This is a genomic window from Xylocopilactobacillus apis (assembly GCF_033095965.1).
Classification (GTDB): Bacteria; Bacillota; Bacilli; order Lactobacillales; family Lactobacillaceae; genus Xylocopilactobacillus; species Xylocopilactobacillus apis.
This window is the reverse complement of the sequence record NZ_AP026801.1, coordinates 1,238,358-1,353,700: the sequence shown is the minus strand read 5'-3', so window position 1 is coordinate 1,353,700 and position 115,343 is coordinate 1,238,358. Positions and strand designations below refer to the sequence as shown.

At 34.2% G+C, this 115,343-nt stretch carries 115 protein-coding genes, 1 tRNA gene, 1 other RNA gene and 1 pseudogene (1 of these 118 only partly in view); 89 read left to right on the top strand and 29 right to left on the bottom strand.

Annotated features, from left to right (window positions below):
* The 6 genes from R8749_RS06485 to R8749_RS06460 form a co-directional block, all read left to right on the top strand.
* A protein-coding gene (locus R8749_RS06485) for a 3-phosphoglycerate dehydrogenase family protein (protein ID WP_317695119.1) crosses the window boundary here: on the top strand, positions 1–995 show its 3' portion. Its footprint begins 178 nt before the window's first position; the window shows 995 of its 1,173 coding nt (coding positions 179–1,173); the start codon falls outside the window, past its left edge; the stop codon is at positions 993–995.
* A gap of 59 nt (positions 996–1,054) precedes the next feature.
* On the top strand, positions 1,055–1,288 hold the full coding sequence (secG, locus tag R8749_RS06480; RefSeq protein ID WP_317695117.1) for a preprotein translocase subunit SecG: 234 nt from the start codon (positions 1,055–1,057) through the stop codon (positions 1,286–1,288).
* Between the two features lie 87 nt (positions 1,289–1,375).
* Positions 1,376–3,610, top strand: a complete 2,235-nt coding sequence (gene rnr, locus R8749_RS06475) for a ribonuclease R (protein WP_317695115.1) — start codon at positions 1,376–1,378, stop codon at positions 3,608–3,610.
* Positions 3,591–4,061 carry an SsrA-binding protein SmpB gene (gene smpB / locus R8749_RS06470; protein ID WP_317695113.1) on the top strand — a complete coding sequence of 157 codons (471 nt, stop codon included), beginning with the start codon at positions 3,591–3,593 and terminating at the stop codon, positions 4,059–4,061. The genes rnr and smpB overlap by 20 nt, the downstream gene beginning before the upstream one ends.
* A gap of 53 nt (positions 4,062–4,114) precedes the next feature.
* On the top strand, positions 4,115–5,494 hold the full coding sequence (locus tag R8749_RS06465) for an amino acid permease (RefSeq protein WP_317695111.1): 1,380 nt from the start codon (positions 4,115–4,117) through the stop codon (positions 5,492–5,494).
* 18 nt (positions 5,495–5,512) lie between these two features.
* Positions 5,513–6,502 carry a YhdH/YhfP family quinone oxidoreductase gene (locus tag R8749_RS06460; RefSeq protein WP_317695109.1) on the top strand — a complete coding sequence of 330 codons (990 nt, stop codon included), beginning with the start codon at positions 5,513–5,515 and terminating at the stop codon, positions 6,500–6,502.
* Between the two features lie 62 nt (positions 6,503–6,564).
* On the opposite strand, the gene thrB is transcribed toward R8749_RS06460, so the two are convergent.
* The gene (gene thrB / locus R8749_RS06455) at positions 6,565–7,485 is read right to left on the bottom strand and encodes a homoserine kinase (RefSeq protein ID WP_317695106.1); all 921 of its coding nucleotides are present in this window, start codon (positions 7,483–7,485) and stop codon (positions 6,565–6,567) included.
* Between the two features lie 485 nt (positions 7,486–7,970).
* On the opposite strand from thrB, the gene R8749_RS06450 reads away from it, so the two are divergent.
* The 5 genes from R8749_RS06450 to R8749_RS06430 are packed head-to-tail and all read left to right on the top strand — an operon-like array spanning position 7,971 to position 11,924.
* A complete protein-coding gene (locus R8749_RS06450) occupies positions 7,971–8,228 on the top strand; it encodes an IreB family regulatory phosphoprotein (RefSeq protein ID WP_317695103.1) in 258 nt (85 codons plus the stop codon).
* Complete coding sequence (gene ruvX, locus R8749_RS06445; protein WP_317695101.1) at positions 8,225–8,650, top strand: Holliday junction resolvase RuvX; 426 nt, start codon at positions 8,225–8,227, stop codon at positions 8,648–8,650. Before R8749_RS06450 ends, ruvX begins: the two co-directional genes overlap by 4 nt.
* 10 nt (positions 8,651–8,660) lie before the next feature.
* The gene (locus tag R8749_RS06440; protein ID WP_317695099.1) at positions 8,661–9,008 is read left to right on the top strand and encodes a DUF1292 domain-containing protein; all 348 of its coding nucleotides are present in this window, start codon (positions 8,661–8,663) and stop codon (positions 9,006–9,008) included.
* Between the two features lie 7 nt (positions 9,009–9,015).
* Positions 9,016–9,540 carry a CvpA family protein gene (locus R8749_RS06435; protein ID WP_317695097.1) on the top strand — a complete coding sequence of 175 codons (525 nt, stop codon included), beginning with the start codon at positions 9,016–9,018 and terminating at the stop codon, positions 9,538–9,540.
* Between the two features lie 14 nt (positions 9,541–9,554).
* Positions 9,555–11,924, top strand: a complete 2,370-nt coding sequence (locus R8749_RS06430; RefSeq protein WP_317695095.1) for an endonuclease MutS2 — start codon at positions 9,555–9,557, stop codon at positions 11,922–11,924.
* 88 nt (positions 11,925–12,012) lie between these two features.
* Here R8749_RS06430 and R8749_RS06425 read toward each other — a convergent pair whose 3' ends face one another.
* A complete protein-coding gene (locus tag R8749_RS06425; protein WP_317695093.1) occupies positions 12,013–12,240 on the bottom strand; it encodes a hypothetical protein in 228 nt (75 codons plus the stop codon).
* Between the two features lie 286 nt (positions 12,241–12,526).
* Between R8749_RS06425 and R8749_RS06420 the strand changes: the two genes are divergently transcribed.
* The 4 genes from R8749_RS06420 (at position 12,527) to R8749_RS06405 (ending at position 15,583) form a co-directional block, all read left to right on the top strand.
* Entirely contained in the window at positions 12,527–13,060 is a 534-nt protein-coding gene (locus R8749_RS06420) for a hypothetical protein (RefSeq protein WP_317695091.1), read from the top strand.
* Between the two features lie 10 nt (positions 13,061–13,070).
* Positions 13,071–13,544 carry a hypothetical protein gene (locus R8749_RS06415; protein WP_317695089.1) on the top strand — a complete coding sequence of 158 codons (474 nt, stop codon included), beginning with the start codon at positions 13,071–13,073 and terminating at the stop codon, positions 13,542–13,544.
* A gap of 109 nt (positions 13,545–13,653) precedes the next feature.
* Complete coding sequence (locus R8749_RS06410; protein WP_317695087.1) at positions 13,654–14,625, top strand: amidohydrolase family protein; 972 nt, start codon at positions 13,654–13,656, stop codon at positions 14,623–14,625.
* A 1-nt stretch (position 14,626) separates the two neighbouring features.
* Positions 14,627–15,583, top strand: coding sequence for an NAD(P)-dependent oxidoreductase (locus tag R8749_RS06405; protein ID WP_317695085.1), 957 nt, complete (start codon positions 14,627–14,629; stop codon positions 15,581–15,583).
* Between the two features lie 20 nt (positions 15,584–15,603).
* On the opposite strand, the gene R8749_RS06400 is transcribed toward R8749_RS06405, so the two are convergent.
* Positions 15,604–16,626, bottom strand: a complete 1,023-nt coding sequence (locus tag R8749_RS06400) for a glycosyltransferase family 4 protein (RefSeq protein WP_317695083.1) — start codon at positions 16,624–16,626, stop codon at positions 15,604–15,606.
* Positions 16,627–16,704: 78 nt separating this feature from the next.
* Positions 16,705–16,932: a hypothetical protein gene (locus R8749_RS06395; protein WP_317695081.1), complete on the bottom strand. Its 228-nt coding sequence runs from the start codon at positions 16,930–16,932 to the stop codon at positions 16,705–16,707.
* A gap of 282 nt (positions 16,933–17,214) precedes the next feature.
* Here R8749_RS06395 and R8749_RS06390 point away from each other — a divergent pair, with 282 nt between their 5' ends.
* Positions 17,215–18,405, top strand: a complete 1,191-nt coding sequence (locus R8749_RS06390) for a sensor histidine kinase (protein ID WP_317695079.1) — start codon at positions 17,215–17,217, stop codon at positions 18,403–18,405.
* Positions 18,406–18,471: 66 nt separating this feature from the next.
* Here R8749_RS06390 and R8749_RS06385 read toward each other — a convergent pair whose 3' ends face one another.
* The 3 genes from R8749_RS06385 to R8749_RS06375 form a co-directional block, all read right to left on the bottom strand.
* Positions 18,472–18,657 (bottom strand): hypothetical protein, encoded by a 186-nt coding sequence (locus R8749_RS06385; RefSeq protein ID WP_317695077.1) that lies wholly within the window; start codon positions 18,655–18,657, stop codon positions 18,472–18,474.
* A complete protein-coding gene (locus R8749_RS06380; RefSeq protein WP_317698535.1) occupies positions 18,650–19,105 on the bottom strand; it encodes a zeta toxin family protein in 456 nt (151 codons plus the stop codon). The genes R8749_RS06385 and R8749_RS06380 overlap by 8 nt, the downstream gene beginning before the upstream one ends.
* A gap of 134 nt (positions 19,106–19,239) precedes the next feature.
* On the bottom strand, positions 19,240–19,395 hold the full coding sequence (locus R8749_RS06375; RefSeq protein ID WP_317695076.1) for a hypothetical protein: 156 nt from the start codon (positions 19,393–19,395) through the stop codon (positions 19,240–19,242).
* A gap of 95 nt (positions 19,396–19,490) precedes the next feature.
* Between R8749_RS06375 and R8749_RS06370 the strand changes: the two genes are divergently transcribed.
* From R8749_RS06370 to R8749_RS06350, 5 genes are read left to right on the top strand one after another with little or no spacing between them, the layout of a single operon-like run.
* Positions 19,491–20,387: an ABC transporter ATP-binding protein gene (locus R8749_RS06370; protein ID WP_317695074.1), complete on the top strand. Its 897-nt coding sequence runs from the start codon at positions 19,491–19,493 to the stop codon at positions 20,385–20,387.
* Positions 20,380–21,618 (top strand): ABC transporter permease, encoded by a 1,239-nt coding sequence (locus tag R8749_RS06365; RefSeq protein WP_317695073.1) that lies wholly within the window; start codon positions 20,380–20,382, stop codon positions 21,616–21,618. Before R8749_RS06370 ends, R8749_RS06365 begins: the two co-directional genes overlap by 8 nt.
* Before the next feature lie 12 nt (positions 21,619–21,630).
* Entirely contained in the window at positions 21,631–22,368 is a 738-nt protein-coding gene (locus tag R8749_RS06360) for a response regulator transcription factor (protein ID WP_317695071.1), read from the top strand.
* A gap of 9 nt (positions 22,369–22,377) precedes the next feature.
* Positions 22,378–22,521, top strand: coding sequence for a hypothetical protein (locus tag R8749_RS06355; protein WP_317695069.1), 144 nt, complete (start codon positions 22,378–22,380; stop codon positions 22,519–22,521).
* Between the two features lie 11 nt (positions 22,522–22,532).
* Positions 22,533–22,736, top strand: coding sequence for a hypothetical protein (locus R8749_RS06350; protein WP_317695067.1), 204 nt, complete (start codon positions 22,533–22,535; stop codon positions 22,734–22,736).
* A 44-nt stretch (positions 22,737–22,780) separates the two neighbouring features.
* On the opposite strand, the gene purB is transcribed toward R8749_RS06350, so the two are convergent.
* Positions 22,781–24,076, bottom strand: a complete 1,296-nt coding sequence (purB, locus tag R8749_RS06345) for an adenylosuccinate lyase (protein WP_317695065.1) — start codon at positions 24,074–24,076, stop codon at positions 22,781–22,783.
* A 147-nt stretch (positions 24,077–24,223) separates the two neighbouring features.
* Here purB and R8749_RS06340 point away from each other — a divergent pair, with 147 nt between their 5' ends.
* The 13 genes from R8749_RS06340 (at position 24,224) to R8749_RS06280 (ending at position 38,021) form a co-directional block, all read left to right on the top strand.
* Complete coding sequence (locus R8749_RS06340) at positions 24,224–25,513, top strand: adenylosuccinate synthase (RefSeq protein ID WP_317695063.1); 1,290 nt, start codon at positions 24,224–24,226, stop codon at positions 25,511–25,513.
* A gap of 18 nt (positions 25,514–25,531) precedes the next feature.
* On the top strand, positions 25,532–26,518 hold the full coding sequence (locus R8749_RS06335; protein WP_317695061.1) for a GMP reductase: 987 nt from the start codon (positions 25,532–25,534) through the stop codon (positions 26,516–26,518).
* Between the two features lie 48 nt (positions 26,519–26,566).
* Positions 26,567–26,941: a DUF6483 family protein gene (locus R8749_RS06330; RefSeq protein WP_317695059.1), complete on the top strand. Its 375-nt coding sequence runs from the start codon at positions 26,567–26,569 to the stop codon at positions 26,939–26,941.
* Between the two features lie 66 nt (positions 26,942–27,007).
* A complete protein-coding gene (locus R8749_RS06325; RefSeq protein ID WP_317695057.1) occupies positions 27,008–28,543 on the top strand; it encodes an ABC transporter permease/substrate-binding protein in 1,536 nt (511 codons plus the stop codon).
* Positions 28,543–29,493 carry an ABC transporter ATP-binding protein gene (locus R8749_RS06320; protein WP_317695055.1) on the top strand — a complete coding sequence of 317 codons (951 nt, stop codon included), beginning with the start codon at positions 28,543–28,545 and terminating at the stop codon, positions 29,491–29,493. The genes R8749_RS06325 and R8749_RS06320 overlap by 1 nt, the downstream gene beginning before the upstream one ends.
* Before the next feature lie 12 nt (positions 29,494–29,505).
* Complete coding sequence (locus tag R8749_RS06315) at positions 29,506–30,828, top strand: dihydrolipoyl dehydrogenase family protein (RefSeq protein WP_317695053.1); 1,323 nt, start codon at positions 29,506–29,508, stop codon at positions 30,826–30,828.
* Between the two features lie 502 nt (positions 30,829–31,330).
* Complete coding sequence (locus tag R8749_RS06310) at positions 31,331–32,188, top strand: PRD domain-containing protein (RefSeq protein WP_317695051.1); 858 nt, start codon at positions 31,331–31,333, stop codon at positions 32,186–32,188.
* A 106-nt stretch (positions 32,189–32,294) separates the two neighbouring features.
* Entirely contained in the window at positions 32,295–34,178 is a 1,884-nt protein-coding gene (locus R8749_RS06305; RefSeq protein WP_317695049.1) for a glucose PTS transporter subunit IIA, read from the top strand.
* Complete coding sequence (locus R8749_RS06300; protein WP_317695047.1) at positions 34,156–35,223, top strand: alpha/beta hydrolase fold domain-containing protein; 1,068 nt, start codon at positions 34,156–34,158, stop codon at positions 35,221–35,223. The genes R8749_RS06305 and R8749_RS06300 overlap by 23 nt, the downstream gene beginning before the upstream one ends.
* Before the next feature lie 436 nt (positions 35,224–35,659).
* Complete coding sequence (locus R8749_RS06295) at positions 35,660–36,097, top strand: DUF3284 domain-containing protein (RefSeq protein WP_317695045.1); 438 nt, start codon at positions 35,660–35,662, stop codon at positions 36,095–36,097.
* An 82-nt stretch (positions 36,098–36,179) separates the two neighbouring features.
* The gene (locus R8749_RS06290; protein ID WP_317695043.1) at positions 36,180–36,488 is read left to right on the top strand and encodes a PTS sugar transporter subunit IIB; all 309 of its coding nucleotides are present in this window, start codon (positions 36,180–36,182) and stop codon (positions 36,486–36,488) included.
* A gap of 13 nt (positions 36,489–36,501) precedes the next feature.
* Complete coding sequence (locus R8749_RS06285) at positions 36,502–36,825, top strand: PTS lactose/cellobiose transporter subunit IIA (RefSeq protein ID WP_317695041.1); 324 nt, start codon at positions 36,502–36,504, stop codon at positions 36,823–36,825.
* A 101-nt stretch (positions 36,826–36,926) separates the two neighbouring features.
* Positions 36,927–38,021 (top strand): DUF871 domain-containing protein, encoded by a 1,095-nt coding sequence (locus tag R8749_RS06280; RefSeq protein WP_317695039.1) that lies wholly within the window; start codon positions 36,927–36,929, stop codon positions 38,019–38,021.
* A 276-nt stretch (positions 38,022–38,297) separates the two neighbouring features.
* Here R8749_RS06280 and R8749_RS06275 read toward each other — a convergent pair whose 3' ends face one another.
* From R8749_RS06275 to R8749_RS06265, 3 genes are read right to left on the bottom strand one after another with little or no spacing between them, the layout of a single operon-like run.
* Complete coding sequence (locus R8749_RS06275) at positions 38,298–41,384, bottom strand: SbcC/MukB-like Walker B domain-containing protein (protein WP_317695037.1); 3,087 nt, start codon at positions 41,382–41,384, stop codon at positions 38,298–38,300.
* A 16-nt stretch (positions 41,385–41,400) separates the two neighbouring features.
* A complete protein-coding gene (locus R8749_RS06270) occupies positions 41,401–42,396 on the bottom strand; it encodes a hypothetical protein (RefSeq protein WP_317695035.1) in 996 nt (331 codons plus the stop codon).
* Positions 42,393–43,904, bottom strand: coding sequence for a hypothetical protein (locus R8749_RS06265; RefSeq protein WP_317695033.1), 1,512 nt, complete (start codon positions 43,902–43,904; stop codon positions 42,393–42,395). The genes R8749_RS06270 and R8749_RS06265 overlap by 4 nt, the downstream gene beginning before the upstream one ends.
* A gap of 206 nt (positions 43,905–44,110) precedes the next feature.
* On the opposite strand from R8749_RS06265, the gene trxA reads away from it, so the two are divergent.
* The 4 genes from trxA to R8749_RS06245 are packed head-to-tail and all read left to right on the top strand — an operon-like array spanning position 44,111 to position 47,690.
* The gene (trxA, locus tag R8749_RS06260; RefSeq protein ID WP_317695031.1) at positions 44,111–44,422 is read left to right on the top strand and encodes a thioredoxin; all 312 of its coding nucleotides are present in this window, start codon (positions 44,111–44,113) and stop codon (positions 44,420–44,422) included.
* Positions 44,423–44,473: 51 nt separating this feature from the next.
* Entirely contained in the window at positions 44,474–46,264 is a 1,791-nt protein-coding gene (gene uvrC / locus R8749_RS06255; protein WP_317695029.1) for an excinuclease ABC subunit UvrC, read from the top strand.
* 59 nt (positions 46,265–46,323) lie between these two features.
* The gene (locus R8749_RS06250) at positions 46,324–46,665 is read left to right on the top strand and encodes a hypothetical protein (protein ID WP_317695027.1); all 342 of its coding nucleotides are present in this window, start codon (positions 46,324–46,326) and stop codon (positions 46,663–46,665) included.
* A 2-nt stretch (positions 46,666–46,667) separates the two neighbouring features.
* On the top strand, positions 46,668–47,690 hold the full coding sequence (locus R8749_RS06245; RefSeq protein ID WP_317695025.1) for a YdcF family protein: 1,023 nt from the start codon (positions 46,668–46,670) through the stop codon (positions 47,688–47,690).
* On the opposite strand, the gene R8749_RS06240 is transcribed toward R8749_RS06245, so the two are convergent.
* Genes R8749_RS06240 through murI form a run of 4 tightly spaced genes read right to left on the bottom strand, consistent with a single transcriptional unit; the run spans position 47,677 to position 50,041 of the window.
* Positions 47,677–48,108, bottom strand: a complete 432-nt coding sequence (locus tag R8749_RS06240) for a DUF2507 domain-containing protein (RefSeq protein WP_317695023.1) — start codon at positions 48,106–48,108, stop codon at positions 47,677–47,679. The genes R8749_RS06245 and R8749_RS06240 overlap by 14 nt on opposite strands.
* Positions 48,101–48,628 (bottom strand): metallophosphoesterase family protein, encoded by a 528-nt coding sequence (locus R8749_RS06235; protein WP_317695021.1) that lies wholly within the window; start codon positions 48,626–48,628, stop codon positions 48,101–48,103. Before R8749_RS06235 ends, R8749_RS06240 begins: the two co-directional genes overlap by 8 nt.
* Positions 48,603–49,229: an XTP/dITP diphosphatase gene (locus tag R8749_RS06230; RefSeq protein WP_317695019.1), complete on the bottom strand. Its 627-nt coding sequence runs from the start codon at positions 49,227–49,229 to the stop codon at positions 48,603–48,605. Before R8749_RS06230 ends, R8749_RS06235 begins: the two co-directional genes overlap by 26 nt.
* A gap of 8 nt (positions 49,230–49,237) precedes the next feature.
* Positions 49,238–50,041 carry a glutamate racemase gene (murI, locus tag R8749_RS06225; protein ID WP_317695017.1) on the bottom strand — a complete coding sequence of 268 codons (804 nt, stop codon included), beginning with the start codon at positions 50,039–50,041 and terminating at the stop codon, positions 49,238–49,240.
* Between the two features lie 161 nt (positions 50,042–50,202).
* On the opposite strand from murI, the gene R8749_RS06220 reads away from it, so the two are divergent.
* The 6 genes from R8749_RS06220 (at position 50,203) to hflX (ending at position 55,580) form a co-directional block, all read left to right on the top strand.
* Positions 50,203–50,619 carry a DUF948 domain-containing protein gene (locus R8749_RS06220; RefSeq protein ID WP_317695015.1) on the top strand — a complete coding sequence of 139 codons (417 nt, stop codon included), beginning with the start codon at positions 50,203–50,205 and terminating at the stop codon, positions 50,617–50,619.
* A 5-nt stretch (positions 50,620–50,624) separates the two neighbouring features.
* Positions 50,625–51,065: a YtxH domain-containing protein gene (locus tag R8749_RS06215; protein WP_317695013.1), complete on the top strand. Its 441-nt coding sequence runs from the start codon at positions 50,625–50,627 to the stop codon at positions 51,063–51,065.
* A 58-nt stretch (positions 51,066–51,123) separates the two neighbouring features.
* A complete protein-coding gene (locus tag R8749_RS06210) occupies positions 51,124–51,624 on the top strand; it encodes an NUDIX hydrolase (RefSeq protein WP_317695011.1) in 501 nt (166 codons plus the stop codon).
* Positions 51,625–51,834: 210 nt separating this feature from the next.
* A complete protein-coding gene (locus R8749_RS06205) occupies positions 51,835–52,932 on the top strand; it encodes a M24 family metallopeptidase (RefSeq protein ID WP_317695009.1) in 1,098 nt (365 codons plus the stop codon).
* 119 nt (positions 52,933–53,051) lie between these two features.
* A complete protein-coding gene (locus tag R8749_RS06200; RefSeq protein WP_317695007.1) occupies positions 53,052–54,290 on the top strand; it encodes an extracellular solute-binding protein in 1,239 nt (412 codons plus the stop codon).
* Between the two features lie 12 nt (positions 54,291–54,302).
* Entirely contained in the window at positions 54,303–55,580 is a 1,278-nt protein-coding gene (gene hflX / locus R8749_RS06195; protein WP_317695005.1) for a GTPase HflX, read from the top strand.
* On the opposite strand, the gene R8749_RS06190 is transcribed toward hflX, so the two are convergent.
* The 3 genes from R8749_RS06190 to R8749_RS06180 all read right to left on the bottom strand — a co-directional run bounded on the left by R8749_RS06190 (position 55,573) and on the right by R8749_RS06180 (position 58,145).
* Positions 55,573–56,418, bottom strand: coding sequence for a YitT family protein (locus R8749_RS06190; protein ID WP_425613225.1), 846 nt, complete (start codon positions 56,416–56,418; stop codon positions 55,573–55,575). The genes hflX and R8749_RS06190 overlap by 8 nt on opposite strands.
* Positions 56,419–56,612: 194 nt before the next feature.
* Entirely contained in the window at positions 56,613–57,275 is a 663-nt protein-coding gene (locus tag R8749_RS06185) for a histidine phosphatase family protein (RefSeq protein WP_317695001.1), read from the bottom strand.
* 39 nt (positions 57,276–57,314) lie between these two features.
* Complete coding sequence (locus R8749_RS06180; RefSeq protein WP_317694999.1) at positions 57,315–58,145, bottom strand: aldo/keto reductase; 831 nt, start codon at positions 58,143–58,145, stop codon at positions 57,315–57,317.
* 89 nt (positions 58,146–58,234) lie between these two features.
* Here R8749_RS06180 and ffs point away from each other — a divergent pair.
* The 14 genes from ffs (at position 58,235) to tsaD (ending at position 67,225) form a co-directional block, all read left to right on the top strand.
* An RNA gene (ffs, locus tag R8749_RS06175) (signal recognition particle sRNA small type) lies at positions 58,235–58,331 on the top strand.
* A gap of 10 nt (positions 58,332–58,341) precedes the next feature.
* On the top strand, positions 58,342–60,042 hold the full coding sequence (dnaX, locus tag R8749_RS06170) for a DNA polymerase III subunit gamma/tau (protein ID WP_317694997.1): 1,701 nt from the start codon (positions 58,342–58,344) through the stop codon (positions 60,040–60,042).
* A gap of 2 nt (positions 60,043–60,044) precedes the next feature.
* A complete protein-coding gene (recR, locus tag R8749_RS06165) occupies positions 60,045–60,641 on the top strand; it encodes a recombination mediator RecR (protein WP_317694995.1) in 597 nt (198 codons plus the stop codon).
* Positions 60,642–60,643: 2 nt separating this feature from the next.
* Positions 60,644–60,910 carry a hypothetical protein gene (locus tag R8749_RS06160; protein ID WP_317694993.1) on the top strand — a complete coding sequence of 89 codons (267 nt, stop codon included), beginning with the start codon at positions 60,644–60,646 and terminating at the stop codon, positions 60,908–60,910.
* A 2-nt stretch (positions 60,911–60,912) separates the two neighbouring features.
* Positions 60,913–61,542 (top strand): dTMP kinase, encoded by a 630-nt coding sequence (gene tmk / locus R8749_RS06155; protein ID WP_317694991.1) that lies wholly within the window; start codon positions 60,913–60,915, stop codon positions 61,540–61,542.
* Positions 61,539–61,868 carry a cyclic-di-AMP receptor gene (locus tag R8749_RS06150; RefSeq protein ID WP_317694989.1) on the top strand — a complete coding sequence of 110 codons (330 nt, stop codon included), beginning with the start codon at positions 61,539–61,541 and terminating at the stop codon, positions 61,866–61,868. The genes tmk and R8749_RS06150 overlap by 4 nt, the downstream gene beginning before the upstream one ends.
* Positions 61,868–62,656, top strand: coding sequence for a hypothetical protein (locus R8749_RS06145; protein ID WP_317694987.1), 789 nt, complete (start codon positions 61,868–61,870; stop codon positions 62,654–62,656). Before R8749_RS06150 ends, R8749_RS06145 begins: the two co-directional genes overlap by 1 nt.
* Positions 62,649–62,831 (top strand): initiation control protein YabA, encoded by a 183-nt coding sequence (locus R8749_RS06140; protein ID WP_317694985.1) that lies wholly within the window; start codon positions 62,649–62,651, stop codon positions 62,829–62,831. Before R8749_RS06145 ends, R8749_RS06140 begins: the two co-directional genes overlap by 8 nt.
* Positions 62,815–63,660 carry a 16S rRNA (cytidine(1402)-2'-O)-methyltransferase gene (gene rsmI, locus R8749_RS06135; protein WP_317694983.1) on the top strand — a complete coding sequence of 282 codons (846 nt, stop codon included), beginning with the start codon at positions 62,815–62,817 and terminating at the stop codon, positions 63,658–63,660. The genes R8749_RS06140 and rsmI overlap by 17 nt, the downstream gene beginning before the upstream one ends.
* 11 nt (positions 63,661–63,671) lie before the next feature.
* On the top strand, positions 63,672–64,400 hold the full coding sequence (locus R8749_RS06130) for an acyl-[acyl-carrier-protein] thioesterase (RefSeq protein ID WP_317694981.1): 729 nt from the start codon (positions 63,672–63,674) through the stop codon (positions 64,398–64,400).
* 16 nt (positions 64,401–64,416) lie between these two features.
* Complete coding sequence (locus R8749_RS06125; protein ID WP_317694979.1) at positions 64,417–64,962, top strand: folate family ECF transporter S component; 546 nt, start codon at positions 64,417–64,419, stop codon at positions 64,960–64,962.
* On the top strand, positions 64,962–65,675 hold the full coding sequence (tsaB, locus tag R8749_RS06120) for a tRNA (adenosine(37)-N6)-threonylcarbamoyltransferase complex dimerization subunit type 1 TsaB (RefSeq protein WP_317694977.1): 714 nt from the start codon (positions 64,962–64,964) through the stop codon (positions 65,673–65,675). The genes R8749_RS06125 and tsaB overlap by 1 nt, the downstream gene beginning before the upstream one ends.
* Positions 65,659–66,213: a ribosomal protein S18-alanine N-acetyltransferase gene (gene rimI, locus R8749_RS06115; RefSeq protein WP_317694975.1), complete on the top strand. Its 555-nt coding sequence runs from the start codon at positions 65,659–65,661 to the stop codon at positions 66,211–66,213. Before tsaB ends, rimI begins: the two co-directional genes overlap by 17 nt.
* The gene (gene tsaD / locus R8749_RS06110; protein ID WP_317694973.1) at positions 66,203–67,225 is read left to right on the top strand and encodes a tRNA (adenosine(37)-N6)-threonylcarbamoyltransferase complex transferase subunit TsaD; all 1,023 of its coding nucleotides are present in this window, start codon (positions 66,203–66,205) and stop codon (positions 67,223–67,225) included. Before rimI ends, tsaD begins: the two co-directional genes overlap by 11 nt.
* Here the strand turns inward: tsaD and R8749_RS06105 are convergent.
* Positions 67,212–69,152 carry an ABC-F family ATP-binding cassette domain-containing protein gene (locus R8749_RS06105; RefSeq protein ID WP_317694971.1) on the bottom strand — a complete coding sequence of 647 codons (1,941 nt, stop codon included), beginning with the start codon at positions 69,150–69,152 and terminating at the stop codon, positions 67,212–67,214. The genes tsaD and R8749_RS06105 overlap by 14 nt on opposite strands.
* Positions 69,153–69,266: 114 nt before the next feature.
* On the opposite strand from R8749_RS06105, the gene murB reads away from it, so the two are divergent.
* Both murB and R8749_RS06095 read left to right on the top strand, forming a co-directional pair.
* Entirely contained in the window at positions 69,267–70,175 is a 909-nt protein-coding gene (gene murB / locus R8749_RS06100) for a UDP-N-acetylmuramate dehydrogenase (RefSeq protein WP_317694968.1), read from the top strand.
* Positions 70,176–70,350: 175 nt separating this feature from the next.
* Positions 70,351–70,605, top strand: a complete 255-nt coding sequence (locus tag R8749_RS06095) for a hypothetical protein (protein WP_317694966.1) — start codon at positions 70,351–70,353, stop codon at positions 70,603–70,605.
* Between the two features lie 63 nt (positions 70,606–70,668).
* On the opposite strand, the gene R8749_RS06090 is transcribed toward R8749_RS06095, so the two are convergent.
* Positions 70,669–71,022, bottom strand: a complete 354-nt coding sequence (locus R8749_RS06090) for a hypothetical protein (protein WP_317694964.1) — start codon at positions 71,020–71,022, stop codon at positions 70,669–70,671.
* A 162-nt stretch (positions 71,023–71,184) separates the two neighbouring features.
* On the opposite strand from R8749_RS06090, the gene R8749_RS06085 reads away from it, so the two are divergent.
* The 9 genes and pseudogenes from R8749_RS06085 (at position 71,185) to R8749_RS06045 (ending at position 79,592) form a co-directional block, all read left to right on the top strand.
* Positions 71,185–72,234 (top strand): ABC transporter ATP-binding protein, encoded by a 1,050-nt coding sequence (locus tag R8749_RS06085; protein WP_317698534.1) that lies wholly within the window; start codon positions 71,185–71,187, stop codon positions 72,232–72,234.
* Positions 72,235–72,237: 3 nt separating this feature from the next.
* Entirely contained in the window at positions 72,238–73,035 is a 798-nt protein-coding gene (locus R8749_RS06080) for an ABC transporter permease (RefSeq protein ID WP_317694963.1), read from the top strand.
* Positions 73,035–73,830 (top strand): annotated as a pseudogene (locus R8749_RS06075) (ABC transporter permease). Before R8749_RS06080 ends, R8749_RS06075 begins: the two are co-directional and overlap by 1 nt.
* The gene (locus R8749_RS06070; RefSeq protein ID WP_317694959.1) at positions 73,827–74,906 is read left to right on the top strand and encodes an ABC transporter substrate-binding protein; all 1,080 of its coding nucleotides are present in this window, start codon (positions 73,827–73,829) and stop codon (positions 74,904–74,906) included. The pseudogene R8749_RS06075 and the gene R8749_RS06070 overlap by 4 nt, the downstream one beginning before the upstream one ends.
* A gap of 15 nt (positions 74,907–74,921) precedes the next feature.
* On the top strand, positions 74,922–75,761 hold the full coding sequence (gene cdaA / locus R8749_RS06065; RefSeq protein ID WP_317698533.1) for a diadenylate cyclase CdaA: 840 nt from the start codon (positions 74,922–74,924) through the stop codon (positions 75,759–75,761).
* On the top strand, positions 75,758–76,738 hold the full coding sequence (locus tag R8749_RS06060) for a CdaR family protein (RefSeq protein WP_317694957.1): 981 nt from the start codon (positions 75,758–75,760) through the stop codon (positions 76,736–76,738). The genes cdaA and R8749_RS06060 overlap by 4 nt, the downstream gene beginning before the upstream one ends.
* Before the next feature lie 7 nt (positions 76,739–76,745).
* Positions 76,746–78,089 carry a phosphoglucosamine mutase gene (gene glmM / locus R8749_RS06055; protein WP_317694955.1) on the top strand — a complete coding sequence of 448 codons (1,344 nt, stop codon included), beginning with the start codon at positions 76,746–76,748 and terminating at the stop codon, positions 78,087–78,089.
* 88 nt (positions 78,090–78,177) lie between these two features.
* Positions 78,178–78,738: a VanZ family protein gene (locus R8749_RS06050; RefSeq protein ID WP_317694953.1), complete on the top strand. Its 561-nt coding sequence runs from the start codon at positions 78,178–78,180 to the stop codon at positions 78,736–78,738.
* Positions 78,735–79,592 (top strand): NAD(P)-dependent oxidoreductase, encoded by an 858-nt coding sequence (locus R8749_RS06045; protein WP_317694951.1) that lies wholly within the window; start codon positions 78,735–78,737, stop codon positions 79,590–79,592. The genes R8749_RS06050 and R8749_RS06045 overlap by 4 nt, the downstream gene beginning before the upstream one ends.
* Before the next feature lie 292 nt (positions 79,593–79,884).
* Here the strand turns inward: R8749_RS06045 and pgmB are convergent, their stop codons facing one another.
* On the bottom strand, positions 79,885–80,556 hold the full coding sequence (gene pgmB / locus R8749_RS06040; protein ID WP_317694949.1) for a beta-phosphoglucomutase: 672 nt from the start codon (positions 80,554–80,556) through the stop codon (positions 79,885–79,887).
* Positions 80,557–80,727: 171 nt separating this feature from the next.
* Between pgmB and R8749_RS06035 the strand changes: the two genes are divergently transcribed.
* The 5 genes from R8749_RS06035 (at position 80,728) to R8749_RS06015 (ending at position 85,919) form a co-directional block, all read left to right on the top strand.
* Positions 80,728–82,080 (top strand): glucose-6-phosphate isomerase, encoded by a 1,353-nt coding sequence (locus R8749_RS06035; RefSeq protein ID WP_317694947.1) that lies wholly within the window; start codon positions 80,728–80,730, stop codon positions 82,078–82,080.
* A 64-nt stretch (positions 82,081–82,144) separates the two neighbouring features.
* Positions 82,145–82,217: transfer RNA gene (locus R8749_RS06030), tRNA-Lys, on the top strand.
* 137 nt (positions 82,218–82,354) lie between these two features.
* On the top strand, positions 82,355–83,482 hold the full coding sequence (locus tag R8749_RS06025) for a cation:proton antiporter (RefSeq protein ID WP_317694946.1): 1,128 nt from the start codon (positions 82,355–82,357) through the stop codon (positions 83,480–83,482).
* 98 nt (positions 83,483–83,580) lie between these two features.
* Positions 83,581–84,546, top strand: coding sequence for an alpha/beta hydrolase (locus tag R8749_RS06020; RefSeq protein WP_317694945.1), 966 nt, complete (start codon positions 83,581–83,583; stop codon positions 84,544–84,546).
* 437 nt (positions 84,547–84,983) lie between these two features.
* Positions 84,984–85,919 (top strand): Rpn family recombination-promoting nuclease/putative transposase, encoded by a 936-nt coding sequence (locus R8749_RS06015; RefSeq protein WP_317694943.1) that lies wholly within the window; start codon positions 84,984–84,986, stop codon positions 85,917–85,919.
* 219 nt (positions 85,920–86,138) lie between these two features.
* Here R8749_RS06015 and R8749_RS06010 read toward each other — a convergent pair whose 3' ends face one another.
* From R8749_RS06010 to R8749_RS06000, 3 genes are all read right to left on the bottom strand, one after another.
* Complete coding sequence (locus R8749_RS06010; RefSeq protein ID WP_317698532.1) at positions 86,139–86,285, bottom strand: IS3 family transposase; 147 nt, start codon at positions 86,283–86,285, stop codon at positions 86,139–86,141.
* Positions 86,286–86,449: 164 nt separating this feature from the next.
* Positions 86,450–87,646, bottom strand: coding sequence for an MFS transporter (locus R8749_RS06005; RefSeq protein WP_317694942.1), 1,197 nt, complete (start codon positions 87,644–87,646; stop codon positions 86,450–86,452).
* Positions 87,647–87,762: 116 nt separating this feature from the next.
* Positions 87,763–88,764 (bottom strand): AraC family transcriptional regulator, encoded by a 1,002-nt coding sequence (locus R8749_RS06000; RefSeq protein WP_317694941.1) that lies wholly within the window; start codon positions 88,762–88,764, stop codon positions 87,763–87,765.
* Positions 88,765–88,890: 126 nt separating this feature from the next.
* Here R8749_RS06000 and R8749_RS05995 point away from each other — a divergent pair, with 126 nt between their 5' ends.
* The 6 genes from R8749_RS05995 to R8749_RS05970 all read left to right on the top strand — a co-directional run bounded on the left by R8749_RS05995 (position 88,891) and on the right by R8749_RS05970 (position 99,935).
* Positions 88,891–90,594, top strand: coding sequence for a glycoside hydrolase family 3 protein (locus tag R8749_RS05995; protein ID WP_317694940.1), 1,704 nt, complete (start codon positions 88,891–88,893; stop codon positions 90,592–90,594).
* A 10-nt stretch (positions 90,595–90,604) separates the two neighbouring features.
* Complete coding sequence (locus tag R8749_RS05990) at positions 90,605–93,406, top strand: alpha-L-rhamnosidase (protein WP_317694938.1); 2,802 nt, start codon at positions 90,605–90,607, stop codon at positions 93,404–93,406.
* Positions 93,406–94,944, top strand: coding sequence for a glycoside hydrolase family 43 protein (locus R8749_RS05985; RefSeq protein WP_317694937.1), 1,539 nt, complete (start codon positions 93,406–93,408; stop codon positions 94,942–94,944). The genes R8749_RS05990 and R8749_RS05985 overlap by 1 nt, the downstream gene beginning before the upstream one ends.
* Positions 94,945–95,010: 66 nt before the next feature.
* A complete protein-coding gene (locus R8749_RS05980) occupies positions 95,011–97,476 on the top strand; it encodes a glycoside hydrolase family 2 TIM barrel-domain containing protein (protein ID WP_317694935.1) in 2,466 nt (821 codons plus the stop codon).
* Positions 97,477–97,552: 76 nt separating this feature from the next.
* Positions 97,553–98,455, top strand: coding sequence for a glycosylasparaginase (locus tag R8749_RS05975; RefSeq protein ID WP_317694934.1), 903 nt, complete (start codon positions 97,553–97,555; stop codon positions 98,453–98,455).
* An 82-nt stretch (positions 98,456–98,537) separates the two neighbouring features.
* Entirely contained in the window at positions 98,538–99,935 is a 1,398-nt protein-coding gene (locus tag R8749_RS05970; RefSeq protein ID WP_317694932.1) for an FAD-binding oxidoreductase, read from the top strand.
* A gap of 79 nt (positions 99,936–100,014) precedes the next feature.
* Here R8749_RS05970 and R8749_RS05965 read toward each other — a convergent pair whose 3' ends face one another.
* The 3 genes from R8749_RS05965 to glpK are packed head-to-tail and all read right to left on the bottom strand — an operon-like array spanning position 100,015 to position 104,101.
* On the bottom strand, positions 100,015–100,743 hold the full coding sequence (locus R8749_RS05965) for an MIP/aquaporin family protein (protein WP_317694931.1): 729 nt from the start codon (positions 100,741–100,743) through the stop codon (positions 100,015–100,017).
* A 10-nt stretch (positions 100,744–100,753) separates the two neighbouring features.
* Positions 100,754–102,577 (bottom strand): type 1 glycerol-3-phosphate oxidase, encoded by a 1,824-nt coding sequence (glpO, locus tag R8749_RS05960; RefSeq protein ID WP_317694930.1) that lies wholly within the window; start codon positions 102,575–102,577, stop codon positions 100,754–100,756.
* Positions 102,578–102,601: 24 nt separating this feature from the next.
* Positions 102,602–104,101 carry a glycerol kinase GlpK gene (glpK, locus tag R8749_RS05955; protein ID WP_317694928.1) on the bottom strand — a complete coding sequence of 500 codons (1,500 nt, stop codon included), beginning with the start codon at positions 104,099–104,101 and terminating at the stop codon, positions 102,602–102,604.
* Positions 104,102–104,879: 778 nt separating this feature from the next.
* Here glpK and R8749_RS05950 point away from each other — a divergent pair.
* The 4 genes from R8749_RS05950 (at position 104,880) to R8749_RS05935 (ending at position 108,211) form a co-directional block, all read left to right on the top strand.
* On the top strand, positions 104,880–105,548 hold the full coding sequence (locus R8749_RS05950) for a hypothetical protein (RefSeq protein ID WP_317694926.1): 669 nt from the start codon (positions 104,880–104,882) through the stop codon (positions 105,546–105,548).
* Positions 105,549–106,043 (top strand): GNAT family N-acetyltransferase, encoded by a 495-nt coding sequence (locus R8749_RS05945; RefSeq protein WP_317694924.1) that lies wholly within the window; start codon positions 105,549–105,551, stop codon positions 106,041–106,043.
* Between the two features lie 30 nt (positions 106,044–106,073).
* A complete protein-coding gene (locus R8749_RS05940) occupies positions 106,074–106,931 on the top strand; it encodes a patatin-like phospholipase family protein (RefSeq protein WP_317694922.1) in 858 nt (285 codons plus the stop codon).
* 77 nt (positions 106,932–107,008) lie between these two features.
* Positions 107,009–108,211: an MFS transporter gene (locus R8749_RS05935; RefSeq protein WP_317694920.1), complete on the top strand. Its 1,203-nt coding sequence runs from the start codon at positions 107,009–107,011 to the stop codon at positions 108,209–108,211.
* 45 nt (positions 108,212–108,256) lie between these two features.
* Here R8749_RS05935 and R8749_RS05930 read toward each other — a convergent pair whose 3' ends face one another.
* Together R8749_RS05930 and R8749_RS05925 are read right to left on the bottom strand one after the other, a co-directional pair.
* The gene (locus tag R8749_RS05930) at positions 108,257–109,669 is read right to left on the bottom strand and encodes an MFS transporter (protein ID WP_317698531.1); all 1,413 of its coding nucleotides are present in this window, start codon (positions 109,667–109,669) and stop codon (positions 108,257–108,259) included.
* Between the two features lie 296 nt (positions 109,670–109,965).
* Entirely contained in the window at positions 109,966–110,646 is a 681-nt protein-coding gene (locus R8749_RS05925; RefSeq protein ID WP_317694918.1) for a DUF6198 family protein, read from the bottom strand.
* 116 nt (positions 110,647–110,762) lie between these two features.
* Here R8749_RS05925 and R8749_RS05920 point away from each other — a divergent pair, with 116 nt between their 5' ends.
* The 5 genes from R8749_RS05920 to R8749_RS05900 all read left to right on the top strand — a co-directional run bounded on the left by R8749_RS05920 (position 110,763) and on the right by R8749_RS05900 (position 115,166).
* On the top strand, positions 110,763–111,884 hold the full coding sequence (locus R8749_RS05920; RefSeq protein WP_317694916.1) for a 5-methyltetrahydropteroyltriglutamate--homocysteine S-methyltransferase: 1,122 nt from the start codon (positions 110,763–110,765) through the stop codon (positions 111,882–111,884).
* 62 nt (positions 111,885–111,946) lie between these two features.
* On the top strand, positions 111,947–112,387 hold the full coding sequence (locus R8749_RS05915; RefSeq protein WP_317694915.1) for a GNAT family N-acetyltransferase: 441 nt from the start codon (positions 111,947–111,949) through the stop codon (positions 112,385–112,387).
* Positions 112,380–113,309 carry a DUF7916 family protein gene (locus R8749_RS05910; protein ID WP_317694914.1) on the top strand — a complete coding sequence of 310 codons (930 nt, stop codon included), beginning with the start codon at positions 112,380–112,382 and terminating at the stop codon, positions 113,307–113,309. The genes R8749_RS05915 and R8749_RS05910 overlap by 8 nt, the downstream gene beginning before the upstream one ends.
* 804 nt (positions 113,310–114,113) lie before the next feature.
* A complete protein-coding gene (locus R8749_RS05905) occupies positions 114,114–114,545 on the top strand; it encodes a DUF3284 domain-containing protein (RefSeq protein ID WP_317694912.1) in 432 nt (143 codons plus the stop codon).
* Between the two features lie 189 nt (positions 114,546–114,734).
* Entirely contained in the window at positions 114,735–115,166 is a 432-nt protein-coding gene (locus tag R8749_RS05900; protein ID WP_317694910.1) for a GNAT family N-acetyltransferase, read from the top strand.
* Positions 115,167–115,343 lie beyond the last annotated feature (177 nt).

The window sequence follows — 115,343 nt, the reverse complement described above, 5'->3', positions numbered from 1 at the left end:
TTAATAATATTCCTCTTAAACAGGCAAATGAGAAGGGCATTGCGGTATTTAATACGCCAGGCGGTAATGCTAATGCAGTGAAAGAAATGGTTTTTTCAATGTTAATAATGTCAGTACGCCCGATTTATCAGGCAATTGATTTTGCTGAACATAATGAAGGCTCTGATGTTTCCTTAAGAACCGAGGCTAAGAAAAATTCTTTTCGTGGAACAGAGCTTAAGGATCGTACGCTCGGAGTAATTGGATTGGGTCATGTGGGCAGTAAAGTTGCAAATTTAGGACTTTCATTTGGCATGAAGGTAATTGGCTATGATCCTTTTATTCATCCTGATGCCGCTTGGGAAATCGACAGTCGAGTACAACGAGCACAGGAAATATCAAAGCTTTTAAAAGAATCAGATTTTGTTACAGTTCATATTCCATACAATTCAGACAATGATCATTTCATTGATGAAGAAAAATTAAAATTAATGAAAAAATCAGCGGTTCTTCTTAATTATTCCCGTAATGATATCGTTGATGATAAGGCAGTGATTAAAGCATTGGATCAAAAGAGCTTGAAATTTTATGCTACGGATTTTGCAGCAAGTGGGCTTTATAATCGTGATGATGTTTTAATTACCCCTCACATTGGGGGTTCTACAAGAGAAGCGGAACATACAGCGGCCCGGATGGCGGTTAATGAGTTAAAAGAGTTTATGTTAAATGGGAATTTGATTAATTCGGTTAATTTACCTAATTTAAATGAGCCTTTTACTACAAATTATCGAGTGGCGGTGGTTCATCATAATATTCCGAATATGCTCGGACAAATCTCAACGATATTTGGGAATTTTCACATTAATATTGATCGATTAAGCAACCGTTCTAAAGATGATCTGGCTTATACTTTAGTTGAAATTGAAGATTTTCCAATGGATCAAAAAGATAAATTCTTGGCATCAATGCAAGAAGTACCGGCAATAATTAGGACTCGTTTTTTAAAAAAGAAGTAAGCTCGACAAACATTTCAAGTGTGGTATAATTTTAAGTAACTTAATTTTAAGAGGGAACTATGCGTATTTTTCAGATTTTATTGATTATTGTTTCAATTTTAATCGTTTGTGCTGTAATGTTACAGCCCCAAAAGCAACAGGATGCTTTGAGTGCTTTGTCTGGCGGAGGAAGCGATTTATACAACTCTAAAAAGTCACGTGGATTCGAAGCTTTCATGGAAAGAGTAACTTGGGTCTTAGGAGCTATTTTCTTTATTTTATCCATGATTCTTGTATATATGTCTTCTCATTAGAAAGTCTATTAATATAGAAAGAAAGATAACGGGAAGTAGGGAAGGGTGATTCAAAATGAGTCACCTTTTTCTTTTCTTTAGGTATTTATGAACGAAAAACAAATTTTAGATAAATTAAAAGCAGTAAGTCAGAATGAAGAAGATAAAGTAATTTCTTTAACTGAAATAGGCTTATCAGAAAATAATGAACAAAAAGTGATTAAACATTTAGTAGTTCAGAGAAAAATTTATCTTTTAGATCCTGATCATGTAGTTTTAACTACTGATGCAAATAATTTAAAGGGAGTTTTTAAAGGAACTGATAAAGGATTCGGATTCGTTGATCTGGATGGAGTCGAATTTTCAGTTTTTATTCCGCCGAGTAAAACACGCTATGCTTTAACTGGTGATGAAGTCGCAATTGTAATTACTACATCTGCTGACCTAGATTCAAACAGAGGAGCAACGGGTTTTGTTGGGAAAATAATTCATCGCACTAAAACGGAAATTATTGGCGAATACATTCCAACGACTGACCCTAAGCGTCTTGCTCAAGGATACGTTGGATGTCTACGACCGCTTGATAATAAATTAAGTAAAATTCCGCTTTATTTGCGCGATCCAAATGAAGAAATTAAACTGCATGATATTGTTGTTGCAACAATCACTGATTATCCGAGCCGAAAACACCCAGATTCTTTTACTGGAGTCAAAAAAGAAGTTTTAGGTTCTAAGGATGCTCCAGGAATTGATGTTCTTAGTGTTTTAAAAGGATATGATTTACCACTAGAATTTCCTGACGATGTTCAAAAACAAATAAATCAAGTTCCTGATGAAGTCCAAGATAACGATCGAGCATGCAGGAAAGATCTTACTGACGAAATAGTCGTGACGATTGATGGCGATGATTCAAAAGATTTTGACGATGCGGTTGGCCTTAAGCAGTTAGAAAATGGACATTACTTATTAGGCGTTCATATTGCCGATGTAGCTAGTTATGTCCATGAAGGCAGTGCTCTTGATCAAGAAGCATATAAAAGAGGAACTAGTACTTATTTAGTTGGTGAAGTTGTTCCAATGCTTCCGTTTAAACTATCTAATGGTATTTGTTCACTTAACCCTGACGTTGATAGATTGACGATGACTTGTGAAATGGAAATCGACGGTGATGGTAAAGTATTAAATCATCAGATTTTTCCGTCAGTAATTCGTTCAAAAGGGCGTTTAACTTATAATTTGGTTAACGATACCTTTGAAGGGAAAAAAGTGCCGGATAATTATGAAAAATTACGGTCCACTTTAGAGAAAATGCGTGATCTTCATTTAATTTTAAATGAAATGAGAATTAAACGAGGCGCAATCGAGTTTGAGGAAAGAGAACCTCAAATTGTTCTCGATCAACAAGGCCATCCGGTCGATATTAAAATCCGTGAGCGTAAAGACGCCGAAAAAATGATTGAATCATTTATGTTGGCTGCTAATGAAACAGTTGCTAAAGATTACTATGACCGTCATTTACCATTTCTATATCGGGTTCATGAAGTGCCGGATGAAGAAAAGATTAGCGATTTTTTGACTTTTGCTAATACGCTTGGTTTAAAACGAACTCCTGGACTGGATCCTAAATCGCCAAAAGTAATGCAGTCGATTTTGGAGCAGGCAAAAGGAACTAATGATGAGCAGATTGTCATTACCAAAATGCTTCGATCAATGAAACAGGCTCATTATGCTCGTGAGCCTTTAGGACATTATGGTATTGGTGCTAAATATTATTCCCATTTTACGTCACCAATCAGGCGGTACCCAGATTTAATCTCGCATCGTTTAATTCATGAATATTTAACAAGAAAAGACGAATTAATGGCTAAACCGCAGGAACTGTCTGATAAGATAGACGCAATTGCAGATCAATCTTCAGTTCGCGAACGAGTTTCAGTCGATGTTGAACGTGATGTTCTGGATCTTAAGAAAGCTGAATATATGGCAGATAAAATTGGGCAAGTATTTGACGGAGTTATTGGCTCAGCTGTTAGTTTTGGACTTTTTATCAGTCTGCCTAATACAGTTGAAGGATTGGTTCATATTTCAACTCTTAAAGATGATTATTACAATTTTTCTGAAGATTTATTAGCACTAGTTGGAGAAAAATCACGCAAAATGTATCGAGTTGGTCAGCCAGTTAGGGTTAAACTAGTTAATGTTAATGTTGATCTACATCAGGTTGATTTTGAGCTTACTAGTGATAATCAGGGTGTTCCAGCACCAGAATTTGAAGGAGTAAGTGATTTCACTCATTCAGAGGGACGTCATTTTATTAAAGCTAATGAAAAAGAAAAAAGTTGAAGATAACGTTTTAGCTAATAATCGCCAAGCAAGTCATAATTATTCAATTCAAGATACAATTGAAGCCGGAATTGAACTTCAGGGAACTGAAATTAAATCAGTACGTGATGGAAAAATTACCCTTCGAGACGGGTACGTTTCTGTAAAAAATGGGCAGGCCACTCTAAATAATGTTCACATTAGCGAGTATAAACAAGGAAATATTTATAATCATGATCCTTTGCGTCCTCGCAGGTTATTGCTTCATAAAAAAGAAATTATTCGTCTTGCTAAAGAAACAGATCAAGAAGGAATGACCATCGTTCCATTAAAGGTCTATTTAAAACACGGATTTGCAAAAGTTCTTTTAGGAATAGCTAAGGGTAAAAAGAATTACGATAAACGCGAAAGCTTGAAACAAAAAGAACTTAAACGGGAATTGCAACGAACTTTTAAGCTGAGTCAGATATGACCAGTTTTTTTGTGTTCAAAAAATAAAAATGATGATTACTTGGGGGAAATCAGATGTCATTATGGGGTAGCATTACCCAAAAAGCTGATATTAATCAATATCTAAAAAAAGATACTCAATTTCAGCAGACTTTAAAAGCAAAAGATCTATTAGCCTTAGGAATTGGGGCGGTAATTGGGACTGGTGTTTTTATTTTGCCCGGTACAGTTGCTGCAACTACCAGTGGTCCTGGTGTAATTTTAAGCTTTCTTATCGCTGCAATAGTTTGTGCTGCAGCTGCCATGTGTTATGCGGAATTTTCATCAGCCATTCCAATTGCTGGAAGTGCATATTCGTATGGCAATATTATTTTTGGTCAATTAGTTGGCTGGATTATTGGCTGGGCTTTAGTTTTAGAATATATGCTGGCAGTTGCAACAGTATCTGTAAGTTTTTCGGCGTATTTTAATGCTTTTTTAAAAGGATTTAATATTTACCTTCCAAAATCAATATCTGGTCCGTTAGATCCGTCCCATAGTACGTATATTAATCTGGTCGCAGTTTTAATTGTTTGTATGATTGCTTTGATGCTTTCTAGAGGCGTAAGTTCTTCAATGAAAATTAATGATTGGATGGTTATTGTAAAAATTGCAATTATTGTCATTTTTGTTGCGGTAGGATTATTTTATATTAAGCCTAAAAATTGGACTCCTTTTTTCCCTTATGGATTAAAAGGGGTTAATACGGGTGCAGCTACAGTATTTTTTGCTTATTTGGGATTTGATGCAGTTTCATCTTCTGCACCAGAAGTAAAAAATCCTCAACGAAATATGCCGATTGGGATTATTGGGACTTTAGTGATTGCCACAGTTTTATACATGAGTGTTGCCACAGTTTTAACCGGAATGATGCCGTTTAAAAAATTAAACGTGGCTGATCCGGCAGCTTTTGCTTTACAGCATTATCATTTAAATTGGGCAGCTGGGATTATTTCAGTTGGGGCACTGGCTGGAATGTTTACCATGATGGTCACAATGATTTACAGCAGCTCGCGATTAGTTTATGCAATTAGCCGTGACGGTTTACTGCCTAACTTTTTAGGTGAAATTAATAGCTCTCACTTACCTAACAATAGTTTAATCGCAGTTTCAATTATTATTGCTTTGATGGGAGGCTTCGTTAATTTAAATCAATTAGCTGAATTGGTGAATATTGGAACGCTGATTGCTTTTACTTTTGTATCACTAGGAATAATACCGTTAAGACAACGTAAAGATATTGTAAATAAAGGATTTAAGGTTCCACTTTATCCGGTTTTGCCAATTATTTCGTTTATTTTATGTCTTTACTTAATGACAAAATTAAAATTAGTTACTTGGATAGCAGCTCTGATTTGGTTTGTTATTGGTTTAATAATTTATTTTACATATGGAATTCATCACAGCAAAGGGTGATCAATAGAGGTAAGAAATGTGGAAAAATTTAATGCTCTAGTTGTAAGAAAGCAAGGATCAAAAGTTACATGTCAGATGGAACAAGTAAATGAATGCATGTTGGGAGAGGGGGAACTATTAATTAAAGTGATGTATTCATCGCTGAATTATAAAGATATGTTATCTTTTCAAACAAGCGGTGGAATTATTCGTAATTATCCAATGATTCCTGGGATTGATTTAAGCGGAATAGTCCAAAAATCAACGGATTTTCGTTTTAAAATTGGGCAGGAAGTTTTGGTAACGGGTAAAGGGTTAGGGGTTAGCCATCCGGGTGGATTTTCTGAGTATGCGAAAGTTCCTGCAGATTGGGTGGTTCCATTGCCAGATAACTTATCTCTTAGGGAATCCATGGTTTATGGAACAGCAGGCTTGACAGCTGGCCTTTCAATTAATGCATTAGAAGAAAATGGCCTTAATAGAGACTTAAATCAATCGATATTGGTTACAGGTGCAACTGGTGGTGTCGGAAGTATTGGACTTAAGATTTTATCCAAGATTGGCTTTCAAAATTTAACGGCTATCGTAAGAAAGAAAAATCAGATTGATATTGCAAAAAAGTTAGGAGCTAATAGGGTGATTTTATTGAAAGAATTTAATTTTTCCAAACATTTATTAGCGGAGCAGAAATTTGACTATCTTTTGGATACAGTAGGTGGAGATTTGCTTTCCCGCCTGCTGCCATATATGTCCTATCAAGGAAGGGTATCATTATGTGGAAACGTTGGCGGAGTTGAATTAAATACAACGGTATTTCCGTTTATTTTACGGGGAGTTAATCTTTTAGGGATTGATTCAGTTCAAATTTCTGTTGAAAAAAGAAATTTAATTTGGAATAAATTGGCTAACGATTGGAAAGTTACAAATTCCCTTTTGATTAATGAAGTTGAAATTAATAATCTCTCAGACTCAATAGAGTCATTAAAAGAAGGGCATCATCTAGGCCGTACAATTGTTAAAATTAGTTAATCGTGTAATCAGTTTTTAGTAAAACTAAAAAGGCTAAGGATAAACCTCAGCCTTTAAAAAAATTATAGAAGATCTTGAATAAAATAGAAATCATCATCTTCTTCAGTATTTGTCACGCTATAACCATTAGGTTCGACTTGAAGGATTCTAGTAGATCCGTTAAATTCTTCATTTTGGTTAATTAACGATTGTAATTTAGTCATTTTTTCGCGTGTTCCATAAGTTAAAATTGTTGGTCCTGAACCTGATAAATAAGTACCATGAATTCCAATTGTATGAGCTAGTTTACGAATTTTATCTAACTCTGGGACTAATTCTTTTCGATATGGTTCATGAATCAAATCCATTTCCATCATGCGAAAAGCAGTGCGATAGTCCCGATTATAAAGAGCGGTCACTAACATTAAAGAAGCAGAATTTGTTCTAATTCCATTCCAATATGAAATTTGATCAGGTAAAACGTTACGAGAAACTTTAGTAGATAATTTGCGATTTGGAATAAAAGCTAAGGCGTTCCAAACTGGTGTCGGTAATTTTTCGCAGATTAGTTCTTCTCGCTTATGAAAATACATTGCACTGACTAATCCGCCGTAAATAATTGGAGCCACGTTGTCTGGATGTCCTTCAATTGCAACAGCTTTGTTAAGAATATCTTCATCGGTTAAATTAAGATCATCAATCAAATTAGCCATAACAATTCCCGCAATTAAAGCACTTGAAGACGAACCTAGACCTCGAGCCACCGGAATTTCTGAATGAATTATGATATGGTGAGGTGTTAGATTTGGTGAAATTGAAAGAGCTGTTTTCACAATATAGTTATGCTGATCAGTTGGAATATAACGTCCGTTATTGTGTTCAACTATCCACTCATCAGTTTCTTCACCAATTTCAACAGTTAAATAAAGGTTTAATGCAATGCCGAGCGTATCAAATCCAGGTCCTAGATTTGAACTGCTGGCGGGGACTTTAATTTTATACATAATCTCTATGATTCCTAACAATTATTTTTATTATTTAGTTTCGTATCTTTTACAAAAAGACTACTAAGAAAATTAAATCAGAAAATAAGGTTTTCGATATGTCAAAAATGTTACAAAAAGGAAATTATTGTTAATTTTCACAGGTTTTTGTACATTTTTTGGTAAACTGAGACCAATGCGAACGGTCAGATGTTAAGATATGTTTTGACTAAAGAATTTAATTTTAGAATTATAAGAAGCAGCTTGTTCGTTTTTCTTCTTAAAAGATTTAAAAAATTCTTTACAGATATGCACCTTATCTACTTAATTTAGCAAAATAACTGATAAAAGACAATAAAAAAGTAGATAATTTGAGTACTAGAATAAAAAATATTAATTAAAATAAGTAAATTTTTTCCCATCTTTTTAAATTAGTGTCATGAAGCATGATATTATATACCTAAAGATAGGTAAATCCAATTTAATGATTTACAGTGAGGTGGCAGATGGCTAATTTTGATAGCACAATGCATTTTGAGTTTCCGGAAAGTGATTCTAAGAACGTTAAAGATACACTTGTTTCAGTGTATCAATCATTAGAGGAAAAAGGTTATAACCCAATTAATCAGATTGTGGGCTATCTTGTATCAGGAGATCCTGCGTATATTCCAAGACACAATGATGCTCGTAATTTGATTCGTAAACATGACCGTTACGAAATAATCGAAGAATTAGTTCGCAGTTATTTAAAGGATATTCAATGAAAAGATATATCGGTCTAGATTTGGGTACGAAGACGCTAGGGGTTGCCTACAGTGATCTGATGGGCGTAACTGCGCAAAGTTTAGAGATTATTCCAATCGATACAGCGAATAATAATTTTGGATTAAAGAGATTACGTCAAATTGTTGACGATTATCAAGCAGACGAGTTTGTTTTAGGGTATCCTAAAAATATGAATAATACGATTGGTGAGCGGGCAAAGGCTTCTGAAGAATTTAAAGCGATGTTAGAAAAAAAATTCAAAAAGCCTGTTCATTTGATTGATGAACGATTAACGACGGTTGCTGCTAACCGAGTCTTAATCGAAGATGCAGATGTTTCTAGAATTAAGCGGAAAAAAGCAGTTGATAAGTTAGCTGCATCATTTATTTTACAAAATTTTTTAGATAAAAATTCTTTATAGGGGAAGTAATATGACAGAAGATCATAATTTTGATGAATTAGGCGCAAATTTGCCAGAAAATGACGACGATTTCAGAAAACTTACACTAATGGATGAAAAGGGAGAAAAACAAGATTATACAGTACTTTTTACTTTTGATTCAGAGGATTATGGTAAGTCATATGTGGTAATTTATCCAACTAAAGATGAAGATAGTGATGAAATTAATGTAGAGGCTTATTCTTATATACTTGATCCTAACGGAAGCGGAACATTTGGAGATCTTCAGCCAATTGAAGATGATAAAGAGTTGGATATGGTCGAAGAGGTTCTTAATACATTTATGAAAGATTCAAACTTAAATGAAAGCGATGAATGATTAGACAGTGTATAGTCTTTTAACAATCGGTTGGATAATTTATTCAGTCTATTTTTCAATGAAAAGAGGATTTAAACTTGAAGCCATGGTATTTGGAGGATATCTTCTTTCCGGTCTGTTGGCTGCTTTTTTGTATCCAATGCTATGGCGAATGTTATCTCTTTACATTCCGTATTCATCAGTTACTAATGAAAAGCCGTTTTATTTTTATCCCGATATAAATGTTTTTAAGATTGAAAATTCTTTTTATAAGATTGTTACTTTTATGATCTTTTATTTTATTTTATGTTTGATTATCAGATTTATTGAAGTGTTTATTAAAGATGTCCAGTTTGCGGAATCTTCAGAATCTTTAAAGATTGTAACGGGAATTATGGGCTTTATAACAGCAATATTTGGAGCTTATTTAATTTTTAGCGCTTTATCAATGATTCCTTTAAGTGGTCTTCAAAATTCCCTTAAGCATTCAATTTCAGTAAATATATTGGTAAAAGGGCCATTGTCCTGGTTATTTAATCAGCTTTGGTTTTAGTTTGGGAGAATTGATTGAATAAAAAAGTTTTAGAGATATTAGAATTTCCAAAAATAAAAGCCGCCGTTGCGGCTTTTGCTGTTACTGAGCAGGGACGTTCAAAGGTTGAGCGTCTGATTCCTCAAAAAGAACGTGAAATTGTTCAATCTGCGATTGATCAAACGACTGATGGAGCAACAGTTTTACGTCTTTTTGGCGGATTTCCGATTACTAAGGTATCAGATATTATTCCAATGATGAGTCGTTTGAGAAAACGGTCAGTTTTATCAGGTGCCGAACTAAGTCAAATCCTTTTAATTATGAGAATTTCTGAAAGTTTGATTGAGTTTGTAGAAGTTTTGGATGAGAGAGCAATTGAACTGCCTTTCTATGGCGAAAAATTATTAGGTGTTCAAATTGATGAAGATTTATATGCCCGCTTAAAAAGAACTGTCGATGAAGAAGGAAATATCCTAGATCGGGCAAGCGGTGAATTGATGAAAATAAGAAAATCAATCACCAGTCTGCAAAATGAACAGAAAAAACGTCTGGATCAAATTGTCCACGGATCTGATTCTAAGTATCTTAGTGAGCCTTTGGTAACAATTAGAGACGGCAGACAGGTAATTCCGGTGAAAGCTGAGCATAAAGCTCATTTTGGCGGAATTGTACACGATCAGAGTGCAACTGGACAAACTCTATTTATCGAACCGCAAGTCGTTTTAAATTTGAATAACGAATTACAGCTGGCTTTTCATCAAGAAAAAGAAGAAATTCAAAAGATTTTAAGTGAACTTTCTGAAGAAATCTCTGTAGAATCAGAGAATATTCTTTATAATGCCCGCTTGATTTATGATTTAGATTTTGCTCAGGCAAAAGCAATGTATGCCAAACAAATCAATGCAACTTTGCCAATAATTTCTGAGGATAATCAAATCGAGTTGAACGCAGCTTTTCATCCGCTAATTGATCCCAAAAAAGTTGTAAAAAATGATTTTAAACTCGGCGGTAAATATCGCCAGATGGTAATTACAGGACCAAATACTGGTGGAAAGACGATCACTTTAAAGACGGTTGGATTAACCCAAATTATGGGGCAGGCAGGCCTTTATATTCCAGCTAATGAAGAAAGCCAGATTGCGATATTTTCTGAAATTTTAGCGGATATTGGTGACGAACAGTCAATTGAGCAGAATCTTTCGACTTTTTCATCGCACATGAAAAATATTATTAGTATTTTACAAGAAAGTGATGAGAATTCTTTAATTCTTTTTGACGAAATTGGGGCAGGTACTGATCCAGAAGAGGGAGCAAGTCTAGCGATTAGTATTTTGCAGCACTTAAAAGGCGTCGGAAGTTACGTGATTGCCACGACCCATTATCCTGAGCTGAAACTTTACGCCTACAATACGACAGATGTTGAAAACGCCAGCATGGAGTTTGACATTGAATCCTTATCTCCAACCTATCACTTATTAATTGGCGTTCCAGGGCGTTCAAATGCTTTTGCAATTTCACGCAGGCTGGGCCTAGCAGAGAATATTATTCAGAAAGCTGAACAGCTGATGGATAATGACACAGTTGGAATCAATGAAATGCTTGATAAACTTGAAAGTGACCGACAGGAATTACAGATTAATAATCAAACTGTAAGAGAAGAAAAGGCGCGCTTGATGCAGCTAGAGACCCAAGTTACTGCTGAGAAAGAGCAATTAGAGAATCAACGTGAACAGCTTTTAAGTAAGGCCAAAAAAGAAGCAGAAAATATTGTAGCAAGAGCTGAAAATGAAACAAAACAGATTATTGAACAGTTGCGTCAGCAAAAACAGCAAGGTCATGTAAAAGAAAATGTTGTCATTGAGGCAAAAACTAAAATTAAGTCACTCCATCAAACTCATAACTTAACAAATAATCGAATTTTGAAAAAAGCCAAAGCTGCTAAAAGTCTTCAAGCAGGCGACACAGTTTATGTCCCAAGTTATGAAAAAAGAGGAGTTTTGCTTCAGAAAATGGGTAATAACAGCTGGCAGGTTCAAATTGGCGCTTTAAAAATGACGATTGCTAACAATCAGTTGGAAAAAGTGAACTCAGAACCTGAGAAACAAACAGTTATAAGGCCTAAATCAGCTCCTAAAGTTAACGTAAAAAGGACTAATGAAATGCCAAGCGGCAGACTAGATTTAAGAGGTAAGCGTTATGAGGAAGCTGAAGCTGAGTTAGACCGTTTTATTGATGCGAGTCTTTTAGCAAACTATCCTTCTGCCATTATCATTCATGGCTTTGGGACTGGAACGATTCGTAATTTAGTGCAGTCAACCCTGCAAAGTAATCCGCGAGTTGCAGATTTTCACTACGCTCCGGCAAATGAGGGCGGCAACGGGGCTACGATTGTTAATTTTCAGTGAGCTAGATCTTAATTGGTCTAGCTTTTTGTGTAGAAAAATAAAAAGTGTCGATATTTATAAATCAACACTTAATAATATAGAATTAAAATCATTTAAATAATTCACTATGAGTCCCAATCCCAGTTAAAAAAACTTTTTCGTTTGTTGGAACGTAAACTAAAAGACAGTCACCGTTATATCCATCAAAGTGTAATTCTAAAATTACTAGATTTAAATTGGATTCTTTTGACTGCTTTTTTACTTGTTTTTTAACCTTTAAAAATCCAGATAAACTGTGTGGATGAAAATAACATAGAAGCATCAATTCTTGTTTCAATTCTTGCCATAATAATCACCTCTAATTGAACGTACCACATTTGTCGTACGCAGTCGATTTGAATTTAAGCATTTTTTCAGGATACAATATTTTTTAAAAAATTAGTTTTAAAATTACATCATAAAATAGTACTGTAGACTGATTAAATTTCACTCCTTTTTAAGACATAATAAATTTTAAAAAAGGAAAAAATAATGAAAAAGTCTAAAAATGGTTAATTGGATGTGTAATAATTGCTACTCCATTGATTGCTTTTAAAGTATTGGAATTAGTTGGAGATCATCGGATGCATAATTCCCGTCAAAAAGCATTTGAGGAAATTAGTAAGGTAGTACCACGATCAAAGCAAATTTTTATTGAACAGCGACAAACTCCTCCTCAGACTTATTCTTTAGAATTTCCTAAATCGTATGATACTTTTGTTACAACTAAAAAAGATTATGAACATTGGAAAAAACTGGTGCTAAAACGCGGCAAGTTTTTTGACACTTCTCATGACAATAAAAACTTAAAAGAAGATGTTAAAGATATTAAAAATTATGAAATTGTATATGGATCAAGTCAACCTGCTTCGGGTTCAAATCCTCAAGAAGATTTAAAAATGTGGTCGGGACAAAAGAATGGTAATTATGGAATTGATCTTGATACCAAATCTTCTCCATTAAACCAGAATCATTTTAAGACTTGGGAAGAAGCATTAAAATTTATGTACGATAACTTTGCCTATCTTCCTAGTGAATCTGATCTTGTGAAAAAGTGGAGATTTCCGGCTGATACAGTGAAAAGATTATCCAATTATCGAAAATCTCTCGGAAAGTAGGATAACAATTATGAAAAAATTTATGAAGTCCCATAAAATCGTCACTGGAATTTTAATATTTTTCTTGTTTGTTCTTTTAATTATCGGAGGATTTTCGATAAAAAGCGCTATTGATACGCATCAAGCAACTCAAAAAATTGAAAGTGCGCTAAAAGATAATGGCTATACAAATATTGTGCGTCGTAATAAAACCTTAAAATCACGACAGGGGCCTTTTAGTAATTATGTTTGGTATGAATATACTTTTGCAAACAAAGAGACCCTAGAGGCTAGTCGGAAGTATTTGAAGCATAAAAATAAAGATTATAAGAATTTGACTTTAAAAAACTCTCCAATCGTGTATCGAGTAATATTAAATCCTAACAGCCTTAATCCGTTAGAGATTCACCTTGATACAAATGAAATTCATTCTACTCAGACGGGAGATGGGGATCTTGAAAAAATTAAAGAAAATTCAAAACGGATTATTAAATTAAAAAAATGAGTCGACCCAGTGTCGGCTTTTTTGGTCTCTAAATTTTAAAGAAATAATTGAATTTTGCTTTTTGACAGCGTAACGTTTTAAATGACGTGAAAAGATGGAGGCAAAATTTTTGAAAAAAATAGATGGTCATCTTCATTTGGTTCGTTCGATTTCAGGTTTAAATGGCAAAGGAAGATTGACTCCGGTCGGTAAAGGACAAGCAATTTGGGATAATGGAGTTTTAATTAAGCTAATCCCGGATGGTTGGGGAGAGGACAATTTTTTAGCTGAGTCCGCCTTAAAGGTAATGGAAGAAAATGAAGTTGAAAAAGCCGTTTTACTTCAAGGAAGTCTGAATGGGTATCAAAACTACTATTCCTATCAGACAGTTAAAAAATATCCAGATCAATTTATTGCTGCTTTTTCAGTTGATCCTTTTGCAGCTGAAGCGATGACAATTGTAAAAAGACATATCGAAGATTTAGGATTTCGAGCACTTAAATTTGAAATTAGTCAAGGTGGAGGACTGCATGGGTATCATTATCCATTTCGTCTAGATAATTCGCCTGAAATAGGCCGGATTTTTCATTTTATTGCTGATTATCCCGGATTTGTTATTACAGTTGATTATGGTGATTATTCTCAAGACAGCTATCAGCCAGAAGCAATTGCTAATTTGGCAGTTCAGTATCCGCAAATCGATTTTGTAGTCTGCCACTTATCTTTTCCAAATGCTGATCATTTAAATCGGTTAGAAAATGCTTTAGAACAATGGCAGTCTCTAAATAATATTTATACTGATATTTCGGCAATTCAAGATATTGAAGGAGAAACAGAGCTACCGTTTCCTCGCTGCCAAAAAGACGTAAGTTTGGCTAAAGATATTCTTGGAGCAAAACGAATTATCTGGGGCACCGACTCGCCGTGGTCTGCGACTTTTAATTCATATCATAATTTGTATTCATGGCTTGAATCTTCTAAGATTTTTACTGAAACAGAGCTTGCAGATGTAATGTTTAATAACGCTGATCGAATTTATTTTAAGCCAGAAAATGTCAAAGCAATGAAAGAAAGTGTTGATCCGATTTTAAAGGAGGTGTGAAATGGCTAAATTAAAAGTACTAGTAACGGGGATTGTACCAAGAGCAGGATTAACTGAGTTAAATGATGTTTTTGATGTTACGTATGAACCTGAAAAAGAAAACCGCAGTTGGGTGCTTGAACATTTAAAGGATTACGATGGTTTACTGATTGCTGGATTAAATGGTGATCGGGAGTTAATCGATGCAGGGACAAATTTAAAAATAATCACTACGTTCGGGGTTGGTTTTGACCATGTTGATGTAGAATATGCGAAAAATAAAGGAATAGTTGTTTCCAATTGTCCTCAAAGTGTTTTGGTTCCAACCGCAGAAATGACCTTTGCACTCATTTTGGCAACAGTTCGTCGGCTGCAGTTTTACGATCATTCTATTCGTTCGGGAAAATGGCTGAATGTTTCCGAACCTCAATATATGGGAATGGACCTACAAGAAAAAACTTTGGGAGTTTATGGTTTAGGTCGGATTGGTTCAGAAGTTGCCAGGTTTGCTCAAACTTTTGGAATGAAAGTAATTTATCATAACCGCCGCCAATTAGCTCAAGATTTGGAAGGGAAACTTAATGTCCAATATGCGGATTTTGATTCTTTAGTGGTGAATTCTGATGTAATCACACTGCATGCGCCAGCACTTCCTTCGACAACTGGAGTATTTAACGCAGATGTTTTTAAAAAGATGAAAAACAGTGCTTATATAATTAATTCAGCACGTGGAGCATTAGTAAATCAATCTGATTTAATTAAATCGCTTCAAACAGGAGACATTGCCGGAGCAGGATTAGATGTTTTTGAAAATGAACCCGAAGTTCCTCAAGAATTAAGGGAATTGGATAACGTTATCATGACTCCTCATGCTGGAACTGGAACAATGGAAGCAAGAGTTGCGATTGCAAAAGAAGCATCAAAAAACTTAATATCTTACTTACGAGATCAAACGGCATTAAATCAAGTAAACAAATAAAGCAGTCCAAAAGGATTGCTTTATTTGTTTAGAAGACTTATATAATATTCTTTCCAGCGGTTGTAGATACTCTCTTCAGAATATAAATTTGCCCATTTTCGGCTTTTTTTATTAAATTCTTTAAGCTCATCTTCGTGTTTTGAGTAGTATTTTAAGTTTTGATCCATTTCAGTAACGTCTTTTTCAGCAAGATAGGAATCGCCTAAAATATCGACGTATAAATCTAAGTTTCTTAACATAATCGGGGTATTGCAGTTAAGAGCTTCCAGAATACTCATCGGAAATAGTTCAGAGTATGAAGGCAATAAGAAGAGATTTGCAATGTTGTAGTATGAAGCCAATTCTTTCCTTTTAATGATGCCGGTAAACAACATATTTGCGGGGGGATTATCGTAAATTTTCTTGTAACTGTCGTAGCCGTCGGTTATTTTGCCAAATGAAAATCCGCCAGCCCAGATGAACTGAATGTCAGGATTTTGCTTCGCTAATTTAACAAAGTCGTCAAAGCCTTTTCTTTTTTGAATTTGTCCGACTCCCAGAACTACAAATTTGTCAGGTTTAATACCCAATTTCTGCCTGAAACGTTTTTTTTCATCATCATTCATTTCATAAAATTCTTTTGAACTTACAAAATTTGGAATATAGGTGACTTTTTCTTTTGAGATGCCTAATTTCACAACTTCATTAACAAACTCAGGATTAACAACAACCAGTCCGTCCATTCGTTTATAAAATGATATTAAGTACCAATCAAATATTTTTTTAAAGGGTTTAGGGATTCGTAAACTTCCATTTAACGTTTCAGGGACAAAGTGAACAGAGCCAACCCCAACTCCTCTTTTGTTTTTAAAAAAAGACAATAAATAATACCGAGGATTGATGGTGTGATAGTGGGTAATGTCTGATTTTTTAAGCGAATTGATGGTCATGTCAAAATCTTTTTGACCATATTTTTTCATGGCCCCGATCAATTCATCGTAAGCACTTCCCACACCTTGGCCGCCGACTTTATCGGCTTGAGAAAACATATTAATTTTTATCATAGTTACAAATCACCGTTGTCTTATTGATAGTTCTATTGTAACAAAAATTAAAGTTTGTTTCGGACAGCTTATATGGTTTTACTTTCGAAGTTTTATTTTTCTTCTGGCATCATCTTTTTCAGCTGAATCATCTATATAATTAGTTGCATAATAACCAAAAAGATCTATGAAAAGGACGTTTAATTTATCGATTATTTTTTGAAATGGTGATCCATTAATAATAGCAATGATCAAAGAAATGCTTTCAATAACAGCTGTGATTAAGAGAATATATCTGGCAGCAACTTTAAAAGTTATAATTTTCATAAATACTCCTTTATTAAGTAATAAATGCTGGACTAAAGATACCATAAAACATCATTTGTTTTAACAAATTGATTTTAACGTTCGTAATTGACCTATTAACGTCAAAAGATAATTTTGTAGACAACGGTATAATAAAAAGTAGATTTTTTAGATTGGAGCAATTAATTTTGGAAAAAGTCGATTGGGCGTTAATTTTCGTAGATTTTTTCTTGACGTATAGTGAAATTATATTTTTTGAGGATTTTTTAAACCAGAATCGACCATCGACATTTGATTAAGAGCTTGTTTTGGATTGCTATAAATGCAGCCATTGGTTTCATAATTGGTTATTTAAGCATTTTAATTTGGCTTTTTGGATCAATGATTTATCGACGGATTGAAAACAAAAAAATGGATTATCACTTTTTTAATTTACGTCTTTTATCATTGAGCACTGTGTATGTAATTAGTTTTCTCTTGAATATATTTGTTCCGATAATGACTCGATTTATTAAATCAAATAATTTATTAGTTTTAATATTTGAATTTATTTGTATTATTTCGGTAATTATAATTTCATTTTTTATTTCTAAAAACCGAAGTAAACTTGAGCAAATTGCTAGTGGAGTTGAAAAACTTAATTTAGAGCGTAAAGTTTTTTGGTTTCTTTTAATTTTAACTTTAGTGATTTGGTTCAGTTATATGCTGATGATCCTTTATCTTTTATTTAATCGCAAAAGTAATAATTTTTTACTTGTTGTAGCAATTTTTTTAGGAATTGTATTTATTCTTGTGATGGCTTTACTTTTATTAGACGTTTCTCGTCGGGCAGCAGAAGAAAAAGTGATTCAAAATGAACAGCTGCAAAATTATCTAAACAACATAGAACAGCAATATCAAGAATTACGTCATTTTAAACATGATTATCACAACCTTCTGCTATCTTTGGAAGGGGTTGTAAAGGACGGAAATCAAGAACAGTTTACGTCATATTACAAACAGTTGCTTTTAGAACAGCCGACTGAAGAAAAATTGAATAAGTTTGCGCTCAATCATTTAGAGTATTTACAAAATGAGCCGATTCGAGGGCTCATTATTCAGAAATTTTTTGCAGCTCAAAAATTAGGAATCCAATTAGAACTTGAAATTAAGGAGCTTTTAAAAGTCCCAGAAAAACAAGTCCTTACGGTGATTAGAATTCTTGGAATTTTATTGGATAATGCGATTGAACATACTGAAAAAGAAACAGAGAAAAAGATCTCCTGTGCTTTGATTAATTCTCCTGATCTAATTGAAATAACTGTAAGTAATCAGGCTTCTAATTTATATAATTTAGACCAGTTATTTGAAAATGGCTATACTACCAAAAAGAATCATCAAGGCTTCGGTTTGGCAAACGTTAATAATTTAGTGGAACAAAATTCAGAATTGTTTTTTGAAAAAGAATTAATAAATGGAAATCTCCAAATGACTTTAATGATCGCAACGAACTAGTACTTTATGAATTTAGTTCATGATGTTAGGTTAATTACTTAAAAGAAAAGCAAGAAAAAACGAGTTCTAAAATTGATCACTAGAGCTCGTATCTTGATCGAGACCAACTAATAGCCTTTGCTTGTGATTGGCTTCACTTGCAACGTAATTAAAAACAGTTTTTAATTCTCTAACTGTCCCTTTACTTTGGAGAATCGAAAAATTACGATTATATTTATCCATAATTGCATCAACTTTTTCTCTTTCAGTCATGTAGTTTTTCCTCCAAATCTTTTTTTGAATATTTAATTGGTAAGATCAGTTCAATGTTGTCGATATCCATTATGGAATCGACAATTTTGTTTTGGAAGTTCTTTACTAAGATGTTAACAGTAAGATCGTTTTGAAATTTGCTTTTTAAGCGCTGCAAATTGTTACGGGCTTCAAAAAAAGCGTTAATAAACCGCTCTTTGGGAACGGTCCTTCCTTCAACAGCTTCCCGCTTTTTCGTGAAATCCCAAGCAATTAAAGGATCTTGATAAACATAGTATATGTATACATTGTAATTCTTGTTGAAAGCACGGACAAGGTTTTGTTCAGCTTTAGGGGTAGCAAATGTTGCATCAAGGACAAAACTGAATCCTTTTTTAAATACCAAATCTAACGAGGCATCTACTAGAAGAGCAGAACCTCTTTGAAACTGGTCGGAGTTATTTCCGATATATCCCGGGAACTTTGCTCGAAATAAGTCGCATCAATTATACATAAGTTGGGATTTATCGAGTGGAGAGTTTGAACGGATTCGGTTTTTCCTGCACCGGGACTACCAACCATGAAGATCGCAGTTTTAACAGGTTATTTCTCTTTTCCTACGACCACAAAAGAAATTAAATCTTTTTTGTGATTTTTGGCATATTCAACTGAAAATTCATCTGGCATTACCGTTCCTCCTCTTATTATCAGCGTTAGTTTACCATAAAACTGTAATTGATAAGAATTAAAAGAAATCATGAACGTTAATCTGCCAAAAGTGTACGTTGATATTTTTTTGAACCATTTAGGTATTTTATCAGGTAAGGTTTAGATAAATACTAAGGAGGAAGAAAGTGTTAGAAGTAAATGATATCAGCAAATCTTTTGGTACCGTTAAAGCTCTTAATGCAGAATCTTTTCAAGTTCAAGCAGGAGAGATTATGGGCTTGATTGGTCAAAATGGTGCAGGAAAAACTACGACTTTTCGAATTCTTTTAGGGTTGATGAACCCAGATCATGGCAATGTCCTTTTTGATCAGAAGACGGTTAATGACCAAGTCTTAAATCAAATTGGGTATCTGCCCGAAGAACGAGGATTGTTTCCCAAAATGCGAATTGAAGATCAGATTCTCTATTTAGCAGAACTAAAGGGACAGCCCCGAAGTATTACCAAAGAAAAAATTGATCATTATTTTGAGAAATTTGAAATAAAGGGCAAAAAAACTGATAAGCTGAAATCTCTTTCAAAAGGAAATCAGCAGAAAGTTCAATTAATAGTGACTTTGATTCATGAACCTAAGTATTTAATTTTTGATGAGCCTTTCTCAGGATTAGACCCAGTCAATGCTCAAATTTTTCGAGATGCGATTTTAGAAGAAAAGCAAAAAGGTAAGTGCATAATTTTTTCCAGTCATAATATGGATAACGTTGAAGAATTAAGCGATCAAGTTTTGATGTTAAGGAATGGTCAGACAGTTCTTAAAGGATCAGTAAAAGATGTTCGTAATCAATACGGACGCATTAAAGTTTTCTTAGAATCGAAGTTAACCAGAGACGATCTTTTAAAGATTGAAGGAATTAAAGAGATTCATGAACAGAATGGCGTTTTTGAGATTACATTAACCGATCCCGCTGTTGGCAAAGAAATTCTATCTCAGGTTCAAGCTAAAGGGAGCTTCGATCAGTTTTCTCAAAAGCCTCTTTCTCTAACTGAAATTTTTAAACTCAAAGCGAGGGAAGACCATGAATAAGTTTAAGATAGTAGTGAAAAATGTTTTTCTTCAAAATCTAAAATCACCAGTATTTTTATGGATGTTATTTGGTCCAATTTTATTATTTGGAATTGGATTTATGATATCGAGCAATGCTAATAGTAAAAGTGCAAAGATTGCAGTCGTATCAACTGATTCGTCTTTAAGCCAGACATTTACCAATTTCAATTCGAAAAATACCAAATATGTTGTAGATTACAAGAGTGAAGCTGCTGCAAAAAAAGCACTGGTTAATCAGAAAATAGATGGATATTTGAAGGTTACTAAACAGTCTGATGATCTTAAAGCTGATCTTTACGATACCAACCAGAGTCATAAAATTTCTGAAGAAGATCTCCAGCTGGCAATTAATCAAATTGATCTTAACTTTAAAGCTCAGTCGATGAATTTGCCGCCGACCTCACTAAAGAAAATAGTAACCCCTCCAGACTTTAATAAACATCATCGAACAGTTAGTCATAATCGCTTAGTCACTCAAAATGAAGATAAAAATCAAACAAAAATTGTTGCAATTTTCATTATTTCAATGATCTTTTACGTTTTAAATTTGTTTTATATGATGCAGATGGCTACAAACATCGGAAATGAAAAAGGTGATCGAGTAATGGAAATCATCCTCTCTAGTACGAATTCCAAGGTTCAATTTTTAGGTGAGGTAATCGGGATTTTCTTAACCATGACCACACAGTTAATAATCTATGGTTTCATGGGTCTGGCTGCTAAACAATTATTTGCAGATAATAAATTATTCAAAAATTTTTCGTGGAACTATTTAATCAGTCCCGAGCTATTATTCGCAGTATTGTTTGGACTGATCGGTGTTTTCCTCTACTTGGTTCTTGCAGCCATGTTAGGCTCACTTGTAAATAATTTAGAGCAAGTAAATCAAGCAGTAACTCCATTAACGTTCCCGACAATTATTGCTTTCATTTTGGCCGTTACTTCAATTGTAGGAGGAGTAACTCCATTAGTTAAAATTTTTGCTTTTATTCCGTTATTTTCTCAATTAATCGCACCAGTTTTGTTAGTGCTTGGCAATATGACTTGGGTTGAAGCTGTGATTTCTTTGGTAATTGAGCTTGTAAGTACCGTGCTGGTTAGCATTTTTGTTGGTAAAATGTATCAAGCTAATGTTTTGGTTTATTCTCAAAAAGGCGTTTGGGATTCGCTTAAAACTTCTGCAAAACTTTTAAAAAGCAACAATTCCTAATAGGAGAAAATAATGTTTCCAATTTATTTACTAGAAGATAGTTCTGAACAAATTGAAATCTATTCTGGAGTCATAAAAAACACGGTTTTGATTAATGATTTATCAATGGAATTAGTCTGTAAAGCAAGCAGCCCGGATGAACTATTGAATTCGATTAATCAGAATCATCAAGGTCTATTTTTCTTAGATATGGAAATTGATGGTGAGAAGGAAGCAGGTCTAAAAGCGGCAGTTGAAATTCGGCGTCAAATTCCAACTGCTCAAATTGTCTTTATTACCACTCATGATGAGTTGTCGTTTCTGACGTTAGAGCGAAAAGTTGCTCCCCTTGATTACATTTTGAAAGAACGGGGGATTGAACATATCAAACAAAATATTAATGATGATATTTTAAAAGTCGATGATTTATTACGTTCAGGAAAGTACAAAAAAGAAAATATTTTTACCTATCACATTGGCTCCCGCTACTTTACAGTTCCTATCTCTGAATTAATTTATCTAAGCACTTCCAAAGTTAGTCCCGGTCGGGTAAAATTACGATCGATTGGTAGAGAATCAGAATTTATTGGTAATTTGAACGATATCTCTGAAAAATATCCAATGTTATTTCGCTGTGATAAAAGTTATTTAGTAAATTTAGATTTAATGGAAAGTTTTGACAGCCACAGCAGAGAATTAAGATTCGTTGAGGGGAGCGTTGCTTACGCTTCAATTCGAAAAGCTCGCGAATTAGCTCAGCTGTTAAAGTAGGAGGTATAAATGAATTGGGGTAATGTTGCAATAGAAGCAATGATTGGTGCTTCCACTGGAATTCTTTGGTTACGACCAAAAGGGAAAACCATGACTTGGATTGGCGGAATCGTCGGAGCAGTAATTGGTGGCTTGATCGGATATGTTCAGTAGGAGGAGCACAGATGAAAAAAATAATTAATACTTATAAAAGTTATGATTTGAAAGATAAGATCATGATTTGGGTTAGTTTAATCCTTGTTGTATATTCGTTGTATTGGATTTTCGCTGAGCACGCCAAGAATCCAATTCTTTTAATCATAGTGGATATTTTATTAGTTTGGGGTGTAATTCGTGATGCTAAGATAAAAGATCGTCCTACATTGTAGTAAAAAGCACCATTCAAAATTTATGATTTTGAATGATGCTTTTTTTATAAAATTCCAACTCTTTTAAAAATTTCGTCAACGTTTTTTAGATGATAATGATAATCAAAGGCATCATCTATTTCTTGTTGATCTAAATGCTCAGTAATGGTTTTATTTTCTTCAACGAGAGGTTTGAACTGAACTCCTTCATCCCAAGATTTTGCGGTAAGGGGCTGAACTAAATCATAAGCCTCTTCTCGAGTTAACCCAGCATCTATTAGTTTAAGCATAACTCGCTGACTGTAAATTAAGCCATAAGTTAAATTCATATTACTCTTCATTCGTTCTGGAAAGACAGTTAAATTGACCAAAATGCCACTAAATCGATGAAGCATATAATCTAAAAGTTCAGTTGAATCAGGTAAAATAATTCGTTCAGCTGAAGAATGAGATATATCTCTTTCGTGCCAGAGGGCAACATCTTCATAGGCAGTTTGAATGTGACCTCTTAGAACTCTCGCAAGTCCACAGATGTTTTCTGAACCAATTGGATTGCGTTTATGAGGCATGGCTGAGGAGCCTTTTTGTCCTTTTCTAAAACATTCTTCTACTTCATGAATTTCTGAACGCTGCAAAGATCTGATTTCAGTGGCAAATTCTTCTAGACTTGTTCCAATTAAAGCTAAGCATGCAATATAGTTGGCGTGGAGATCACGAGGCAGAACTTGACTGGAAATTTCTTGAGCTCTGAGGCCTAAAGTTTTACAAACGTACTCTTCGACAAACGGGGGGACATTAGCGAAAGTTCCTACAGCACCGCTTATTTTTCCAGCTTCAACTTCATCGGCGACAGCATTGAAACGATCTAAATTACGTTTCATCTCTGAATACCAGCGGGCAAGCTTTAAACCAAAAGTAGTTGGTTCAGCTTGTACGCCATGAGTTCTCCCGATCATGACCGTGTCCTTATACTTAATAGCTTGTCTCTTGATTACTTCCAAAAATTCTTCGATATCTTGTCGCAGGAGATTGTTTGCCTGCTTTAAGCGGTAACCCTGTGCAGTGTCTACAACATCGGTACTAGTAACCCCATAGTGCACCCATTTTCGCTCTTCACCAAGAGATTCAGAAACGTTTCTGGTAAATGCAACGACATCATGATGAGTTATGTTTTCAATTTCTGCAATTCTATTTTCGTCAAAAGCTGCATTTTTCTTTATTTTATCAACATCTTCTTGGGGAATTTCACCAAGTTTTGCCCAAGCTTCATCGACAGCAATTTCTACTTCGAGCCAAGATTGATACTGATTTTGTTTGGACCATATTTTTTCCATTTCTGGTCGGGAATAACGTTCAAGCATAAAGATCCTCATTCTTTTTTTGATATTTCAACCTTACCACATTTTATGCAGTAAATTGCATTTTATTGCTTGAAATTATCAACCTAAATTGCTATATTGAGGGTTGCTGAGGTAAACAAGTCAGTAAATAATGGACGAGGTAAGAAAATGTCATCAATTGTGGTTGTTGGAAGTCAATGGGGAGACGAAGGTAAGGGAAAGATTACCGATTTTTTGAGTAAGGGTGCAGACGTAGTAGCACGCTATCAAGGTGGCGATAATGCAGGTCATACAATTGTATTTGAAAACGAAACCTATAAGCTGCGCCTGATTCCTTCAGGCATTTTTTATGCAGAAAAGACTAGTGTAATTGGTAACGGGGTTGTTTTAAATCCAAAATCTCTTGTTTCAGAATTAAAATATCTTCACGATCGCGGAATTTCTACCGATAATCTTAGAATCTCTAATCGGGCTCACGTTATTTTGCCTTATCATATTTTGATTGACCAGCTTCAAGAAGAAGCCAAAGAAAATAAGATTGGGACAACGAATAAAGGAATTGGTCCAGCTTATATGGATAAGGCTGAACGAATTGGCATTAGAGTTGCCGATTTATTGGAGCGTGATACTTTTGAAAATAAACTTCGTCAAAATTTAGTTGAAAAAAATCGTTTAATTTCTAAAATGTACGATCATGATCCACTCTCATTTGATGATATATTTGAAGAATATTTTGAATATGGGCAAGAACTAAAACAATATGTTACCGATACGTCAGTGGTAATTAACGATGCTTTGGACCAAAATAAGCGAGTGCTATTTGAAGGTGCTCAAGGAGTAATGTTAGATATCGACCATGGAACTTATCCATTTGTAACATCATCAAATCCTGTTGCAGGTGGAGTCACAATTGGTAATGGCGTGGGGCCTTCAAGAATTAATGAAGTGATCGGAACTTGTAAAGCTTATACATCGCGGGTAGGTGAAGGACCGTTTCCAACTGAATTAAACAATGAAGTGGGAGATTTTATCCGTGAAGCAGGTCATGAATATGGTACTGTTACTAAAAGGCCAAGAAGAATTGGCTGGTTTGACAGTGTTGTAATGCGCCATTCAAAACGAGTTTCCGGAATTACGCATCTTTCTTTAAACTGTCTTGATGTCTTAACTGGCCTAAAGACTTTAAAAATTGCTAAAGCGTATGAGCTTAATGGAAAAACAATTTATCATTATCCAGCAAGTTTTAAAGAAATTGAACATTGCAAACCAATCTATGAAGAATTTCCGGGCTGGGATGAAGATATAACTGGCGTTAAAAAATTTGAAGATCTACCAGTCAATGCGCAAAATTATCTTAAAAGATTAACTGAATTGGTTGGAGCTGACCTTGCCACTTTTTCTGTTGGACCAGACCGAGAGCAGACCAACGTTTTAATTGATCCCTGGAATAATATTTAATAAAGGAGAATAAATTTGATGATTCCCTCTGAAGTGTTTGATTACGAAGACATTCAACTAGTACCTAATAAATGTATCATTGAAAGCCGCAGTGAGGCAGACACCTCTGTTAAATTTGGCTCAAGAACGTTTAAAATTCCAGTAGTTCCAGCTAATATGGAGACCGTTTTAAATGAACCGCTTGCAGTTTGGCTGGCTGAAAATAAATATTTTTATATTATGCACCGCTTTAATCCAGAAACTCGTCATGATTTTATTAAAAGGATGCACGAAAAAAATCTGTACGCCTCAATCAGTGTTGGGGTAAAGCAGAGTGAGCATGATTTTATAGATGAACTAGCAGCTGCGGGAGATATTCCTGAATATGTGACAATTGATATTGCCCATGGTCATGCTGATTCAGTAATTAAAATGATTAAGCATTTGAAAAAATCTCTACCGCAAAGTTTTGTAATTGCTGGTAACGTTGGCACACCCGAAGCAGTTCGAGAACTTGAAAATGCGGGAGCAGATGCCACAAAAGTTGGAATTGGCCCCGGAAAAGCTTGTATTACTAAACTAAAAACAGGTTTTGGTACTGGCGGGTGGCAATTAGCAGCAGTAAGACTATGTTCAAAAGCAGCTCAAAAACCAATTATTGCCGATGGCGGGATTCGCTACAATGGTGATATCGCTAAATCGATCCGCTTTGGAGCAACGATGGTAATGGTCGGCTCGCTTTTAGCAGGGCATGAAGAATCACCTGGTGATAAGATCGTAATTGATGGAAAAACATATAAACAATATTGGGGTTCAGCTTCTGAGAAGCAAAAGGGAGCTTACCGTAATGTAGAAGGGAAACAAATGTTAGTTCCTTATCGAGGGATGCTTGCTGATACACTGGGTGAAATTCACCAAGATTTACAATCATCGATTTCCTACGCTGGTGGGCGCAAACTAAATGATATTCGTTATGTGGATTATGTGATCGTAAAAAATTCAGTTCTTAATGGAGATAACTATTAATTACTATTTTTGGTATAATTAATTTAGACAATTAGTTGAGGTAAATAGATGCAGCACGATGAGAAAGATTGGATTGTTCGACAAGTAAAAGCTTTTGGCCAAGGGCTCGGCTATTTGTTATCTCATGGTAAATCTAAAGCTGGGACGGAAATTGTCTTTCCGCAAAAAGATGCATCTCTTTTGCCTCATCAAAAGGAATTACAAATCTTAACCAACCAAAAGAAATATTCTAAAGCAGTAGTGCAGCTTAAGATTCTTCGTTACTCAATGGAAGAAGAAAAGTATTTAGAACTTGGTCGTTGGCTTTATGGAACCTTATTGCAGCTTGATGAATCACAATTACAAGAAGGTAATTATTTAAAAGACTTTGTAGCAGCAGGTTTAAAAGAATTGAATCAAATCGAATTAGAAATGGCTAATTAAACACTTTAGTGCTGTTAATAACACTTCAGTGCTTTTTTATTTCAAGACATTTATATAGGAGCGTTAATGAACGAGCTAGTCTCGACTTTTAAATTACATCAAAATGAATTTTGGACTGCTTTATGGCAGCATCTGAATATTTCATTAATTTCACTTTTGATTGCAATTGTCATCGCAGTACCACTGGCGATTATAGTTGTAAATCATCGGAAAATAGCTAATTTTCTTTTGCAGGTAACCGGAGTTTTTCAAACAATCCCTTCTCTTGCTTTATTAGGTTTACTGATTCCTTTTGTTGGAATTGGCAACACGCCAGCAATCATTGCCTTAGTTATCTATGCACTTTTGCCAATTTTTCAAAATACTTATCTCGGATTAACCAGTATTGATCCGCTTTTAATTGAAGCGGCGGATGCTTTTGGGATGTCTCGGTGGCGCAGATTATTCAAAGTTGAATTACCGCTCTCAATGAATGCGATAATTTCTGGAATCCGTACCGCACTGGTTATGATAATTGGGACCGCAACAATCGCTGCTTTGATTGGAGCGGGTGGTTTGGGAACTTTAATTTTACTTGGAATCGACCGCAATGACATGTCATTGACGCTAATTGGGGCAATAGCTGCGGCAGTTTTGACTATCATTTTCAGCTCGTTAATTCGACTTCTTCAAAAAGCAAAATTTCGATATACAATCGGTGTTTTCGTTGCTGTAATTACTCTGTTTGTTGGTACTAACATTTATCAAAATGTAGGTTCTGCCACAACTCGCGTTGTAATTGCTGGTAAATTAGGATCAGAGCCAGAAATTTTAATTAATATGTATAAAGATTTGATTGAAAATGACAATTCGCATATTAAAGTTGAATTAAAGCCCAATTTTGGCCAGACTAGCTTTTTGTTTAATGCTTTAAAAGCTAAACAAATTGATATTTATCCCGAATTTTCTGGTACTGTTACAGAAAGTCTCGTTAAAGTTAAAAAGGGAAGTCTACCCAAACAGGCAACTGCTCAGCAGATTTATAAAGTTGCAAAAAATGGCTTAAAAAATCAATTTGAAATGACTTACTTAGATCCAATGAAGTACAACAATACCTATGCTTTGGTGGTTAAAGAAAAATTTGCTAAAGCTCATCATTTAACTAAAATTAGTGATTTACAAAAGGTAGAAAGTTTAATGAAGGGCGGTTTTGATTTGGAATTTTTAAATCGGGCTGATGGATTTGCGGGATTAAAAAAAGTTTATCAAATTTCGTTTCCGACGCAATCGCTTGATGCGTCTTTAAGATATATTGCGCTAAATAAAGGAAAAGTTAATTTGACTAATGGTTATACCACAGATGCACAAATTGCTGCTTATAAATTACGAGTACTAACCGACGATCAGCATTTTTTCTCCATTTATCAAGGTGCCCCACTGATGAATACAAGTTTTGCTTCCAAGCATCCGGAAATCGTAAAGAGTTTATCTAAACTAAAAAATCGGATTTCTAATAAGGAAATGCAGGAAATGAATCGCCAGGTTAATTTTGAAAAGAAATCTGCTGCCAGTGTTGCTCGTAATTATCTTATAAAACACCATTTGATTAAGGGGCCAAAATAATGACGCAAAAGATAATTAATTTCCAGCAGGTGAATAAAGTATACGGCGATACGACCGTTGTTAAAGATTTAGATCTTGAGATTAATGAAGGTGAATTTTTCGTTTTGGTTGGAACTTCAGGCAGCGGAAAAACAACGACTTTGAAAATGATTAATCATTTAATTACTCCAACAAGCGGAAAAGTAATTGTTAGTGGGCAAAATCTTAATCAAGCAAATATCAGACATCTTCGTCTAAATATAGGGTATGTTTTACAAGAAAGTGCTCTGTTCCCTAACTTAACGGTTGAACAAAATATTGCCGTAATTCCGGAAATGAAAAAATGGTCGAAAAGCAAAATTTACGAACGAGTTAGGGAGTTGCTTGAAGACGTTGACCTTAATCCGGATGAATATGCCCAGCGTTATCCTTCAGATTTATCCGGTGGTGAACAACAGCGAATCGGTATCTTAAGAGCAATTGCGGTTAATCCACCGCTGGTATTAATGGATGAACCATTTAGTGCTTTGGATCCGATTGTGAGAACTCAGCTTCAGGATTTGGTTTTACAAATTCATCGAGCGACCAAAACGACAATTGTTTTTGTAACTCATGATATGAATGAAGCACTTAGATTAGGGGAAAGAATTGCAGTAATGCGAGATGGGGCAATTCAGCAAGTTGCAACTCCCCAAGAGATTACCACAAACCCCGCAAACAATTTTGTAAATTCATTTTTTGCGGGATCTGATTTACAGCAAAATCCATTGAAGTGGCCTTTTATGAGGATTCCTAAACGTTACTTTAAAGAAGATTTGAAATCATTAGTCCGAATTTCACCTTTTAGTTCAATTAATGAAGCATTGCCTCTTTTTGCAAGTAATGAATTAATTAGGGTTGCTGACGAGAAAGTTGATTTGGGTTATCTAACCCGCAGTAGTTTATTTAAGTTCTTAGCTCAAGAAAGCTAGTAAAGGAGCGTCATGAAAAAAATAGATACTTTAGTAATTGGAAGCGGCCCTGGAGGTTTAGCGGCAGCTGAAAAATTAGCAGCAAATCAGACGGTTGTTGTTTGTGAAAACGATCTTTGGGGCGGAACTTGCCCTAATCGAGGCTGTGATCCTAAAAAAATGCTTTATTCGGCAGTGGAATTAGCTGAACAAACAAAAAGATTCGAAGAAAACGGCTTAAAAGGGGAAGTAAAAATTGACTGGCCTACTTTGATGGAATTTAAAGAGTCGTATACCAGTAAAATTCCAGCTCAAATGCAATCAAGTCTTAAAAATAGTCACATTCAAACTGTTCAAGGAACTGCACAATTTCAAACAAACGGCCTGATAAAAATTAATGATGATTTTTATGATCCGAAAAATATTATCATTGCGACCGGTCAAAAAACTCGAACTCTAACAATTCCGGGATCAGAATATCTGCATAATAGTAGTGATTTTCTTTCGTTAAAACAGATGCCTAAGAGAATTGTCGTTCTTGGTGCTGGTTATATTGCGCTTGAATTAAGTAATATTGCTCGAACAGCGGGAGCAAATGTTGATATTATCCAGCATAATGATCAGCCGCTTAAAGCTTTTCCAAAAAAATTAGTTGGAGATTTGGTTCGGGTGATGGAGGAAACAGGAATCAATTTTCACTTTAACGAAGAAATAAAATCAGTTAAAAGAGTTGAAGAAAGTTTTGAAGTAACCACTAATACAGAAGTCATTAGGGCAGATTGGGTTTTGAATGCAACAGGGCGCATACCTAACATCGAAGAATTAAATTTAAATAATGTAGATATTGAAACAGATTCTCACGGTATTGTTGTTAATGAAAATTTAGAAACTAGTCGAGCCAATGTTTATGCAATCGGTGACTGTGCGGCAAAGAAACTTCCGAAATTAACACCAGTTGCCGAATTTGAAGGAAACTATGCTGCTGAAAGGATTTTAGGCTTAAATTCAGCCAAACCGATTAGATATCCAGTAATTCCAAGTGTAGTGTATTCAACTTTAAAACTTGCTCAGGTGGGGTTTGATTCTTTAAATTCTAAAATTGATTATAAAATTACGACTACAGATGTAACACATTGGTATAATTATAATTTGACTAAAGAACCAGTTGCAAAAATTATGACGGTCATTGATCCTAATACGGATCGTTTAGCTGCAGGGGCAATTTTATCTAGTTCAGCAGATGACATGATTAATCAATTTGTTCTTTTAATTAATCAAAAGATTTCTCCAGTTGAAGTGGCTCGGACAATTTTTGCTTATCCAAGTCGTAGCGCTGACCTTAATTACCTTGTCTAAAAAGTACTTTAGTTTATAGGCTGAAATGCTTTTTTTTTGGCCATAATAATTAATTTTTTTAATGAACTTACAATTTAAAATATAAACTTAAAACAATAATTGCAAATATGTGTTAAAAGCCATTTATTATTTTTAAAAATATAGAGAGATTATATTAAAAAACAAATTTTATTTAACTATGATAATTTGATTATAAGTTTTAAAAGAAATGATGTTTATTTAAGCAATGAAAGTATTCTTATCATTTATATTTTGTAGAAAAAAGTAAATATTTTTTAAATCTCAGATGTCAATGTTAGCATATGTTTAGTAGTATGATCGACCAGGCTATTAAGAATCCAAATATATAAATTTTAAAAAGTGATTTTTAAGATTTTTATTTTATATATTATAATTCAAAGACAGTTTTAAATAGATCAAATGATATTTTGCTAAATACTGTTATAATTGAAGCAAATTTTTTGAAAACGTTTCAAAATAATTAATTGAGCGGAGATGATTAATGAAAGTTCTTAAGAAACTAAACAATAATGCTGTAACAGCCAGAATTAACGGCATTAATGCTATTATTACAGGTAAAGGCGTCGGATTTAATATAAAAGAAGGGGACCAAATTAATTCTAATCTTGTTGAAAGAACTTATTTTCCTAGCAAAAAAGATTTTAACTATTATATAGATTATTTTTCTGAATTATCAATGGATTTTATCGAAGAAATAAGAGATATATTAATTAAAGTTGGTAAAGAAAAAGATTTTAATTTTACAGATACTTTATTATTATCTTTATCGGATCATTTGTTTTCTGCCATTGATCGCAATAAAAATGGCTTGAATATACCTAATACATTAATTCAAGATATAAATCAATTTTATCCATATGAATATACGATTGGTAATGATATTGTAGATCAAGTAAACTTGTACTTTGGTACCAATTTATCGATAGATGAGGCTGGATTTATTGCTTTTCATTTGATAGGAGCTTCACTTGAAGACAACACAAAATCATACGATATAATTACGCTTTTGAACCCCATTATTAAAATTATTCGTTATTACGGTGGCGTTAAAGTAAGCGGAACTATCGCAAGCAAACGTTTAATTGTTCATCTAAAATTTTTATTAATTAATCTTTTAAAGGGTAAAGATGATTCATTTAAAGTTTCAATTTCGGAGAAATTAAAAAGTCAAGAACTTTTAAAAGTAATAAATAGTCTTTATCCCGAATCAGCTTGTGTCGCTCAACATGTAATTAATTTTTTACATGATGAAAAAGGTTTTGATTTAACCGATAATAATAAAATTTATTTAATCATTCATATCGAAAATGTGGTAAAATCAGAAATGAAAGTTTCATAATATCTATTTGGATTGTGACATTTAAGTTGGCAAGGCCAAAAGATCTAGAAGCAGTTTGAACTGCTATCTATTTCTTTTGGCCTTTTTTTGTAGAAAGGGTAAAAATATGGATTTAAATCAACTTGCCGATAAAATTTTAGAAAATGTTGGAGGCACTGAAAATATTTCATCAATCGATCATTGTGCTACGAGATTACGAATGTATCTTAGAGATAATAGTAAATTTGATCTAGAAAAAATAAAAAAAATAGATGGAGTTTTTGCGGCTCAAAAAGTTAATCAGCAATTTCAGGTTGTCATTGGACAGCAAGTTCCAGAAGTATTAAATATTATTAAATCAAAAATGGGTGGGAATCGGGGGCCTACATCCCCTGTTGATTCTAAAAAAAATAAAGTAACATTAAAAACTCTTTTTGGTAGTTTTATGGAATTTATTTCAGGTTGTTTTGCTCCAATTATTCCAGCTCTTTCGGCTGCGGGCTTTTTAAAAGTTCTTTTAATTTTAGTCACAATGACCGGTATTATAAGTGATAAGAGTCAAACTTATGCCATCTTATATTTTGTTTCAGATACAATTTTTTATTTTTTGCCAATTGTTTTGGCATATACTACAGCTAAAAGACTCAATACTGATATTGTTCTTTCTCTGATTATTTCCCTAATGTTGCTTCATCCAACTTGGATCAGTATGGTTAGTAAAGGAACACCAGTACATTTGTTTGGATTACCAGTAACTTTAGCAAATTACAATGGAAGTGTTATTCCTATTATTTTAAGTGTTTGGATTTTGTCTTATCTTGATCGATGGATAGAAAAAATTATTCCTAATCTTATTTCAAGCCTTTTAAAACCTTTTATTTTAATTTTAATCATGGTTCCTATCGTGTTCGTTGTAACTGGGCCTTTAGGTTATTTAATTGGAGAATTGTTGGCAAAATTAATTACAGCATCAACTTCTGTTAATTGGTTGATTATAACTTTGTTATGTGTTTTCAGTCCTTTTATTGCAATGACTGGTATGCACTTGGCTTTAATCCCATTAGCGTTAAGCTCAATTAAACAAGATGGATTTGATAAAGTTATTTTAGTTTGGTTTTTCTGTAACACAATTAGTGCAGGGGCGATGGCTTTAGCAACGTTTATAAAAACTAAACAACCAAAATTAAAAACATTAGCTTTACCTGCGGCAATTTCTGGCCTTTTTGGTGGTATTTCTGAACCGGCAATTTATGGGATTGGTTTTAAAATGAAAAAGCCTTTATATGCACTTATGTTTGGAGCTGGAGTTTCAGGCCTTTTTGCTGGATTAACAGGGCTCAAATCATATGTTTTTGGTTCTTATACACTTTTGGCGTTACCATCTTTTGTTGGTAAAAACGATATGCATAACTTGTATTTAGCTATTGCTACAGCAGCAATTGCAATTATTGCAACCTCTATCGCTGTCTTTGTGCTAGGTTTTGATGATAGTACTTTTGCTGATAAATCAAGTGAAGTCATAAAATCACCCGTAAATGGTGAGGTAGTTGATCAAAAAGAAATTAATGATCCTACTTTTTCTAAAAATACTTTAGGTACAACTGTTGGCTTAAAACCAAAATCAGAAGAAATTTTTTCGCCAATTAATGGTGAAGTAATAACTACTTTTGAAACAAAACATGCAATGGGAATTAAATCTAATAATGATGTAGAATTACTCATTCATATTGGAATTGATTCAGTTAATTTAAACGGTGAAGGCTTTGAAAACTTTGTTAAAAAGGGAGATCAAATTGTTCAAGGTCAAAAAATTATGAAATTTGATCGTTCAGTTTTTGAGAAACATCATGTTGAGGATACTATAATTTTAATAGCATTAAACAATGATAAAAAACCTTTTTCAGTTGATCCTTTTTGGCATAAAGGACAGAATGAAAAAGTTAGTGATCCAATTATGAAATTAACATTTCAGTTAGAGGGTGATCTAAATGATAAACTCGAAACTAATTAAAGAAGTTTTTAAAGGAAGTCGAAATAAAGAAGTCATTTTGACAAAAAAATTTAAATTTGTTCCTGGTAAAGAAGTAAATGGTTTTTTGGATCCAACTCAAAGAGAAATGATTATCAAAAAAAATTCCAAAAATATTTGGCGTCAAAATAATATTGATCAATTGTTATGGCAGAGAAATCGTATGGATAAAAAAAGTTTTGACTTGACTAATAGTCAAATCAAAGAAGAAAATTTGTTGGTTGATACAGGAACTGGTAAATTAATAGGATATCTTTTTACTCCGCTAGATTTTCAAATTAATTCTGAATTGATTTTATTTGTGCATGGTGGAGGTTTTACTGCTGGTTCGATTAGAGATTATCGGAATCAATGTCGATATTTAGCAGAACAATCAGGACATAAAGTCTTATTCGTAGAATATCATTTGGCTCCAGAAGATGTTTATCCAAAACAAATTATTGACGTTGAGCGAACAGTTGGTTTTATCCAGACAAATAGACAAAAATTTAAAGTTAGTCATAATTTGATCTTAATGGGTGATAGTGCTGGTGCTAGTATCATAAATGGAGTGGTTTTAGATTTAGGCTCTGATAATATTTCTTTAGTAATTGAATTGTATGGAGTTTGTGACTTAGATATTGTCAATAATCATGAAGCTTATTGGGATTATTCTCTATACCCAGTTGTTAAATCTGATCAAAGGTTAGTTAAATCTAGATTGGATCGTTTTAAAAACAGTACTTCTACAATGGTCGATTATTACTTAAATACTGATAAAAAGCTTATTAAGGATGCACATGTATCAATTAATTTTGCTAGTGATGAAGAAATAAAAAAATTTCCACGGATTGTTTTAATCGAATGTGAATATGATTTTTTTAGAATTTGTATGGATATATTTGCTTGTAAGTTAATTACTAATGCAATTCCAGTTTCGATCATTGAATATGGTGGATGTGATCATGGTTTGATTGATCGTTTAGGATATTTAAAACAGGCTGAAGATTGTTTGAAGGTATGTGCAAATGAAATTAAAAGTTTATAAAACCAATTGCTAGTAAAATTATTTTGAGTATATTTTAAGAAATTAAGAACATAAAGTGGAAAAATCATTTTTTTATGTTTTTTAGATTGAAGACAAACTCTCCAAAGTAGAGATGCTGTCTTTTTTTATTATTGTTTAGGAATAATAAAATGAATAACGGTAAAATACATGTATATATTTATTAAGTTAGGCTTCATATGTTTGATCAAAAAAGATTAAGGTAAACCAAATGAAATTTTTTTTAATTAATCAGATTGTGTTATAAAATTGCCCACAAGGAAAGCGATTGCATATTTCTGAAGAAGTGTTTAAAATGGATTTAGGTGATCATTTAATCATCAATATTCAATAATATTTTTACAGTTTGTCTTTATCATTAGTGATAGGCTTAACTACAAAAAAGATAATAAGGATCCTCGAAAGGATTATAAAAATCGTGAAGCTGATTTTAAAAATTGCAGTTCCGGCGGATTACTTTTTCCGTCGAATTATTGAATCGTCATTATATGACATCGAACAACAGACAGGGAAAAAGCTGAATCCCAATCAATTAAATGGTTATACATTTAAAAGAAAAAACAGTAATGGCGTTGTCAGTAGAATGACGATTACGGCTTATCAACCAAACAAGAAGTACGCATATCATATGCATACGGGAAGAAATGATTACGATGTTGTCTATAACATTGAATCATTAGAAAATGAAACGATGAATTTAACCTATGAAGAAACAATTAAGGGTAGTTCAGCTAAAGTTAATGCTAATAATCATGTTTCGGGTTTTTTGGTTGGATGGTTTCGTAAACGCCGATTTAAAAAAATGAAGCGACAAATGGAATCAGATTATAATCGACAAGAAACTTCCAAAAATTGAATTCTACCAGTTGTTAATTGTGGTAAAGTTGGGAGAGGGTAGAAATTAATATTAGTTGTAAATTAAAAGGAGTAATTTTTAAATGAGCGAGAAAACAATTATGCTGGTGTGTGCAGCTGGGATGTCAACAAGTTTATTAGTTAGTAAAATGCAAAAAGCAGCAGAGGCAAAAGGAGTTGATGTAAAAATTTTTGCAACTGCAAGTTCAGATGCTGATTCAAAATTTGAGTCAGAACATCCGGATGTTTTATTGTTGGGACCTCAAGTAAGATACATGCTTGATGATTTTAAGAAAAAGCTTTCAATTCCCGTTGAAGTTATCAATATGCAGGACTACGGGATGATGAATGGCGAAAAAGTTTTAGATCAAGCTTTAAATTTAATTAAATAAAAGGATTAATTTAATGGACGAGAATGACGAGAATTTACAAGCCGTAATGGGCTTAATTATGAATGGCGGAAACGCAAAGGGATCTGCTTTTGAAGCAATAAAAGCTGCTAAAAAAGGAGATTTTGATGAAGCTGATGCTAAATTAAAGGAATCTGATAAATTTTTGGCAGAAGCACATAATTCCCAGACTGGAATGTTAACAAAAGAAGCTAGTGGTGAACATGTTCAAGTTTCATTGCTAATGGTTCATGGGCAAGATCATATCATGAACGCAATCACTTTTCGTGACTTGGCTGGCGAAATTGTTGATTTATATAAAAGATTAGCTGAAAAATAAATGGTTTTATACTGTTGAGTGTTGATATGGATTATTGACGCTCTTTTTTTCGCAAATGGGCAGATAGTTTTAAATAAAAATATAAATTTTGAGGTGAAAAAATGCGAATGTTAGGAATTTCTGTTTATCCTGAACAGTCCAATTATGAGGCGGACTGTAATTATCTTGATTTAGCTCACAAATACGGTTATAAAAGAGTCTTTACTTCTTTATTACAGTTAGAGGGCGAAAACGGCGAAAATATTTTAGATAAGTTCAAAAAAGTTGTTGATCATGCTAATTCATTGGGAATGAAGGTTATTGTTGATATTAATCCTGCTTTATTTAAATCGTTAGATATTAGTTATGACGATCTCAAATTTTTTGATGAATTAAAAGTTTGGGGTTTACGTTTAGATGAAGGATTCAGTGGGTTAGAAGAAGCTCAAATGACTCGTAATCCTTATAATTTAAAGATTGAGCTTAATATGAGTCGTGGAACCCATTATCTAGAACAAATTATGGATTATGCACCAAAAATTGATAATTTATTAGGATGCCATAATTTTTATCCTCAATCTTACACGGGACTTGGTGAGGACATTTTTAATGAATATTCATCTCCATATCGTCAATTTGGGATTCATAGTGCAGCTTTTGTTTCTTCTCACCATGGTGAAATGGGACCTTGGCCAGTCAGTGAGGGTTTACCAACTTTAGAAAGCGATCGGAATCGTCCAGTAACTTCACAAGTTAACCACTTGGTTTTAACGAATATGGTTGATGATGTAATCATCGGCAATTCATATGCCACAGAAAGTGAATTAAAAGCGATTGCTGAGGCTTTTACAGCACCTGAACCTTTTTTGCAAGTTGACTTCAATTCAGAGATTAGTGATACTGAACGTAAAATTGCTTTAGATGAACTTCAGTTATATCGCGGTGATGCTTCAGATTATCTTTTGCGCTCAACAATGTCACGAATCAAGTACAAGGACCAGACAATTCCAGCATTAGATCAATCAAATAAATTTAAGCGAGGTGATGTGATCGTTGTAAATGATCGATATGCCCGCTATAAAGGAGAATTACAGATTGCACTTTGCGAATTTCAAAATGATGGTCGACGTAATGTGATCGGAAGACTTACGGAAAGTGATTTACCTCTGTTAGACTATCTAAAACCTTGGCATAGTTTTAAATTAACTGAAGCCTAAATAGAGGCTGTGACATAACTGCCTCTCAAAACCAAAATAACGCTGATGAAATCGAAATCGTTCTTGATCTCGTTTTTCATCAGCGTTTTTGTTTAAACTCAGACTATAATTGCACGTCTGATCGATTTTTGTGACTTATGTCACAGCCTCTTTTTGTACTTAGGAAAATAAAAAAGCCATTTTTGGCTTTGTTTAAATCGATTTTGATTTTTGTAATCTTTAAATCTGTTATGAATCGAATACCTTTCCCTTAAAATAATTTCCAAGCAGTAATTATTAATGCCAAATTAAAGCCGGATGTACAAAATTTTGGTGGTATTTCCCGTCATTTTGTTCTTTTGGCGCAGTAATTTCGTAAACAATATTTTCAACCCCGTCAGCTAAAATTTTATTTTGAGCTCCGTTTGGCATTGTCGCAATGAAGCTAAATCCAAAGTGAGAAATAGTTTGAGCAAAAGATTTGGCAGTTTCTGGATCAAGTTTATCAGCAAATTCGTCAAACATTACCAAGTAAGGGGCATCGCTTAAATTAGCCTGTTGAAGAAGCATTTTTGGCACAAGCAAAAGAGGTAGTACCATCGCTTGAGCCTTTTCGGCACCAGATCCACCAGATTGAACAAATTTATCGTCAACTTCCTCGTATTCATCTTCGTTGTTTTGCCGGCGTTTGATAAAAATTTGAAAATTAGACCATTGACGGGTGTCTAATAGTTCTTTAGCTTGTTCGTTAAATGTATCGTCATCATCGGCAAGTTCAGTGTTATTAGCCAAACGCTTTAATCGACGCTTAATTTCAGCTTCTAAAGCAGGTCGTTCAGTTAAATTTATATCACAAGCCTCTTTAATAACATCTTCAGAAACAGTTGCTGGCGTCAGTTGAACTTTTAATTTAATACTTTGTGAATTTTCAACTCCTAAAGATAGAATTTGATTATATTCTTCAATTACATTGTACTGCTCAGTAATTCGATTAATAGCTGCGGCTTCAAAAGCTTTTTGCGAAACATCATTACCAGTTTTTAATGTTTCCAAGGCTTTAATTACGCCAGCTTCGTCTTCTTTCAAAAATTTATAGGCTTGATTCAAGTCAAAGGCTACAACGGTAATATCATTTTCTGTCTTAGAACGTTGTTGACGCATTTGACTAGCAATTTCTCCGTGTCCCCGTTCTTCAAAAAGAGTATCTAAAGCATTTCGGTCAATACCGTTTTGATTGTTATGATGAATTAAATGACTAATATTACTAGTCAATTCAGCAAAGTTATTATTTTTGACTTCAACCCGATGAGTTTTGACAAAACTTAAAATATCATCGACATTTTCCATTTTTAGATCGGTGGGAAAATATGGTCTTAGATTTTTTAAGTTCAGTTCAATCATTGCATTTAAGACCTTTAGCTTTTGTTCTGCTCGGCTCATTTGCAATTTAGCAGTATTCATCTCTGATCGTTCATCATTAATTTGTCGAATAATTACTTGCTGCTGATCTAACAAGGTCTCGTGAGATGATGAAGTTTCAGCTAACTTTTGGTCTAATTCATGATCAAATTTTAATTCGGTTAAATTATTTTTAAGTTCATTTATTTTATTTTTCGTTTCTTCGACGTTAAAATCAGGTATAATTTGTTCTTTTAATTCTTCAATTTGTTGTTGGTTAGCATCTATCGAATTTTTAACTTGTTTTTCCTGATTAAGCGTGACAGATAAATTTTCTAAAGAAGTTTTTAAACTTTTAGCAATCGATTCTAATGTATTTAAAAGTTCAGGTTCTTTTATAATTGCTTTTAAATCTGAATTATTAAATAATATTTGTTCTTGTTTTTGTTTTAGGTTTAAATGCTGCTGAGCAATTTTTGCAGCTCCTGCATCATGGATATCACTGTTATCTTGTTTTAAATGGTTGTGAGCACGGCCGCTTAAAGGGCCTTGAAGGCGAACATCAATTTGATTTCCCATTTGAACTTTGATTTCATTAACGACATCGATTGATTGACTGAGTCCAGAAATTGAAGATGTTAAACTTTGATATCGATGCAAACTGTCTTTTAATTGTCTTAAATAACCACCCAATTCAAATTTTGAAAAATCTGACTCATCTAATAATTTATTAAGCATTGTAAGATTTAAAGATTTTAATTTTTCTTTTAAATCGAGCTGATCATTTTTAATTTCTTTTTCAGTATATTCAAAATCAGACAATTGTTTAGTTAAGCTTTCTTTTTCTTTTTGAAGTTTGTTCAACTGTGATGATTGATTATCATAAGTTAATAATTGCTGTTCTTGAATTTTGATTTGTTCTGAATACTGATGTTTAAGTTCCTCAATTGATTTTTGTTCGGCCTTTTTAAATCTTAATTGATCTAATTGTGAATCAATAGTTTTTAGCTCAGAGTTTGTGGAATTCAAGTTTGAATTTAACTCTTCAATTTTAATTTGCGCCTGATCAAATTTAATTTGTTCGTTTGAAAAATCATTAAAATATTCAGTATAGGGATTTAGTAATATTTCATCTAAATGATTCAAATTACGCCAAAAAATCTCGTTTTTAATTTTTTGCAGTCGTTTTTGTCCAGCCTTTAAATGTTCTAAGATCCCATTCATTCGATTTACTTCACGCTGACTGTTAGCAACTTTGATAATTAGATCATCATCAATTCCTTCCTGGGCATTTTTTAACGACTCTCGGATTGGAGTAAATTTTGCATTACCCGCAGTTAGGATTGGTGATGCTAATAACCGGTAGGTATTAGCTAATTTTCCTAGTGTTTCCCCATCAGAAAAGCCGTAGATTTTAGTTGCCGCGTATTCACGGTAGTCTACAGCTCGATCGAATACGAGAAGCTGATCACTTAAAGAATCATTAGCAGCTATAAAAGCTTCTTTACTTAAACCTTTTCCTTCATCATCAGTAGTGATTAGGTTTATTTCTTGTTCAGTTTGAGAACTGTTAACAACGAACCACCAAGTAGGCTTTTTGGTGTCACCAACAACTCGAGTTGCTCCTAGTCCAATGATTATCTGTCTTAGTTCTGAACGCAGATTTAAATAACTGTAGCCAGTTCTGACTTTCATTGCACCAGCACCCCAGCCTAAGAGAATACTTTCAAAATTACGAGTATCGCGCGCGCTGTTTCTAGGATTGCCGTTTTGATTTAATTTATCGATACCCTTTGCTGGATTAAAAGAAGGAGTTGAAATTGCCCCATCGATCAGCATGGGAAAAAAACAGTTGGCTAAAGTGGTTTTACCAACGGCATTTTCGCCGATAAAGGTAATATTTCCGGCTTCAGATGCAGGTAAATCAAGTTTTACATATTTATTAAAATTTCTTAAATGGAAATTTGTTGGAATTAGCTGTGACATAAAAGTTCCTTCCTTGTTAAGCAGATACTTGAACTTTGAATCGATCTATTAGAGGAGACGAAGTAATAAAATTGTTCTTTTGAATCACTAAAGATTTATCAAACAAAAGATGTTTTACTTCGCTGTTACTAATTTTATGATGTGGAAAGTTCTTTTTAGCAATTTTATTAATCTGGCTGCTTAATTCATTAGCGGGAATTCCGCCCGTTAGCGATTGAGCAACTAAAATTGCGGTAATAAATGGTTTTGAAGAACTAGTTCGGCGCTCACGATCTAATAACAAAGCGTAATCTTCGCCGCATTCAAGATCGAAACGATTTAATTTAGACCATTGATTTGAAATTAGGACCTTATTAGATATCAAAATTTGCCATAATTCTGGTGAACGTTTTGCATCAAGATATTGATTAGTCAAAAGTTCACGGTTAACTCGTTGAATATCATTTAAATTTAATTCTTCATTCGGTCTTAATAGATAGTCGACAAGGCATTCTGTAATGTAGTTGAAATCAGGTGAGACATCCCAGTATTCATCCAACTCTTCAACTGCATCTTCTGAATTAGATTCAGGAAAATCAGGTTTAAATAATTCAAAACGGTTTACAAAAATTTCCGTAATTTGTCTAGAAATCTCAGGTTCGGACAACTCAGTTACTTCACTATGAACTTGCCTGATAATTGTTTGACATGATACAACGCGATCGTGATCGATATCTTTTAATTCTGGTAAGTTAATAACAGTTTTTAAGGTAGCTAGAAGGACATGAACAGTTTCTGACGGAAGAACTTCACCGCCAACTAGAAGTAATAGATTTTCTTGATAATTTTCGGGTACTACTCCGATCAATTCTTTAAGATATCTATTAATTCTTTGTTGAACCAAAGGTCGCTTTAAAGCAGAAATTGCTCGAATATTATTTTGAGTTGATTGAGGTGTAATACTGCTTGTAAACACACCGTGGTTAAGTAGTTGATTGATAATTAAACGTTCAGATGAATTCAATTCGGTCATTTCATTTCCCCCTCTTCAAAATTAATTTGAAATCCATGAGGTAAATAGACACTGAACTTTTCGTTAGTGTAGTGAATTCGAATTGGTCCTGTATCTGGTAATATTTCAGCAGAATAAATTGGTCGTCCAAACGGTGAGAAACTATCATAATGATCATATTTTGTTGCACTGTAAAGTCTGATTACTTCGTCACGTGCAACTTTGGTTTGAAAATCTAAATTTTGATCAACAATAGCATGATCATGGCCTTTCATCACCAATTCTTTAAACTCCATAAAAGCTTTTTGTGGTGTAAGATCATCGATTGGGTCATTAGCTTTTGCAGGATTATCAGCTTCAGTTGCAATTTTTTTGATTCTATTGTTAGCTTGATATAGTACCGGCCCAATACTCGCTGCTTCTAATAAATCGGTGGGATCATCAATTAGACGGTCTTGCGGTAGATGAATGGGAATCGAACTTTCAATTTTTAGATTTTGATAACCAATCAAAAGTTGGTCAATTTTAGCTGTTAGAGCTTTAAGATCAATGCTTTGACCTTTAATATGCTGATATTCACGGCTTAATAATTCGATTGCTTTTAAAATTGTATTAAATAATAAATAAACAGAATCAAGACTACTATCAATTGCACTAGTACTTGGATCTAGGCTTTTAGCAATTCGAGTTAACTGTTTTTGTACATAGGATTGGGTTTGACGGAAACGCTGGGTCATTGCGTGCTGATCATTAATTGCATGAGCTGTATCTAAATCATCAGTTCCCTGCTGGCTATGAGCAACTCGGTTACTAAACTTAGGGGAATTTGCAAGACTTTGGATTTTAGGAGCAATATCTAAAAGTTGGCGAAAAGATGGAATAGCTTTTTTATTTAACATATCTTGCAGATGTTTAGCAGCGTCACTGCCATGATTAAAGTTTAGATCATTAGCAATTTCATCTAAATCGGCATCGAGTTTGTGCATTCCCTTCATGACACTATCATAGGTATTTAGCATTCTAACAAAATAGTTATAGAGTTTAGTGGTTTGAGTATCGGTATTAAGGTCAGTTAAAATATCGATTAAATGGCAATACTCGTTAATCTGATTGATATTTGAAGTAATCGTGTTTTCAGCATCCACAACTTTTTGCATCATATTTAGGTATTCGATGCCACTGCTCGTGATTCGATAAATTGCCGAATGACTGACGTGATAATTTCCGTTTTTCATTCGCTGTCGGATTTTACGCGACATTCTTTCAACTAATTTAGCTTGATCAGTTAACACATCTAAAACGTGTTTCATGATCCCATCAGTGATCGGAGTCTCGTCGTCATCTGAGTCCAGGTATTGACTATTATACTTTCTGATTAGAAAATCAATAGTAATTGGTTCAATGCTGCTAGTTCCATCGTGATACAAAATGGTCAAAATATTCCAGCCGGCTAATGGATGATCGCGGCTGAGGCCAAGATTGGTTGCTTTAATTAATTCTTTTAGAGAATTAGAAATTTTTATTGCCATGTGGAATTATCCGGTCTGCTTTCTATTTATATCACTTTATTATACTATTTAGTCTAATAACCATATTTATAAAATGCTGTATTACAAATAGTTATTTCTTTAATTCTTATCGTACTATAATAGATGGAGATTAGGAAAATATTTTAATCTTTTTTAGCAGATCTATGCTATAATTTAGTTACTTTTAGTAAGCAAGGAGGCTTCTAATGGTTACAGAAATAACAGATAACGATTTTAACAATGAAACTCAAAGCGGGGTAGTTTTAACTGATTTTTGGGCAACGTGGTGTGGACCTTGTAGGATGCAGTCACCAGTTATTGATGATTTAGCCTCAGAACGAGATGACATTAAATTTACAAAAATGGATATTGATCAAAATCCTAAAACTCCCGAAGAGTTGGGAATCCAAGCAATTCCGACATTGCTTCTAAAAAAAGATGGCGAAATTAAGGAACGGATCGTTGGATTTCATTCCAAAGAACAGTTATCTCAAATTATTGATAAATATACTAAATAATAATTAAAGTCACAGCTTATAGTTGTGGCTTTTTGTTACAATAAGTGAGTAATGAAAGAAATAATCAAAAACAAGCTTGAATTGTTGCCTGATCTTCCAGGCAGTTATCAGATGTATGACGAAAACCATCATATTATCTATGTTGGTAAGGCCAAAAATTTAAAAAATCGGGTTCGATCCTATTTTACAGGAGCCCATAACAAAAAAACTCAAAATCTAGTTGCAGACATTGCAGATTTTGAATACATCGTCACTTCTTCAAATAAAGAAGCACTTCTTTTAGAAATTAACTTAATTAAAAAGCATCGTCCTAAATACAATATTCTCTTAAAAGATGATAAAACTTATCCTTATATTGAAATCACGAAAGAGAAATATCCTCGCCTTTTAATAACTCGCCAGGTTAATAAAAAAGAAGGAATTTACTTTGGGCCGTATCCTGATGTTTACGCAGCAAATGAAACTAAAAAGCTGCTTGATCGTCTTTACCCGCTTCGTAAATGTCGAGTACTGCCTAATAAAGTTTGTCTTTATTATCATATGGGACAATGTCTAGCACCTTGTGTTTTTAATATTGACCCTGCGGTTTATCAAAAAATGGTCAGTGAGATTAAAAGCTTTCTAAACGGGGGATATCACGAGATTCAAGATCGGATTAAGTCGGAAATGGAGACCGCAGCTGATAATTTAGAGTTTGAACGAGCTCAAGAATTGCGAGATCAATTAAGGGCAATCTCTTCAGTCATGATCAAACAGAAAATTACCAGCATTGAAGACGATCAGGATCGAGATGTGTTCGGCTATGTAGTCGATAAAGGATGGATTGGAGTTTCGGTTCTTTATGTTAGAACCGGTAAAATTATTAAACGTGATGTCTCTATTTTTCCTTCGTACAATGATCCAGAGGATGATTTCTTAACATTCTTTTCTCAGTTTTATGATGGTAAGGAGCATTTATTTCCCAAAGAAATTTTGCTTCCAACCGATATTGATGCAGATACTGCTCAGATGGTCTTACATAAAAATGTAAAAATTGCAAATCCTCAGCGGGGGAAAAAGCGTGGTTTAGTGTTAATGGCCGAAAAGAATGCCAGCATTGAATTATTTGAGAAGTTTAAACTACGCGAGAAAAAGGAACAAAAATCAAGCGGCGCAATCGAAGAGTTGGGAGATGCGCTTAATATTCCAACTCCGCACCGAATTGAAATTTTTGATAATTCTAATATTCAGGGTGCAGATCCTGTATCGGCAATGGTCGTCTATGTGGAGGGACTGCCAGCGAAAAAAGAATATCGGAAATACAAGATCAAAACGGTGATTGGACCGGATGATTATTCATCGATGCGGGAAGTAATTTATCGTAGATATAGCAGAGTTGTACGGGATAATCTGCAGTTTCCAGATTTAATTATTGTTGATGGTGGCAAAGGACAGATTAATGCAGCAAAGGATGTTTTAGATAATCAATTAGGACTAGATATTCCAATTGCCGGTTTAGCAAAAGATGATAAACATAACACTAGTGAATTAATTTTTAGAATCGGTGATGACGATCAAATTATTCATCTTGATCGCAGGAGCGAAGCATTTTTCCTTTTACAGCGAATGCAGGAAGAGGTGCATCGATTTGTCATAACATTTTTCAAGAAGACTCATCAGAAAAATTCTCTTGCCTCAATTCTAGAAAATGTGGAGGGGCTTGGACCTAAAAGACGTAAAATGTTGATGGTTAAATATAAATCGATTACGGCAATTTCAAATGCTTCGGTGGAAGAACTGCATCAAGCAGGGTTACCTGAAAAAGTTGCTAAAGATTTAAAGGCGTACTTAAATAAAGAATAGTTTGCTCTTTAAGTACTTTAGCTGGATAATTGAGTTAAAGACAAAAGGAGACTATCAGTATGAAAAAATATTTATTTGTTGATGCTCACCGTGGGGACATTGCTGTTCAAACTGCTGAAGCCGATGAATCTAGCTTGGTGGAATACATTAAACGAAAATTAAATGCTTGGTATATTAACAAAAATGTTCAAGGTGATGCTCATGTCCTCTGCGGTAGATTACCGGCTAATCCGACTAGTGACTTTTTTGAAAAAGATCGTAATTCTTCAGTTAGGTACATTAAATCTGATGATATGTTCGTCATAAAGTTTGACGAAATCAATATTGCATCAGATGATCCAGATATTACTTTAGAAATTGTTCCAATGGAATATATTCCAAGTATTGATATTAATAAATAGCAATGAAATCTTATGTGGGTTTAATTGGGAGCGGTTTGTTAATCGTTGCCTTTTTTTTAATTGTGCTTTTAATTTGGCAGCTAAAAAAAGAGCCTCGAACTCTTAAGTTGGGAATTTTATGTTTCACGAGCTTTATCTGCTTCTTTTTATCATTTCAGCTTTTTATTGGGATGCTTCGATCAAGTTATATTTTCTTAGGGATCGAAGCCATTATTATTACAGGCCTATTTATGATTTTTCCTTTTATTTTGGCCTGGTATCTACTTTATCAGTTAATAAAGCTTTGGATTCACGAAGCTCATACTTTTAGTAATTTTTTGCTGACCATTGCGGTATCTAGTTATATCTTTCTCCTAATTTTAGTAGGATTTGTAAATAAAGATCTTCCTACTTGGGGGAGAAAACTTTTATTTGTTGTGCCGCTTTCGACAACATATCTGACAATAACTTTTGTTAATTTTTTTCTTTCCAGTTTTATATACGGAATTTATTTGAATTTTAAGCAAATAAAAAGCAGCTGGGTAGTTGTTCTTGGTTCAGGGCTTATCAACGGACGAAAAGTTGGAAAATTATTAGGAAATAGAATCGAAGCAGCTGTTCGTTTAGCTTCCAAAATGAAGAAACCACCAAAAATTATTTTTTCAGGCGGGCAGGGTTCTGATGAACTGATCAGTGAAGCTGAGGCAATGAGAAACTATGCGGTTAAGAAATATAAACTTGAAGAATCAATGAGTTTAATTGAACCAAATTCGCGCAACACCAAAGAAAATTTAATTTTTAGTTCTAAATTAACGCAAAACGCCTTTATTTTTTGCACTAGTGATTATCACGTTTTTCGGGCAGCCTTATTAGCAAAAGAACTAAATATTAAAGCCAACGGCATTGGCAGTAGGACTTCGCTTTATTATCGCGGAACGGCTTTTTTAAGAGAATATCTTGGTGTGATGGTTATGCACAAAAAAAGACACCTGACAGCAGCAGGCATCATTATAATTTTATCTTTATTAAGAGCTATTGGGGGATAGTTTGAATCATAATCGAAACCGTTCGTTTTTTGTCGTCAACCGTGAATTGCCCCTCTGCCGGTCTTTCAATGGCTTCAGAAATTGATTTAGCTAAGAAGCCAGTTTCTAAGGCGAATTCAGGCTTCTTATCAAGGTTAAAACGTTGGCTAATTTCATTTCCTTCAATCTGAAACAAATAAATATCTTTTTTAACTTTAGAAAGGGAAATTTGGCCCAATCCCAAATTTTGAAAGATCGTCATGATATCGTTAATCGAACTAAATTCGAAATTATCTGCTAAATCTTTACCAAAGTAATAAAGAACTTTTTTGGTATCATTACCAAATATATTATTTAAAAGAATATCACGAATTAAAAATGATGAATCGCGCTGTTCGGGAGTAAGTTTTAAATAAGTTTCAATTTGGTTTTTATTCATTATTCCTCTTAACGATAAGTGGATTTTTTTCAATATCTAAAAGCTGGTCTTTTCGATTATAACAATAAATTAAATATTCAGTTTCGGTAATTTCTAAAATAACATAAGTTCCTCGTTCAGAGATAAAATTTCGCGGCTGAGAAATGCTGCCGGGATTAATAAAAAGAATTCCATCAATTGAACGGATTGAAAGCTGATGGGTATGACCATAACAAACAATATTGGCTTCTAATTTTTGAGCTTCTGACACCAATCTTTGTAAACCGCTGTTGACTCCAAAAAGGTGACCGTGGGTTAAAAAGAATTTAATTCCCTGATCACTGATTAGCTTTGTTGCAGGAAATTCGCCGTAATCCATATTACCGCTCACTGCAATAAATTTTTCAAAAAGAAGATTTGTTTCTGCAAGCTCAGAGTCACCTAGGTAAAAATAATGGTCAAAATCAGGATACTTGGAAAGCTTTTCAAGTAAAATTTCTTCGTCGCCGTGAGTATCACTGCAGATTAGTATTTTCATCATTTTTTCCTTTTATATAATCAGGCCAAGCTTTAATTAAATTATTCATAGCAAGACCGCGATGACTGATTTTATTTTTTTCAGCGGGAGACATTTCGGCAAAAGTTTTTTGAAGTGGGGGGTAGTAAAATAGAGGATCATAACCGAATCCATCATTACCTTGTAAATGATCAAGAATTACACCATCAACCCTGCCCGCTGTTTCAATTTTTCCGTGAGGTCCCATTACAACTAAAACCGTTATAAAATGAGCAGTTCGTTCTGGCGGTAAAACTTTAGAAAGATTGTTTAATAATTTTTGATTATTTGCTTGATCGTCATGATCTCCTGCATAGCGCGCAGAATAAATTCCAGGTTCACCGCCTAATGCATCAACTTCCAAACCAGAATCATCTGCGATTACAGTTTGATGGGTAGCTTCATAAATTTTTTGCGCTTTAATGGCTGCATTTTCCGTAAACGAATGACCGTTTTCAAATATTTCAGGTAAATTAGTTAAATCGTTTAGGGTTATAATTTCGTATTTTTCCGGCAGCTGAGAAAAAAAATTCCTGAATTCACGCGCCTTACCAATGTTTTTGGTAGCAATAATAATCTTTTCCATCTTACTTATTATAATCCAAGATGTTCAGATTTTATTGTTAATTTTGAGTTCAAGAACTGATTTGCCACGTGATCAAAATGGTTTGGCTGAGCAGTAGTATAAAATAAGTGTTTAGCTTGCCTTGGAAGTGAATCATGATTAAGATTTTCTCTTTCTAAATAATCTGCTAATTCTTTAACCGCTGATTTGCCCGCATCAACCATCTTAAAGCGCCCTTCAGTAGCTTTAAAGATTAAATCTTCGATAATTGGAAAATGCGTACATCCTAAGATCATTGTATCTGCTTGCTGTTCTTTTAAAGGCATTAAAATTTTTTCAATTTGATTTAAAACATGCTCACTTTTATAATCGCCGTTTTCAACTATTCTAACTAAATCTTGGGCGTCAAAATCGGTAACTGCTAAATTTGAATTTAGTTTAAGCAGATTTTCATCATATTTTTTACTTTTGACCGTTGCCTTAGTTGCTAGGACAATTATTTGATCATTTTTGGTTGTTTTAACCGCCGCGCGACTTCCAGCTTCAATAACTCCAAAAATTGGAATTTTAAGTTCTTTTTTAATTGTTGGTAAAGCAATTGCGCTTGAGGTGTTACAAGCACAAACAATTGCTTTTACGTTTTGCTGAACTAAGAAGTTAACAATTTTTCGACTGTAAAAAGTAATCTCTTTAGAAGTTTTAGTTCCGTATGGTAAATGAGCTTCGTCTCCAACATAAATAGTATCTTCGTTCTGTAAAATTTCTAGGTCTTCTTTTAAAGCAGTAAGACCGCCGATTCCTGAGTCAAAGTACCCAATCGGTCGATTATCCATGTCAACCTCCTTAAAAGATTATTCTATCTTATATTAATGGGGAAAGCCCAATCTTTTCAATTTAAATAAAAAATATTATAAAGTTTGAACTTTAAAATAATTGAGTTGGGATTAATTGCCTTTAAAGCATTTTTATGATATTTTTAGGTGCGGAGGTCGTTATGTCTGGAAGTGAAATAGCGCTGATTATTATTGCTGTTGCCTTTGCGTTGATTGCGCTTTTTGTAGTCTTATTTTTAATAAAATTATCAAAAGCAGTTTCTAAAGGCTCAGAGACAATTGAACAAGTTGAAAATACAATTAAAATTGCAACTAGTGAGCTGCAGGTTGTGTCTAAAGAATTAGAGGATATTTTAGCAAAAACTAATACTTTAGTAGGGGATGTTAATTTGAAAATGGATGAGGTCAATGACGCATTTATTGCTGTCGGAGATCTTGGAAAGTCTGCTTCAGAACTTAACTCAGCGACAAAAAACTTTGTTAAAAAAACAAACAAAAAAGGTAAAGGCAGTTCTGGAATGAAGGCATTAAGGTTTGCCCGAACATTATTTTCAGGACGCAGCAAAAAAGGAGTTTAATTAAAATGTCTAAAACAAGTAGTTTTATCTTAGGATTTATGATGGGAGTTGGAACAGTAGTAGCTACCACCAAATTTTTAACATCTGAAACTGGAAAAGCAATTCAGGATCGTTTGGGAGAAATGGGAGACGATTTAAAAGATCGTGTATCCGATTATTATGATTATGCTGATTCTACCGCTGAAGATATTAAAGAGTCTGCTCTTAATAAATGGGATGAGTTTAGCGATCGCTTTAAGAATAATGACGATTCAGAAGATTTAGATGATAACAACGTGACTGATTTAGAGTTTGATCTTGACGAAGATGGCACGATGCATCCAACTGGTAAAGAAGATACTTCAGAGTTTCAGCAGGTGACTTCAAACGTTGAAGAAGGTGCTGAAAAAGCTGTTGATCACGTTAAAGATGCCGTTGATGACGTTAAAAATGATCATTTATCTTAATTTACGTTTTAATTTGGGCGTTGGGTTCTGACCAACGCTTTTTTAGTTGGAGGAATAAATGGTGAAAAAATACCACCGAGCGTTTGGGGTTTATGGCATTATTACTATTGATAATCAATTGGTAGTTATTAAAAAGAATGGCGGGCCTTATATTAATCGGTTTGATTTACCAGGCGGCAGTTTAGAAGATGGAGAATCTTTGTGTAAAGCTATTGTGCGCGAGATTAAAGAGGAAACTGGATTAAATGCAGTTAATTTTGAGCAGCTGGGGGTGACTTCTTTTAAATATCCCTGGCGTTATGAGCGCTTTGAATTTAACCAGCATATTTGTGTGTTTTATAAAATTAATAAATTTGATGGTGATTTAGTATCTCAAGCAGCACAATTTTCAGGTCAGGATTCTCTGGGGGCAGAGTTGCTAAGTCTTACAGATTTAACGAGTAAGAATTCTTCTCCACTTGTTTTAAAAGCCAAAGAGTATCTGCAAAACGGTGGTATTTTTAAAACGAATGATCAAGTTTTTAAAACTTGGAAGGTTTTAGATCAGCCAGTATTTTAGTTTTAGATAAGTTCATTAATAATTGAGATCTTAAAAGAAGTTGAAATATTGAGCCTGAAATGTCTTTAACTTAATGATCATTGGTTTCTGCACTTTTAAATCTTTGTTTTGAATTAAGGGAGATAAAGAATTATATTGTTATCATTTCTTTTTTAATCATCTGATTTTATCGGTTTAGATTGTGATAAAATTGGATCAGAGGTGCATAAATTGAATAAACATTTAGAAAATTTAATCCAAGTTTTAGAAGATAATGATCTTGATTTAGCTTATATCAGCGACCCGACAAATATTTTTTATTATACTGGTTTTTTAGCTGATCCTCATGAAAGAACACTTGCTTTCTTTGTTTCTCGCAGTAGAAAGAATTTTCTTTTCACTCCTCAACTTGAGGTTTCTTCAGCGAAAGATGCCGGTTTTAGCGGCCAAGTTTATGGCTATCTTGACCAGGAAGATCCTTATAAAATAATTGCTCAGCACTTAACAGAGCTCTCAGATAAATTTAGAAATGTTGGAATCGAAAAATCCCAATTAACAATTGCTCGTTTTGAACAGCTGAAAAAAATTTTACCGCAAATCGATCACTTTTTCGATCTTACTGCAGCAATTGAACGGCAAAAACTCATTAAGACTAACGATGAAATTCAAAAAATGATGGGAGCAGGTGAAGAAGCTGATTTTGCTTTTGATATTGCTCAAAAAAATTGTCGACCAGGAATTACCGAAATTGAATTAGTTAATCAAATTGAGAGTGCATTACGAGAAAAAGGCGTTCTTCACGTTAGTTTTGATACTTTGGTTCAAGCTGGCAAAATGGCAGCCAATCCACATGGTGAGCCAACAACTAATCAGGTAAAAGATCACGATTTAGTACTTTTTGATCTTGGAACGGTTCACGAAAATTATGTAAGTGATGCGACAAGAACTTTTGCAGTTGGTGAAATAACTGACGAACAAAAAGAAATTTATGATGTTTGTTTAGAAGCACAGCTGACAGCGATGGATTATGCTAAACCCGGGATAACTGCTGCTGAACTTGATAAAAAAGCACGTGACATTATTACTAAACATGGATTTGGTGAATATTTTAATCACCGACTAGGTCATGGCTTAGGAACTTCTGTTCATGAATTTCCTTCAATTATGGAAGGTAATGAAATGATGCTTGAACCGGGCATGTGTTTTTCGATTGAACCGGGTATTTATGTTCCAGGATTCGCAGGAGTTCGAATTGAAGATTCAGTTCATGTGACAAAAAATGGTGTCGAACCTTTCACTCATACAAGCAAACAGTTAATAAAATTATAATTTAAAACAATTTACTTTGCCGTTGATTATGTCAACGGTTTTTTAATTTAAAAAACAACTAAAATAAATGTTAGAATAGAGCCAAGTAATTCATCAAGCCATTATTTGGGAGGAAGAAAATGCGAATCAAGAAAATAAAAATTTGGGGGATCATTGGTTTAATTTTTGCTTTTACCTTTTTGTTTGTTGGATGTTCAGATGACAATAATCAAACAATTAAACCCAAAGATGAAACTTTAAATAAAACTCCAAAGGGTAAAATTACTTTATGGGTCGATCCGAACTATATTTCGACCTATCAAAGTTTGGTAAAAGATTTCGAAAATGATTATCCGAAGGTCAAAGTTACAGTTGAAGGTAAGAAACTAACTGACGTAAAAAATGATGTAACCAAAGATCCTTCTAAAGCAGCTGATATTTTTATGACGACCAGTGATCAGGTTCCGTCTTTAGCTGAAGTGGGACTTTTATACCCATTAAGAGACCGTCGAGTTAAAGATGTTAATAATGATCATTCTGATGTTTCAATTAGAGGAATTACCTGGAAGCATGAATTGTACGGATATCCAGCAAGCATTAGCGCACAGGTCCTTTATTATGATAAAACACAAATAAATTCTAATGATTTAAAATCGTGGAGTAATTTGACCACGCAGGGAATTTTAGCAGTTAAATTTAATCAAACGGGTGCTAATTATATTTTTGCTCCTCAATTTATTAGTGCTGATAAAGATCGAATTAATACAGTTTTTAATGATAATTCTTATGGAGTTAATGTTTTAAAGTGGATCAAATCTCAAAAAAATAATCGTGGAATTTTACAGTCAAATGAACCACTTAGTGATCTAAAGTCAGGCAAAGCTCAATCTTTTATTGGAAGTTCAGACAATGCTAATCAGGTTAAAGAGGCGTTAAACAGTAAATTTGCAGTTGCGCCGATGCCTTCTATCAACACTAATCAAGAAAAGGTGCCTTTCAAATCGTTAGTTGAAGTTAAGCTTTTTGGAGTTAATCAGCAGAGTAAATATCCATTTGCGGCAATGACTTTGGCAGCTTTTTTGACTTCAAAGAAGTCAGAAGTAAAAGTTTTTCATGATCTAGGCTTAATTCCATCTAATAACAAAGCTCAAACTGACCCCAACATAAAAAATGATTTAGTGGTAAGAACAACGAATGTAATGAGTGATAATAAACACGCCGTAGTGCTTCCAAATGATTTTAAAACTAAGAAATTCTGGGATTCAATGGACTTATTAATTAATGATACCTATGAGGGTAAAATTAATGAAACTGATTATTTATCTCGGCTGCACAAAATAGAAAAGAGTTCGTTTAAAGGGAGAGAGATCTCTAGATAATAGGAGTAATTTTTGGAAGAAGACACAAAAAATAAAGTAATTATTGCTGGAGTTAATATTGGTGATCCCCGTTTTGAATCCAAAATGGAAGAGTTAAAAGGACTGGCAATGGCAGATAATTTTGAGGTTGTATCTGTTGTAGTTCAAAACCTAGATCATCGTTTGTCGGGTACTTATTTTGGTCAAGGGAAACTTGCTGAAATAAAAAATGAGCTAGCTGTTACAGAAGCTCAGGCAATTATTATTAATGATGAATTATCCCCCACCCAGATTAGAAATTTAGAAAAGTTTCTACAGGTTACGGTTCTTGATCGCACTGAACTGATTTTAGAAATTTTTGAAAGTCGCGCGCGCAGTAAAGCTGCAAAAATTCAGGTGGAAATTGCTAAATTACAATATGAGATGCCACGTATTCACCCTTCTTCAAGTAAACTTGATCAACAAGGCGGAGGAGGCGGAGGCCTTCATAACCGTGGGGCAGGTGAAACAAAATCTGAAATTAATCGGCGGACAATTTTAAAACAGATTAGTGAGTTAAAGGCCCGTTTGAAAAAAGTTGAAGCGACTCATGAAACTCAAAGTAAAGATCGTGAGAAGTCAGGCATCCCACAGGTTGCTTTAGTAGGTTATACGAACGCGGGCAAATCAACGACGTTTAACAATTTACCAAAGGCAATGGCTGCAGAATCAATTAAATTACAAGATCAAGTATTTGCGGCGAATATGCTTTTTGCAACTTTAGATACGACAATAAGATCGGTTCATTTACCTGATAAAGAAGAATTCTTATTAAGTGATACCGTTGGTTTTATTGAAGGGCTCCCGCATCAATTGGTTGAATCGTTTAAAACCACTTTACAAGAGGCAAAAGAAGCCGACCTTTTAATAAATGTCGTTGATTATTCGGACCCTAACTGCGATGAAATGATTGCAACTACAAAAAAAGTTTTAAGTGAAATTGGCGCAAATGAGATTCCAATGATAACTTTTTACAATAAATCCGATCTTTTGGCTAATTCATCTTATCCAATCATTAAAGAAAACGAAATTTTTGGGTCGGCATTGGATTCGGATTCTTTAAAACAACTAGGAGAACTGATTAAAAAGCATATTTTTCAAGGATTTAAAAAGGTGAAACTCTTTATTCCTTTTGATCAAGGAGAAATGGTTTCTAAAGTTATGAACAATTATCAGGTCGTGTCTTATTCGTACCTTAACGAAGGAACAGAAGTAATTGCTAATTTAAGCCCAGTATCTCAAGGTCGATTCAAGGAATTTATTATTAATTAGAATTAAGAAATCCATTACGAACTTCAGAGATATTATACGTAACTAAGAATGCTTTCGAATCGACTGTGAGTATTGAACTAACAAGATCGGGATAGTCGTTATTGCTCGTAACCACCATTAACATCTCTTTTCCGTCGCCGTTTTTTCCACCACGAACATCGAAGATCGTGTAGCCTTGTTCACTAGCTTGATCGATCAATTGTTTGATTTCTTCTAAGTGATTTTCACTCATGATATTAAGCATGATTTTGTGGTCAAAGCCTAACATAATATAATTCATTACCATCGAAGTTATTACAAGGGAAAATGTTGCTAAGAAGAAAGCATTGCTGCCGTCAACAAAAATATTGAAGAAGGTTACAATTGTGTCAATCACTAATAAAGTCACTGATGGATTAATGTGAAAATATTTCTTTAGAATCAAAGGGGGAACTGAAGTACCCCCAGCGGAAGCATCAACGTGATATAAAAGAGCAACTCCAAAACCAAAGACGGCTCCGCCGATTACCATTGCTAAGACATTATCCTCAACGACTTTAAAGCTGGGAGTAATCGCCATAAATAACGGAAGCAAGAAACTGCCGATTGCAATTTTAGCAACAACTTTTTTTCCAAGAAAACAGGCTGCTAGAATAATCATCAAGATATTAATAAGTAAAACTACAATTGAACGGTTCCAGCCAAAAGCAGCGGAAACAAGAATTGAGATCCCGGTCGCTCCACCTGCGGCAATGTTGATCGGCGCATAGAAAAAGTTAATACTGATTGAAATAATTTCGATTGCAATACAAATAACCAGCAGTTGAGTGAAAAAGTTCTTGTTTAAATTAACTTGAATTTTTTTCATTTAAATGTTGAAAGGGAAGCCCTCACTTTGACTCGAAAGAGTCTCTTTTTTTCTTTCCTTTCAATGTATTTTTGTTTAGCAAGGTGAACCTTATAGCTAAATAAGTCTTTTAATACAAGCGTTTATATAACTTACAAAAGTATAGCAAAAATGGTAATAAAAAAGCTCTCTATTTAGAGAACTTATTAAATATTTAATTTATTATAGTCTTTAATGTCGATTTCTGATTTGCTGTTAATTTCTATGGTTGTGATGCTGCCGTTTCTAGGAGAATCAGTAATGTCAAAGCCCTGATTAATTCCGTATCTTCCAGCGATACTGCGGATAGTTGTTCCATGAGTCACTAATAATACTGGATCAGCGGTAGAAAAATCTATTTTAGATGCTAGAGTTTTAAATGCCCTTTCAATTCGCTGCCAGTATTGATTAGCTGTTTCTGCATCTTTGAATGGATCAGCTTCGTGCATCAAATCTTTAGTCTTATCTAAGTTAAATTTATTAATTATTTCATTATATGTATGACATCCGGCAAGGTGTCCCGACATGATCCAAGCTTCACTAGCGTTCATCCCTTCAAAAAAACCATAAAAGCATTCTCGAAAATCAGGAATTTCAATACTTCGAGGTGAATTGGCTTTATTTTGTTCTAAAATAACTCGTACAGTATTGCGGGCCCGATTGGCATCGCTTGAACAGGTGTATTGAAAATGAGTGTTCTTAAAGATTTCACCGACTCTCTTGGCATCAGCGATTCCTTGCTCGGTTAAAGGTGAATCAGACCATCCCTGCATTTTGTTGTAACGATTAAAATAGGTTTGTCCATGGCGGATCAGATATACGATTGTCATATTTACTCCTAAATTTTTTCTTTTATTAGAATAACACTTTTAAAATTCCTGGTAGACGGCGGGATCTTGATTTTTGTTACGACCGTCAGGACGACTTAATTTATTGATTTCTTTTATTTCATCATCAGTAATTTCGAAATTGAAGAGCTGAAGGTTACTAAGCTGATGTTCATAACTTGATGCTTTCGGGATCGGCATGGTATTTAACTGGATCTCCCAACGCAGAATAATTTGTTGAGGAGATTTATGATATTTATTAGCCAGTTCAGTTATGATCGGTTCATTAATAACAGCTCTTCCTCTTGCCAATGGACTCCATGCTTGGGTCAAAATATGATGTTCTTCATCGTATTGACGCTGAATTTCTTGATTAAAGTAAGGATGAAGCTCGACTTGATTGATACTTGGCATAATACCTGTTTCTTTTTGCAGCCGATCGATGTGTTCAGGTAAAAAGTTGCTGACCCCAATTGATCGGATAAGACCCCATTTTTTGGCATCGATTAATGCTTGCCAGGCTTCAAGATATTGATCTTGAATGGGGTCGGGCCAATGAATCAAATAAATATCTATATAATCGAGTCCCATTCGGTAAATAGATTCTTGAATAGTTTGGATTGCTTCCTGATACTGATGATGGCGCCCGGGTAATTTTGAAGTAACAATTAGATCTGAGCGCGCAATGCCGGTTCTCTTAATAGCTTGTCCGACACTTCCTTCATTTTCATAATTAAAGGCACTGTCAATCAATCGATACCCTGCGTTGATTGCAGAAGTAATAGCCTCAATTCCAGTGGCTCCATTTAATTTATATGAACCAAATCCAATTTTAGGGAGGATTAACCCGTCATTTAGTTGATATGTTTCCATATGAGCTCCTTTCAATAACTAATAATATTTTACAGCGGTTTCATAGATTTTTTATCACTTATGGGTAGAAAATTATTCATTTTACGATATAATAGTTAACGGGCAATGGTATGCCGTTGAACCGTGTCAGGTCCGGAAGGAAGCAGCACTAAGGCGGAGGTATCATGTGCCTTTTTAGTATCCAAAGGAAATAATTATGTCTTATCAAGCTTTATATCGAAAATATCGACCGGTTGATTTTAACGGAATTGTTGGACAGCCGGTATTAGTACAGACTTTAAAAAATGCGATTACGACGGGTCATATTTCTCATGCGTATCTTTTTTCAGGCCCGAGGGGGACTGGAAAAACTACAACCGCACGAGTATTCGCTAAAGCAATTAACTGCCAATTTGCCAAAGATGGTGAGCCTTGCAATGAATGTGAGACTTGCTTAGGAATTAATAATGGCACTTTAGCTGATTACGTGGAAATTGATGCTGCCTCAAATAACGGGGTCGATGAAATCCGAAATATTCGCTCGCAGATTAAGTATGCGCCTTTGGTTGCAAATTATAAAATTTACGTTATTGACGAAGCGCATATGTTGTCGCTCGGTGCTTTTAATGCTTTATTAAAAACACTAGAAGAGCCGCCTTCATATGCGATTTTTATTCTGGCAACTACCAATCCTCAAAAGATCCCTGCAACGATAATTTCTCGACTTCAAAAATATAATTTTCATCGCCTTTCGAATGAAGATCTAACCAATCAGCTTGATTTTATTTTAAAAAAAGAAAATATTGAATATGATAAATCAGCGATTGATTCAGTTGCTCAGCTGGCAAATGGCGGCATGCGAGATGCATTAAGTATTTTAGATCAGGCAGTAACATTAAGTAATGGCAAGATCACTTTAGATTTAGTCAATGAACTAACTGGTTCAACGACTAAAGATTTGTTATTTCAGTATTTGAAATCAATTCATGATGGCGATGTAAAAAGTGCAGTTGAAGAAATTGACCAAATTATTCATGAAGGAAAAGATTTAGCTCAATTCATTCATGAATTCATTATTTTAATAAAAGATATTCTACTTTTAAAAAACAATATTAATCCAGTTTCTTTTACCTCAGAGGAGCTAGAGCAATTTAAAGAAATTCCAGCAGCTTGGTTTTATCAAGCACTCAAAGTTCTTAACGATGAAGATCAGCGCTTAAAAAAGACCGTTTATGCTGATCTTTTGATTGAAATTATGACAATTGAATTGTCTGATCTAACATCAATCGCGAAAACAACTTCAGTACAGTCTGAACAGCCACCAAAACAGGTTGAACAAATTCCAAAAATAACGATAAAACAGCCAGAGAAGAAGGTTGAATTTAAGCCAATTGAACAGCAAGTTGAAGTGGCTGAGACAAAAGAGAGCGATTCTTCTATAACTGGTACGTTCATTAACTATGAAGGAATGGATCAGGTGTTAAAAAATGCTACTCGTCAGTCACTCGAACAGTTGAACGAGAAATGGGAAGAGGTAATTAATGAAGCGGACGGAGAGTTAGCAGCTTTAATCAAGTATACTCATCCGGTAGCTGCATCTAACGATGGAGCCATTATCTCATTTAAATTTTTGCAATTTTTACAAAAATTAGATCAAAGGTCAGATTTACAAGCAGATTTACAAGAATTGACGGGCAATCTTAAAATCATGGGAATTTCTGATGAAGAGTGGCCAGAATATCGTAAAAATTACATTATTTCTTTAAAACAAGGTAAAGTTAAACCAGAAGAAACTAATCAAGAGGTTAATAATGAAAAAGAGTCAGCTGTTAAGGAAGACCATTCAGAATTAACTTCTAATATGGAGGCAATTATTAAGTTTTTAGGACCTGAAAACGTAAAAATAATTGATGATTAATTATGCAGTATCCAACTCAAATTTCAAAATTAATTGATAGCTTTATGAAACTGCCTGGAATTGGTGAGAAAACGGCAGCTAGAATGGCTTTTTATATCTTTGATATGTCAGATAACGATGTGACAGATTTTGCTCGTAACCTGCTTGATGTAAAGCGTAACCTGCATTATTGCACGATTTGCGGCAATATTACAGATGATGAAATCTGTGAAATTTGTCAAGATCAAACCCGTGACCGAAGCCAAATTATGGTTGTAGCGCAGCCCAAAGAAATTATTTCATTTGAGCGCAGTCACGAATATCATGGACTTTATCATGTTTTGCATGGACTTTTGTCACCGCTTGAAGGAACCGGACCAGAGGACATTAACATTGTTACTTTGATTAAAAGGCTTCGAGATGATGTGGTAAAAGAAGTAATTATTGGCACTGATGCCACTCCTGAAGGAGAAGCTACCGCAAGTTATTTATCTCGGCTGATTAAACCCGTAGGGATTAAAGTAACTCGTTTGGCCCATGGCCTAGCTGTTGGCAGTGATATTGAGTATGCTGATGATTTAACGTTAATGAGAGCTTTAGAAGGAAGAACGGTGATCTAGTTTTGCGAAAAATAAGAAATATTGACGCAGTTTATAATAAACAGCTCTTTGCCGCAATTCAGCAGCAGTTATCTGCTATCAAAAAACTGGAACACTATGACGAACTGGCGATTGACCAGAATGAACAGATGCAAGCTGTTGAAATAGTGCATAAACATCTTTATTATTTCTATCTTCGTCATTTGCGGCAGGAAAAAGTTATGGTTAGAGAAGTTATCAATGAAAAAGAAAAACAAGTTGAAGTAGTTTTTGGAACAAGCGGTAAGTAGAAATGTTTATATCATTTGAAGGAATTGATGGTGCTGGGAAAAGTACAGCTATTGATCAGTTAAAAAAATTTTTAATTGATTCACATTTAAATGAAAGCATAGTTTTTACCCGTGAACCGGGAGGAACTAAAATTTCTGAAGCAATCCGTCAGATTTTAATTAGTAATGACTATGAAAAAATGGATCCTTGGACCGAAGCACTTCTATATGCAGCAGCGAGATGCCAAAATGTAGTTGAAAAAATTCAACCTGCTCTGGAGTCTAACAAAGTTGTTTTAGCTGACCGCTTTGTTGATTCATCTCTTGCGTACCAAGGCGGAGGCAGAGGCTTGGGAATTGAGAACGTGGCAAAACTTAATAAATTTGCGACAGGTGATATCCTGCCTGATCGGGTTGTTTATTTTAAGGTCTCGCCCGAAGTTGCTCTTAGCCGTGTGCAGAGAAGAGCAGAGACTGATCGATTGGAAAAAGAACGAGCAGCTTTTTTTCAATCGATTAGCGCTGCTTATGATACACTAATTGCAAAAAGTCCCGCTCATTTTATAGTAATTGATGCAGGCAAAAGTCCTGTAGAAGTCTATCAAGCTTTAAAAGCAGCGGTTGTTCCATTAATTGAGGAGGCTATCCATTGAAGTTAATTATTGCAGTCATTCAAGACCAGGATGCAAATGAATTGAGTAATTCTTTTATTAAAGCAAATATTCGCGCAACAAAAATTTCTTCTAACGGTGGATTTTTAAAATCTGGGAATACAACTTTTATGATTGGGGTGGAAGATGAACGAAAACAAGAAGTGCTTGATATAATTAAAAGTATTTCTAAGTCTCGTTCTCAATTCATGACGGCACCTTTTCCAAGCCCTCAGAGTATTGATGACGGCTTTCAAGAACCGATTAAAGTTCAAGTCGGCGGGGCAACCGTTTTTGTTTTACCAATTGAAGAAACTTATCACTTTTGATGGATAATAAAAGTTATATTAATAATTTTAAGCAGCAGATTGATGAGGGAAAGCTCAGTCATGCATACTTGTTGAATGGCTTTTCGCTAACTAATATTAAAGAAGCTGTAAATTGGGTTTCTCTTTATTATTACTGCATCAATAAAACTGCAACTGGACCATGTCATAATTGTGTCAATTGTAAAGCAATTGAAAATCATGATTTTCCGGGGATAACCGAAATTGATGATGCTGACCAAATGATTAAAATTGATCAGATCAGAGAAATGACGGATAGCGCAGATTACAGTGATTTAGGCCAGAAAGCAAAATTTTTTATTATTAATCATGCTGAGTTAATGAACGAAAATTCTCAAAATGCTTTGTTGAAGCATTTAGAAAGTCCGGCAGATGATCGTTATTTCTTTTTATTAACTCAAAACATGCACCTATTGCTGCCGACGATTATTTCAAGAACTGAAGTGGTATATTTTCCGTCAGATTCTTCCGAAAAGAAAGATTTTGAGGATCCGGTAATTGATAAATTTGTTCGACTATTAGTTAAAAGAAATCCACTGGCGTATGTTGTTTTAACAACAGAACTTAGGCCGATTATTAAAGAAAAAGGCGACTCTTTTGTTTTATACGCCATTCGAAATGCTTATCATCAAGTACCAATTGATTCACAAATAGCTAGACAGTTAAAATTATTTAGCAGCAATTTCCCTCAAGTCAGTTACAATATCGATTTTCAGAGATTGATGGAAAAATTTTGTCTGGAAGTTTTAAGCGAGGAAAAATTTGAATAACGAAGAAAAGAAAGAAATTAAGATTAAAGGACATGTTTCAAGACCTTTAATCTTAAAAGAAATGTATCAGCAGGGTTTACATATCTGCAGTGTTTTTTTCGGTGACAAAAGAGAAGGAGATTGTCTTTTTTGCTTAGAAATTCTAACGAGAATGAAAAATGAATCAAAGAAATGATGAGAAAATAGGTACGTTATTTCTAATTCCAACCCCTATTGGTAATTTAGGAGACTTAACGTTAAGGTCTTTAGACACCTTGAAAGAAGTAGATCTTTTGTTGTGTGAAGATACGAGACACACGCAAATATTACTCGAACATTATCAAATTAAAACTCCAAAGTTAAGTTTTCACGAACATAATTCAAAGCAGCGAATTCCGGAAGTTGTTGATAAACTCAAATCGGGTCTTAATTTAGGCTTGGTAAGTGATGCTGGAATGCCGGTTATTTCTGATCCAGGAGTCGACCTCGTCAGTACATTAAGAAAACAGAAAATCCCGGTATTTGCCCTACCAGGTGCTAATGCAGCAACCACTGCATTGGTTGGATCCGGTTTTCCAGCTATTCCGTATACCTTTTTGGGATTTTTGCCCCGCAACGCGAAGGAAATTAAAGAAACACTTGACCATATTTATGATCAGACAATTATTTTTTATGAATCTCCGTATCGTCTTTTAAAAACAGTGAAGGTAATCGAGACAATTGATCCAATCTGGCAGCTTTGTACAGCCCGTGAATTAACTAAAATCCACGAAGAATATTTTGCAGGATCGGCTGATGAAGTTCTTAGACATTATGAAGAATTTCCGCCAAAAGGTGAATTTGTCGTTCTTTTAGCACCGAGAACTAAGAAGTTGACAGTTCCGGCTAAAGATCAATGGGTAGAGATAATTAAACATGAAATTGATAATGGAATTAGTCCTAATACGGCAATAAAAAATTTTGCTAAGAAGTATCAACTTGAACGTAAAATCGTTTATGATGTATATCATATGATAAAACAGTAAAGGAAAAGAAAATGAAAGTTTTTAAGCAAGAATATCAGGTTCCTTTTTTTGATTGTGATAAATTTAGAAATATGACTGCAATTTCAATAATTGATAACGTGATCCTCGTCTCAACACGTCAACTTGAAGAAATGGGTTACGGTGAAAAATGGATGAGAGATCGTAATCTTGGCTGGGTTGTTACGCAGTATGATCTTTTAATCGATCGAGCACCGGTTGATGAAGAAAAAATAGTGATTTCTACTTGGATTGAGAACTACAATAAGTTTTTTTCATATCGAAATTTTGCAATCGATACAATGGATGGTGAAAGATTAGTAACTCTTAAGTCAGTTTGGGTAACGCTAAATTTGGAACAGAGAAAATTAACGCCTCTTTCAGAAGAAATGATGGATTCGTTTGGTGCAGAGAAAAATGTAGTTGTTAAGACACCAAAAATTTCAATTGACCAAGAGAAATTGAACGATTTGCAGAAATTTAATATTCGCTATGCTGATCTCGATACAAATAACCATATTACTAATACGAGTTATATTACCTGGATGTTTGAAAGCTTGGGGATTGATTTTTTGGAAAATCACAAACTTAAAGAGTTACAAATTCGATACGAAAAAGAAATTCAAGATCGTGACTATGCAGAAGCTGGATTATATCAGGATCCAGATGATAGTTTAAAGTATTATCATCAAATTTTTAAAAGTGATAAAATTGCCTGCCAAGCAATGACAATTTGGCACTAGTATATAAAGGAGATCAATGAGAAAAGAAAAAAGTATTTGGCAAGGTCCAAAAGTTACCACATATTCAATTGCATTATTAGGAATTTTAATGGCACTTCACATCGTCATCAGTCGAGTAGGTACGATTAGAATAACTCGTGATCTCCGTTTTTCTTTAGTATTTATTGTAAGTGTAATTATTGCTTATTATTATGGCCCTTTGTGGACTGCAGCAGTTAATGGGATCTTAAATATTGTAATGTTTTTTGTTTTTCCAACTGGGGATCCATTTTTTGTAGGTTACATCATATCTGCAGTTTTAGGCGGATTTATTTACGGAATTTTTTTATATCCGCATAAGATAAGCATTGTGCGAGCAATTTTAGCAGTAGTTTTTGTTACATTGATCGTTAATCTTTTAATGAACGGTCTTTGGACTACTCTGATGTATAAAACTCCTTTTTGGATTTCATTGGGTGGAAGAGTATTTAAGGAGTTTGTCGTAATAATTCCGCGGATAATTATCACATATCTAGTTTTAGAAGGAATGTCTAGATTAAACTTAGAATCGAAGTTAAATTAATGTTAAGTTTAGGAATTGATTGCTCTGACTTTGGAGTCAGTGTTGCATTGGCTTATCAAGATGAATTAATTGTTGAAAATACAACGGCAGCAAATAAAAGGGCGAGTAAGTTTTTGATCACTCAAATTCAGCAGCTTTTTAATAATACTGGTCGATCGTTAACTGAAGTTGAAAAAATTGCAGTTGCATCTGGCCCGGGAAGTTTTACAGGGTTAAAAATTGGGGTAACCGCAGGTAAAGTGTTAGCTGCAGTTAATAATGCCCAAATTTATGGCATTTCAAGCCTAAAAAATTTGGCGTATCCCTTGCTGGGGACGAGGGTCCCTGTCTTAGCGCTGATCTCGGCTCGCCATAACAATTTTTATGCAGGGATTTATCAGAAACAGGGGGATAAAATCATTAATTTGATGCCGGATGTTTATGCTAATTTTTCAGTTATTAAAGAAAATTTAAGTCAATTTAATGATTTAATTATCATTGGTTCGGGACTTGATGAAATTAAAGAAGACTTAGAAGTGGCGGGGAGAGTTGTCGATGTAAAAGAAAACAACTTAATTCCGCGTGGCTTTTCAACAATTATTTTAAGTAGTGGGGAAGAACCAGTCGAAGCTGGGCTTTTTGTCCCTAATTATATTCGTGATCCGCAGGCAGTGTTAGTTTGGGATAAAAATAATCCTGATCATGAGAAAATAAATTATGTGGAAGAAATTTAAAGATTGGACCTCAAATAATTCTGGCTCAGAATCCAAATTTCAATCTGAACAAATTTTGATTAATAATCAGCTTTTTACTTTAAGAAGTGCCAATGAATCTGACATTGATAGATTCTTAAAAATGGAAAAAGAGCTTTATGAAGGTCGTACTCCTTGGGATGCGGGTGCTTTTACTCGTGAAATCAGACGTCATCAGGATGCTCTTTATTTGATTCTTGAAAATACCAATGATTTAGTGGCTTTTATTGGTTTAAATTGGAATCATGAAGAGTCTCATATAACTAATTTTGCGGTTCTAACATCTTATCAAGAACAGGGGATTGGCCGCTGGCTGCTTAATTATGCAATTGATTATTCGAGAAAGTTAAAGGCTAAAAAGTTAACGCTTGAGGTCAGTGTGGAAAACAATATTGCAATTCATCTTTATCATACAGTAGGCTTTCGGGACGGAAATATAAAAAGGTTTTACTACAATTTCAACAATGGAGATGCAATGAATATGGAATTAGATTTAGAACGCAAAGAGCATGAAGAATAATAAACAAATTATATTGGGAATCGAATCAAGCTGTGATGAAACCAGTGTTGGAATAGTTGCTGATGGACATGAATTACTGGCCAATGTGATAACTTCTCAAATCAATAGTCATCGGCGCTTTGGGGGAGTAGTCCCTGAGGTTGCCAGCCGTCACCACGTTGAGTACATTGACTACTGTATTGAACAAGCCATGAAGAATGCCGATCTTAAATTTTCTGATCTAGATGGAATTGCAGCTACTTATGGGCCAGGATTAGCCGGGTGTTTGATGGTTGGATTAACTGCAGGTAAAATGTTAGCAGCTCGTCTTGATCTGCCGTTTTATGGAGTTAATCACATGGCGGGTCATATTTATTCTGCTGCTATTAATCATGAGATTAAATTTCCAGCTTTAGCTCTTTTAGTTTCCGGCGGACATACAGAATTTGTTTATTTGAAAGATGAACTAAGTTTTGAAATTCTCGGTACGACTTTAGATGATGCAGTTGGTGAAGCTTATGACAAAATTGGAAGGTTAATCGGATTTAATTATCCGGCTGGTAAAACAATTGATCAAGCTGCTCAAAAAGGAGAATTGACTTATGATTTGCCGCGGCCAATGCTCTACACTCATGATTTGAATTTTAGTTTCAGTGGAATTAAAACAGCAGTTCGTGAATTAGTTGAGAAAGAAAAACGTCAAGATACGCTCAACGTCAATAATTTAGCTGCCAGTTTTCAAAATGCAGTCGTTGATGTTTTAACTGCCAAAACTAAAAAAGCCCTTGAACAAGTTGATGTTCAAGAACTCATTATTGGCGGGGGAGTTGCTGCTAATTCTCTTTTGAAGAGTCGAATGACTGAACTTATTTCAAATGATTTTCCAGATTGTCAGTTAACAATTCCTCCAGCAAGACTGTGTGGCGATAATGGAGCAATGGTTGCAGCGTTTGGTTCAGTTCTTGCAAAACATCAAGAAGTTTCTGATTTAACGCTTGACAGTAATCCGAGTCTGTCTTTTAGGACAGCGTAGAGTTAAATTCATCGATTTCTTCGCCTTTTTCGGTCCAAGCAGTCATCGCTTCATCTAACAGTTCTTCAGTTTTTTCAATTTCATTCGTCAAATCATTTAATTTATCAAGATCATATCCATTTTCTGGTTTAGCAGCTTCTTCTTGCAGCTCAGCCAGAATTTTTTCGTTTTTGGCGATAATTTCTTCGTAATTTGCCTGTTCTTTGGTTAACTTTCTTAATTGTTTCTGTTGTTCAAAGGAAAGTACTGGCTTTGCTGAATCGTTTGGAGCACTATTTTTAACTTTTGTTTCAGATTTAACGATCTTCTTTTCATTGGGTTCATTGTTTTTCTCAGAATAGTAATCCCAATTACCAAGATAAGTAACGGAGCCATTAGGGGTTAAGTCGATTGTTTTATCTGCTAGTTCATTAATAAAGAATCGATCGTGACTAACAAATAGAATAGTCCCTTGATATTTATCTAACGCGTGTTCCAAGACTTCCTTCGAATTAATATCTAAATGGTTAGTTGGCTCATCAAGGATAAGTAGATTGTTTCCTTGTTCCATCAAAATTAAAAGTGCTAAGCGGGCTTTTTGACCGCCTGAAAGTCTTTCAACTTTAAGATTGACCTCGTCGCCGGTAAAAAGGAGTCCAGCCAATTTCTTTAAAACATCTCCTTTTTCAAGCAGCGGAAATTCATCCCAGAATTGGTCAATTACTGTTTTTTCAGGATTTAACTGTTGAAATCCTTGATCGTAATATCCAACATCAACATTTGAGCCTAATTGAAAACTGCCGCTAATCGGCGGAATCTGACCAATCAAAGTTTTAACTAAAGTAGATTTTCCTCGTCCATTAGGCCCGATCACTGCAATCTTTTCACCGATTTTTACCTCAAAATTGATGTTTTTAACCAGTGCTTCTCCATCGTATCCAACAGCTAAGTCATGCGTTGAGAGTACCATATTTCCACTTCTTTTTTTGGCATTAAAATTAAGATGGATTGATTTATCTTCAGAAGCAGGGTGATCCATTATCTCCATCTTTTCGAGCTGTTTTCGCTTACTTTGAGCTCTCTTGGTAGTTGATGCCCTAGTAATATTTTTTTCAACAAAAGTTTCTAACTTGTTCATTTCCTTTTGCTGTTCTTCGTAGTGCTTTTCTTCTTCGACATCTTGTTTTTGAGATTCAGTCAAATAGAATGAATAATTTCCAGAATAGGACTTGAACTTGCCATGATGAAACGCCAAGGTTCTAGTTGTAACCCGATTAAGAAAATATTGGTCGTGGGATACGATTACTAACGCATTATGGTATGACTTAAGATAGTCTTCCAGCCAGATTAAAGTGTTAAGATCTAAGTGGTTAGTTGGCTCATCTAAGAACAAAAGGTCAGGCTGCTTTAAAAGGATTTTAGCAAGTGCTAGTCGAGATTTTTCGCCGCCAGATAAGTTTGGTACAGGTTCATCATAACGGCTTTCAGGAAAGTTAAATCCAGCTAAAATTTTCCGGATGTTGGCATCGATTGAATAACCATCTTCTTTCTCAAATTTTTGCATTGCTTGATCGTATTGGGCTAAAAGACTGTTAACTTTTTCTTCATCTTGCGCAGTTTTAGAAATCTCTTGTTCAAGCTGTTCAGCTTTTTCTTTTATTTTTAAAATTGGTGCAAAAACAGTCTTCATCTCTTCGTAGACGGATAGATCAGAGTCTAGTAGAGCGTCCTGGGCAAGATAGGCAACATTAATTCCTGGCTGAGTAATAATCTCTCCTCCGTCAATGGGAATAATTTTTGCGAGCATTTTGATAAGAGTGGATTTACCAACTCCATTCGGGCCAACAATGCCGATTTTTTCATTTTTTTCGATCTTTAGATTTAGATTTTCAAAAATTATATTGCTGTTAAATTCTTTTTTTAAATTGTTTGCTTGTAATATACTCATGTTTCATCACTTTAATTTTTAAACTTTGAATACTATCATAACATGATTGAAGCTTAAAATTATCTCGTCTGTCATGTTATGATGATTGTAAATATTTTAAATACAGGTTGTCTAGTGGAAAAAAATAATAAATTTGTTGTGGAATCAAAAGTTCCTATTAAATATGATGTTTTGATGTCTAACTATACGTATACTTTAACAGGTGGTCCCGCACAGTATTTGGCAGAACCTAAAACTTTTGCTGAAATTAGTTATTTAGTGAAAAGATCAATTGAGTTTGAAATTCCTTATCTCATATTGGGAAATGCTAGTAACGTCATTGTTTCTGATCAGGGACTGAAAGGACTGGTTATCATTACAACTCATTTCTCAGAAATTAAGAATAACGGTCTAAAATTAATTGTGGATGCAGGTGCAAAGTTAAAGGACATTGCAGATAAAGCAGCTGAAGAATCATTGACTGGATTTGAGTTTGCTTGTGGAATTCCTGGGACTTTGGGCGGAGCCATTTTTATGAATGCGGGAGCATACGGGGGAGAAATGACTGATATAGTTAAGGAGATCACAGCTCTTGACGCCAAAGGTAATATTAAACAATATTCCCACGATGAGTTTTCGTTTAGTTATCGACACAGCTTAGCACAAGATCAAAATCTAGTTATTCTTCAGGCTGTTATTAGTCTTCAGGTCGGGTCTAGACAAGAGATTATAACTAAAATGAAGGAATTAAATGACCGCAGAGCCGCTCGTCAACCGTTAGAGCTGCCTTCTTGTGGTTCTGTGTTTAGGCGTCCACCGGGACATTTTGTAGGTCCAATGATTCAAGAAGCGGGTCTACAAGGTAAGCAGATTGGTGGAGCACAAGTTTCAAAGAAACACGCAGGATTTATTGTTAATATAGATCATGCCACAGCGACCGATTATATTAATTTGATTCATTTAATCCAAGAAACGGTGTTTCAGAAATTTGGAATTCATTTAAAACCAGAAGTTCGTTTTTTAGGCTTTGATGAGCAATCTTAAAAATTGTTAAGCAACCATTTGTTGTTTTAATTTATTTTTAAAAGACAGTAATTCAAAGCTTTTTTTATATCCTGGATAAATTTATTTTTTATTTATTTAGATGCATAAGTTCTTTATAAAAAACGATTATTATATATTATAATAAAAACAGTAATGTAATTTTTTAGGAGAAATTATGAAATTAAAACTAGCTGGCCCTACTAGTACAGCGCTGTTATTGTTAGCACCGATCTCCAGTGCGATGACGGAAGTAATAACTCTACAACCAGTTCAGGCAGAAAATAATTGGGATTACGACGTTGATAATCCCGCCCTTAGTGACTACGATCAACTATTACAAAATGCAGGTCCCACCGATGGGATCGTTGACTGGTATCCAAATATGAATCAATGGGTTCAAGGTGATTATGCGGGATTTATTGCAGATTAGCTAAAACAAAAAGAACAGATCCACTTTTAGAAAAAGTTGAATCTGCTCTTTTTTGCTTTGAATTTATTTTTTTTCAATAAAGTCAATCTTCTTATTCGGATGAAGCATTGCTGGAATATTTAAAATCATGCTTAGAACAGCGAGCCAACTCCAGACAGTTAGGTCTGGGTATGCATCATTGACAAATACAAATCCTAAAACTGCAGCAAATAGCATTAACCAGCCATCAATTGCGGGACCAACATAAGTTTTCGGAACTCGAAATCGCCAGTCGTTAATGCCAACGCAAAGATAAAGAATTCCCATAATAAAAGCTGGTAGAAAATTCAGCGCTGCACTAAGGATATAGATACAAATTACTGCATCAAGAATAAAAGTGAAAATTGCGTATCGGTTTAAGTTTTTTTTATTTATCATTTAAAATTCCTATTTTTGAAAATTTTGTTTCAAATATCTCTTTGAAATCTATATAATATATCATATTGTACAAATAAAAAACGCTTTTGTAACGTTTTATCTTAAATAAGCGGGGGCAATATATTGACTAAGGAACCTATTGTTTCGCTTGAAAACATCAATATGAGTATTGATGGGAATCAAATTTTGAAAAATGTCAGTTTTGAATTAGAAGAGGGAAAGTTTTATACGATGCTTGGTCCCTCCGGTTCAGGAAAAACTACAATTTTACGGGTAATAGCAGGTTTTTCAAATCCTACAAGCGGAAGGATTCTTTTTAACGGCAAAAAAATTAATAATTTACCTCCTAATAAAAGAAAAATAAATACCATTTTTCAAGATTATGCACTTTTTCCAAATTTAAATGTGTTTGATAACATTGCATTTGGATTAAAACTACAGCGAAAAAATAAGTCAGAGATTGAAGAGCGGGTTAATCAGATGCTGAAGCTTGTTCAGTTAAAAGGTCTTGCTGAAAGAGAAATTGATGAACTATCGGGCGGTCAAAAACAGCGCGTGTCGATTGCTCGTTCGTTAGTTTTAAATCCGAAGATGCTCTTGTTAGATGAGCCGCTTTCAGCTCTTGATGCAAAACTTCGAAAAGATATGCAGTACGAATTAAGAGAGCTGCAGCAGCGATTGGGAATTACTTTTCTTTTTATCACTCACGATCAGGAAGAAGCTTTGGCGATGAGTGATTTTATTTTTGTTATTAATGACGGGGAAATTTTACAAAGCGGAACACCCGTCGATATTTATGATGAGCCAATTAATCATTTCGTAGCAAATTTTATTGGGGAAAGTAATATTGTATCCGGGACGATGGTTAAAGATTTTGTGGTGAATTTTGTCGGCAAAGATTTTGATTGTGCTGATGCTGGAATGCGGCCAAATGAACCGGTTGAAGTAGTTTTACGGCCGGAAGACTTAGATATTACGGATGTCGATGATGGTAAATTGACAGTTCAGGTTGATACGCAGATTTTTCGGGGCGATTTCTATGAAATTATCGCTTATGATGAAGATCATAATGAATGGCAGATTCAGTCGACCAATCCAACGAAAGATGGAGCGACAGTGGGCATTAATTTTGATCCAGAAGATATTCATGTCATGCGTTACGGCGAAAAAGAGCAAGACTTTGATGCAAGGCTTGAGACCTACGAGGATTAGCAGTTGCAAAGATTAAAGAAACTATTTTTATCAGCACCATATTATCTTTGGATTGCTTTATTTGTTGTGATTCCAATCGGGCTTATTTTTATTTACTCATTTCAAGATATCAGCGGTAAATTTACTATTAATAATTACATCACTTTCTTCACCAGTCCGACGTACCTAATGATGGCTTTAAATTCAATTTTGTTTGCCTTTATTATCACAATTATTTCGTTGGTCATTAGTTACCCTGTAGCTTGGATCATTAGCAAATTCACCCAAATTCGTGACTTTTTAATATTACTGATTGTTTTGCCGATGTGGATTAACCTGCTTTTAAAGACCTATGCTTTTATTGGATTGCTCAGCCGCAATGGATCTATTAATAATTTGTTAGCAGTTTTAGGATTTGGCAAAAAACAATTTCTTTTTACCGATGCTTCTTTTATTTTAGTTGCAGTTTATGTTCAGCTGCCATTTATGATTTTGCCCCTCTACAATTCGATTACAGCAATTAACCGTTCGTTAATTAATGCAAGTTATGATTTAGGTGCTTCTAAACCGCAGACTTTTTTTCGTGTGATTGTTCCTCTAACCATGCCCGGAATTAAATCTGGAATTCAGGCAATTTTTATTCCTTCTCTGTCACTTTTTATGATTACTCGTTTAATTGGCGGAAATAGAGTCATAACACTTGGAACAGCGATCGAAGAACATTTTTTAAGTACCATGAATTGGGGAATGGGTTCAACTATTGGCGTAATTTTAATTTTAGCCATGATTTTGATCATGTTATTAACAAAGGAATCTAAGTAATGAGCAAAATTAAAAATTGGATTTTCTTATTTTTTATTTTTTTAATTATGTATTTGCCGATCTTTTATTTAATTTATTATTCATTTTCCAGCGATAATAACATGGCTAAATTTGGACATTTTTCACTAAAACATTATAGTAATTTGTTATCAGACCATCGATTAATTGGAATCGTCATTAACACTGTTTTAATAGCTTTAATTTCTGCAACTATCGCAACGATAATTGGAACCTTGGGAGCCCTTTATGTTAATGGTTTGACTCGTAAGTGGGTCAAAAGTTCAATTCTAACGCTTAATAATATTTTGATGGTTTCCCCTGACGTAATTATTGGAGCTTCATTTTTGATTTTGTATTCGGCGTTTAAATTGCCATTAGGATTTTGGTCAGTTCTTATCAGCCATGTTGCTTTTAGTGTTCCAATTGTTGTTTTAATGGTGCTGCCAAAGTTAAAAGAATTAAAGCAATCTTATATCGATGCTGCTTACGATTTAGGAGCAACAGGACCTCAAGTTCTTTCACAAGTCATTTTACCTTTTATCAGTTCAGGAATTCTTGCCGGATTTTTTATGGCACTAACCTATTCTTTAGATGATTTTGCGGTAACCTTCTTTGTTACCGGTAATGGTTTTGAAACGCTATCAGTGGAAATTTATGCATTAGCTCGGAGGGGAATTAGTTTAGAGATTAATGCTTTAACTGGGATAATTTTTTTGGTCATCTCGATTGCAATTGTATTTTTATTATTTCATTCTTCAAAGAAATGAGCGGAAAAGAAGGGGAGTGCGCAAATGAAGAAATTGTTAAGCATTTTTTTAACGATTTGCGCTGTCTGTATGTGTTTGATTTTTTTTAATCATCGACTAACTCATAGCTCCGCAGCCGCTAAGGACGATGATAAAGTTTTAAACATTTTTAATTGGGGTGATTACATTGATCCCACTTTAATTAAAAAATTTGAAAATCAAACAGGCTATAAAGTGTCAATTCAATCATTTGACAGTAATGAATCAATGATTGAAAAAATTCGTCAAGGTGGAATTAGTTTTGATTTAACAGTTCCTTCAGAATATACAGTTGAAAAAATGAAAAAAATGAATTTGTTAAAACCAATTGATCTCAATCGAATTCATAATTTGAAACAAATTGATTCAGTATTTATGAATCGTAGTTTTGATCAAAATAATCGTTACTCAATTCCTTATTTTTGGGGAACACTGGGGATCGTTTATAATGATAAGTATATTAAACCTGGTGAAGTAAAACATTGGCAAGATTTATGGTCTCCCAAGTATAAAAATGCTATTCTGTTAATTGATAGTGTAAGAGATGTTTTTGCTGCTTCATTAATTCCGATGGGAAAAACAATTAATACTACTGATACAGGAACTCTTTTAAAAGCTAAAAAGAGTTTAGTTGAACTAGCACCAAATGTTAAAGCTATCGTTGCTGATGAAATTAAAATGTACATGGAGCAGGAAGAAAGTTATCTGGCAGTTGACTGGTCAGGTGAAGCTTCTGAAATGATGAATGTTAATAAACATTTGCATTATGTAGTTCCAAGTGAAGGAAGCAATATTTGGATTGATAGTTTTGTAATTCCAAAGACAGCTAAACATTTTAAAGCCATTTATAAATTTCTAAATTTCATGAATGAGCCAGAAAATGCAGCTAAAAATGCAGAGTATGTTGGTTATGCGACAGTTAATGAAGGGGCAAGAAAAATTCTTCCAAGGTCTATTGTTGGCAATAAATCCTTCTATCCAGATTTTAAAACCATGTCGCATTTAGATACTTATCGAGATTTGGGTCAAAAGACTGTTGAGGAATATAATGATTTTTATTTAGAGTTTAAGATGTCTCGCCAGTAAAAGGAGGTTGGGAAAATAGATTTATCTAAATTTTTCACTTTATCAACCTTAACTAATATTATAGATATTTTGATCGTTTGGTATCTTTTCTATTGGTTAATATTGATGATTCGCGGTACAAAAGCAACTCAGCTTTTAAGAGGAATCGCGATTATTATTTTTATTAAAATAGTTAGCTGGTACTTTAATTTTAAGACTTTAAACTTTATTAGCGATCAGGTAATTAATTGGGGTGTTGTTGTATTAGTTATCATTTTTCAGCCGGAAATTAGAAGAGGGTTGGAACAAATTGGGCGCGGCTCAGTATTTACTCCCGCAAATGTTAAAGAAGTTGAAATCAAGAAACAAATTGATGAGATTGATACAGCTTTACAATACATGTCCAAAAGAAGGATTGGAGCACTAATTACGATGCAGGGGACTACTGGGCTAGAGGAGTATATTGAGACAGGAATTCCTCTGGACGCTTTAATTACTGATGGACTTTTAATCAATATTTTTATCCCTAATACGCCGCTTCATGACGGGGCTGTTATTATCCAAGGGAGCCGAGTTGCGGCTGCCGCTGCTTTTTTACCGCTGTCTGATAATCCTGATATTCCAAAAATGTTTGGGACCAGACACAGAGCTGCCGTTGGAATTAGTGAAGTTACTGATGCTCTAACCATAGTCGTCTCCGAAGAAACAGGGGCAGTATCTTTTACGAAAAATGGAAAATTAATTACGGGAATGACCCATGATGAATATCGCAAATTTTTATTTGAAGAGTTAGGACCAAAAGATACAAAGAAAAAACATTTTTGGCAAAAAATTTTATCACGAGAGAAAAGCTCAGATGAAGGTGATCAAAAATGAATCCAGAAAAATTAGATTTTAAAACCAAGATCATCTCCATAATTATGGCTTTTATAGTTGCTATATTTCTTTTTATTTATGTTCAAACTCAAAAGACGCAAAGTACAACTAGTACTGATAACTCAAGACAAGAGCAGCTTGCGGCCACTAAAAGTACCACTATTAATGCTCCTTTAAAACTAAATGGAAATACCGATAAATATTTCATCACTGGATATCCACAAAAGGTTAAGATCCGTCTTGAAGGTCCAGCTGCTTTGGTAACTGCTACTGCAAACACGCTTAATTTTCAAATTGTTGCAGATATTGCTAATCGTCCAACTGGAATTCATAAAATCACATTAAGGGAACAGGGGATTAATAAATCGATTCATTATCAGATCATGCCCTCTTACGTAACGATCAACATTCAGGCTCGCAGTAATCGAAAAATGGCGATTCAGACGGACTTTAATAAAGACAGTATTGCTTTAGGTTATGAAGCAGGTCAGCCTGTGTTAAGCCAGGATACAGTTGAGGTAACCAGTGCTAAGACTGAAATTGAAAAAATTAATCAAGTGGTTGCTAAAGTGAATTTACCTAATGATGCGAAAACAACTTTTAGTCAAGATGTTATTATTCAGCCTTTAGATCAGAATGGAAATATTGTTAATGCAGTTGTTAATCCAGAAGTAATTCATGTTCGGCTTCCGATTAAGGAAATGCCTCATAAAACTGTTAAAATTAAATTTACCCAGGATGGTCAAGGAGTTGCCGGCAAAAGCTACTCATTTAAATCAAATGTCAGCGAACTTAAGATTTATGGGAAAAAAGATGTAATTGATCGAATAGATACACTTGCTGTTCCAGTGGTAGTAAACGGAGTTGAGGAAAATGTTCAGCGAATTATTGAACTGCCTGAAAAAGACGGCATTAAAAAATATGGACAAAAAGCTATTCCAGTTAATATAATTGTAAAAAATTCAAGCAAGAAATGAGGAAAAGATGACTAAGTATTTTGGAACTGACGGAGTTAGAGGAGTTGCTAACGTTTCTTTAAAACCAGAAATGGCTTTTAAACTTGGACGTTGTGGAGGATTTGTTTTAACTAATGGAAGCACTGAATATGCTAAAGTTGTAGTAGCACGCGATACAAGAGCTTCCGGAGAAATGTTAGTGTCATCGCTCATTTCTGGTCTATTGTCAGTTGGAGTTGACGTTGAAAACGTGGGGGTCATTACAACCCCAGCTTTATCTTTTCTGATTAAGAAATTTGATTTGTCTGCCGGAATCATGATTTCAGCTTCTCATAATCCAGCGCAAGATAATGGAATTAAATTTTTTGGAACCGATGGAAATAAATTATCCGATCAAATGGAAGATAAAATCGAAAAGTTAATTGATGCGAAAGAAGACGACTTGCCACGTCCTAGCGCAAAAGGTTTGGGTAAAATCATCTCATTTCCTGGTGCATTAGAAAGTTACGTCAGCTTCTTACATGGATATGCAAAAGACTACAACAAGAGTCTAAACATCATGTTAGACACCGCAAATGGTGCCGGAAGTAAAGTTGCTCCTTCTTTATTTGAGACGCTAAATTTGAATTATGAAATCATGTCAGATCATCCTGACGGCATTAATATCAATGATAAAGTAGGTTCAACTCACCCTGAAAAATTAATTGAAACGGTAAAAACTCAAGGATTTGATGCCGGATTTGCAATAGATGGTGACGGAGACCGCTGTATTGCCGTTGACGAGTTCGGCAACATTGTTGATGGTGATAAAATTATGTATATTATCAGCAGCTATTTTAAATCTAAAGGAGAACTTGCAGGCAATACCGTCGTAACTACAGTAATGAGTAATATTGGCCTTTATAAGGCTCTTGATAAAGCTGGGATTGATTATCAAGTCACTGCAGTAGGGGATCGCTATGTCAGCGAGAACATGTTTAAAAATGGTTTTGTGATCGGCGGGGAACAGTCAGGCCACATTATTTTGAGAAATTATCATAATACTGGCGATGGTCTCTTAACGATGATTGTTCTGCTTAATATTATGTTTGATGAGGGTAAGACTTTATCTGAACTTGCAAGCCCAGTTAAAACTTATCCGCAAAAATTAGTAAATATTAAGGTTCAAGATAAAAATTCATGGGAAAATTGTTCTGTTTTGCAGGATAAAATCAAAGAAATCGAAAAAAAAATGGCTGGTGACGGCCGAGTTTTGATTCGTCCAAGTGGAACCGAAAATCTTTTAAGAGTAATGGTTGAAGCTTCTACAGACGAATTAGTTAATAATTATGTTGATGAGCTTGTAAAAATCGTTGAACAGGAATTAAGTTAGTTTTTTTTCTATGTATATAGTTGGCGCACTTTATAATTTTTTATATAAAAGCTGGGGTTATCGTTTTATTAACTTTGGAATCGTAAGGATGGGCTTCTTTGCGCTCGACAAAACCATTATCTACTTTTTAATTTTCTTAGTTTTTAGAACGTTATATAACTATTTTGTCCGGAAAAAGGGGACAACTGTTCAAAAAGAGTTAGTTTACGATCTGTTTATCTTTTACATTCTTTTTGTTTTATTTTTCACTGTTTTTCGTAAACAATATTGGCCTTGGCAAATTCCGATTGATTTCCATCGATCGTTGAGTGATGTAAATTGGATTCCATTTGTTCAGACTCTTAAAATGAATAATGGAATTACCAAAGTTGCGCTGATTTATAATTTCTTGGGTAATATTATTCTTTTTATTCCATTAGGGATGCTATTTTATTCGATCGGCAAAAAACCTCGACACAAATTTTTGGTTTTTCTGGAAGGTTTTTGTCTATCACTGTTTATCGAAACGGCCCAGTTTTTTACTCATTCCGGACAGGCGGATGTTGACGATTTAATATTTAATTCAATTGGAATTTTAATCGGTTTATTGATTTATTACATATTATTTGAGCGAAAGCATAAACGAAAGAAACGAAGAAAGAAAAAATGAAAATTGGTTTTATTGGCACTGGGGTTATGGGGACGGGTATGATCAATAATCTGTTAAAAGCTGGTTATTCGGTTTTAGTGTATAACCGTACCAAATCTCATGCTCAAAGTGTATTGCAAAATGGTGCACAATGGTTAGAAAATCCGAGAGAGGTTGCTCAAAATTCGGATTTTGTAATTACGATAGTAGGTTTTCCTAAAGATGTGCGGGAAGTTTATTTTGGAGAAAATGGTATTTTTGAAGGTATCCATTCAAATTTAATGCTTATTGATATGACTACCAGTTCTCCTAATCTAGCTAAAGAAATTGCAAAAAAGGCTCAAAATGAAGGAATTTCAGCACTTGATGCTCCAGTGTCTGGAGGAGATATTGGAGCTAAAAATGGGACGCTTACGATCATGGTTGGCGGAGAGAAGAGTGATTTTGAACGAGCTCTGCCAGTTTTGAAAGCCATGGGAAAATCGGTTCGTTTGTTCGGAGATTCTGGTCAAGGTCAAAATGCTAAAATGGTAAACCAAATCATGGTTGCAGGCACAATGACTGGGATGGTCGAAGCGTTGTTTTATGCCAAAAGTGCCAATCTTGATTTAAGCAATATTGTTGAAATGATCAGTGGTGGAGCAGCCCAAAATTGGAGCATGGATAATTATGGACCGAGAATTTTAAAAGGTGACTATAAGCCGGGATTTGCAGCAAAACATTTTTTAAAAGATTTACGGATTGCGATAGATTCAGCAAATGAAATGGGTCTTAATCTGCCAGGAACAAAGACCGCGGAAGATCTTTATCAAAAGATGGTTAATGAATATCAATTGGGAGATCTTGGAACACAAGGATTAATCAAAATCTACTAAAAAGGCTGGTTAACATATGTCACAAAGATCCCCTTGAAAAAACGAGAAATCGTTTATTTCAAGGGGTTTTTTCGATAAAAAAAAGAAGAGCCTAGTCTTTACTCTACACTCTTCTATAATTTTAAACTCCGAAAGTAATAAAATTATGCAGCAAAGTTATAACACACATTAGTCTGCTTTAAACATTACTTCCGCTTATCATCCGTCAAAAGATAATATTGCCTGGTTGAATCGATTAAAATTGATGAACCTTATTTCTTCGGTCGTCCCCGTCAATACATACTCTTTTGATTTATCCCATTTTTTCTTTAATTGCTTCAATTGTAACTGCTGCAGTGTCTGGGAAAATTAGATCTGCTTCATGTAATACGTCAGAATTTCCAATTCCAAGAGAAGTTTCATTAGCACCATTAATTGCAGTAACACCGGCTGCTGCATCTTCGACCCCGATTACTTGTTTAGGGTCTAATTTCATAACTTCGGCAGCTCTGACATAAATTTCTGGATCCGGTTTGCCTTTTTTTAAACTAGCAGGATTAACGATTCCTTCAAACGCGTCAGTTAATCCTAAGCTTTTTAAAATTACTGGTGCATTAAGAGAGACAGAAGCTAGACTCATCTTATAACCACTAGCTTGGAGACTTTTAATGAAATCAAGCATACCCGGTAAAATATCATCCGGCGTAAGAGTTTTAATTAACTGAACATAGTTGTCATTTTTTTCAGCCGCTAGTTTTTCTTTTTCCGCTTGAGAGTAGTCATTTTCATGACCACCCGCTTTTAAGATCATTTCTAAGCTATCCATTCGGCTGATTCCCTTTAATCCGTCTGCGAGATCTTCAGTCCAATTAGTACCAACTTTATCTGCAACCTGCTGCCACGCTTGCGCATGGAATTTAGCAGTGTCTGTGATAACGCCGTCTAAGTCGAAGGCAAATCCTTTTATTTCATTAAAATTAGTCATAATATATTTCCTTTCCTAAATAAAACAAGCTATTATATTCTATCAAAAATTATTCAAATTAAAGAGCTAAATAAAATAGTTTATTTTTTTTTGAAAGATAAGATAATGTAAAACTTTTCATCATTAAATGGTAGAATAGACTGTAACTAAAAAACGGGAGATATTTAAGTAATGACAACTATTAAGTTTGATTATTCACCATTAAAAAAATTTGTGCATGAAAATGAATTATCAGAAATGCAGCAAATGGTTACTGCTTGTGATAATGAATTAAGACAAAAAACAGGAGCAGGCAGTGATTTTACTGGTTTTGTTGATTTACCGATTGAATATGATAAAGAAGAGTTTTCACGTATAAAAAAAGCGGCTGAAAAAATTAGAAATGATTCTGAAGTTTTTGTAGCTATTGGAATTGGCGGCTCATATTTAGGAGCTCGAATGGCTTGCGACTTTTTAAATTTGAATTTTGGCAGTTGGCAAAAAGATCGTAAGGGACCACTTGTTCTTTTTGCTGGAAATTCTATTAGCGGTACGTATCTCCACGAAATTTTAGAACTAATTGGGGATAAAGATTTTTCAATCAATGTTATTTCTAAATCAGGAACAACAACTGAACCTTCGATTGCTTTTCGAGTGTTGAAGCAAAAGCTTGTGGAAAAGTATGGCAAAGATGAGGCTGCAAAACGAATTTATGCAACTACTGATAAAGCAAGAGGTGCCTTAAAAACTGAATCTGATGCGCAGGGTTACGAAGAATTTGTAGTGCCGGATGCTATTGGAGGACGGTATTCTGTTATGAGTGCGGTAGGGTTACTGCCAATTGCTGTTGCAGGCGGTGATATCGATAAATTAATGGATGGTTTTGCCGCAGGCCGTGATGATTACAACAGTCCAGATTTAAGCAAAAATGAAGCATATCAGTATGCTGCTTTACGTAATATCTTGATGCGTAAAGGATATGATGTTGAAATTCTTGAAAATTATGAACCATCTCTTCAATATTTAGGTGAATGGTGGAAGCAGTTGGCAGGCGAATCTGAAGGTAAAGATCAAAAAGGTATTTATCCTTCTTCTGCTAATTTTTCAACAGATTTGCATTCATTAGGACAATATATTCAAGAAGGACGTCGTTTCTTATTTGAAACTGTTGTAATGGTCGATAATCCGCGCTATGATATCGAAATTCCAGCTGAATCTGATGATCTTGATGGTCTTAAGTATCTTGAAGGTAAAAAGATGAACTATGTTAATGAACAAGCTTACCGTGGTGTTGTCATTGCTCATACTGATGGTGGAGTTCCAGTAATGACGATTCATGTTGATCAGCAAGATGAGTATACGCTTGGAAAATTAATTTATTTCTTTGAAATTGCGATCGGTGTTTCCGGCTACTTGAATGGAATAAATCCATTTAACCAACCGGGTGTTGAAGCATATAAAAATAATATGTTTGCTTTGTTGGGTAAACCAGGTTTTGAAAAACAAACTGATGAAATTAAGAAACGTGAAAGTGATTTCTTTTAAATAATCTCTTGCATCAATTTTATCTGCGTGATATTATATTTAAGTCGTTTGACGGCTTAGATATGGGCGGCTAGCTCAGTTGGCAGAGCAGCGGACTCTTAATCCGTGGGTCCAGGGTTCGAGCCCCTGGCCGCCCATTATTTTATAAGATTCGTTATTACGGATCTTATTTTTTTAATAATTATTGGTTGAAGTGAAAGCTTTCAAGAATTTTCCCTTGGTTTGGGTTGCCGGGAAGATTTTTGGAAGCTTTTTTATTTGTAGGGGATAGTTTATGGATATTCTTGGTTCGCTTTGTTTAATTTTAATATTTTCATTATTAGGCGGTTATATTAGTTCTCGTCTAAATTTTCCATCAGTAATAGGTCAATTATTAGCGGGAATTTTAATTGGTCCATCAGTTTTAAATTTAGTTCAATCAAATCAGATTTTAAGCAGCATTTCAGAAGTGGGTGTTGTTATGTTGATGTTTATAGCGGGGTTAGAGAGTAATATCTCACTTCTTCGTAAATTTTTTACACCGAGCATTATTGTGGCAATTTCAGGAATGGCAGTGCCTTTTGGTTTGATTTATTTAATTGGACAAGCTTTTAAACTTCCTAATGCAACTTGTATTTTCTTAGGAGTTACTTTTGCAGCTACTTCCGTCTCTATTTCTGCTGTAGTTTTAAAAGAAATGAATAGTTTAGATACTGATGAAGGCAGTGTAATTTTAGCAGCAGCTGTCGTTGATGATATTTTATCAGTTCTTTTGTTAAGTTTAATTGGACCTTCTGAAAATAATGTAAATTCAATACCAGTCATGCTAATGCTCCAGTTAGGTTATTTTGCTTTACTATTCTTTTTCAGCCGATGGATGATGCCGCTTTTATTTAGAATCTTTAATAAATCAGACACGGTTTTAGCATTAATTATTTGTCTGTTTTTTGCCTATTTTGCCAATTTGGTTGGTTTAAGTAGTGTAATTGGTGCTTTTTTTGCTGGTATTGCAATTGGTCAAACAAAATTTGCTAAAAAAGTAGGGTATCGAGTAAATCTAATTGCTTCTTCTATTTTCATACCAGTATTTTTTACTAGTATTGGATTAAAGATGACTTTAAATGGCATAATCAATGATTTTGGTTTATTTATTGCTTTAACGCTGGGAGGAATTATTTCTAAATTATTAGGAGCTGGAATTGGTGCAAGAATTTCTGGCTTTAGCAATAAAAGTTCAATAGTGATTGGTTCAGGCATGGTTTCAAGAGGGGAAATGGCGTTAATAATTGCTCAAATTGGAATTCAAAACAAGCTCTTGTCATCGGAAAGATATTCTGCAGTTGTTGGGGCAATTGTTATGACTACTGTTATAGCCCCTTTTCTTTTGAGAAGCACAATTAGATTAAATGATCGCAAAATCTAAGAAAAGAACAGAAAATATCTGGTTTTTGAAACTAGTTTTAAGAGAATTTACAGTGTTATATTGATGATGAAGGCGATTACAATGATGGAGGAATAAAAATGAAAATCGAAAAATTTAATTTATCGTCGGAAAATCAGAATGTAACTTTAACAACTTATTTGTTAGATGATTCTCCTGAGACGATTAATGGCAAACCAAGACCAGGCATTATTATCTGTCCTGGCGGCGGATATTTTAGCTGTTCTGATCGAGAGGCTGAACCGGTAGCAATTAAATTTGCATCTCTTGGTTACCACGCGTTTGTTTTGCGATACAGTACTTATAGCGATGGAAGTCTGGAATTGCCAGATTTATCAAAACCATTACCAGTTAAAAAGGATCGCATTTTCCCCCGCCAAGTTATCGAGTTGGGAAAAGCAATGGTTTTAGTTAAGAAACATGCAAGTGAATGGAATCTTGATCCAGAAAAAGTTGCGGTTTGCGGATTTTCTGCAGGGGGTCATAATGCAGCACTATATTCTACAAGTTGGAATCAGACATGGGTAAAAGATCAATTTGGTAATGATGCATCTTTATTAAAACCAGCTTTAAGTATTTTAGGATATGCTTTGACCGATTATGTTATGCTGAGCAGCCAAATTGATGAATTACCAGCTGGAATGGATAAAAGCTTTATGATTGCATCGTTTGTTGCCTATTTAGGAATGGAAAAACCTGATCAAGAATTATTAGAACAAGTAAGCCCAGCGCGTCATGTTGATTCTAATACACCTCCAAGCTTCATTTGGGCAAACTTTGAAGATCCTCTTGTTTCAATACAGCATTCGATTAAGCTTGCAGAAGCAATGAAAAGTGAAAATATTCCATTTGAACTTCATATCTTTGAAAAAGGAACTCATGGGTTAAGTTTGGCCGATCAAACGAGTGCAGCAGCCAAATCTCAAATTATTCGTCACACAGCAAACTGGTTTGATTTGTGCGCTGAATGGCTAGAAGACCGATTTGCCTTGCCATTACCAGAGTTAAGTGATTTTGAGAAGATGCAGCAGGAACAAAATAGTTGAAAAATTAAGTACTTTAAATATAAATTCCTCTAAAGGTAAACTAAATAGACGGTAAAATTTTTGAATTTTTTATCAAATTAAATGGCCGTATTAAGTCTTGTAGCAACTAATAAGTGAAGCTCAAGTTATTGAAGGAAATAAACTCTAAATAGAAATTAAAACTAGTTTATCACTAAAGAAGTTAAATCTCGATTAATCCAATTAATTAGAAATGTATTAAAGGTAATAGGAAGTTTTTCATTCAAAGTAACACACTTACTCTTTATTCTAAAACATAAAGGTAATAAGAGAAAAGTTTGATCCCTAAGTGGTCAGGCTCTTTTTTTGTTTTAAAAGGAAAAATTTAGTACAATTAAACAATAATTTGATGAATTTAAGAATTGGATCTTGTTTGCGTAATCTTTTATATAAGCCTAAAAAAGGAAGGATATATATAATTGCGCAAAAGAGAAATTTTACCATCAAATGATCTGTTATTTAAAAAATTATTTGCCTCACCCAAGAACCGTCATATCTTAATCGGCTTCATTCATGATATGATCGGTTTAAACGTTGTAGATGTAATAATCGAAAATCCATATAATATTAGAACCTTTAAAGTGACGGAAGATCAGCAGGAATTCTTAGAAACAGAGGTTGATGTATTAGCCCGGCTTGATGACGGAAGTCTGGTAACCATCGAACTGCAGGTAAGAAGAGAAGCACATTTTATCGAACGTTCACTGCATTACCTGTCAGAGAAATATGTGTCAAATTATGCGAGAAGAGATCTAGAGAAATTAAAGGATGATATTAAAGAGGATAAATATGGGTCATTGAGACCAGTGTATGGGATTAACATCGTGTACTTTGATTTATTTAAAGAAGACGACAAAGCGTATCATCGATTTACGATGTATGATGTAAAGAATAAAATCGAGTTAAAGAATGAAGATGGCTTACCGCTGTTGAGTGTGGTATATTTTGATTTAACAAAGCCCCGAGACACGCTAGAAGGAGAGATGCCGTATTGGTACGATTATCTAAAGAGCAATAAAAGGGTCGAAGAAGCACCGGAATATCTGCAGGATGCATATAAAGTAACAAGTTATGAGAATTTAGAGATGGAGGAACGAGAGATGTTGGACGCAGTAGAGAGAGCGAGATCAAAGCTTGATGCACAGATGTTGTATGCCGAAGAAGAAGGCAGAAAAAGAGGCGAACGTGAAGGTTTAGAGCAGGGTTTAGAACAAGGACTAGAGCAAGGATTAGAGCAGGGAGTTAAGCAAAATAAAATTGAGACTGCAAGGAAGATGCTAAAAATGGGAATGAAAGTTGAAGAGATTAGTGTAGTCACCGATTTAAGTGTCGAAGAGATTGAAAAATTAAAGTAGCTATTTGTTCTTTTATTAAAAGTCATGACATAACTCAAGTTTTGAAGTGCAACAAAAAAGTTAGACGGTTTATAAAATCTTAAACATTTTTATAGGTGAATTATTTTATTCAGGCAAAATAAAGCATTACCAATTAATTTTTGGTTTTGCTTTTTTTGATTATTTGCTTTTAAAAACACTAAATAAACCTTTTTTATTTAAAGATTAAGTTCAACTTGGTTAATTGGGCTGCTGTCTTTTGTAAAAGTCTACGCTGCCAACTTCTTTTTTCAATTCAGTCGGTGTTAATCCAGTATTGTTTAATGAAATCCGCTCATTGTTATACCAATATGTATACTGATTGACCATTTTCTTTAACTCTGCCAGGAATTATTTGACAATTTTAATTTTCAATTCAGCAGAATATTTAGTCATACAAAAATGCCTCACAATCATTAGCATATGTCTAACAATTATGAGGCACTTCAAAATTTTAATTTCAAAAATGTTTCTTTTTTTAAGATGAAGTAATTTTACATATTTTTTTAAGTTTATTTTTGAGCTTCTTGTTCAGCATGAGATTTTTCAATACGAGCTCCAAATTTAATTATTAATAAGAAAGTAGCAATAACTAACGATAAAATGATACCAAAGGTAAATGAAGCATCACCTGGTTTGATTTTAAAAGCTGCAATAATCATCGGAGCAAAAATCCCGGCAAATGAAGAAACTAAAGTGTTCATAGAAATTACAATCGGGAATTTTCTTTCATCTGCTAATAAAGATAGTTCAAATGGAATCGTTGCATTAACCATTACAACTCCCATTCCAGAGAACATATTTCCTAAAATATGCATGACTGGACTGCTAAAGAACTCGATACAAGCAAATGATAATGCAAAAGCAATAAATCCAAAAGCAATTGTATTGGTTTTAGTTAACTTTCTTATATATTTCAATACAAATGCAGTTAAGATTCCTCCAATATTGCCAATTGTAATTACCATAGCTGTGTACGCAGTTCCTTGTCCTTTAGCAGCAAGAACGATTGATTGATTAGTCATAAATGTCATCAAGATCATCGACATTACAAATGTAACTAATAAAATAATATAAACATTTCCGCTAAGACTTTTTACACTAGATAAAAAGCTTTCGGATTTTTCGTTATCTTTGTTTTTATCTCCAATAACATTGTCTTGAGGGACTGTGAAAATAAAGAAAACTAAAATCACTAAAGATAAAGCATAGATCCAAAATAAATTATGCCAATTACTACTTCCTAGAGCTCCACCTAAAGCAGTAAAAACCATCATTCCAATATTATTGAAACCCATGCCCCAGCCCATAACGCTGGCTCTCTCTTCACCTTCAAAATGTTCTTGAAGCAATACTGGTCCAACATTACTAATTAATCCAGCTCCAAAACCTAATACAGTCATACAAGCTAAAATGATATTTAAACTGCTAGGATAAAAAGCTGGGAACATTCCACTAATTCCGACTGCCAAAACGGCTAATATACCAATATTTTTTCTGGTCAAATGATAGGTTAACCAAGTAAAAAGCAGTGTTGCAATTAATTGACCTAATTGTGGAATTGAAGCAATCATTTGAACTTTGGAAATTGGTTCAGTCGGGAAAGATTTCGCAATTGCGGCAATTGCAGATCCGATAACTGAAGTTGACATTAAAAGCAAATTCATGCTTAAAATTCCAACCGCCAGAGTAGTTTTTTTCTTGTTCATAAAGTAAATTCCCTTTCACATTTGTTTTCGCTTACACGTAAAAGTATAGGCAACCAAAAACTTAAGCACCATATGCAAAAGGTATTAAATTTATGTTCATTTCACAGTTTAATTATTTAAACTTGATGTTCTTTACGATATTCAGAAGGAGATGAATTAAGAATTTTTTTAAAAATTTTATAAAAATAAGACGGATTTTCGTAACCAATTTTTAAGGAGATTTGATCAATAGGAGCTGTTGTATAAACGAGATACTCTGCTGCAACATTAACTCTTTGAAGATGAACTAGTTGAATAAATGACATGCCAGTTTGAGTTTTTAGATAGTTTGAAAGGTAATTAGGATTGAAACCAAAATGATGCCCCATTTGTTCTAAAGTAATATTTGCGTAGTTACGCTCAATATAAAGTAATAATGATAATAAATTATTACCTGAAGCTTTGTTGTTTATTTTAATGTTGGCATTTGATTTTGATGCAGCTCTAATTAAACGAGAAAAGAGCGTCAGGATTTCTAAACGAATTATTTGATTTGTCTGAATATCAGGGTGGTAATACTCACTAATAATGTCGTAAATACTGTTAATAATAGGCACGACATGAGATGTCTTAAAAAGACTATAGGTATTTTCTCCTAAGTTTTCATTGGAAAGCAGAGAGAATAGCATGTTTGAAATATTTTGACCGGACGCTTTTTGCTGCATAAAGTTAAAGTCATTGAGAGTAAAAGCACTACCTTTTAATGAGATATTTACAACTATTGCTCCGTCTTCAATGGGTTTAACTGTGTGGGTAGTGTGATTTCCAATGATAATAATATTATTTTGACTAACTAAAATTTCTTCTTTGTTGGTAACAACTGTACACTCACCTAATAAAGGAACTGTTATTTCAACATAATTATGAATATGAAAAGGGATATAAGATTTAACAGGCTGAACTGAAACTCCGATGCTCTGCGGATTAATTTCTAATGAATCTGTTAAAGTATAAAAAAATTCGTAAACGGGATTATCGTTGAATTTTCCTGTTTTTGGCGGTTCCATCATTGGTTTTAATTCTTCCCAGTCACGAGGTTTATTGTTTTGGCGCAATTGGTTTAAAATTTCCAGATCCATTTATATCATCCTCTTATTAGTATTATTTCTGTAAAATGAACATATTAATTGTAATTTTTCGCAATAGTTAAAACAAGTTTATTATTTTAAAATGTAAACGGAAACAGTACAAAATGGAGGATCCGAATGTTAGATTTAACCAAAAAACCATATTTTTTGAATCAAAAACAAGTTGAATATGTTGAAAATAAAGTAAAGACAATGTCAGTAGATGAAAAAGTAGGACAGTTGTTTTTTGTCATTGGACAAGATGAGGATACAGTTGATATCGCTGAGTTTATTAAGAAGTATCAGCCAGGCGGAATGATGTATCGTCCTGACCAAGCTGAAAAATTAAAAAGGGAATTTTCTATTGCGCAAGAAACAAGTAGGATCCCTTTATTAATGGCTGCAAATCTTGAATCAGGTGGAAATGGATTAGTTTCTGAAGGTACTTGGTTAGGAACTCCTATGCAGATGGCAGCAACTGATGATGCTCATTGTGCTTATGAATTAGGTAATGTTGCTGGTAGTGAAGCAGCCCAAGTTGGTGGCAATATGTCTTTTGCACCGATCGTTGATATTGATAAAAATTTCCGTAATCCAATTATGAATACGCGAACTTTTGGTAGCGATCAAAACAGAGTTTTAAAAATGGCTCAAGCACAAATTAAAGGATTAGAAGAAAATAACATTATTCCCGTTATTAAACATTTTCCAGGGGATGGAGTTGATGAAAGAGACCAGCATTTGTTGAGTTCAATTAACTCACTATCAGCTGAAGAATGGATGGAATCCTATGGTGAAATTTATCGTAAATTAATTGAACAGGGGGTTCCAAGTGTAATGATTGCACATATTATGCAGCCAGCTTGGGAGCGTAAATTAGAACCAGGAATTTCAGATGAAGATTTACGACCAGCATCAAGTTCAAAACTTCTAATTGATGGCTTATTGCGTGATGTTCTGAAATTCAATGGCTTAGTTATTACTGACGCTACACCAATGTTAGGGTACAACACGACAATGCCTAGAAAAGATCTATTGCCGGCAACAATTAATGCGGGAATTGATATGATTTTATTCAATAAAAACATTGATGAAGACTATCAGTATATTCATGATGCAATCGATGGAGGAGTTTTATCGATTGAACGAGTTGAAGAATCGGTAATGAGAATTTTAGGTACTAAACTTGCTCAGGGTATTATGAACACTGAAGAAGAATTAACCCAAGAAATACCAGCTAAAATCGATCTCCATTCTGACGAACATCAAGAGATTGCCAAAAAAATTGCCAAAAAATCAGTTACTTTGGTTAAAGATAAAGACTCATTATTACCAATCACTCCTGATAAATATAAACGAATTCGGCTTGTCGTTCTTGGAGATAGTGATGATGGCGGCTTTAAAGAAGGGGGTCACGTTTCAGGACTATTCCAAGAAAAATTGGAATCTGAAGGTTTTGAAGTGAATCTTTTTGATCATAAGCATCTTGATTTTCATGAGATTTTTGAAGAAGGTGTTAGTGATTTAGAACAAAAATTTGATTTAGCGTTATACGTAGCTAATATTGAAACAGCAAGCAATCAGACGACAACCCGTTTAGATTGGATTCATTTAATGGCTGCTGATGCTCCTTGGTTTATGAAATCAATTCCAACGGTTTTTGTTTCAACGGCGAATCCTTACCATTTGTTTGATGTCCCAGATATTTCTACTTTTATCAATGCTTACACAGGAAATGAGGCAAGCATTGATGCAGTGATTAGAAAATTGATGGGTAAAGAATCATTCGAAGGAATTAATCCAGTTGATCCTTTCTGTGGTGATTTTCGAGCTAAGTTGTAGGAGCTAACCAATGAAAATAAGTTCCATTTTAATTAATCACATGCATGAACCTGTTGGATTTCAGTTAAATGATCTACGGGTAGAATTTAAAGTAGAATCTGATCAATTTTTTGCAATAACAAAGAAGTTAAGTATTTATTCTGACGAAAATCCAGATCCTTGCTGGCAAAGCGACTGGCTTGATTTTAATAACAATTATTTTGATGTAGATTTAAAATTAAAGTCCCGCACACATTACCGAGTTTTAGTGGCTGTTAAATCTGATGATGAAGAGGTTGAAGCTGAATCCTTTTTCGAAACTGGGAAAATGAATGAATCTTTTGAAGCAAACTGGATTGGTAATTCAGATAAAAATATTCAAAACACACTGTTCAAAAAAGATTTCAAGGTTTCTAAGCAGGTAAAAAGAGCACGTTTGTATATAACTGGTTTAGGATTATACGAAACGTATATTGACCACCAAAAAGTGGGAGATGAATTCTTAACCCCAGGTGTTACAGCTTACGATCAATGGGTTCAGGTTCAAACCTATGATGTTACTTCTTTACTTAAAGAAAGTAATCATGAACTCTTGATTTCTTGTGGTGACGGCTGGTATAAAGGAAACTACGGATTTGATGGAGGAAAAGATTGTATTTATGGTGATCAGCAGTTAGCAATTGCAGAATACCATCTTGATTACAAAGACGGCACTCACGAAGTAATTTCTACTGATCAAAGCTGGCAGACAACAAGCGGTCAAATTACAAAATCTGCTATTTATTATGGTGAAGACCTCGATGAAACAATTGAGATTGGCGATTGGCAGCAAGCAGTAGAAGTTAATCATGATAAAAACATTTTACAAGATCGGCTTAGTTTACCAATTAAAGTTAAAGAAAAATTGTCAGTAAATGAGATTATTTCAACGCCTGCCAATGAACAAGTACTTGACTTTGGGCAAAACCAAGCAGGTTGGCTGGAATTTTATAATCGAGAACCCAAAGGTACTAAAATAATTTTTCAATTTGGTGAGATTCTCCAAGAAGGCAATTTTTATCGAGATAATCTTCGAGAAGCCAGAGCAGCTTTTGAATACGTTTCTGATGGAGTAGAAAAGTGGGTAAGACCACACTTCACATATTTTGGTTATCGTTATGTGAAAGTTGAAGGAAATACCAAACCTTTAAGAAAAGAAGACTATCAAGCTGCAGTTATGTATTCCGATCTTGCAGAAACCGGCAATATTGAGACTAATAATCCAAAAGTAAATCGACTTTTCCAAAATATAATTTGGGGTCAAAAAAGTAATTTCTTTGATGTGCCGACTGATTGTCCGCAACGCGATGAAAGATTAGGCTGGACAGGAGATGCAGAAATATTTTCTAATACCGCTGCATTAAATATGGACGTTTTTGCTTTCTTCAAAAAATATGCGCGTGATCTTTCCGTTGAGCAAGAGCAGCATGATGGAATGGTAACGATGTATGCTCCGGCAATGGGCCAAAATGATGGGGGAGCTGCCGTATGGGGTGATGCCGCTACAATTATTCCATGGAATATGTACGAAGATTATGGCGATCCAGCAATTTTAAAGCAAAACTATCAATCAATGAAATCGTGGGTTGACTGGATTACAAAAAATACGCAAGTTCCAAATTTATGGGTTAGTCCTTTTCAGTTTGGTGACTGGCTTGCTTTAGATGGTGAAAATCCTGCCATGCCAACTGGTAAAACCGATGAAGACTATATTGCATCGATTTACTACTATTATTCAAGTTTAATTGTTTCTCAGACTGCAAAAATTTTGAATCAGTTTACTGATGAGCAAAAATATGCTGAGTTAGCTGAGGCAATTAAAAATGAAATTCAAGCTGAATATATTACACCGAAAGGGCGACTTGCACTGGAGACTCAAACTGCTTATATTTTAGCACTGCAGTTTGATTTAGTTGATCCAAAATACCGCAAGCGAGTTGTTAATGATTTAGTCGCTCGTTTACATAAAGATAACGATCATTTGAAGACAGGTTTTGTTGGAACTCCATATCTATGTACGGTTTTATCTCGCTTTAACGAGCATAAATTAGCAACTAAGATTTTTCTAAATGATGACTATCCAAGTTGGCTTAATGAAGTGAATTTAGGTGCAACAACTATTTGGGAGCGTTGGAATTCAGTTCAATCGGATGGCTCAATGAATCCTGAAGGGATGAATTCTCTTAATCATTATAGTGCGGGCACTGTCATGGAGTGGACATACAAATATCTTTTAGGGATTAATGGTCATACTCCTGGATATCAAAAAATTACCTTTGCTCCTCAATTTGATTATCGTCTTCCAAAAGTTTCTGGGTATTTTGAAACTCCGTATGGCAAATTTTCAGTTAATACAAAAATTGAAACTGATGAAAATCATACAATTAATCTTAGTTTAACAATTCCTTTTGGCGTCAATGTTCATGTTGAATTACCGCGTTCAAATGGAGTTTCAGTTAAAGTTAATGATAAGGAATATTCTAATGGTAAATTCGATTTACAAGCTGGAAACTACGAAATTAGTTATCAGCCAACAGAAAATTATATTGAAACTTATCATCCAGACACTCCAGTTACCGAAATTTTAGCAAATGAAAATCTAGTCAGTGAAATTGATAAAATTGATCCAATTTTAAACTTTTTCAAAAATGATCCGAATAGTGATTTAGCTAAAATGTCACTTACTAAGCTTGATTTAAATTTTCCGTTTATAAATATTGAACCAGATCATTTAAAGAAAATTAACCAATTACTGGAAAAAACACCTGTTCCAGGTCAAGGGAAGGAATTCTAATGAGTAAAACGTATCAAAATCCCATTATGCGGGGCATGTATCCTGATCCGAGTATCGTTCAAGTTGATGGTACTTATTATCTAGTAAATAGTACTTTTGAGTACTATCCGGGAATTGCTGTTTCAAAGAGTAAGGATCTTGTGAACTGGACAAGAATGCAAGGTATCGCAATTTATCCTGAGCAAGCAGACTTGAGACAGGCTAAATCGAATGAAGGAATTTTTGCTGTCAATATTCGTTATCATGATGGATTCTTTTATGTAATAACAACTAATTTTTCTGAATTCAAAACAATTATTATTAAAGGCCAATTAAATAAAGATCAAGAAGAAATTGAATGGGAACCAAATAGAGTTGAAGTTGAGATCAGAGGAATTGATCCAGATTTATATTTTGAAAACGATCGGACGTATGTTCAATTTACGGGCTACATTGACGATCAAGGAACTAAAGCAATCCAGCAGGTTGAAATTGATCTGACAACCGGCGATCTAGTAACTGAACCAAAAGTTTTAACTAAGGGAACTGGAGGCCGAGATGTCGAAGGACCTCATATAATTAAACGAGGTGATTGGTATTATCTATTAATAGCTGAGGGTGGCACTGGATTAGGTCACATGATTACAATGCAGCGCAGTCACGAACTATGGGGGCCATATGAAGCACCGCTTGAAGTAAATCCAATATTTACTAATCGAGATCGGGCAGAAGAGCCTCTTCAAAATATTGGACATGCTGATCTATTTCAAGATCCTAAAGGTAATTGGTGGATGACGTGTTTAGGAACTCGTCCAAGCGCAGTTGAGTTTATTAAAATAACTAATACTGGCCGAGAAACATTACTTTATCCTGTTGATTGGTCGGAGGATTGGCCAAAAGTATATCACGGAGTTCCAACTCAAGAAGTTGATTTAACTGATTTTTATAATCATGCTGAAACAATTGGTGAACAAAAAATTATGCCATTTGTTGATGAATTTTCTAATGATAAATTGGGCGCTGAATGGTTAACTTTACGAGATAGTTTGGGTGATCGCCTTAACATTTCAAAAGGAAAATTAAGTTTGACCGGCAGTGATCGGACAATTGAAAAGTTAGGCACTCCATCATTTTTGGGTGTGCGCCAAAGTGAGCCAAAAGAGGCGTTAGAAATAACAGTTGATATAAAAGATACTAAGTTAAATCAAGGACAAGCAGGGATTGTCAGTTTAATTAATGCTGATCATTACGCGGCACTGATGATTCAGTATAATGCTGAAAAATCAGAGTATGAAATTTTAAAAGTGTTAAAAGTTGCTGATATCGAACAATCAGAAGTAGTAGGTACTTCAAAAGATCTTCCTCATCAGTTAATTCTTAAAAACGACTTAGCATCTAAACGTTTTTCGGCTGTTTGGTCCGATCGTGAAATATATTTTGATATTTCATCACTACATCTTTCAAACGAGGCAATTGCTGCACTAAACACAGGAGACATGGAGGGGATCTATGTGCTAAATGATGCAGAATTAACTATTACGAAAGTTGAGCGTAAATAGGATAATAAAAAGTAAGGGGCAGATGTTCTTTGCTTTTTATTTATAAGATAATTTTAAGGGTGAATAATGAAAGAAACAAATTGGAATCAAAATTGGCATTTTTGGGAAGATCATAATTCTTTTGCTTTAATTTGGGATATTCCAGAAACTGCTAAAAAAATAGATTTACCACATGATGCCATGATTGAAAAACCTGCAGATCCAGAAACTTTAAATGGTGGTAATACTGGATATCGTGATGGCGGAAGTTATGTTTATGTAAAAAATTTATTTGTTGAAAAGTCGGATAAAGATCAAATCTTTCAATTAAAATTTGAAGGCGCTTATATGAACGCTTTCGTATATGTGAATGGACAATTGGCAGCTAAGCGTCCATATGGTTACTCATCATTTTATGTTACATTAAATGATTTTTTGAATTATGGTTCTGATAATGAAATTAGAGTTCAGATAAAAAATGGAGCAATGCCAAACAGTCGTTGGTATTCTGGCAGCGGATTAATTCGTGATGTTTATTTATTGACTAGTTCAAATAAAATTTTTCTTAAACCAGATAATTTAAAAATTAAAGTTGAAAGTGCCAACAACGAACAGTCAACGATTTTTCTATCACAATTAGTAATAAATAAAGAAATAAATAGCGTTGAAGATTTACATTTACAAATTGAAGTTTATGATAATGCGGATCAGAAGATAATTAATGAAGATATTCCTTTTAGTTTATTAGCTGATGAAGAAAGAAAAATTGAAGAAAGGATAACGATATCAAATCCAAATCTTTGGAGTGAAGATAATCCGTATTTATATCGAGTAGAGGTTAATTTAATCTCTAAAAATGATCAGCAAATTGATCACACAAATACACTGTTTGGTGTTAGAGAAGTACGAATTGATGCAAATTATGGACTAAGAATTAATGGAGTTAAGACAAAGCTAAGAGGAGCCTGTATTCACCATGATAGTGGCTTATTAGGAGCTGCTGCTTATGATGATGCTCAGTTTCGTCAAGTGAGAATTTTAAAAGAGGCAGGATTTAATGCAATTAGAATGTCTCATATTCCAGCTGCACCAGCTTTACTTAGAGCGTGCGATAAAGTCGGCATGTATGTAATGGATGAATCTTTTGACATGTGGAATCGCAGCAAATCAGATTATGATTATAGTCTTTATTTTGAAGAATGGTGGCAGCAGGATATTATATCTATGGTTGAAAAAGATTTTAATCATCCAAGTGTAATTTTGTATTCGATTGGAAATGAAATTCCTGAAATTGCAACTAATCAAGGCCTTTCAATAAGCAATAAAATTAACCAACTTATCCATTCGCTTGACCCTACTAGGTATACTTTAGCTGGGGTAAATGGTTTATTTTCAGTTGGCAATCAATTGATTTCAATTGTTAACGAAGTTGTTGAACAGCAATCTAATCAAGGAAGTGAGCAGGGTAATGTAAATGATTTTATGACTGCCATGAATAAATATTTGGATCAAATCATTGTTAACCCTAATATCTCTAAAAAACTTGCTCAAGTTTTTGCTTCAACAGATATTGCCGGGTATAACTATATGACTGCAAGATATGAGCAGGATCTAAAAGATTATCCGCAGAGAATTATTGTTGGTACAGAAACATATCCACCAGAAATTGCCAGAAACTGGAACTTAGTAGAAAAATATGATCGAATAATAGGTGATTTCACATGGACTGGTTGGGATTATATCGGAGAAACTGGTGTTGGGATTCCAGGCTATAAATTTGGTGAAGGAGGCTTTGGCGCTCAGTATCCGGCTCAATTAGCATACGTTGGAGACATTGATATTACAGGCTTTCGTCGCCCACTTTCTTATTACCGCGAAATAGTCTTTGGAATTCGAAAAGATCCATATATTGCAGTACAAAATCCCCATCATTACGGAGAAGAGCTTAATAAAACTCCTTGGATGATGAGTGATACTATTTCTAGTTGGACATGGAATATTTCAGAGGGAAGTCCTGTAAAAGTAGAGGTATACAGTCCAGGAAGTACTGTTGAGCTTAAGTTAAATGATCAAGTCGTTGAAAAGAAAGAGGTTAATGAAAATCATCGAGTCATTTTTGATTTAACCTACATTCCTGGAGAATTAACGGCAATTTCTTATGATAAAGATCAAGAAGTTGGTCGAACAAGTATAGTGACTGCAAATACAGAGCAGAAACAAATTAAGTTAGAAATGGATCCTATCTCTTATAATTTAGAAAAAGAGAATAACAGTAATCGACAACTTTATTATCTGAAAATTAGTTTATGCGACTTGAGTGGAAATGTTATTAACGATAGAGATGAAAAAATAAACGTGGAAATTTTAGATAATAATGGTAAAATTTTAGGCTTTGGCAGTGGCAATCCTAAACCAGATAACAATTATTTAGAATTATCTACAGCGACATTTAACGGACGAGCATTAGCAATTATTCAAAAAAATGATGAAGACCAAAAGGTAGAAATTAAAGTTACTAATGGTAGTACCTTAAACGCTAAAATTAGTTTGTGATTATCGGTTGTTGATCATCTTTGCATATGATTATTCTGAATAAAAATTCCTGAGAAAAAAAGGAGTAGAAATTATAATGTGGGCAACAATTTCAACTTGGCAAATGTCTTATGAAGGCTTAAGAGAAGCAAGTAAGGTTTTAAGTAATTCAGGAAAGGCCGGAGATGCAGTTGAAACTTTAATTTTGGATGTTGAAGCTAACCCGGCATATAAGTCAGTTGGATTTGGCGGATTACCCAATGAAGAAGGGATTGTGGAAATGGATGCCGGTTTTATGGATGGTGATACTTTCGCACAGGGTTCAGTCGCTGGAATTCAAAATGTTTTACACGCTATTTCAGTAGCTCGTGCACTTAGTCATGAACATTACAATAGTTTTCGTGTGGGAGCTGGAGCGACAAAATACGCAGAGCTAAATGGATTTGATATGACAAATATGTTAACAGAATCGGCTAAAACAGAATGGATGGAGAAAGTGAAAACACTGCAAGTTGATACCGCTCATCCATATGACGGTCACGATACTGTTGGAGCTGTAACATTAGATCAATCCGGTTCTATGGCGGCTGCAACATCTACATCGGGCTTATTTATGAAAAAAGCCGGTCGAATTGGAGATTCTCCGCTTTCTGGTTCCGGATTTTATGTGGACAGTGAAGTTGGAGGTGCAGCAGCAACCGGTTTAGGAGAAGATATCATGAAAGGGTGTCTTTCTTATGAAATTGTTCGCCGGATGAAAGAAGGATTGTCTCCACAAGAAGCTTCTGATCAATCTGTCTATCCTTTTGTTGAAAAATTAAAAAATCGATATGGAAAAGCAGCAGAAATTTCTTTAATTGCTCTTAATAATCAAGGTGATTGGGGAGTAGCTACGAATGTTGAATTTACTTTTAATGTTGCAACCTCTAATCAAAAACCTCAAATGTTTATTGCTCACCCGGGACCTAAACAAAATACAATTATTGAATCGTTGGTATAAAAATAATTTGATGTAAAAATTTGATTCTTTTCTTGCTATAAGTGTTAAAATTACTTTAGAAACAAGAAAGGAAGCGTATACAATGACTATTTTTGGGGCATACACAAATTCAGAAATTTTAAATTATTTAAAAGAGCAAACACCACATGCAGAAATTCATATAGATGATAAAGAAGCTTTAGATCATAGTGCCAATGGGAAAGCTGAGAATTCAATTCAAGGTAAAATTTTAGCTTACGTTGAGGTAGGAGATGTTGAAGATATTCGGGGAGTTTTAAAAACCGCTCGAAAATTTCATGTACCGGTTGTCCCGCAGACAGCTGATACAAGCACAGTTATTGGGGCTGACGGAATCAATGGATCAATTATTTTATCAGTAAAAAAATTAAATCACATTAAAGAACTTAATGTTGATGATTCACTTGCAGTAGTTGAACCTGGAGTAATCAATCAGGAGCTAGACAATGCGGCTCGAGAAAAAGGATTGTTTTATGCGCCTGATCCGGCTTCGAAACCAATCTCTTCAATTGGCGGTAACGTATCTACTAATGCAGGTGGTATGAGTTGTTTGAAATATGGTGCCACCAAAGATAATATTCTGGGCTTAAAAGTAATGCTTGCAGACGGCAGAGAAATAAAACTTGGCGGGCGAACTTTAAAACAAGCGTTTGGATATGATTTAACTCAATTATTTATTGGATCAGAAGGAACACTTGGAATTGTGACTGAAATCACGGTTCGCTTAAGACCGTTACCATTAGGAAAATCTGTTACTGGCATGGCTTTCTTTAATGATATGACAGCTCTTGCTAAATGTGTAAATAAACTGCGTTTGTCTGGTCTTAATTTTTCCATGCTAGAAGCCTTGGACGGTAAAACAGTTGTGGCACTTGACGAGTATGAGAAAACTAATTATGCGAAATCAGATAGTTCTTCAATGCTAATTTTTGGATTTGATGACGCTTCTGAACAGGAGCCTAAAGTTTCTGAAAAAATCCTAAAAGAAAATGGGGCGTGGGGAATTGAAATAACAACTGACCCAGAAAAAGCTAAAAAGCTAATTAAGTTGAGACAAGATATGCTGTTAGCAGTGTTTGCTCAATCTGATTATTATATTATGGAAGATATGGCAGTACCTCTGTCCAAATTAGCTGAAATGGTTGATTACATTGCCAAGGTTACAAAAGACCAAAATGTTATGATTTATACGGCTGGACATGCAGGAGATGGGAACCTACATCCAACATTCCTATGGAATGGACAATCCGAAGCACCTGATAATGTAATTGAAGGTATTAGATTGCTATTTAGAAAAACTTTGAGTTTGGGTGGAACTATTTCTGGCGAACACGCGGTCGGAATGTCTAAAAATCAATGGACAGTAGAAGAACTTGGAAGCAATGTCGATCAAATTCAGCATGAAATTAAAAATTTATTTGATCCGCTTGGGATTCTTAATCCAAAACGTAAAATTAATTAATTTAACTATAAAAGCCTTATCTTTGTTAGATAAATCTAACGATGATAAGGCTTTTTGATGATCAGATATTTTTTAAAAATTAACTCATAATGCTAACTACATTAAATAATAAAGCAGCAACTATTCCTCCTGCTAATGGTCCGAAGACAGGAACCCAACTGTATGCCCAATCAGAACCGCCTTTGTTGGCAATTGGTAAAAATTGATGAGCAATTCTTGGACCTAAATCTCGAGCTGGATTGATCGCATATCCTGTAGGTCCACCTAAGGAGATACCAATGACTGCAATTAACAAACCAGCAGCAATTGGATTTAAACCACCTGCAAAACTATTCTTCGAAAGAGCTAATAAACCATATGCTAGAATAAATGTTCCAACTAATTCACTAAAAAAGTTAGCCCAATAACTACGGATTGCAGGTTCAGTACTAAAAGAGCCTAAAATTGCATCTTTATCGTCGGTTTCAGCCCAATGTGGAAAGTATGTTAGCCAAACTAGAACAGCTCCGACTATTGCACCTAGAATTTGAGCAATCGCATAAGGAAGCACTAAAGCCCAGTCAAACTTGCCGGCAATAGCCATTGCAAGAGTAACTGCAGGGTTTAAATGTCCTGGACTCATCCATGAAACCATATATACTCCAAAGGTAACCGCTAGACCCCATCCCAAAGTTACTGTTAACCAACCAGCACCATTTGATTTTGATTTTTTTAAATTAACGCCGGCAACGACACCGTCACCTAGTAAAACTAAAATTGCTGTTCCGAAAAATTCACCTAATAATTGGGTAATTACAGATGTGTTCATATATTAACCTCTATCTTTTAAGATAATCAAGCTCTGATTTTTTAATAGCTTGATCTAAATTTTGTATTTCTTGTTCTTTTCTTTCATTGTCCCATTTAAGATGAAGAGCCATTTCATCAATAATAGGATCTTTAATTTGATCAATGGTATCTGCTTCAAATAAAATATGATTAGTTCGACGTAAAAGATAATCGACCGCAGTAAGGGTCATTTCATGATCCATTGAGTAATGAAGAGCTAAAGTTTCACCTAAGCTAAGACCCGGAGCAGCTTTTACATGATCAGCCATTTCAAACATTTCTGGTGCGTTAGAACCAAATAAGTTAGCAAATTTGGTTGCTTCTTTAGAATCAACGCCATGGTCAATACCAACCTGGGCATATTTCTTAATATTTTCGTCAACTTTAGAAGGATCAAAATGTCCGCCAGACACCTGTAATTTTTTCGAATCAGTTAAATGGACTTCAGTATTATATTTAGATCCCATTAAATCTTTTATTTTATTTAATGCTCCAGCGGCCATTTTTCTATAATCAGTAATTTTACCACCGGCTAGATTTAAAAGTCCATCTGGATCAACAGTGAGAGAACTTCCTCTGGAGACAGAAGATGCGCTTTTTGTTTTTTCAGATTGAGCACTCTTGAGGTTGTTTAATACGTCTTCAACGTCTCTACGTTCAACTTTTCCTGCTTGATATTCGTTAACAGTATCAATGACTTTCTTAAGACTCTCTTCAGAGATAGCCTTTTTAGATCCACCATTGTAATCAGAACCGCCATTTGAAGAAAGTAATGGTCTTAAACCAGCCCAGCTAGCTTCAATATCATTAGTTGTAAGATGAGCATCCGGGAAGCGATTATTAACTACTTCTAACAAATAATCAACATCTTCTTGAGTAACTTCGGGATGTTTAAAATCTCCACGATAATCAGTATCAGTCGTTCCAAAATAAGTTTTATTAAACCGTGGGATTACAAAAACCATTCGGCCGTCTTGTTTGCCGGTATCAAAATAAGTAGCAGTAGGAACTTTAAGCCTTGAATTATCAATTACTAAATGAACTCCTTTAGTAGGACGAATTTCTTCAGGACCGTGGAAATCATGATCTAATTTATGAACTTGATCAACCCAAGGACCGGCAGTATTAATAACAATTTTAGCATGGATATCAAACTCTTCACCCGTTAAAAGATCTTTTGCATGAACTCCGTTTACTTGGCCTTGACTATCATGGTTAATTTTAATGGCTTGAACATGACTAGCCATTAAACCTCCATCAGCAGCAGCTTGTTTGATATTTTCAATAACTAATCGAGCATCGTTATTTTCAAAATCTAGATAAATTCCTGCACCTAATAAATTTTTCGGATTTAAATTTGGTTCTAGTTTTAAAGCTTCCTCTTTTGAAACAACTTTATTTGCATATTCTCCGGTAACATTTGCTAAACGGTCGTATAAATCCATCGCAATTTTTACTGAAAACATACTAAAAGTTGCATCAGGTTCATCATAAATTGGTAAAATCATTCGTTTAGGGCGCGGAATGTGAGGTGCTATTCCTTGAACGACAGCACGTTCTTGAACAGTATCTGAAACAACTTCAACGTCAAAAGTTTTTAGATAACGGATTCCTCCATGTACCAGCTTGGTTGAGCGTGAGGAAGTACCTTCAGCAAAATCTTGCATTTCAATTAAACCTGTTTTTAAATGAGCGGCGGCGGCTTGAATTGCAACTCCAGCACCGGTGATTCCTCCACCAATTGCTAAGACATCTAATTGATCATTTTTTAAATGATCAATAATTGAATTTCGTGTTTCTTTTGAAAAATTCATTTTATTCACCTCTATTTTTATTGACTAATTATTTTCAAATGTTCTAGTTGCAGTGACTGCTTTTTTCCATCCGTCATATAATTTGTCGCGTTTTTCTTTTTCCATGTTTGGCTGAAAAGTCTTTCCTTCAGAATACTCTTGCATAATTTCATCGATGTTTTGCCAATAACCAACAGCTAATCCGGCTAAGAACGCAGCACCGAGGGCTGTTGTTTCAAGATTATTAGCTTTTTGAACAGGAATATCGATAATATCAGACTGGAATTGTAGTAAATAATCGTTATTAGCTGCTCCCCCGTCTACCTTTAAAACAGGAATATCAACTCCCGTATCAGAATGCATTGTATCTAATACATCGCGTGATTGATATGCAATGGATTGCAAAGTTGCTTTAATAAAATCATTACGAGTTGTTCCTCTAGTTAATCCAAAGACAGCACCTCTTGCATTTGGATCCCAATAAGGAGCGCCAAGACCCGTAAATGCAGGTACTACATAAACTTCATCGCCACTATTCGATTCCATCGCTGCTTGATATGAATCAGGAGCAGAGTCAATTAATTTCATAGAATCTCGTAACCATTGAATTGCCGATCCAGCAACGTAAATACTACCTTCTAAAGCGTAATAAACTTCATTGTTAATTCCATATGCTACAGTTGTTAATAAATTATTTTCGGATAATTTAATATCTTTACCAGTATTCATAACAACGAAGGCACCAGTTCCATAAGTGTTTTTGACCGTTCCTGGTTCAAATGCCATTTGACCAAATAATGCAGCTTGTTGGTCTCCGGCCATTCCGGAAATTGGGACGGAACTACCATAAAAATGATAGGTTTGAGTATAGCCATAGATTTCCGAATTCGGTTTAACTTCTGGCAGCATTTTTTTAGGAATATTTAAAATTTTGAGGATATCATCATCCCATTTTAAATCATGGATATTAAAAAGCATTGTTCGGCTTGCGTTTGTATAGTCTGTAACATGAGAATCGCCACCAGTAAGTTTCCATAATAACCAAGTGTTGATAGTACCGAATAATAATTCGCCATTTTCTGCCCGTTCTTGGGCTCCTTCAACATGGTCCAAAATCCAACGAATTTTGGTGGCAGAAAAGTAAGGATCGATTAATAGGCCGGTTTTCTGATGAATATCTTCAGAAAGGCCCTCTTTTTTTAAACTTTCAGAAATAGATTCGGTTTGGCGTGATTGCCAAACGATTGCATGATAGATTGGAAGACCAGTTTTTTTATCCCAAATGACAGTTGTTTCACGTTGATTTGTAATTCCAATCCCTGCGATTTGTTCAGGTTTAATTCCTGACTCAATGAAACAAGTAGCGACAGTTGATAATACAGCGTTCCAAATTTCGTTTGCATCATGTTCAACCCACCCTGGGTGAGGAAAATATTGGGTAAATTCCTTTTGAGCATCTCCAACTTTATTACCTTTTCGATCAAAAATAATTGTACGAGTACTCGTTGTACCTTCATCGATTGACATAATATACTCTTTAACCATTAATAACACCTCCATTGGTTTGTAGAGAAAACGTTTACAATTTCAAAATACAATATAAATTTGGTAATGTCAATGAGACTATAAAAATAATATTTCGCAGCACCTTAATCATAACTCAAGAAAAGTTATATATAAATGGTATAGTTAAATAAAACATAAAAATAAAAGATTTAAATAATATTTATCATAAATGGTCTACATTATTAAATTTTATTCATTCTAAATAGTTAAAGGACTATTTTATAATCATTCTAAAGAAAATGAATAATTATTTAAGATTTTAGCGTTAAATATTTTAATCATAATAAAAAATTGAGAAACTAATACACTAGGAAATGAAAAACATTAATAAGTTAGAATCATTTTCTTTTTAAAGCTGAAGTCTATATGGCTTAGAAGGAGATATTACTGAATCTATTGCTGGAAAAATTTTGAAAAAATAAAAAACTTAAAATCAGATGACATAGATGATATAAATAAAGGCCTTCAGAATGTTTTTGAATCTATGATAGAAATTATCGATAAGTCATATCTATCTGGAAACAAAATTAACTCTTCAGATAAATTTGTGAATCTTTTTATCGAAGGTAAAATTTTTAAGGAACTTTTTAGTAACATTACTAATCCCTTTGATTTTATTTGTAATTTATTTATAGCACTGATTCTTTTTATAATGCATCTTGGATATTCAATTTTTTTAGCGGTCCTGGAGGAGCGGATCATCCTGCGGAGGTGGAGCAAGTATTTAATTTTTGATATAACTACGAGAGGATTAATTTTGAATAAAAAGAGAAAAATAAATATTATAATCTTCGCCGTTTTAGTTTTTTTGGTATTTTTTAATTATAAGCCCCTTTTAAATAAAATTATGGATTTTTCTCAAGGAATTACTAAAGAGGATAAACTAGTTGACAAAGCTTTAAAAGTTGAAAGAAGCAGCGAAAGAACCGAAAAAGTTCATTCTAAAAAATACAAATCTTGGTTTATAGATTACGAGCACCCATTTAGAATTGAAGGAATGGATCAAGTTTTACTGCAGCAGCATACAAGTTACTTGGTTTGGCTTTATGGGATTAGTGATAAAAACAAAATTGAGCCAATTGAAATGGACTTTACAGGAGCAGATCATGATGATGGATATGGAAGCGGCTTTTCTTTTGATTTTAAAAAACGCACAGTAACTTTTGATTATATCGATGGTCCGGCTGACCAATACGACGTTTTTCATGAGTCGATCGTACAAGTTTATGAACTAACAAAATCTGGTAAACCGGGGAAATTAATTAAAGAAACGACTAGAAACGGTAATAAGAAAAAATTGCGGGGATTTTTAGATCATCATAAGGAAGTATTTAACTATTTGGTAGACCACAACTTAACGTATGAAATTTTTAAGAAAAAGTCTTTTAATGATTTAAAAAATGCTCATACAGTTGGAGATAATTAAATGACAATTACTAATCGAAGATTTAAAAATTCAGATGCCGAAGATGTTGCAGACCTTGTGGCTAAAACCATGTTGACCTCTAATACTAATGACTATCCTAAATCTTTCCTTGAAAAAAATCTTCGAAACTTGACCCCGGATGTTTTTATTAAAAGGGCTAAAGAGTTTCATTGTTATGTTTTTGTTGATGACACTGTAAATAAGATAGTTGCGGTTGGTTCGATTGGACCCTATTGGGGAAGTAAAGAAGAAAGCAGCTTATTTAATATTTTTGTAGATCCAGAATACCAAGGACAAGGAATTGGGCGAAAGATTATTGAGGTCCTCGAACGAGATTCATATTTTATAAGAGCAAAGCGCATCGAAATTCCAGCTTCAAAAACAGGCTTGAACTTTTATTTACATATGGGATATGACTATAAAAATGGTGCAAATAACTTGGATGAAACAGGTTACTATCGATTAGAAAAATTTAATAATAAAAATGATTTATAATTAAAACTATTAATTAAAAATAAGAGGTTTATGATGTATCAAGCAGCATTAATATTAGAAGGTGGAGCTTTACGAGGACAATATACCGCAGGAGTTCTGGACACTTTCTTATCAGAAAACATTTATTTTCAATTGGTAGTAGGTGTTTCTGCAGGAGCATTGTGTGGTGCTAATTTCATTTCACGACAATTTGGCCGAACGAGTCAAGTTAATGTTGATTATCGGGATAATAAAGATTATATTTCGCCACTCAACGTTTTTCGTTATGACGGGATCATTAATTTAGATTTCCTATTTTCTGATCACGGTGAAGGCTGGGTTAATTTTGATGAAGAGGCTTATGAAAAGTCTCAAACTGATTTTGTAATAGTTGCAACTTCCATTGAAACGGGAGGACCGGTTTATTTTCAAAAACCTACGGGACAAGATTTATATGATGATTTAAAGGCTTCGGCATCGATGCCTTATGTAGCTCAGCCTGCAAAAACTGCTAAAGGACTTTGTTTGGACGGGGGCACTGCCGATCCAGTACCATTTTCATATGCGGCAAATCAGGGATTTGACAAATTTGTAGTTGTAAGAACAAGGGATCGTAAATATCGCACGGAGGATATCACTCTTCTTCAAGAAAAAGCCGCTAATCAGCTTTACGGTAAATATCCCAATTTTATAAAAACAATGGTTAATCGTGCAGAAATTTATAATCATCAGTTAGATTGGCTTGATGAGCTGGAAAAAAATGGTAAAGCTTTTGTCGTAGCGCCGGAAGAACCGATTACAATTGACCGTATGGAGCGGGATAAGAAAAAATTAACTGCATTATATCATCGAGGTCGGGCAGATGGGTTGAGAGTTTATGATGAATTAGTGAGTTATTTAAATGCTTAATTTTTATAAGGCTTGACAGTCTAGGCTTAGGGCTTTATTTTGAAAATTACAAAAATTATTAATGGGGGGGTAATAGATTGAAGACAAATTTTAAAATCCAAAGCGTTATTTTAGTTCTTTTATCTTTTGTTTTGGGGTGGAGTGAATTTATTGTAGTTGGTGTACTTGTAGATATTGCTGATGAATTAAAGATATCTATCTCAGCAGTTGGATTACTAATTACGATTTTTTCTGTTTTTTATGCGTTGGGAACTCCGGTCATTACATCATTTATTAATCGCAATAATCTTTATCGCTATCTTATCGGATTAATGATTGCTTTAGTTTTTGGAAATGTTTTAGCAGCAACGGCTGTTAATTATTGGGTTTTGCTCATTTCTCGTATTATTACAGCGATTGTTAGCGGGACCTTAATTTCAGTTAATTTAACAATCGCAAATGTTATTGCTCCTTTTAATAAAAAAGGAAAGCTGATTGCTTGGATTTTTTCAGGTTTTAGTATTGCTTCTATTCTTGGAGTTCCACTCAGTACCTTAATTAGTTCATCTTTTGATTGGCACATTTCTTTTTGGTTTATCACGGTAGTGACAATAGTTACCTTGATTTTGCTTTATAACTTTTTGCCGCATGATTACTCTGACAACAATTCAAGCGATAAACATGGAAGTAAAAAGAGTTTTCTAAAAGATGAAATTACTTTATTAAAGGATCCAAGAATTTTGATTGGTAGTTTGATTCCGTTGTTTAATTGGGCCGGAATTTATGTTTTTTATACTTATTTAAGACCAATTCTTTCTAATTGGATGCACTTCTCAACAGGTTTAGTCACGATAATTTTTCTATTTGACGGTTTGATGTCAATTGCTAGTAATCAATTAGGAGGTCCTCTGGCCGAACGTGATTGGATGAAAATACTTCCTTTTTATTACGTTCTTGAAATTATAATTATGGGGTTGTTCCCAGTTACACTAAATAATCATTTAAGTGGGTTAATCTCTATTTTTGCGATGTCACTTATTGCATCGTTGATTAATTCTCCAATTCAGATTTATTTATTGAATGTTGCTGAAACAAGTTATCCAGAGGCAATCGTTTTTGCTTCCTCATTAAATTCAATTTTTGGCAGTCTAGGAGTAGCAGTCGGCTCTGCAGTTGGTGGTGTTGTAGTTAATAGTTTTTCATTGCCATATACCGGAGTTGCCGGCGCTGTTTTCTTTCTTATTACTTTGATACTTACAGTTTGGCTTAAAAAAATTAATGCTAAGGAAAATGTTAACTAAATGCAAAAAAAGAGCGGTAACTTTTAAAAAGTTACTGCTCTTTTGCTACTTATCAATAATTTTCTTTAAAGGATCAAAAGCGTTTAAAATCCAACAAATAATCAAAATGATAGTTGCAGAAAGATAAATTCCGTGTAATCCATTTAAAATTACTTGAGCCATTTGCGGATCTGGTTTTACGGTCGATTTAGTAGAACTAATAATTTCGTTTATTTTACTAAAAGGAATTGTCCCTCTTGTGGCATTAATTATAATGTTTAAAACTGTTCCGTAGATTCCGCTCATAACAGTTTGTCCAAGCGAACGGCCTAAAGTAACAATGGACGAGGCTGATCCTACCATTTCTGGTGGTGCCATGTGTTGTGCAAGAATTAAATTCATATTTATAACAATTCCAATGCATGTCCCATTAATCATCGCAATTACGTAAAAGAGCCAAATTGGGAATTGAAGACTTGCAAAACTTAATACAATATAGGAAATTAATAAAATTGACACCGAGATCAAGCTCACTTTTTTTGGAATAAAATGACTCATAATTGTGCCAACAAAGAAAGAAGCAATTAACCACATTACTGAGCTTGAGGTTACTACTAATCCGGCATTGGTGGCATTAACTCGATATAAAGATTGAAGCCAAATCGGAAAATAGACTTCGTACCCCATTAAAACGCCGCTAAGAATAGTTGTTGTTGCAATTTGAATTGTAAAAGTGCGGTTAGCAAACATTTTAGGAGCGATAATTGGATCTTCTACCCTTTTTTCTGTTCGAATAAACAATAATAACCCGATTAGCGCGATGACAAACAAAATTAGACTGTAAATTAATGACTTTGCAAGTAATTCAACACCCATTAGTAGAGATATAAGCGTAACTGACAACCAAGCAATTCCAACAATATCAATTTTTAACTTTTGCGGAGTAAAATTATCCTTTTTATATGCAACTTGAATTAAAATAAATACTAAAATTCCTAATGGAACATTTACGAAAAAGACCCAATGCCATGAAAGAGTATCGACTAAAAATCCTCCAATCATTGGACCAATTAAAGCGGATAAAGCCCATGCAGTGTTATTTAAAGCCAAAACTTTGGCCCTTTCCTTAAAATCATAATAGTCCGCAATAATCGTGAATGTCAGTGGCATTACAGCGCCAGCACCGATGCCTTGTAGAGCTCTTGCAGCAATTAATAATTCAATTTTTGGCGCAAGACCACTTAATAAGGATCCGAGCGTGAAAATAACAACACCCCATTGAAAAATTTTGCGTCGTCCCCAAGAATCTGCAAGTTTCCCGTAGATTGGAGTAGTAATCGCCATTGTTAACAAGTATGCACTCATAATCCAACTTTGCGCAGCTAATCCATGCAGAGCACTAATGATAGATGGTAAAGCAGTAGTTACAATTGTAACCTCAACACTGGTCATAAAAGTTGCAATAAAGACGGCAGTCATTACTAAGCCGCGACCAGCTATTTTATTATTTGACAAAAAAATCCCTCCTAAAAATTAAAGTATAAAAATGCTTCCTCCCTATTACTGATGATTTTTATCATCTCGTCCGTTATAGGAGGCCACCAACCCCATAAGCACTTTTAAAAAATGACTATAACATCTATAAAAATTATAGAATGTAACTTTGTTATTTAAGCTTTAAATGTTAGGCGATAATTATAATTTTCGCGAAATTTAAATCGTGAGGGTTTTCTATATTTACCCATTTAAAAAGTCCATAACTATTACATTTTACATCAAAATCGTTTACTTACTATTTGAATTTTAGAAAGTTTGCGGTGTTTCAATTGAGGGAAGACGACACGATCGGAGATACCGATTATTGACCCCTGAAAAAGTAAAGAAAAGATAGTACCTATGTTAATTGCATAAATTTTTTTGGTAATCACAAAACAAATCAAAGAGATAATAATTGGAGGAATAAAAGATACCCACATTGCAATAGAAGCCCGACCTTTAAAAAATTTAAAACGAATAATTTGCATTAAGTCATCATTGGGATGAAGTAAAATATTAACTCGTTGAAGGATAGAAATAGCCGCAGCAATCATGATTATTCCAATAAAATCTAAAAAAATTCGGATAAATAGATTTAGATGATTGATGTGGAATAAATTAAAAAATTTTGTTGTATATCCAACTAAAAGACTAAAAGGAATCATAAAAAGAAAGTTATTAAAAATCCTTCGGGGTTCAATCTTTTTCAAAAATATTACATTAATGATGATTACAATAATTCCATAAATAATTAAGATTGATTGAAGATCAATGTGGGTTAAATGACTTAAGTTAACAGCTGAGGCAGTCCAAAATGCACTGCCAAGGTTTAAACTGACTGTTAATGCGTTTCCCAATGCATCGATAATGATTGCTATTATTAAATAAATTACAATTTGAACAGATTTATTTTTATTCATATTACTTCAAATTTCTTTTTTAATGATCATATACTTTTTTTCTTGAAAAATCACTGTTAATATTGACAGATAAGTTAGATAATAACTATATTGAGCCAAGAAACAGGGAGGTTTTTATGAATAAAAATAAATTTCCATATCGATATGATATGGTAGGAAGTCTTTTGAGACCGAAGAAATTACTGCAAGCCAAAGATGATTTTAAGGAAAATAAGATTAGTAAAATTGAACTAACTGAGATTGAGAATGAGCAAATTAACGAGATTGTTGCTCAACAAGTGAAACTGGGTTTTAAAGATGTTACTGATGGAGAATTTCGCAGAAGTTGGTGGCATTTAGATTTTTACGAAGGGCTTAAGGGAACTGAATATTATACACCGGAAAAAGGATGGAATTTTGCGGGTGTCGAAACAAGAGCTGGCGGAATTAAAATTATTGACAAAGTTAGTTATAATCCAAAACATCCTTTCTTTGAAGATTTTAAATACCTTAATCAAATTGTACCAGTTGGCATAACAGCAAAACAAACAATCCCTTCTCCATCGGTGTTTTTCCCAAGTCAAGGAGCTCATATTATAAATGAAGCTTACGATCAGGTCAGTGATTTTTATGATGATTTAATTCCTACATATCAAAAAACGATTCAACATTTTTATGATTTAGGATGCCGTTATCTGCAAATTGATGATACAAGCTGGGGGATGTGGGCGAGTTTTGCTCATGATGCAAAAACTAATAAACTTCAGCCAGAACTAGCCCAACAAGCTGAACAAGCCGTTAGAATAATTAATGAGATTGTTGATCATAAGCCAGATGATCTGACGATTACGATGCATGTTTGTCGAGGTAACTATCAATCAGTTTGGGCTGGAGCCGGAGCATATGATCCAGTTGCTGAATATTTAGCACAGCTTAATATTGATGGATACTTTTTAGAATATGACGATGAGCGTTCAGGTGGCTTTGAGCCGCTGGAAGTTATCGCTAGAAATGGTCGAAATCAAAGAATTGTCTTAGGCTTAGTGACTTCAAAAAGTCCTAATCTGGAAAGCGTAGATGATTTAACTGCGCGAATTAATAATGCAAAAAAATTTGTTCCGTTAGAAAATCTTTGCTTATCGACCCAATGCGGTTTTGCTTCCACAGAAGAAGGAAATAAGTTAACGGAACAAGATCAATGGAATAAATTAGCTTTAGTTGTAAAAACTGCAAAAAAGGTTTGGCAAGATGCAGAATAGGTTGAAGAATCAATTTTTCTTCAACTTTTTTTGTAATTAAATCAAAGAAATAGAGGATTAATATGAATTTTAAAATTGTGGTTGCAAGCGCGCCGGAATGCGACCAAATTGATGATAACTTAGAAAAATATAATGAATTAGCACTGCCGATTCTGCAAGAAAACAAGTTTGAAAGTTTTTCCTACGCAGCTAAAGATTCTAACGGTAAATTAATTGGAGGTTGTGTGGCATATTCATCTTATTACTATATTGGATATGTTGATACCTTATGGGTTGATGAAGAATATCGTAATCAAGGAGTTGGCTCTAAATTAATGGATCAAGTTGAGAAGTCCTTAAAAGACTATGGCTGTTCATTATGCCATTTAGACACATTTAGCTTTCAAGCTCCCGGTTTTTATGAAAAGAGGGGTTATAAAATTTTTGGTACTTTAGAACATAAAAAAGCAGGAATTAGTGAGTATTTTTTGGTGAAAGATTTAAGTGGAGAGACAAATGGTTAAAAGGTTAATAAGTGCTAATGCAAGTGAAGTTTTAGCAATGAATGGGTCAGCTTTAAAACAAAGCATTAAAGCATCAGAGGGAAGAACAATTCTTTCGGAGAATGTCGTTACTCACGAGACCATGGATGGAGTAACACTTAGTGAGGAAGCTGCTGCTTTCGGTGCGGATTTAATTTTATTAAATACGTTAGATGTATTAAATCAAGTTATTTTAGGTCTATATAATGGGGAAGAATCTTTTGCGACGGCTAAACCGCATCGTGATGGAGAAATTATTCATCATTTGCAAAAATTAGTAGGCAGACCAATTGGAGTTAACATAGAACCAGTAGATTCAAATGCGAAAATGATTGAAGAACGGCTTGAAATTCCTGTAGGCCGGATGGCTTCTACTGAGACAATCCAAGAAGCAGAACAATTAGGATTTAACTTTATTTGTCTCACAGGAAATCCTGGAACGGGGGTAACTAATAAAGCTATTGAATCTAGCATTAGAACTGCTAAAGAGAATTTTTCTGGTTTAGTAATTGCTGGAAAAATGCACGGTGCGGGGGTTAATGAACCAGTTGTTTCTTTGGAAACAACTAAACAATTTTTGTCGGCAGGGGCTGATGTAATTTTAGTTCCGGCGGTTGGAACGGTTCCAGGACTAGATGACGCGGAATTAAAGCAAATTGTTGAATTAGTTCATAGTAACGATGCGCTGGTGATGAGTACGATTGGAACCAGTCAAGAAAGTTCAGGTGCCAGCTATATTGAGTCGGTGGCGATCAGAAATAAAATAATTGGGGTTGATATTCAGCATATTGGAGATGCTGCATGGGCAATTCAATCACCAATTGAAAATATTTATGCTTTAAGCAAAGCAATTAGAGGTGAACGCCATACAATTCAAAGAATGGCGCGCTCTATTAATCGTTAATAAATAAAGCTAAAAGTAATATTAAAATTAATGAGTATTTATCAGTAATTAAATTGACAATTGAAAGGTCAAAAAAATCGATCATAACAAGAAGGGAATCCGAATCTTGAAACATTGATGGTCAAACTAGATTTAGGACAATTACTTAATATATTTAAAATAGTAGTCTAATTAAACTGTTTGTATTAAAAATAATTGAACGTTTAAAAGTGGAACCGATAAATATAGTTGATGTTTGCCAAATAAATACAAAATGAAAATTCCTACTTTAAATAATATAGAGTGGAGTTATTTCCAAATTCAGAAAAACAAACAAAATCAGTTCAAATCTTGCTATTGATCCAATATATATTTTCTTTAATCAGATTTTCTCCGCACGCTGTTAAAGAAAGTATCAATTATCTTTTAAACGGGAATACTTATTAAATTTTGATTTTCTAACTGTTTAAGAATTTATTTGACTGTAGGATGACTAATTGTAAATTTGTTTCCCGATTCTTTTTGAAAAATTTTTGACAATTTATTTCGTATAAGTAAATTAATAAAGCTATTTAAGGACGTTGCTATTGGAATTTTTTTAAAATACTAGTATTAATTTATTTTTCAACCGTATTATTTGCTTTTTGAACTCATTCATATTTTTAATTATGGAGCATTCTATATTTACGTGAAAAGTCTAACGACAAATTATAATGTTTTATATAAATAAATACAAAAAATAAAAATAGTGAAAAATTATCATTTAATTCGTGGTATTATTATAAACTTGAAGACAAAACAATAACGAAAGGGTTGAGATAAATCTTGAAACAAATTCTGCAAATCGCAGTTCCAGCAAAATATTTTTTTCACAGAATTGTTGAATTAACTTTATATGAAATTCAGCAGCAGACGGGACAAAGACTTAATGCCAGTCAATTAAAAGATTTTTCCTTTAAAAGAAAAAATGCTAACGGAACCGTTAGCAGAATTACTATTAAGACCTATGAGCCAAATAAACGATATGCTTATCGAATTCAAACGGGGCATAGTGAACATGAAGTTATATATAAAGTAAAACCTTTAAGTGGACAACGGATTCGTTTAATTTATGAGGAAAAATTATTAGGAAAGCGGAATCGTTTTGCTAAACCAATTTCAAAATTTTTAACTAAATTGATTAGAAAACGTAAGTTTAGAAAATTAAAGCGCCAAATGGAAGCAAATTACATTCAGCAAGAAAGTCATAAAAGATAATTACAAACAATAAGAAAGCCACTTGATCTTGGGGGAATCAAGTGGCTGATTTGAGTTTTTAATAAGGAGAGAAAATCTGAACAAGGAATGTATTTCTAAACAGAAATATCATTTACTGTTCAAATATATTATCTGTAATTATTTGTCTAGATCCATCAGTCTTAAGTCCTATTTTTGAGGTGACTTTTTATGATTATTAGAAACGCAAAAGTTAACGATTCTGAGGCAATTAAAGATTTGTGTGAAAATGAATTAGAATATCAAACTGATCTGTCCCTAGTAAAATCTCAGTTAAGTTTTATCACTTCTCATTCTGATCAGCAAATTATTATTGTTGCAGAGGATAACAACCTAGTAGTAGGTTTTGTTCATGCACAATTGTATATCACGTTGTACAGCGCTCCATCCCTAAATATATTAGGATTGGCGGTTAGTAAAAAATACCAAAAACAAGGCATTGGTAAGACTTTAATGGCTAAAATTGAATCTCTAGCTCTTAAGAACGATATACATCAGATTCGACTTAATTCCGGTGTTGAAAGAATTTCTGCCCATCGTTTTTATGAATCAGTTGGGTATATCCACAATAAAGACCAAGCTCGTTATGGAAAAATTATTTAATATAACTATTTAAAATTAGAGTTGATGAAATCAAAATCGGTCTGGATTTTGGCTTTCATCAGCTTTTTTAATAAAATCATTTGAAAACCTGTTAAATTTAATTCGGTAAAAATCTTTCACGTCTTGTTATTTAGTTTTTTCAATTAAAGTTCCTAGATACGATACTTTCTAGTTAAG

Coding starts and splice junctions, on each gene's coding strand:
- secG (WP_317695117.1), top strand. CDS start 1,055: ATGCGTATTTTTCAGATTTTATTGATTATTGTTTCAATTTTAATCGTT.
- R8749_RS06060 (WP_317694957.1), top strand. CDS start 75,758: ATGAATCCAGAAAAATTAGATTTTAAAACCAAGATCATCTCCATAATT.
- R8749_RS06310 (WP_317695051.1), top strand. CDS start 31,331: ATGAAAGTTCTTAAGAAACTAAACAATAATGCTGTAACAGCCAGAATT.
- R8749_RS06340 (WP_317695063.1), top strand. CDS start 24,224: ATGTCATCAATTGTGGTTGTTGGAAGTCAATGGGGAGACGAAGGTAAG.
- R8749_RS06375 (WP_317695076.1), bottom strand. CDS start 19,395: ATGATTTCTTTTAATTCTTATCAATTACAGTTTTATGGTAAACTAACG.
- R8749_RS06215 (WP_317695013.1), top strand. CDS start 50,625: ATGTCTAAAACAAGTAGTTTTATCTTAGGATTTATGATGGGAGTTGGA.
- thrB (WP_317695106.1), bottom strand. CDS start 7,485: ATGTATAAAATTAAAGTCCCCGCCAGCAGTTCAAATCTAGGACCTGGA.
- R8749_RS06250 (WP_317695027.1), top strand. CDS start 46,324: ATGAAAAAATATTTATTTGTTGATGCTCACCGTGGGGACATTGCTGTT.
- R8749_RS06090 (WP_317694964.1), bottom strand. CDS start 71,022: ATGATAAATAAAAAAAACTTAAACCGATACGCAATTTTCACTTTTATT.
- R8749_RS05915 (WP_317694915.1), top strand. CDS start 111,947: ATGAATTTTAAAATTGTGGTTGCAAGCGCGCCGGAATGCGACCAAATT.
- trxA (WP_317695031.1), top strand. CDS start 44,111: ATGGTTACAGAAATAACAGATAACGATTTTAACAATGAAACTCAAAGC.
- R8749_RS06085 (WP_317698534.1), top strand. CDS start 71,185: ATGAGTATTGATGGGAATCAAATTTTGAAAAATGTCAGTTTTGAATTA.
- R8749_RS06400 (WP_317695083.1), bottom strand. CDS start 16,626: ATGATAAAAATTAATATGTTTTCTCAAGCCGATAAAGTCGGCGGCCAA.
- R8749_RS06325 (WP_317695057.1), top strand. CDS start 27,008: ATGAACGAGCTAGTCTCGACTTTTAAATTACATCAAAATGAATTTTGG.
- R8749_RS06185 (WP_317695001.1), bottom strand. CDS start 57,275: ATGACAATCGTATATCTGATCCGCCATGGACAAACCTATTTTAATCGT.
- R8749_RS06350 (WP_317695067.1), top strand. CDS start 22,533: ATGAAAAAAATAATTAATACTTATAAAAGTTATGATTTGAAAGATAAG.
- purB (WP_317695065.1), bottom strand. CDS start 24,076: ATGCTTGAACGTTATTCCCGACCAGAAATGGAAAAAATATGGTCCAAA.
- pgmB (WP_317694949.1), bottom strand. CDS start 80,556: ATGACTAATTTTAATGAAATAAAAGGATTTGCCTTCGACTTAGACGGC.
- R8749_RS06180 (WP_317694999.1), bottom strand. CDS start 58,145: ATGGAAACATATCAACTAAATGACGGGTTAATCCTCCCTAAAATTGGA.
- R8749_RS06330 (WP_317695059.1), top strand. CDS start 26,567: ATGCAGCACGATGAGAAAGATTGGATTGTTCGACAAGTAAAAGCTTTT.
- R8749_RS06405 (WP_317695085.1), top strand. CDS start 14,627: ATGGCTAAATTAAAAGTACTAGTAACGGGGATTGTACCAAGAGCAGGA.
- R8749_RS05965 (WP_317694931.1), bottom strand. CDS start 100,743: ATGAACACATCTGTAATTACCCAATTATTAGGTGAATTTTTCGGAACA.
- R8749_RS06285 (WP_317695041.1), top strand. CDS start 36,502: ATGGACGAGAATGACGAGAATTTACAAGCCGTAATGGGCTTAATTATG.
- R8749_RS06245 (WP_317695025.1), top strand. CDS start 46,668: ATGAAATCTTATGTGGGTTTAATTGGGAGCGGTTTGTTAATCGTTGCC.
- R8749_RS05925 (WP_317694918.1), bottom strand. CDS start 110,646: ATGAATAAAAATAAATCTGTTCAAATTGTAATTTATTTAATAATAGCA.
- R8749_RS06025 (WP_317694946.1), top strand. CDS start 82,355: ATGGATATTCTTGGTTCGCTTTGTTTAATTTTAATATTTTCATTATTA.
- glpO (WP_317694930.1), bottom strand. CDS start 102,577: ATGAATTTTTCAAAAGAAACACGAAATTCAATTATTGATCATTTAAAA.
- R8749_RS06035 (WP_317694947.1), top strand. CDS start 80,728: ATGACAACTATTAAGTTTGATTATTCACCATTAAAAAAATTTGTGCAT.
- tsaB (WP_317694977.1), top strand. CDS start 64,962: ATGTTAAGTTTAGGAATTGATTGCTCTGACTTTGGAGTCAGTGTTGCA.
- R8749_RS05910 (WP_317694914.1), top strand. CDS start 112,380: ATGGTTAAAAGGTTAATAAGTGCTAATGCAAGTGAAGTTTTAGCAATG.
- R8749_RS06270 (WP_317695035.1), bottom strand. CDS start 42,396: ATGACCGAATTGAATTCATCTGAACGTTTAATTATCAATCAACTACTT.
- R8749_RS06265 (WP_317695033.1), bottom strand. CDS start 43,904: ATGGCAATAAAAATTTCTAATTCTCTAAAAGAATTAATTAAAGCAACC.
- R8749_RS06240 (WP_317695023.1), bottom strand. CDS start 48,108: ATGAATAAAAACCAAATTGAAACTTATTTAAAACTTACTCCCGAACAG.
- R8749_RS05940 (WP_317694922.1), top strand. CDS start 106,074: ATGATGTATCAAGCAGCATTAATATTAGAAGGTGGAGCTTTACGAGGA.
- R8749_RS06130 (WP_317694981.1), top strand. CDS start 63,672: ATGAAAGTTTTTAAGCAAGAATATCAGGTTCCTTTTTTTGATTGTGAT.
- R8749_RS06440 (WP_317695099.1), top strand. CDS start 8,661: ATGACAGAAGATCATAATTTTGATGAATTAGGCGCAAATTTGCCAGAA.
- R8749_RS06305 (WP_317695049.1), top strand. CDS start 32,295: ATGGATTTAAATCAACTTGCCGATAAAATTTTAGAAAATGTTGGAGGC.
- tmk (WP_317694991.1), top strand. CDS start 60,913: ATGTTTATATCATTTGAAGGAATTGATGGTGCTGGGAAAAGTACAGCT.
- R8749_RS06355 (WP_317695069.1), top strand. CDS start 22,378: ATGAATTGGGGTAATGTTGCAATAGAAGCAATGATTGGTGCTTCCACT.
- uvrC (WP_317695029.1), top strand. CDS start 44,474: ATGAAAGAAATAATCAAAAACAAGCTTGAATTGTTGCCTGATCTTCCA.
- R8749_RS06385 (WP_317695077.1), bottom strand. CDS start 18,657: ATGACTGAAAGAGAAAAAGTTGATGCAATTATGGATAAATATAATCGT.
- R8749_RS05930 (WP_317698531.1), bottom strand. CDS start 109,669: ATGACTGCCGTCTTTATTGCAACTTTTATGACCAGTGTTGAGGTTACA.
- R8749_RS06020 (WP_317694945.1), top strand. CDS start 83,581: ATGAAAATCGAAAAATTTAATTTATCGTCGGAAAATCAGAATGTAACT.
- R8749_RS05995 (WP_317694940.1), top strand. CDS start 88,891: ATGTTAGATTTAACCAAAAAACCATATTTTTTGAATCAAAAACAAGTT.
- rsmI (WP_317694983.1), top strand. CDS start 62,815: ATGAATCAAAGAAATGATGAGAAAATAGGTACGTTATTTCTAATTCCA.
- R8749_RS06000 (WP_317694941.1), bottom strand. CDS start 88,764: ATGGATCTGGAAATTTTAAACCAATTGCGCCAAAACAATAAACCTCGT.
- rnr (WP_317695115.1), top strand. CDS start 1,376: ATGAACGAAAAACAAATTTTAGATAAATTAAAAGCAGTAAGTCAGAAT.
- R8749_RS06145 (WP_317694987.1), top strand. CDS start 61,868: ATGGATAATAAAAGTTATATTAATAATTTTAAGCAGCAGATTGATGAG.
- R8749_RS06315 (WP_317695053.1), top strand. CDS start 29,506: ATGAAAAAAATAGATACTTTAGTAATTGGAAGCGGCCCTGGAGGTTTA.
- R8749_RS05975 (WP_317694934.1), top strand. CDS start 97,553: ATGTGGGCAACAATTTCAACTTGGCAAATGTCTTATGAAGGCTTAAGA.
- R8749_RS06070 (WP_317694959.1), top strand. CDS start 73,827: ATGAAGAAATTGTTAAGCATTTTTTTAACGATTTGCGCTGTCTGTATG.
- R8749_RS06450 (WP_317695103.1), top strand. CDS start 7,971: ATGGCTAATTTTGATAGCACAATGCATTTTGAGTTTCCGGAAAGTGAT.
- R8749_RS06360 (WP_317695071.1), top strand. CDS start 21,631: ATGTTTCCAATTTATTTACTAGAAGATAGTTCTGAACAAATTGAAATC.
- R8749_RS06420 (WP_317695091.1), top strand. CDS start 12,527: ATGCATAATTCCCGTCAAAAAGCATTTGAGGAAATTAGTAAGGTAGTA.
- R8749_RS06125 (WP_317694979.1), top strand. CDS start 64,417: ATGAGAAAAGAAAAAAGTATTTGGCAAGGTCCAAAAGTTACCACATAT.
- recR (WP_317694995.1), top strand. CDS start 60,045: ATGCAGTATCCAACTCAAATTTCAAAATTAATTGATAGCTTTATGAAA.
- R8749_RS06045 (WP_317694951.1), top strand. CDS start 78,735: ATGAAAATTGGTTTTATTGGCACTGGGGTTATGGGGACGGGTATGATC.
- R8749_RS05985 (WP_317694937.1), top strand. CDS start 93,406: ATGAGTAAAACGTATCAAAATCCCATTATGCGGGGCATGTATCCTGAT.
- tsaD (WP_317694973.1), top strand. CDS start 66,203: ATGAAGAATAATAAACAAATTATATTGGGAATCGAATCAAGCTGTGAT.
- R8749_RS05990 (WP_317694938.1), top strand. CDS start 90,605: ATGAAAATAAGTTCCATTTTAATTAATCACATGCATGAACCTGTTGGA.
- smpB (WP_317695113.1), top strand. CDS start 3,591: ATGAAAAAGAAAAAAGTTGAAGATAACGTTTTAGCTAATAATCGCCAA.
- R8749_RS05980 (WP_317694935.1), top strand. CDS start 95,011: ATGAAAGAAACAAATTGGAATCAAAATTGGCATTTTTGGGAAGATCAT.
- R8749_RS06415 (WP_317695089.1), top strand. CDS start 13,071: ATGAAAAAATTTATGAAGTCCCATAAAATCGTCACTGGAATTTTAATA.
- R8749_RS06200 (WP_317695007.1), top strand. CDS start 53,052: ATGCGAATCAAGAAAATAAAAATTTGGGGGATCATTGGTTTAATTTTT.
- R8749_RS06300 (WP_317695047.1), top strand. CDS start 34,156: ATGATAAACTCGAAACTAATTAAAGAAGTTTTTAAAGGAAGTCGAAAT.
- R8749_RS06105 (WP_317694971.1), bottom strand. CDS start 69,152: ATGAGTATATTACAAGCAAACAATTTAAAAAAAGAATTTAACAGCAAT.
- R8749_RS06395 (WP_317695081.1), bottom strand. CDS start 16,932: ATGAAAATTATAACTTTTAAAGTTGCTGCCAGATATATTCTCTTAATC.
- glmM (WP_317694955.1), top strand. CDS start 76,746: ATGACTAAGTATTTTGGAACTGACGGAGTTAGAGGAGTTGCTAACGTT.
- R8749_RS06005 (WP_317694942.1), bottom strand. CDS start 87,646: ATGAACAAGAAAAAAACTACTCTGGCGGTTGGAATTTTAAGCATGAAT.
- murI (WP_317695017.1), bottom strand. CDS start 50,041: ATGGATAATCGACCGATTGGGTACTTTGACTCAGGAATCGGCGGTCTT.
- R8749_RS06220 (WP_317695015.1), top strand. CDS start 50,203: ATGTCTGGAAGTGAAATAGCGCTGATTATTATTGCTGTTGCCTTTGCG.
- R8749_RS05900 (WP_317694910.1), top strand. CDS start 114,735: ATGATTATTAGAAACGCAAAAGTTAACGATTCTGAGGCAATTAAAGAT.
- R8749_RS06280 (WP_317695039.1), top strand. CDS start 36,927: ATGCGAATGTTAGGAATTTCTGTTTATCCTGAACAGTCCAATTATGAG.
- R8749_RS06210 (WP_317695011.1), top strand. CDS start 51,124: ATGGTGAAAAAATACCACCGAGCGTTTGGGGTTTATGGCATTATTACT.
- rimI (WP_317694975.1), top strand. CDS start 65,659: ATGTGGAAGAAATTTAAAGATTGGACCTCAAATAATTCTGGCTCAGAA.
- R8749_RS06335 (WP_317695061.1), top strand. CDS start 25,532: ATGATTCCCTCTGAAGTGTTTGATTACGAAGACATTCAACTAGTACCT.
- R8749_RS06275 (WP_317695037.1), bottom strand. CDS start 41,384: ATGTCACAGCTAATTCCAACAAATTTCCATTTAAGAAATTTTAATAAA.
- R8749_RS06320 (WP_317695055.1), top strand. CDS start 28,543: ATGACGCAAAAGATAATTAATTTCCAGCAGGTGAATAAAGTATACGGC.
- ruvX (WP_317695101.1), top strand. CDS start 8,225: ATGAAAAGATATATCGGTCTAGATTTGGGTACGAAGACGCTAGGGGTT.
- R8749_RS06095 (WP_317694966.1), top strand. CDS start 70,351: ATGAAATTAAAACTAGCTGGCCCTACTAGTACAGCGCTGTTATTGTTA.
- R8749_RS05945 (WP_317694924.1), top strand. CDS start 105,549: ATGACAATTACTAATCGAAGATTTAAAAATTCAGATGCCGAAGATGTT.
- R8749_RS06230 (WP_317695019.1), bottom strand. CDS start 49,229: ATGGAAAAGATTATTATTGCTACCAAAAACATTGGTAAGGCGCGTGAA.
- R8749_RS05970 (WP_317694932.1), top strand. CDS start 98,538: ATGACTATTTTTGGGGCATACACAAATTCAGAAATTTTAAATTATTTA.
- R8749_RS06050 (WP_317694953.1), top strand. CDS start 78,178: ATGGGCTTCTTTGCGCTCGACAAAACCATTATCTACTTTTTAATTTTC.
- R8749_RS06465 (WP_317695111.1), top strand. CDS start 4,115: ATGTCATTATGGGGTAGCATTACCCAAAAAGCTGATATTAATCAATAT.
- R8749_RS06235 (WP_317695021.1), bottom strand. CDS start 48,628: ATGATGAAAATACTAATCTGCAGTGATACTCACGGCGACGAAGAAATT.
- glpK (WP_317694928.1), bottom strand. CDS start 104,101: ATGGTTAAAGAGTATATTATGTCAATCGATGAAGGTACAACGAGTACT.
- R8749_RS06365 (WP_317695073.1), top strand. CDS start 20,380: ATGAATAAGTTTAAGATAGTAGTGAAAAATGTTTTTCTTCAAAATCTA.
- R8749_RS06290 (WP_317695043.1), top strand. CDS start 36,180: ATGAGCGAGAAAACAATTATGCTGGTGTGTGCAGCTGGGATGTCAACA.
- R8749_RS05920 (WP_317694916.1), top strand. CDS start 110,763: ATGAATAAAAATAAATTTCCATATCGATATGATATGGTAGGAAGTCTT.
- dnaX (WP_317694997.1), top strand. CDS start 58,342: ATGTCTTATCAAGCTTTATATCGAAAATATCGACCGGTTGATTTTAAC.